98 protein-coding genes and 1 pseudogene (2 of these 99 cut by a window edge) are annotated in these 115343 nt (G+C 64.0%); 33 read left to right on the forward strand and 66 right to left on the reverse strand.

Translation table 11 applies throughout. The features are described 5' to 3' along the window. The 6 genes from HGB41_RS20255 to HGB41_RS20280 form a co-directional block, all read left to right on the forward strand. Positions 1-499: the final stretch of an aminotransferase-like domain-containing protein gene (locus tag HGB41_RS20255; RefSeq protein WP_171087857.1), read on the forward strand. It extends 989 nt beyond the left edge of the window; the window shows 499 of its 1488 coding nt (coding positions 990-1488); its start codon lies beyond the left edge, outside the window; the stop codon is at positions 497-499. A 7-nt stretch (positions 500-506) separates the two neighbouring features. Further along, on the forward strand, positions 507-1157 hold the full coding sequence (locus HGB41_RS20260) for a TetR/AcrR family transcriptional regulator (protein ID WP_171087858.1): 651 nt from the start codon (positions 507-509) through the stop codon (positions 1155-1157). A gap of 34 nt (positions 1158-1191) precedes the next feature. Then, the gene (locus HGB41_RS20265) at positions 1192-1755 is read left to right on the forward strand and encodes a GNAT family N-acetyltransferase (protein WP_171087860.1); all 564 of its coding nucleotides are present in this window, start codon (positions 1192-1194) and stop codon (positions 1753-1755) included. A 136-nt stretch (positions 1756-1891) separates the two neighbouring features. Continuing rightward, positions 1892-2143, forward strand: a complete 252-nt coding sequence (locus HGB41_RS20270) for a hypothetical protein (RefSeq protein ID WP_229423140.1) — start codon at positions 1892-1894, stop codon at positions 2141-2143. Between the two features lie 3 nt (positions 2144-2146). Then, the gene (locus HGB41_RS20275; RefSeq protein WP_171087862.1) at positions 2147-3037 is read left to right on the forward strand and encodes a sensor histidine kinase; all 891 of its coding nucleotides are present in this window, start codon (positions 2147-2149) and stop codon (positions 3035-3037) included. After that, the gene (locus HGB41_RS20280; RefSeq protein WP_171087864.1) at positions 3037-3801 is read left to right on the forward strand and encodes a LytR/AlgR family response regulator transcription factor; all 765 of its coding nucleotides are present in this window, start codon (positions 3037-3039) and stop codon (positions 3799-3801) included. Before HGB41_RS20275 ends, HGB41_RS20280 begins: the two co-directional genes overlap by 1 nt. 20 nt (positions 3802-3821) lie before the next feature. Here the strand turns inward: HGB41_RS20280 and HGB41_RS20285 are convergent, their stop codons facing one another. From HGB41_RS20285 to xapA, 10 genes are all read right to left on the reverse strand, one after another. Next, positions 3822-4499, reverse strand: a complete 678-nt coding sequence (locus HGB41_RS20285) for a DUF2076 family protein (RefSeq protein WP_171087866.1) — start codon at positions 4497-4499, stop codon at positions 3822-3824. A 907-nt stretch (positions 4500-5406) separates the two neighbouring features. Next, positions 5407-6132: a hypothetical protein gene (locus HGB41_RS20290; protein WP_171087868.1), complete on the reverse strand. Its 726-nt coding sequence runs from the start codon at positions 6130-6132 to the stop codon at positions 5407-5409. Then, positions 6129-7535 carry a hypothetical protein gene (locus HGB41_RS20295; protein WP_171087870.1) on the reverse strand — a complete coding sequence of 469 codons (1407 nt, stop codon included), beginning with the start codon at positions 7533-7535 and terminating at the stop codon, positions 6129-6131. Before HGB41_RS20295 ends, HGB41_RS20290 begins: the two co-directional genes overlap by 4 nt. 9 nt (positions 7536-7544) lie before the next feature. Continuing rightward, positions 7545-10463: a type VI secretion system Vgr family protein gene (locus HGB41_RS20300; RefSeq protein WP_171087872.1), complete on the reverse strand. Its 2919-nt coding sequence runs from the start codon at positions 10461-10463 to the stop codon at positions 7545-7547. A 196-nt stretch (positions 10464-10659) separates the two neighbouring features. Further along, a complete protein-coding gene (locus tag HGB41_RS20305; protein ID WP_171087874.1) occupies positions 10660-11061 on the reverse strand; it encodes a cytidine deaminase in 402 nt (133 codons plus the stop codon). Between the two features lie 18 nt (positions 11062-11079). Then, positions 11080-12402, reverse strand: a complete 1323-nt coding sequence (deoA, locus tag HGB41_RS20310) for a thymidine phosphorylase (RefSeq protein WP_171087876.1) — start codon at positions 12400-12402, stop codon at positions 11080-11082. Positions 12403-12582: 180 nt separating this feature from the next. Beyond that, positions 12583-14973: an aldehyde dehydrogenase family protein gene (locus tag HGB41_RS20315; protein WP_371868561.1), complete on the reverse strand. Its 2391-nt coding sequence runs from the start codon at positions 14971-14973 to the stop codon at positions 12583-12585. Positions 14974-14990: 17 nt separating this feature from the next. Continuing rightward, positions 14991-15947, reverse strand: coding sequence for a deoxyribose-phosphate aldolase (gene deoC / locus HGB41_RS20320; RefSeq protein WP_171087878.1), 957 nt, complete (start codon positions 15945-15947; stop codon positions 14991-14993). Beyond that, positions 15944-17137, reverse strand: coding sequence for a phosphopentomutase (locus HGB41_RS20325; protein WP_171087881.1), 1194 nt, complete (start codon positions 17135-17137; stop codon positions 15944-15946). Before HGB41_RS20325 ends, deoC begins: the two co-directional genes overlap by 4 nt. Before the next feature lie 17 nt (positions 17138-17154). Then, a complete protein-coding gene (xapA, locus tag HGB41_RS20330) occupies positions 17155-18000 on the reverse strand; it encodes a xanthosine phosphorylase (protein ID WP_171087883.1) in 846 nt (281 codons plus the stop codon). Positions 18001-18409: 409 nt separating this feature from the next. On the opposite strand from xapA, the gene HGB41_RS20335 reads away from it, so the two are divergent. The 3 genes from HGB41_RS20335 to HGB41_RS20345 are packed head-to-tail and all read left to right on the forward strand — an operon-like array spanning position 18410 to position 21380. Continuing rightward, the gene (locus HGB41_RS20335) at positions 18410-19528 is read left to right on the forward strand and encodes a carbohydrate kinase (RefSeq protein ID WP_171087885.1); all 1119 of its coding nucleotides are present in this window, start codon (positions 18410-18412) and stop codon (positions 19526-19528) included. 1 nt (position 19529) lies between these two features. Continuing rightward, positions 19530-20450, forward strand: coding sequence for a pseudouridine-5'-phosphate glycosidase (locus HGB41_RS20340; RefSeq protein WP_171087887.1), 921 nt, complete (start codon positions 19530-19532; stop codon positions 20448-20450). Positions 20451-20465: 15 nt separating this feature from the next. Further along, positions 20466-21380: a LysR family transcriptional regulator gene (locus tag HGB41_RS20345; protein ID WP_171087889.1), complete on the forward strand. Its 915-nt coding sequence runs from the start codon at positions 20466-20468 to the stop codon at positions 21378-21380. Between the two features lie 3 nt (positions 21381-21383). Here HGB41_RS20345 and HGB41_RS20350 read toward each other — a convergent pair whose 3' ends face one another. Continuing rightward, positions 21384-21593: a hypothetical protein gene (locus HGB41_RS20350; protein ID WP_171087891.1), complete on the reverse strand. Its 210-nt coding sequence runs from the start codon at positions 21591-21593 to the stop codon at positions 21384-21386. Positions 21594-21822: 229 nt separating this feature from the next. Between HGB41_RS20350 and HGB41_RS20355 the strand changes: the two genes are divergently transcribed. Then, on the forward strand, positions 21823-22200 hold the full coding sequence (locus HGB41_RS20355; protein ID WP_229423141.1) for a hypothetical protein: 378 nt from the start codon (positions 21823-21825) through the stop codon (positions 22198-22200). A gap of 195 nt (positions 22201-22395) precedes the next feature. Here HGB41_RS20355 and pcp read toward each other — a convergent pair whose 3' ends face one another. The 5 genes from pcp to HGB41_RS20380 form a co-directional block, all read right to left on the reverse strand. Next, positions 22396-23040, reverse strand: a complete 645-nt coding sequence (pcp, locus tag HGB41_RS20360) for a pyroglutamyl-peptidase I (RefSeq protein ID WP_171087893.1) — start codon at positions 23038-23040, stop codon at positions 22396-22398. After that, the gene (locus HGB41_RS20365) at positions 23037-23990 is read right to left on the reverse strand and encodes a DUF979 domain-containing protein (protein ID WP_171087895.1); all 954 of its coding nucleotides are present in this window, start codon (positions 23988-23990) and stop codon (positions 23037-23039) included. Before HGB41_RS20365 ends, pcp begins: the two co-directional genes overlap by 4 nt. Beyond that, complete coding sequence (locus tag HGB41_RS20370) at positions 23987-24691, reverse strand: DUF969 domain-containing protein (RefSeq protein WP_171087897.1); 705 nt, start codon at positions 24689-24691, stop codon at positions 23987-23989. Before HGB41_RS20370 ends, HGB41_RS20365 begins: the two co-directional genes overlap by 4 nt. Before the next feature lie 71 nt (positions 24692-24762). Beyond that, complete coding sequence (locus HGB41_RS20375; RefSeq protein ID WP_171087899.1) at positions 24763-25065, reverse strand: YciI-like protein; 303 nt, start codon at positions 25063-25065, stop codon at positions 24763-24765. Between the two features lie 102 nt (positions 25066-25167). Next, the gene (locus HGB41_RS20380) at positions 25168-27054 is read right to left on the reverse strand and encodes a glycoside hydrolase family 13 protein (protein ID WP_229423142.1); all 1887 of its coding nucleotides are present in this window, start codon (positions 27052-27054) and stop codon (positions 25168-25170) included. Positions 27055-27387: 333 nt separating this feature from the next. On the opposite strand from HGB41_RS20380, the gene HGB41_RS20385 reads away from it, so the two are divergent. The 6 genes from HGB41_RS20385 to HGB41_RS20410 all read left to right on the forward strand — a co-directional run bounded on the left by HGB41_RS20385 (position 27388) and on the right by HGB41_RS20410 (position 34333). Further along, positions 27388-27906 (forward strand): DUF2231 domain-containing protein, encoded by a 519-nt coding sequence (locus HGB41_RS20385; RefSeq protein ID WP_171087901.1) that lies wholly within the window; start codon positions 27388-27390, stop codon positions 27904-27906. 271 nt (positions 27907-28177) lie between these two features. Further along, entirely contained in the window at positions 28178-29212 is a 1035-nt protein-coding gene (locus HGB41_RS20390; protein WP_229423143.1) for an alpha/beta hydrolase, read from the forward strand. A 395-nt stretch (positions 29213-29607) separates the two neighbouring features. Continuing rightward, entirely contained in the window at positions 29608-30609 is a 1002-nt protein-coding gene (locus HGB41_RS20395) for a BMP family lipoprotein (RefSeq protein ID WP_171087904.1), read from the forward strand. A 126-nt stretch (positions 30610-30735) separates the two neighbouring features. Beyond that, complete coding sequence (locus tag HGB41_RS20400) at positions 30736-32265, forward strand: ABC transporter ATP-binding protein (RefSeq protein WP_171087906.1); 1530 nt, start codon at positions 30736-30738, stop codon at positions 32263-32265. A gap of 16 nt (positions 32266-32281) precedes the next feature. Next, positions 32282-33364 (forward strand): ABC transporter permease, encoded by a 1083-nt coding sequence (locus HGB41_RS20405; RefSeq protein WP_171087908.1) that lies wholly within the window; start codon positions 32282-32284, stop codon positions 33362-33364. Between the two features lie 3 nt (positions 33365-33367). Further along, a complete protein-coding gene (locus HGB41_RS20410; protein WP_171087910.1) occupies positions 33368-34333 on the forward strand; it encodes an ABC transporter permease in 966 nt (321 codons plus the stop codon). Positions 34334-34387: 54 nt separating this feature from the next. On the opposite strand, the gene HGB41_RS20415 is transcribed toward HGB41_RS20410, so the two are convergent. The 10 genes from HGB41_RS20415 to puuE form a co-directional block, all read right to left on the reverse strand. Further along, entirely contained in the window at positions 34388-35248 is an 861-nt protein-coding gene (locus HGB41_RS20415) for a MipA/OmpV family protein (RefSeq protein ID WP_171087912.1), read from the reverse strand. 303 nt (positions 35249-35551) lie between these two features. After that, positions 35552-36613: a S1/P1 nuclease gene (locus HGB41_RS20420; protein ID WP_171087914.1), complete on the reverse strand. Its 1062-nt coding sequence runs from the start codon at positions 36611-36613 to the stop codon at positions 35552-35554. 26 nt (positions 36614-36639) lie between these two features. Then, positions 36640-38343 carry a bifunctional metallophosphatase/5'-nucleotidase gene (locus HGB41_RS20425; RefSeq protein WP_171087916.1) on the reverse strand — a complete coding sequence of 568 codons (1704 nt, stop codon included), beginning with the start codon at positions 38341-38343 and terminating at the stop codon, positions 36640-36642. Between the two features lie 168 nt (positions 38344-38511). Continuing rightward, positions 38512-41943 carry a TonB-dependent receptor gene (locus HGB41_RS20430; protein WP_171087918.1) on the reverse strand — a complete coding sequence of 1144 codons (3432 nt, stop codon included), beginning with the start codon at positions 41941-41943 and terminating at the stop codon, positions 38512-38514. A gap of 524 nt (positions 41944-42467) precedes the next feature. Continuing rightward, positions 42468-43961, reverse strand: a complete 1494-nt coding sequence (locus HGB41_RS20435) for an amidohydrolase family protein (RefSeq protein ID WP_171087920.1) — start codon at positions 43959-43961, stop codon at positions 42468-42470. 283 nt (positions 43962-44244) lie between these two features. Beyond that, entirely contained in the window at positions 44245-45555 is a 1311-nt protein-coding gene (guaD, locus tag HGB41_RS20440) for a guanine deaminase (protein WP_171087922.1), read from the reverse strand. Further along, on the reverse strand, positions 45555-46661 hold the full coding sequence (gene xdhC, locus HGB41_RS20445) for a xanthine dehydrogenase accessory protein XdhC (RefSeq protein WP_171087925.1): 1107 nt from the start codon (positions 46659-46661) through the stop codon (positions 45555-45557). The genes guaD and xdhC overlap by 1 nt, the downstream gene beginning before the upstream one ends. After that, positions 46661-48994 (reverse strand): xanthine dehydrogenase molybdopterin binding subunit, encoded by a 2334-nt coding sequence (gene xdhB, locus HGB41_RS20450; RefSeq protein WP_171087926.1) that lies wholly within the window; start codon positions 48992-48994, stop codon positions 46661-46663. The genes xdhC and xdhB overlap by 1 nt, the downstream gene beginning before the upstream one ends. Further along, positions 48991-50472 (reverse strand): xanthine dehydrogenase small subunit, encoded by a 1482-nt coding sequence (gene xdhA / locus HGB41_RS20455; protein ID WP_171087927.1) that lies wholly within the window; start codon positions 50470-50472, stop codon positions 48991-48993. The genes xdhB and xdhA overlap by 4 nt, the downstream gene beginning before the upstream one ends. A 142-nt stretch (positions 50473-50614) precedes the next feature. After that, positions 50615-51568 (reverse strand): allantoinase PuuE, encoded by a 954-nt coding sequence (gene puuE / locus HGB41_RS20460; protein ID WP_171087928.1) that lies wholly within the window; start codon positions 51566-51568, stop codon positions 50615-50617. A 117-nt stretch (positions 51569-51685) separates the two neighbouring features. Here puuE and uraH point away from each other — a divergent pair, with 117 nt between their 5' ends. From uraH to HGB41_RS20505, 9 genes are all read left to right on the forward strand, one after another. Next, positions 51686-52039, forward strand: coding sequence for a hydroxyisourate hydrolase (gene uraH, locus HGB41_RS20465; protein WP_171087931.1), 354 nt, complete (start codon positions 51686-51688; stop codon positions 52037-52039). A gap of 70 nt (positions 52040-52109) precedes the next feature. Beyond that, complete coding sequence (locus tag HGB41_RS20470; RefSeq protein WP_171087934.1) at positions 52110-53951, forward strand: DUF4153 domain-containing protein; 1842 nt, start codon at positions 52110-52112, stop codon at positions 53949-53951. A 40-nt stretch (positions 53952-53991) separates the two neighbouring features. Further along, positions 53992-54549, forward strand: coding sequence for a ClpP family protease (locus HGB41_RS20475; protein ID WP_171087936.1), 558 nt, complete (start codon positions 53992-53994; stop codon positions 54547-54549). A gap of 203 nt (positions 54550-54752) precedes the next feature. Continuing rightward, the gene (locus HGB41_RS20480) at positions 54753-56006 is read left to right on the forward strand and encodes a porin (RefSeq protein ID WP_171087937.1); all 1254 of its coding nucleotides are present in this window, start codon (positions 54753-54755) and stop codon (positions 56004-56006) included. Positions 56007-56016: 10 nt separating this feature from the next. Further along, positions 56017-56421, forward strand: coding sequence for a hypothetical protein (locus HGB41_RS20485; RefSeq protein ID WP_171087939.1), 405 nt, complete (start codon positions 56017-56019; stop codon positions 56419-56421). Positions 56422-56494: 73 nt separating this feature from the next. Next, a complete protein-coding gene (locus HGB41_RS20490) occupies positions 56495-58057 on the forward strand; it encodes a methyl-accepting chemotaxis protein (RefSeq protein ID WP_171087942.1) in 1563 nt (520 codons plus the stop codon). Positions 58058-58248: 191 nt separating this feature from the next. Beyond that, positions 58249-59547 (forward strand): HlyC/CorC family transporter, encoded by a 1299-nt coding sequence (locus HGB41_RS20495; RefSeq protein ID WP_171087945.1) that lies wholly within the window; start codon positions 58249-58251, stop codon positions 59545-59547. A gap of 194 nt (positions 59548-59741) precedes the next feature. Further along, positions 59742-61469, forward strand: coding sequence for a type IV-A pilus assembly ATPase PilB (pilB, locus tag HGB41_RS20500; RefSeq protein ID WP_171087946.1), 1728 nt, complete (start codon positions 59742-59744; stop codon positions 61467-61469). 10 nt (positions 61470-61479) lie between these two features. Beyond that, positions 61480-62715 (forward strand): type II secretion system F family protein, encoded by a 1236-nt coding sequence (locus tag HGB41_RS20505; protein WP_171087947.1) that lies wholly within the window; start codon positions 61480-61482, stop codon positions 62713-62715. A gap of 187 nt (positions 62716-62902) precedes the next feature. Here the strand turns inward: HGB41_RS20505 and HGB41_RS20510 are convergent, their stop codons facing one another. The 18 genes and pseudogenes from HGB41_RS20510 to HGB41_RS20595 all read right to left on the reverse strand — a co-directional run bounded on the left by HGB41_RS20510 (position 62903) and on the right by HGB41_RS20595 (position 82704). Next, a complete protein-coding gene (locus tag HGB41_RS20510) occupies positions 62903-64054 on the reverse strand; it encodes a sensor histidine kinase (RefSeq protein ID WP_171087948.1) in 1152 nt (383 codons plus the stop codon). A gap of 409 nt (positions 64055-64463) precedes the next feature. Next, positions 64464-65270 (reverse strand): c-type cytochrome, encoded by an 807-nt coding sequence (locus HGB41_RS20515; RefSeq protein ID WP_171087949.1) that lies wholly within the window; start codon positions 65268-65270, stop codon positions 64464-64466. Beyond that, positions 65270-66889 (reverse strand): cbb3-type cytochrome c oxidase subunit I, encoded by a 1620-nt coding sequence (locus tag HGB41_RS20520; RefSeq protein ID WP_171087952.1) that lies wholly within the window; start codon positions 66887-66889, stop codon positions 65270-65272. The genes HGB41_RS20515 and HGB41_RS20520 overlap by 1 nt, the downstream gene beginning before the upstream one ends. Then, positions 66876-67463, reverse strand: a complete 588-nt coding sequence (locus tag HGB41_RS20525) for a cupredoxin domain-containing protein (RefSeq protein WP_171087954.1) — start codon at positions 67461-67463, stop codon at positions 66876-66878. Before HGB41_RS20525 ends, HGB41_RS20520 begins: the two co-directional genes overlap by 14 nt. Then, positions 67460-67639: a hypothetical protein gene (locus HGB41_RS20530; protein WP_171087955.1), complete on the reverse strand. Its 180-nt coding sequence runs from the start codon at positions 67637-67639 to the stop codon at positions 67460-67462. Before HGB41_RS20530 ends, HGB41_RS20525 begins: the two co-directional genes overlap by 4 nt. A 2-nt stretch (positions 67640-67641) precedes the next feature. Then, complete coding sequence (locus tag HGB41_RS20535; RefSeq protein ID WP_229423148.1) at positions 67642-68844, reverse strand: c-type cytochrome; 1203 nt, start codon at positions 68842-68844, stop codon at positions 67642-67644. Positions 68845-68934: 90 nt separating this feature from the next. Further along, complete coding sequence (locus HGB41_RS20540; RefSeq protein ID WP_171087959.1) at positions 68935-69657, reverse strand: c-type cytochrome; 723 nt, start codon at positions 69655-69657, stop codon at positions 68935-68937. Positions 69658-70257: 600 nt separating this feature from the next. Further along, positions 70258-70784 (reverse strand): annotated as a pseudogene (locus HGB41_RS20545) (integrase core domain-containing protein); the annotation flags it as partial. 360 nt (positions 70785-71144) lie between these two features. Next, on the reverse strand, positions 71145-71846 hold the full coding sequence (gene kdpE, locus HGB41_RS20550) for a two-component system response regulator KdpE (RefSeq protein WP_171088055.1): 702 nt from the start codon (positions 71844-71846) through the stop codon (positions 71145-71147). Then, positions 71846-74554 carry a two-component system sensor histidine kinase KdpD gene (kdpD, locus tag HGB41_RS20555; RefSeq protein WP_171087961.1) on the reverse strand — a complete coding sequence of 903 codons (2709 nt, stop codon included), beginning with the start codon at positions 74552-74554 and terminating at the stop codon, positions 71846-71848. The genes kdpE and kdpD overlap by 1 nt, the downstream gene beginning before the upstream one ends. 22 nt (positions 74555-74576) lie before the next feature. Continuing rightward, positions 74577-75155, reverse strand: a complete 579-nt coding sequence (kdpC, locus tag HGB41_RS20560; RefSeq protein WP_171087964.1) for a potassium-transporting ATPase subunit KdpC — start codon at positions 75153-75155, stop codon at positions 74577-74579. Positions 75156-75168: 13 nt separating this feature from the next. Next, positions 75169-77268 carry a potassium-transporting ATPase subunit KdpB gene (gene kdpB / locus HGB41_RS20565; protein ID WP_171087966.1) on the reverse strand — a complete coding sequence of 700 codons (2100 nt, stop codon included), beginning with the start codon at positions 77266-77268 and terminating at the stop codon, positions 75169-75171. Between the two features lie 34 nt (positions 77269-77302). After that, positions 77303-79108 (reverse strand): potassium-transporting ATPase subunit KdpA, encoded by a 1806-nt coding sequence (kdpA, locus tag HGB41_RS20570; RefSeq protein WP_171087967.1) that lies wholly within the window; start codon positions 79106-79108, stop codon positions 77303-77305. Further along, positions 79108-79236 (reverse strand): K(+)-transporting ATPase subunit F, encoded by a 129-nt coding sequence (gene kdpF, locus HGB41_RS23995; RefSeq protein WP_212761042.1) that lies wholly within the window; start codon positions 79234-79236, stop codon positions 79108-79110. Before kdpF ends, kdpA begins: the two co-directional genes overlap by 1 nt. 149 nt (positions 79237-79385) lie before the next feature. Further along, complete coding sequence (locus HGB41_RS20580) at positions 79386-80135, reverse strand: TorF family putative porin (RefSeq protein ID WP_171087968.1); 750 nt, start codon at positions 80133-80135, stop codon at positions 79386-79388. Positions 80136-80184: 49 nt separating this feature from the next. Then, positions 80185-80823 carry a hypothetical protein gene (locus HGB41_RS20585; protein ID WP_171087969.1) on the reverse strand — a complete coding sequence of 213 codons (639 nt, stop codon included), beginning with the start codon at positions 80821-80823 and terminating at the stop codon, positions 80185-80187. Next, complete coding sequence (locus tag HGB41_RS20590; RefSeq protein ID WP_171087970.1) at positions 80820-81131, reverse strand: hypothetical protein; 312 nt, start codon at positions 81129-81131, stop codon at positions 80820-80822. Before HGB41_RS20590 ends, HGB41_RS20585 begins: the two co-directional genes overlap by 4 nt. A gap of 166 nt (positions 81132-81297) precedes the next feature. Continuing rightward, positions 81298-82704, reverse strand: coding sequence for a hypothetical protein (locus HGB41_RS20595; protein WP_171087971.1), 1407 nt, complete (start codon positions 82702-82704; stop codon positions 81298-81300). A 204-nt stretch (positions 82705-82908) separates the two neighbouring features. Here HGB41_RS20595 and HGB41_RS20600 point away from each other — a divergent pair, with 204 nt between their 5' ends. The 4 genes from HGB41_RS20600 to yacG all read left to right on the forward strand — a co-directional run bounded on the left by HGB41_RS20600 (position 82909) and on the right by yacG (position 85457). Next, entirely contained in the window at positions 82909-83781 is an 873-nt protein-coding gene (locus HGB41_RS20600) for a prepilin peptidase (RefSeq protein WP_171087972.1), read from the forward strand. A 1-nt stretch (position 83782) separates the two neighbouring features. Further along, positions 83783-84406, forward strand: coding sequence for a dephospho-CoA kinase (gene coaE / locus HGB41_RS20605; RefSeq protein ID WP_171087973.1), 624 nt, complete (start codon positions 83783-83785; stop codon positions 84404-84406). A 94-nt stretch (positions 84407-84500) separates the two neighbouring features. Further along, a complete protein-coding gene (zapD, locus tag HGB41_RS20610) occupies positions 84501-85256 on the forward strand; it encodes a cell division protein ZapD (RefSeq protein WP_171087974.1) in 756 nt (251 codons plus the stop codon). 18 nt (positions 85257-85274) lie between these two features. Continuing rightward, complete coding sequence (gene yacG, locus HGB41_RS20615) at positions 85275-85457, forward strand: DNA gyrase inhibitor YacG (RefSeq protein WP_171087976.1); 183 nt, start codon at positions 85275-85277, stop codon at positions 85455-85457. 352 nt (positions 85458-85809) lie between these two features. On the opposite strand, the gene HGB41_RS20620 is transcribed toward yacG, so the two are convergent. From HGB41_RS20620 to argJ, 3 genes are read right to left on the reverse strand one after another with little or no spacing between them, the layout of a single operon-like run. Continuing rightward, a complete protein-coding gene (locus tag HGB41_RS20620) occupies positions 85810-86217 on the reverse strand; it encodes an NUDIX domain-containing protein (RefSeq protein WP_171087979.1) in 408 nt (135 codons plus the stop codon). Continuing rightward, a complete protein-coding gene (locus HGB41_RS20625; protein ID WP_171087982.1) occupies positions 86210-87100 on the reverse strand; it encodes an ATP-binding protein in 891 nt (296 codons plus the stop codon). Before HGB41_RS20625 ends, HGB41_RS20620 begins: the two co-directional genes overlap by 8 nt. Positions 87101-87110: 10 nt before the next feature. Next, positions 87111-88349 (reverse strand): bifunctional glutamate N-acetyltransferase/amino-acid acetyltransferase ArgJ, encoded by a 1239-nt coding sequence (gene argJ, locus HGB41_RS20630; protein ID WP_171087984.1) that lies wholly within the window; start codon positions 88347-88349, stop codon positions 87111-87113. A 355-nt stretch (positions 88350-88704) separates the two neighbouring features. Here argJ and HGB41_RS20635 point away from each other — a divergent pair, with 355 nt between their 5' ends. Both HGB41_RS20635 and HGB41_RS20640 read left to right on the forward strand, forming a co-directional pair. Continuing rightward, complete coding sequence (locus HGB41_RS20635) at positions 88705-89430, forward strand: transglycosylase SLT domain-containing protein (RefSeq protein ID WP_171087986.1); 726 nt, start codon at positions 88705-88707, stop codon at positions 89428-89430. A gap of 23 nt (positions 89431-89453) precedes the next feature. Continuing rightward, positions 89454-90482 carry a peptidoglycan recognition protein family protein gene (locus tag HGB41_RS20640; protein ID WP_171087989.1) on the forward strand — a complete coding sequence of 343 codons (1029 nt, stop codon included), beginning with the start codon at positions 89454-89456 and terminating at the stop codon, positions 90480-90482. A gap of 57 nt (positions 90483-90539) precedes the next feature. Here the strand turns inward: HGB41_RS20640 and HGB41_RS20645 are convergent, their stop codons facing one another. After that, entirely contained in the window at positions 90540-91025 is a 486-nt protein-coding gene (locus HGB41_RS20645) for an Lrp/AsnC ligand binding domain-containing protein (RefSeq protein WP_171087991.1), read from the reverse strand. 118 nt (positions 91026-91143) lie between these two features. Here HGB41_RS20645 and HGB41_RS20650 point away from each other — a divergent pair, with 118 nt between their 5' ends. Next, positions 91144-92433, forward strand: coding sequence for a D-amino acid dehydrogenase (locus tag HGB41_RS20650; protein ID WP_171087992.1), 1290 nt, complete (start codon positions 91144-91146; stop codon positions 92431-92433). A gap of 278 nt (positions 92434-92711) precedes the next feature. On the opposite strand, the gene secA is transcribed toward HGB41_RS20650, so the two are convergent. Continuing rightward, positions 92712-95495: a preprotein translocase subunit SecA gene (gene secA, locus HGB41_RS20655; protein ID WP_171088001.1), complete on the reverse strand. Its 2784-nt coding sequence runs from the start codon at positions 95493-95495 to the stop codon at positions 92712-92714. 315 nt (positions 95496-95810) lie between these two features. Between secA and HGB41_RS20660 the strand changes: the two genes are divergently transcribed. Further along, positions 95811-96275, forward strand: coding sequence for a DciA family protein (locus HGB41_RS20660; protein WP_371868562.1), 465 nt, complete (start codon positions 95811-95813; stop codon positions 96273-96275). Between the two features lie 199 nt (positions 96276-96474). Here the strand turns inward: HGB41_RS20660 and lpxC are convergent, their stop codons facing one another. The 17 genes from lpxC to ftsL form a co-directional block, all read right to left on the reverse strand. Next, on the reverse strand, positions 96475-97410 hold the full coding sequence (gene lpxC, locus HGB41_RS20665; RefSeq protein ID WP_171088003.1) for a UDP-3-O-acyl-N-acetylglucosamine deacetylase: 936 nt from the start codon (positions 97408-97410) through the stop codon (positions 96475-96477). Between the two features lie 51 nt (positions 97411-97461). After that, a complete protein-coding gene (locus HGB41_RS20670) occupies positions 97462-98304 on the reverse strand; it encodes a DMT family transporter (protein ID WP_171088062.1) in 843 nt (280 codons plus the stop codon). A gap of 49 nt (positions 98305-98353) precedes the next feature. Beyond that, a complete protein-coding gene (locus HGB41_RS20675) occupies positions 98354-98803 on the reverse strand; it encodes a GNAT family N-acetyltransferase (RefSeq protein ID WP_171088005.1) in 450 nt (149 codons plus the stop codon). A 48-nt stretch (positions 98804-98851) separates the two neighbouring features. Then, entirely contained in the window at positions 98852-99355 is a 504-nt protein-coding gene (locus HGB41_RS20680) for a peroxiredoxin (protein WP_171088007.1), read from the reverse strand. Between the two features lie 246 nt (positions 99356-99601). Beyond that, positions 99602-100798, reverse strand: a complete 1197-nt coding sequence (ftsZ, locus tag HGB41_RS20685) for a cell division protein FtsZ (protein ID WP_171088009.1) — start codon at positions 100796-100798, stop codon at positions 99602-99604. A 169-nt stretch (positions 100799-100967) separates the two neighbouring features. Continuing rightward, positions 100968-102200, reverse strand: coding sequence for a cell division protein FtsA (gene ftsA / locus HGB41_RS20690; RefSeq protein WP_171088011.1), 1233 nt, complete (start codon positions 102198-102200; stop codon positions 100968-100970). Positions 102201-102213: 13 nt separating this feature from the next. Beyond that, a complete protein-coding gene (locus HGB41_RS20695; protein WP_171088013.1) occupies positions 102214-103038 on the reverse strand; it encodes a cell division protein FtsQ/DivIB in 825 nt (274 codons plus the stop codon). 6 nt (positions 103039-103044) lie between these two features. Next, the gene (locus HGB41_RS20700) at positions 103045-104034 is read right to left on the reverse strand and encodes a D-alanine--D-alanine ligase (protein WP_371868563.1); all 990 of its coding nucleotides are present in this window, start codon (positions 104032-104034) and stop codon (positions 103045-103047) included. Positions 104035-104038: 4 nt separating this feature from the next. Continuing rightward, positions 104039-105427 carry a UDP-N-acetylmuramate--L-alanine ligase gene (murC, locus tag HGB41_RS20705; RefSeq protein ID WP_171088017.1) on the reverse strand — a complete coding sequence of 463 codons (1389 nt, stop codon included), beginning with the start codon at positions 105425-105427 and terminating at the stop codon, positions 104039-104041. 7 nt (positions 105428-105434) lie between these two features. Beyond that, a complete protein-coding gene (murG, locus tag HGB41_RS20710) occupies positions 105435-106553 on the reverse strand; it encodes an undecaprenyldiphospho-muramoylpentapeptide beta-N-acetylglucosaminyltransferase (protein ID WP_229423144.1) in 1119 nt (372 codons plus the stop codon). After that, the gene (gene ftsW / locus HGB41_RS20715; protein ID WP_171088019.1) at positions 106550-107767 is read right to left on the reverse strand and encodes a putative lipid II flippase FtsW; all 1218 of its coding nucleotides are present in this window, start codon (positions 107765-107767) and stop codon (positions 106550-106552) included. The genes murG and ftsW overlap by 4 nt, the downstream gene beginning before the upstream one ends. Continuing rightward, complete coding sequence (gene murD, locus HGB41_RS20720; RefSeq protein WP_171088020.1) at positions 107767-109284, reverse strand: UDP-N-acetylmuramoyl-L-alanine--D-glutamate ligase; 1518 nt, start codon at positions 109282-109284, stop codon at positions 107767-107769. The genes ftsW and murD overlap by 1 nt, the downstream gene beginning before the upstream one ends. 3 nt (positions 109285-109287) lie before the next feature. Then, entirely contained in the window at positions 109288-110457 is a 1170-nt protein-coding gene (gene mraY, locus HGB41_RS20725) for a phospho-N-acetylmuramoyl-pentapeptide-transferase (protein WP_171088022.1), read from the reverse strand. Then, entirely contained in the window at positions 110458-111825 is a 1368-nt protein-coding gene (locus HGB41_RS20730; protein ID WP_171088066.1) for a UDP-N-acetylmuramoyl-tripeptide--D-alanyl-D-alanine ligase, read from the reverse strand. It lies immediately after the preceding gene. Between the two features lie 11 nt (positions 111826-111836). Next, a complete protein-coding gene (locus tag HGB41_RS20735) occupies positions 111837-113357 on the reverse strand; it encodes a UDP-N-acetylmuramoyl-L-alanyl-D-glutamate--2,6-diaminopimelate ligase (RefSeq protein ID WP_171088024.1) in 1521 nt (506 codons plus the stop codon). Next, complete coding sequence (locus tag HGB41_RS20740) at positions 113357-115144, reverse strand: peptidoglycan D,D-transpeptidase FtsI family protein (RefSeq protein WP_171088025.1); 1788 nt, start codon at positions 115142-115144, stop codon at positions 113357-113359. The genes HGB41_RS20735 and HGB41_RS20740 overlap by 1 nt, the downstream gene beginning before the upstream one ends. Beyond that, a protein-coding gene (gene ftsL / locus HGB41_RS20745; RefSeq protein WP_171088027.1) for a cell division protein FtsL crosses the window boundary here: on the reverse strand, positions 115141-115343 show its 3' portion. The gene runs 70 nt beyond the window's last position; only the last 203 of its 273 coding nucleotides appear in the window; its start codon lies beyond the right edge, outside the window; its stop codon occupies positions 115141-115143. Before ftsL ends, HGB41_RS20740 begins: the two co-directional genes overlap by 4 nt.

Here is a 115343-nt window from a genome sequence, read left to right on the forward strand (position 1 = left end):
CGGGCTGCGCCGCGTGATCCGCGTCGGCAGCTTTTCCAAGACCCTGTCGCCGGTGCTGCGGGTCGGCTCGCTGTGCGCCTCGCGCTCGCTGGTGCCGGAACTGCTGCGCGTGAAGATGGTGACCGGGCTGACGACCTCGGAAATCAACGAACGCGCGGTCTTCGACGCCACCAGCGCGCGCGGCTACCGCCGCATGGTCGAGCGCCTGGCCGTGCAGCTGATCGATGCGCGCGAACGCACGCTCGAGGCCCTGGACAGTATCGGCATGAGCCCACTGGCGCGCCCGCGCGGCGGCATGTTCGTCAGCGCCGGCTGGCAGGAGGCGCCGACGCCGGGCCGCAATGGACGCAGCATCGCCGATGCCGCCCTGAAGGCAGGCATCCTGCTTGCCCCAGGCGAGTTCTTTACCCAGCGCGCGCCAGGCCGCATCTGGTTCCGCTTCAATGCCGCCTACGCGGCCAACCCGCAACTGCTTGCCTTCCTGCGTACCCAGCGCTGAGGAATCCATGGACCTCCAGATAAGCGACACAGACAACGCCGGCACCGCCGCCAAACGGCGCGACCGGGTCGAGACCGCGATCCTGCTCGAAGCCACGCGCCTGTTCGCCGAATGCGGCTTCGAAGGCACGACCATCGCCGCCGTCGCCGAACGCGCCGCGATGTCCAAGCAGAACCTGATGTACTACTTCCCGACCAAGCAAAGCCTGTACAAGCGGGTGCTCGACGACGTGCTGGACGACTGGCTAGAACGCATGGCCCACCTGGCCAATGCCGACGGCGCACCGGCCGACGTGCTGCGCGCCTATGTCGCGGCCAAGCTGCGTTTCTCCCGCGAGCAGCCCTGGGCTTCGCGCGTGTATGCGATGGAAGTCATCGGCGGGGCCAAGTTCTACGGCGACCAGATCCGCGAACGCGTGGTGCCGCTGCTGCGCCGCGACATCGAGGTATTCGAGCGCTGGATGGCGGACGGCCGCATCGCGCGCGTGAACGCCACCCACCTGCTGTTCGCCCTGTGGGCGATGACGCAATCGTATGCCGACTTCTCGGCGCAAATGACGCTGGTGTTGGGCCAGCCGGAACTCACCGGCAGGGATTTCGAGGATGCCGAGCAGCTGGTCGGCGACCTGGTGGTGCGGGCGGTGGCGGCAGCGGCTTGAGCATGATGGATCAGGCAATGTTATCATTCCCACCATGCCCAGTTATCCCACGCCCATCCTGACGACCAACCGGCTCACCCTGCGCCCCCTGACGCTGGACGATGCCGCCGACCTGTTCGCCGTGTTCTCCGATCCGGCCGTGGTGCGTTACTGGAGCGCCGAGCCGTGGACCTCGGTGGCGGACGCGGAAACCACGATCGGGCACGCGCTCGACTGCTACCGCGACCAGAGCGAAGTCCGCTTCGGCATCGAACTGGCGGAGACCGGCGTCCTGATCGGCACCGTCGGCCTGCACCACGTCTTCCCGCAAAACCGCCGCTGCGAAATCGGCTACGCCCTCGCCAGCCAGCACTGGGGCAAGGGCTACGCCTGCGAAGCCCTCGGCGCGGCGCTCGACTACGGCTTTCATGAGCTGCGCCTGAACCGCGTCGAAGCCGACATCGACCCGCGCAACGCCGCATCCGGCGCCGTGCTGGAACGGATGGGGTTTCGCAAGGAAGGCTATATGCCGGAGCGCTGGTTCGTGCACGGCGAGATGGCCGACACCATCAACTATGGCCTGCTCAAGAGTTACTGGGACGCGCGTCCCAGCCGCTGAGCGTACACGGTCCTTCCCGCTTATCCGTTCTCCTTACCGCCAATGCCGGGTTTCCGGCACTTCGTCGGATGCTTCTGGCGCGCTCGGTGTGCTCCCCCTAAAGTAGCACCATCAACCCTCGCAAAGGACGCATCACATGAAAACCACACGTTTCCAATCCTTCGTCGCCGACATGCAAGACCTCGGCCGTCAATGCAACCGCGCCGTGCGCTCCGGCGCCCGCACCCTGGCCGCCCTGCCGTGGCCGGCCCTGCTGGCGGTGTCGATCCTGTTGGCCTGCCTGCTGACCATCGTCCCGCTCGCGCTGACGCTGTTCATAGGCTTCCTGCTGCTCAAGCTCGTCGCCACGGCCCTGTTCGGTCGCCGCCCTTCGCAGATCGTGGAGTAAGCCATGGCCGCCGCACCGATCAACCGCGCACTCGACTTCGTGCGCGAAGCCGTCAGCGAAGCAAGCGCCCTGTGGTGGGGCTTCTTCGACTGGCTGGCCCTGGTCGAGTGGCGCCAGCTGTACGTGACCTGGTTCGTGGTCTTCGTGTTCGGCATCTTCTTCCAGCTGGCCGAACCGGCGATCTGGTTCATCCTGATCTCCTTCGGCGTCAAGGTGCTCGCAGGCGGCAAGCGCCGCGCCGAACTCACCGCCAAGGACGCCTCCGACAAGGCCAATGTCGCCACGCTGGAGCGGCGCCTGATGGAAGCGCAGATGGCGACCTTGCAGGCCCAGGTCGAGCCGCACTTCCTGTTCAACACCCTGGCGCTGATCGGCCAGCTGATCGAGACCGATTCGAAGGAAGCCGCGCGTGTCCATGCCCACCTGATCGAATACCTGCGTTCCTCGCTGCCGCAGATGCGCGCCGGTGGTGGCGGCACGCTCGGCAAGCAGGTGGAAATGTCGAAGGCCTACCTGGCCATCATGCAGGCGCGCATGAAGGAACGCCTCGCCGTGCGCTTCGAGGTGCCGGACTTCTTGGGCAGCTCGCCCTTCCCGCCGATGATGCTGCAGACCCTGATCGAGAACGCGATCAAGCACGGCCTCGAGCCGAAGGTGGCAGGCGGCACGATCACGATCAAGGCCCATGTCGAAGGCGCGATCCTGCACGTGGATGTCTGCGACGATGGCGTCGGCATCAACCTGCACGCAGACGAAGGAGTTGGCCTGGCCAACATCCGCGAACGCCTCGCCCTGCTGTACGGGAAGGACGCGGAACTGGTGATCGAGATGCCTGCGGGTGGCGGCGCCTGCGCCTCGATCCGCCTGCCTTACCGCATGACGGAGTTCGACTGATGCCCGTGACCGCCCTGATCGCCGACGACGAAGCGCCGCTGCGCGAGCAGTTGCGCATGCGGCTGGCAGAGGCATGGCCCGAACTGTATATCGTGGGCGAAGCCGCGAATGGCATGGAGGCGCTCGCGCTGGCCGCCAAGCACAAGCCGGACATCGCCTTCCTGGATATCCGCATGCCCGGCATGGGCGGCATCGACGCGGCACGCCAGCTCTACGACCGCTGCCACATCGTGTTCGTGACCGCCTACGACCAGTACGCGCTGGACGCCTTCGAACAGGGCGCGATCGACTACCTGTTAAAGCCGGTGACGCCGGCGCGCCTGCAAACCACCTGCGAGCGGGTGCGCAAACGCCTGACCCAGGCGCCGCAGGACATCGGCGCGCAGCTGGCTGAACTGGGCACGCTCCTCAAGCAAGGTGGCGCTGCCGCCAAGCCTGATTACCTGCGCTGGATCCAGGCGCAGGTCGGCGGCAGCCTGCGCATGGTCAGCACCCGCGAGATCCTGTTCTTCCAGGCCGAAGACAAGTACACCTGCGTGCAGACCGCCACGACCCAGCTCCTGATCCGCAAGACGCTCAAGGAGCTGGCGGACGAGCTGGATCCGGACGAGTTCTGGCGCATCCACCGCTCGACCCTGGTGCGGGTCGATGCCATCGCCGAAGTCACGCGCGACCTGCGCGGGCGGCAGATGCTCAGGCTACGCAGTTTCGCGGGCGAGCTGGAAGTCAGCCGCAATCACGCTCACTTGTTCCAGCAGATGTAGCTTCGCAGCGTCTCGCGGTCTTAGCCAAACAGGCCGTCTTCGGAGCCGTCGCCATCGACGACGCCGCCATTGCCGTCCAGGCCAGGTTCGCTGTCCAGCAAATTATCGGCCTGGCCGATGTCGCCCAGGCCGGCCTGGTCTGCGAGTGCGCTCCCCGACAGGTCGCTGCCTCCCAGCTGGTTGTCACCTAACAGGTGGGCTGCGCCGTTGCCGTCATGGTCATGGAAGATGTTGTCCAGGCCGTGGAACAGGAAGCTGCCTGCGGCTACCCCGGCTGCAGTTGCGGCGATCGATCCAAGTAGACCTCCACCACCACCACCACGCAGGAAGCCCGGCATGCCGCTGCCCATGGAACCCGGGTAGGCGTGCTGGTAGGACATGTGGTGCGATTGGGGATGGGACACCTGGCGGCGATGGCCGAAGACGGAGTCGAGGAAGCCGCCGCCTTGCGTTTGCTGGTGCTGCTGGTACTGCGGCTGCTGGCGCAGCTGGTTTTCCAGTGTTGCGATCTGGGATTTGGCGCTGTTCAGAGCCTGCTCCATCAGGAGCACGCGCTGCACCAGCAGGTAGGCGGCGTCGGGCTGCTGCTCGACCGCACGCTGGATCAGCGCGTCTGCTTCCGGGTCTTTCTTCAAGCCACGGGCCTGGACAAGCTGGCCGAGGAAATCATGCAATACCTGTGCGTCGGATGGGCTCATGGTCATGCTCCTCATCGAAAAATGTGATCAGGAAGACATGTTGTGCGGGTTGGGGGGATTTCAAGGCTTCCGTGTCATAACACCGCGCTGCGACCACGGCAATTAGTGCGTAAAAACACCCGAAGGCCGGTAAGCTCAGCAAAATGCCACGCCAAATATCTTCAGTTATCGACGAGCCTTCAGCAAATTACGGCTGTACTGTATCAGCCTTTCTGATCCAGCCTATCGTCTTTTTTTTTCCTTCTTCATACTGAACAAAATACCAGTCAGGTTGCTCAGGATAAACGTATATGACATCACCTTCAACAAGATACGCTGGTCGTACAAAAGCGTCATTTGGCTGACTATGAAATCTAGCTCGCTTAGCAGCTATCACATACACCGCATTCCAGTTTCCAGCGCCTGAAACTTTCATCGATACGGCGACCTCAGCCGAGGTCTCGAATACACTTGACCCTATGTTAAATGGCAATATCCAATCACAATCGCCTCTCAAGGATTTTTTGGAAAATGCGAGATATGTCGCATTACCTTCTTTTTTTATATAAACACTGGCATCGGACTGCTCGCCGCTCCCGGGCACCCATTTATTTTAAAAACACCTAACCACTAAACGATTGGGATTACCCTTGAAGACCACTTTGCACTCATCAGTCCTTCCTGGAGCGGCCCTAAGCGCAGCAAGATATCCCGCAATCATCTTCGTGCTCGAATTATAACCATATGCCAAAAATTGGTTATCCGAGATATCTGATTTAGCAGAATAAATCAATTCAACTGCCAGAGCCGTGAGTTCGAAACATTGCATTATCACTGCGATAATCACAGATGCAGTATTTTTCATAATTCTCCTTTGTTACCCATCGCGATATCATAGTGCCGCGCAGTAACATCGCAAAACTTATGGTTATATCGGCCTTATCTGAGCGCCGGCTTCTCTTTCAAGAGAATTCAGCGTCAAGAACTGAGCTATTCCGAATCCTACCATCTGCATAATGAGGGAAATTACGATTATTATCGGGACTCCCCATGCGAACAAACTGGCCTCTGGGAAAATACTGCGGAGCGACAACCCTGCCAACATTGAAATGACAATGAGAATTGAAACAAGTGGATTCAATACTTCAGGAACTCCAGGCATGTAAATGGCAATTGACATTTTCAACGATCCAAGAATTCCATTCCAGTCGATCTCTCTTTCCTGCTTCCTGTAGTAGCGCAATAATAATTTACCCCCCGCATCGGTCCATCTTAAATTAAAGATATCAATACCTCGTTTTATATTTACTATCCATAAACTTGCGGAAACCAAAAGCAATGAGAGCTTTACGTTAGATTCGATTGCAGGAACCCAAAACAACGGCAATATTAAGCACGACATAAACACCACAATTCCGAAGGTAAAAGCCATGTTAAAAAGTATCAAGTAAATGGCTCGCTTTTGGCCTTTTAAAGAAAGAATCAGTTGCACCAACAATAATGCAAGCACCATGCAAGCGCCAAATTTCGCGAACGAAAGGGCTGCGTTATACCCTGCCAATTTGTGGGTAATTGCGCCACCTCCCGCTACCCCTCCCACACACATGAACGTCGATAGAGATACGTATGAAAGTAACCGATTCGATATCATCATCTGGAAAGTCCCGCTACAGTTTGCTTCACACTGAGGCCGTCATCGATAAAGTCAACGATGGCTGCAGCAAAAATATAGCCACCAATCGCTACCGCAACGACGGCAATCACAGGTGCTGCTGCTAGCCCGGCAAAAGCAGCGCCAGCGGTGACGAGCGCGATGCCGCCCGCCGCGAAGACACTTCCAAGCGCGGCAGTCAAACCAGCCTTGACGAGCGTGACACCTGCCCGCCCCAAGAACTCGGAAAGATCTTTACTACCTTTCTCATCGAAATACACTGAATGCACGTCGACGAACAGGTCGATCACTGTTCCTAGGATCTGTACTTTTACTCCCCCCTTGAAGTTTTCAGCAGCAGTGAGCATTATGCGACGAGCACCATATCCCGCCTTCCCGCTTTTGGAAAAACCCCCATCAATAAAACTGGTGGCCTTTGAGCCTAGGTGAACATTTTCATGGACGGTTTTTGCTGCTTTCCCTGCAAGCGCAGCGGAAATAACTTTTACAAATGGCTTGCCTTTCAATATCGCGCCATATTGTCCCTTAGGCTTCTTCTCGATACGCACCGTCATCAGAATCTTATCGAGAGATTTTAGATGTTCCTGCAGGTAACCTGCCGACTCTTTGAACCAGTTACTCGTCACAATTTCATTGCCTGAAATTGTAGAGGCAACAGCACCTAGGGCCTTGTAGAGATGAGAGTCTCGACTGCTCGGCGCTGTAGCTGCAAACAGCTCGCTGGGTTTCCCAGTAACCGGCCCAGTCTCCAACTCTTTCAAGACTTCCGGCCGAATTTCTTCTGGTCGGACATCAGTCACCGCAACGTACTCCCTTACCTCTGGCGGCTCCGCAGAGTACGAGTAATCGAATCGTGTGCTGCTCATAGAGGCCAGAAGTGGCAATTTCGGCTCTAATACTGAGAAAATGTCTAACTGGTTCTGCTTAAGCTTCAGCGGATCGGTAGTCATACCTGCGGCGTCAGACGCTAGCTCTCTCTTACCCAACACGATCAGCAAAGGCTCGGGTTTGTCCTTAGGGTCGGATCCATAAATCGCTGGATCAAGATCCACTACTTTATACTTCCCCAAGACTACCCCATTCGCTGTAAGTATCAGAGTGTCTTTAAACTCTCGGCCAACCCAAATTTGAAGTCGCTGCCCGTCGAAGAAACTCGCCTTCCTCAATAATTTCCTTTCCCTCGGACTATAAAATTCCGATTTGGATTCGACCGTATAAATCGTATCGCTCTTGAGATTGATGTCAAAGATGACATCACGATGCTTGCGAAGGACGACCTTGACCTGGTCGCTTGATCGCCAGCATTGGACTCGTTCCCCAGGCAAGTCGATGCATACTTCCTGCGTCATCGCTTTTCGTGCAATACCAGTCGTTTTCGCGCTCATGGCACGTCCCTATTTTCGTCTCGGCTGCTTGGCGCCAAACGGTCCAAGCGGCGCATTCTTGATGAGCGCTTTTCCACTGGCGTCCAGAACGAACTTTTTCTCTACTCCCGTGGCGAAGCTTAGGGCGATCGGCTCGTCGGCTAGCGCATTACCATCCGCATCCACATATTCAATCTCGAGATCCCGTTTGATATTCAATTCAGACACTTTCATCGCAAGATCCACTACCTTTACACTCACCGGCCCCGCCAACTCCTTCTTGCTCGCCTTGAAATCCACCTTCCCCGGCGCATGCACCTCAATATTCCCGCCCTCGAGCTTGATATAAGCCCCCTGCGCCGTCAGCAACACATGCTTCTTTGGCGCTGAAATCGACACCGACTTCGTCACGCTCGCCACTGTCACCTTCTTGTCCGCAGTAAGGGTCGTCGCCCCCGACTGACTCTGCATACTCAGCTTCCCGCTGGCCGCATGCAGCTTCACGCCCACTTCCTGCTTCGGCTTGTCCTTGTTGCTGGCTTTCCCGTAGGTAAACAGACTGATCCCGTTTGCCACGAGCGTGGAGCTCGCACCTTGCGCAATGAGATTGATATCCTGCCCGGCAACGACACTGCTGGTCGTCCCTGCCGACAGCACCGCATCAGCTGGCGTACAAACGGCAATCCCCGCCGGACTCGACAATTGCAGCTGCGGCTCGCTGTATTCATCCGTTTGCCGGTCGCCCCCGCCTTCCCCGCCCTTCAACACCTCCGCGCTGTGGCGCATCTGCTTGACGGCCGGCAGCTCTTCCGCCTCAGGCTCATCCTTCAGCTTGGCGTTATGCTTGCCCGCCTGGGTAGTCAGGGCGACCTGAAGCTGGTGCCCCGCTTCGATCTGCGCTTCTGCCTCCCGCGCCCCGAGCTGGCTGCCGTTGCCTCCACTACGCATATCGGTCGACAGCAACATGCCCTGCCCCGCTCGCATGGCCGCGCTGTGTGCAGTCTTCAGCTCGGCGCCAAAGCCCACCGGATGCAGGCGTTCGTTGTCGGCCTGATGCCGCAGGTGACCCAGGTTCAGCTCGGCTGTGCCGGCATGAGGCCTGGCATGGTGCTGCAAGGCGAGGCGGGCTTGGCCGGCACTGTCGTCAAATACGAGCTGGCTATAGGCCCCATCGCCGCCCTGGCTGCTTTGCATGGCCTGGGTCTTGATGCCGGCCATGGCTGCCGGGTGCGCGTGCCCGCCGTTTTCACCGGGGAACCAGGGCGAGGCGTTGCCGGTCGCGGCGCCCCCGCCTTGCGCGACCTCGTTAGGCTGGGCGTCGCGCTGTCCCCGGCCGTTGTACAGGCTGCCGATCACAACCGGCCGGTCGATATCGCCGTCGAGGAAATCGACCAGCACTTCCTGGCCGACGCGGGGCAGCATGTTGCTGCCCCAGTTCGCGCCTGCCATCGGCGTGGCGACGCGCACCCAGGTGCCGGCGGTGTCGTCGCCCGGTGCGCCGGTTTGCCGTTCCGGATAGGGATGGCTCACCCTGCCGTGGCTGTTCGCACCGCGTTGCCAGTGGAATTGGACTTTGACCCGATGATCCCGGTCAGTGTGGATCACCGCGCCGGGCGGTCCCACCACGATGGCGGTCTGTTGGCCGCGTACGGTCGGGCTTGGTCGGAGTAGATGGCCGCGGCCATCCATACCAGCGCTGCGGATTGGAACGCTCGCCGGGATGGCTTCGATGCGGTTCCGGTACAGGGGCCGCTCGCCCCCGGGTTGCCGCATATCCCCTCCGCCAAACTCCCGGTTGTTGGCAATGGCCGTCAGGCCCTTCCCCAGCAGCTTGCCCACCACTTCGGACATGTCCGCCGTGAGGTTGTTGTGCATCAGGTGTTTCGCCCGGACGATGATGAATGTGCGGCCGTCGTCACTGTCAGCTTCATCGAACCTGGCATGTCCGTGCAGCGTGAAGCTCGTCCCCGGCGCGAAGCTGCGCACGGTTCCGGCGCCCACGTGTACCTGGCGCGCCGCCTCGAATGCCTGGATCTGGTTGAGGGCGATCCGTTGCCCCTGCTCCCGGCCCTGCCAGGCATACACGCCGGGCGCGTCGCGGCTGCTCAACAGCGTGCCACTGCTGTCGGCCCCAGCCGCGCTCGCCTGCCGCTGGCGCACCGTGCGGTAATCCCAGCTGCCGATTTCCACTGCATTGGTGGACATGCGGGTTTCGGTACGCCAACGGTCGATACTGTCGGCCTTCATGACGGCGCCGGGCCGGGTGAACTCCACGGAGGATTGCGGATTCGGCGCGAAGGCGCCGTTGTGGTCGGCAATCACCATGGTATGGCTGCCCAGCGAGGCGCTGTCCGGGTCGCCGCTGTGCTCGAAGAAATAGAACAGGCCTTCCTCAATCATCAGGCGCTCCGCGAAAGCCAGGTCGCTTTCCTGGTATTGCGTGCTCAAGCTGCGCTTGGGATAGATGCTTTGGTCCGCAATGTCGAAGCGCCATTCGCACACCAGCTTGCCCCGCCCAGAGTAGCTGCCGAACACGACGTCCAGGATGTCGAAGACCGTCATGTCCTGGAAGGTACGGCTGTCCCTTCCCAGCGACAGGAACTTGCACCAAGGCTCAATCGTCAGCACATAGCGCACGAAGCCGCCATTGGCGCCGGCGATTTCGGCCGACGTGATATAGCCGTGAAAGGGGCGCAGGGAACTAAAACTCTCGGCCGTGAGCAACTGCAGCAGTGCCGGCTGGCCAATCAGGCTGCGGAGCTGCAGCTGCACGTCCGTGCTCAGGGCGTCGATCCTGAAGACATAGCCTTCGCTGATCCCCTCCTCGCCGTGCATGCATTCCGCGATCAACTCCTCACCCAGGGGAGTCGTCAGCCTAAGCAGGCGGGTGTCCTGGGTGAAGCGGCTCAAGGACGCAAGAAGAGTGGCGCCATGGATGTGTTCCGACATCGCTTTTCTCCCAAGATTGACCCCGCGCGTGCACGCGATTAAGCGATTACACGTCGGGATTGCAGTTTTGCTCTTGAGAAGGATCAGGCCCCATGCCGCGCGACAAGCCAAAACAAAAGCGCTGTCGCATTTCTGCGAACAGCGCTTCCGGTCACACTGAGATCTGATGTGCCGCGACACACCAGATCAGGAGTTACTAGTTCAAGTCCGCACCGCCAAAGGCATTCGGCAACTGCTGGGCAGCCGTGGTCTCGAACACATCGCCCTTCAGGTTGGTCAGCACCACCGGCAGCGCGTTGCCGCCCAGCTCCAGGATCACCTGGCGGCAGGCGCCGCAGGGAGCGATCGGGCCGTCGGTCTGGCCGATGACGGCCAGCGCGGTGAAGTCGCCCGGCTTGTAGCCCTCTGCGATGGCGCTGAAGAAGGCGGTACGTTCGGCGCAGTTGCACAGCCCGTAGGAAGCATTTTCCACGTTACAGCCGCGGAAGATGCGGCCGTCCTTGGTTTCCAGGGCGGCGCCGACCTTGAATTTCGAGTACGGGACATAGGCCATCTCGCGTGCGGTTCTAGCTTCGTCGATCAGTTTTGCGTATTTCATGACTTCCTCAGTGCCCTGTTATGGACGGATGGTGCGGTGGATCATCGGCGTCGCCGCCGGTTTTTCTGCACCGACCTGGTAGGCCGCCTGCACCTGGCGCACTGCCTGCTCGGCTGCTGCCTGGGTGCGGGCATGGACCATCGCCAGCGGCTGGCCGACCTCTAACTTGTCGCCCAGTTCGGCCAAGCCGGTCAGGCCGACCGCAAAGTCGATCGCGTCTTGCGGACGCACACGGCCGCCGCCCAGCGCGACCACGGCCAGGCCGAGGCCACGGGTGTCGACCGAAGCGGCATAGCCGGCCTGCAGCGCTGGCGCCGGCACGGTGACCGGTGCGGTTTCCAGGTAGGCGTCCGGCTTGTCCATCAGGTCGGCCGGGCCGCCCAATGCCGCGACCATCCGCGCGAAGCGCTCGGCGGCTTCGCCCGAATCCAGCCCAGCCTGCAGCTTGGCGCGTGCTTCGGTGTCGTTCGACGCGATGCCCGAGATGACCAGCATCTCGGCGCACAGCGCCATGGTCACTTCGTGCAGGCGTGCCGGGCGCGCCTTGCCGGTCAGGTAGTCGATCGCGACGCGCACTTCGACGGCATTGCCGGCGGCGTGGCAGAGCGACTCGTCCATGCCGGTCAGGATGGCCGAGGTGCGGGTGCCCGCGCCGTTACCGACGGCGACGATGCTCTCGGCCAGTTCGACCGATTTTTCGTAGGTCGGCATGAAGGCGCCGCTGCCCACTTTCACGTCCATCACGAGTGCGTCGAGGCCAGCGGAGAGCTTCTTGGACAGGATCGAACCGGTGATCATCGCCACCGATTCCACGGTCGCCGTGGTATCGCGGATGCTGTAGAAGCGCTTGTCGGCCGGCGCTAATTTGGATGTCTGGCCGATGATGGCCACGCCGACGTCCTTGACCACCTTGCGGAACAGTTCAGGATCGGGCACGGTGCTGTAGCCCGGGATCGAATCGAACTTGTCGAGCGTGCCGCCGGTGTGGCCCAGGCCGCGGCCCGAGATCATCGGCACGAAGCCGCCGCAGGCGGCGATCATCGGCCCGAGCATCAGCGAGACCACGTCGCCGACGCCGCCGGTCGAGTGCTTGTCGACCACCGGGCCTGGCAGGTTCAGGGATTTCCATTCCAGCACCTGGCCGGAGTCGCGCATCGCCAGCGTGAAGGCGACGCGTTCGTCCATGGTCATGTCGTTGAAGTAGACGGCCATCGCGAGGGCTGCGATCTGGCCTTCGGTGACGGTGTTGTCAGGAATACCGCGGACAAAAAACTGGATTTCTTCGGCAGTCAGGATGCCGCCATCACGCTTCTTGCGGATGATTTCTTGGGGAAGGAACATATGAGCCTTTCTAAACGTAGGGTGGGCGGCTCCGCCGCCCACGCGGTGATACGCAAAGGCTCCGATCTCGTGCTCGATGATCTCGACCGGTAACTATCACCGCGTGGGCGTTCGTGATGGAGGCCACTGGCCTCCATCACCCCGCCCACCCTACAACGCCCGGAGGCGCCAACAATTCAATCAGACGCCGTACGGAATCCACACATTTTTGACTTGGCTCGCATGCTGCAGCACCGTACGGCCGCATGCCTGCTTCGCATCGAACCAGTCACGGCCCTTGCCGCCACCAACCCAGGTGCGCTTGAGCGAATCGGCCGACAGGCGCTCGACTTCCGCGCAACCTGCTGCCGAACCATCGTGACGCCACACCGCATCGACGTCGCCGTGCGACGCCAGCGTGCGCGCCAGTTCGTCGCTCGATCCGGTGACGATATTCAGCACGCCGCCCGGCAGGTCCGAGGTATCCAGTACCTGGTACAAATCGGTGCTTGAGAGCGGATGCGCTTCCGACGGCACCGCGACCACGCGGTTGCCCAGCGCGATTGCCGGAGCGACCAGCGAGATGAAGCCCAGCAGCGGGTTCTCGTTCGGGCAGATGATGCCGATCACGCCGACCGGTTCGTTCAGGGCGACGGTGATGCCGTGCATCGGCGGCTGGTGGGCTGCGCCGTCGTACTTGTCGCACCATGCGGCCCAGTAGAACAGGCGCTCGATCGAGGCCTGGACTTCCTTGACAGCGTCGCGCGAGCCGGTCTGCGCGGCGATACGGGCGGCGAATTCGTCGGCGCGGATCGCCAGGTTCTCGGCCATGTAGTACAGCACCTGCGCGCGGTTGTGCGCGGTGGCCTTCGACCAGCCGGCCGCCTTGTGCGCGGCTTCCACGGCGTTGCGGATGTCCTTGCGGTTGCCTTCGCCGACGTCGGCCAGGAAGGAACCGTTGGCGCCATTGATGGCGCGGCTGTAAGCGCCGTCAGGGCGGGTCTGCTTGCCACCGATGTAGAGCTTGGCGGTGCGGTCGACGGCGAATGCGTTGCCCTCTTCCGATGCTTTTACGCGGCCCTGGGTCGAGCCAACCGCGGCCACGACTGGCGCTGCAGGACGCGCATCTTCCGACAACGGGGTCATGTACTCGTACATGCCTTCCTTGCCGCCTTCGCGGCCGAAGCCCGATTCCTTGTAGCCGCCGAAGCCGCAGGCTGCGTCGAACTGGTTGGCGGTGTTGATCCACACCACGCCGGCCTTGATCTGCGGCGCGACGTCCAGCGCCAGCGAGATCGATTCCGACCACACGCAGGCGGCCAGGCCGTACACCGTGTTGTTCGCCAGTTGCACCGCTTCATGCGGGGTGCGGAAGCTCATCGCGACCAGCACCGGGCCGAAGATTTCGGCCTGGGCCACGGCGGCCGAGGTCGACGCTCCGGTGATCAGGGTTGGCAGGTACCACGAGCCGGCTTGCGGCATGTCGCAGGTAGGCTGCCACACTTCGCAGCCTTCGGCGCGTGCGGACTCCACCAGGCCGTGGATGCGCTGCTGCTGCACCGGGTCGACCAGTGCGCCGATGTCGTTCGACTTGTCCAGCGGCGAGCCGACGCGCAGGTTCTGCATGCGCAGCTTGACCTTGGCGATGAAGCGGTCGTAGACCGATTCCTGCACCAGCAGGCGCGAACCGGCGCAGCAGACCTGGCCCTGGTTGAACCAGATCGAGTCGACCAGGCCTTCGACTGCTGCATCGAGGTCGGCGTCGTCGAACACGATGAAGGGCGACTTGCCGCCCAGTTCCAGTGACAGCTTCTTGCCGGTGCCGGCGGTCGCCTTGCGGATGATGCGGCCCACTTCGGTCGAGCCGGTGAAGGCCAACTTGTCGATGCCAGGGTGGTTCACGATCGCTTCGCCCACGGCGCCGTCGCCGGTGACGATATTGACCACGCCCGCGGGCACACCGGCCTGCTGGCAGATCTCGGCAAACAGCAGCGCGGTCAAGGGAGTGTACTCGGCCGGCTTGAACACGATGGTGTTACCAGCGGCCAGCGCCGGTGCGATTTTCCATGCCAGCATCAAGAGCGGGAAGTTCCACGGCACGATTTGGCCGACCACGCCCACGGCGCGATAGTCAGCGAATTCTTCCGATTGCAGCGCGGCCCAGCCGGCGTGGTGGTAAAAGTGGCGTGCGGCCAGCGGCAAATCGGCGTCGCGGGTTTCGCGGATGGTCTTGCCGTTGTCCAGGGTCTCGAGCACCGCGAACAGGCGCGCATGCTTTTGCAGCAGGCGTGCCAGCGAATACATGATGCGCGCGCGGCCGTGGCCACCCAGCGCGACCCAGCCCGGCTGCGCGCGGCGCGCGGCCTGCACGGCGCGTTCAATGTCGTCGTTTGTCGCTTGCGTAACCTGGGCCAGCTCGCTGCCGTCGGCAGGGTTGCTGGTGGCGAAGGTGGTCGAGGCGTCGCTCCACGCGCCGTCGATGAACAGGCCGAAACGGCGTCCATGCTGGTCCAGCCACGCAGTTGCTTCCTTGGTGCTTTCTGGTGCGGGGCCGTAATCCATGGTCTGAAGAATCTCTTTAATAGTTGGCATGACGAATCCGTTGGTATTTAAGGTTGCGCGTGGCGATGGGCGGCCGAGTAGTTGCCGGTGACGTAGTGCTCGAGCTGGCGCTCGATGTCGGTCATCAGGCTCGATGCGCCGATGCGGAACAGGTGCGGCTGCAGCCAGTCGTTGCCGAGTTCTTCCTTCATCACGGTCAGGTATTGCAGTGCGCTCTTCGCGGTGGACACGCCGCCCGCAGGCTTGTAGCCGACCTGGAAGCCGGTCTGCTCGTAGTATTCGCGGATCGCGCGGGTCATCACCAGCGACACCGGGATGGTGGCGTTGACGCCTTCCTTGCCCGTCGAGGTCTTGATGAAATCGGCGCCGGCCATCATGCAGACCCACGAGGCCTTGGCCACGTTGTCCAGCGTGACGATGTCGCCGGTGGCGAGGATCGCCTTCACGTGCGCTTCGCCGCAAGCCTGGCGGTAAGCCAGCATCTCGTCGTACAGCGCCTGCCAGTTACCGGTCAACACGTGCTGGCGGGTGATGACGATGTCGATCTCGGTGGCGCCGGCGGCCACCGACAGTTCGATCTCGCGCAGCTTGGTCTCGAGGCTCGACAGGCCGGCCGGGAAGGCGGTCGACACGGCGGCGATCGGCAAGCGGCCCTGCAGCACTTTCACTGCTGGCGTAATCATCTCGTGGTACACGCAGACGGCGCCAGTGGTCAGGCTGTCGATGCCGAGGGCCTGCATCAAATCGGTGCGCAGCGGGCGCATCGCCTTCATGCACAGGCGCTCGACGCGGCCCGGGGTGTCGTCGCCGCCCAGGGTGGTCAGGTCCATGCACTCGACCGCGCGGATCAGCCATGCGGCCTGGTATTCCTTCTTGACGGTGCGGCGGTTCGCCAGGCTGGCGGCGCGGCGGTCGGCCGCATTGCGGTTGACCTTGATGCTGTTGACCCAACCAAGGTCGAGGGGGGCGGCGGTGTTACGTTTGAAGTCCAGTGGCTGGGTCATAGCAGTGCGGTTCCGTTCGAAAGTGGTTTGACGCCAAGGTGCTTGGCGAGGGTTGCGCCGATGTCCGAGAAAGTGGACGCGATCGGCAGTTCCTGCGCGGGGACGTTCGGGCCGAAGAAGATCATCGGGATGTGCTCGCGGGTGTGGTCCGAACCCGGCGCGGTCGGGTCGCAGCCGTGGTCGGCGGTGATGACGCACAGGTCGCCGTCCTTCAGCTTGGCCATGAATTCGGGCATGCGCGCGTCCAGCTCGTGCAGCGCGTTCGAATAGCCGGCGACGTCGCGGCGGTGGCCGAAGTGCATGTCGAAGTCGACGAAGTTCACGAAGGTGAGCGATTTTGAAGGCGCGGTATCAAGCTCTTCCAGCAGGCGGTCGAACAGCGCCATGTTGTCGACGCCCTTCACCAGCTTGGTCACGCCTTTCGCGGCGAAGATATCGCTGATTTTACCCAGCGCGATGACCTCGCCGCCTTCGTTTTTCACGTGGTCGAGCAGGGTCGGCGCGGTCGGTGGCACGGCGTAATCGTGGCGGTTGCTGGTGCGCTTGTACTTGCCGTTCTCGCCCAGGAAAGGACGCGCGATCACGCGGCCGATGTTATAGGGCTTGACCAGCTCGTAGGCCGCTTCGCAGACCGCGTACAGGCGATCCAGGCCGAAGTGTTCTTCGTGCGCTGCGATCTGAAGCACCGAGTCGGCCGAGGTGTACAGGATCGGCTTGCCGCTGGCGACATGCTCGTCGCCCAGCTCGTCGATGATGGTGGTGCCCGAGGCGTGGCAGTTGCCCAGCCAGCCGGGAACGCCGGTCAACTCCTGCAGCTTGTCGGTCAGCTCTTTCGGGAAGGACGGCACGGTCTTCGGGAAGTAGCCCCAGTCGAACAGCACCGGCACGCCGGCGATTTCCCAGTGGCCGCTCTGCGTGTCCTTGCCGGTCGACTGTTCGCGCGCGGCGCCCCAGGCGCCCGTAAAACCGTCGCGCTGGCCGAAACCCGCGGCCCATTCGCCGCTGGCCTTGTGGGCGGCGGCGGCCAGGCCAAGGCGCTCGAGGTTCGGCAGCGACATCGGCTTGCCTTCTTTCGCGGCCCAATCGGCGATGTGGCCGAAGGTGTTGGCGCCCGTGTCGCCGTACTTGTCGGCGTCCGGCAGTGCGCCGAGGCCAAACGAGTCGAGCAGGAGGATAAATGCGCGTGACATGGTTCGCTGCCTTTCTGTTAGTTGGCTTCGGTGCGCGGGGTCGCGCCCAGGCGCTCGATGAACGAGTGGATCAGGGTGACCAGGTCCTTGGCCGCGATCGCGGCGTACTTCAGGGTCTGCTCGTGCGACAGTGGGAACGGGCTCAAGCCTTCGGCCAGGTTGGTGATGGCCGACACGCCGGCCACTTTCAGGCCGCAGTGGCGCGCGGCGATCACTTCCGGCACCACCGACATGCCGACCACTTCGGCGCCCAAGGTCTTGAAGGCGCGGATTTCGGCAGCCGTTTCGAAGTTCGGGCCCGGGCAGGCCAGGTAGACGCCTTCGTTCAGGGTGATGCCCTTGCTTGCTGCGGTTTCCTTGATCATCGAGCGCAGCTCGGCGTCGTAGGCATTGGCCATGCTGAAGAAGCGCGGGCCGAAGCGGTCGTCGTTCGGGCCGGACATCGGGCTGCCCGGCAGCAGGTTGATATGGTCGTTCAGGACCACGACGCTGCCTGCATCGACTTCAGGGCGGAGCGATCCGGCCGCATTGGTCACGAACAGCATTTCGCAGCCGATCAGTTTAAAAGTGCGCACGGCAGAGGTCATCACGCTGGCGCCATAGCCTTCGTAGAAGTGGCCGCGGCCCTTCATGCACACCACCGGCACGCCGGCCAGGTTACCCAGCACCAGCTCACCCGCGTGGCCATGCACGGTGCTGATCGGGAAGCCCGGCAGTTCAGCATAGCTGATCGACACGGCATCGGTCATCTGCTCGGCGAGCACGCCCAGGCCGGAGCCAAGGATCATGGCCACGCGCGGCTCGAACCCCGGTTTGCGGGCCTTGATGACTTCTGCTGCTTCGAATGGAGTATTGCTGAACATGGTTGTTCCTTGTCGTATGCGGAATTCGGGAGACGGGATGAAGAGGCAGGCGCCGGAGGGTGCTACTGAGCAGTAGCACGCGGCACATATCAGCCGGAATATTATAACTATGCACGAGGGCCAATATGTATGGCAAATACCATTTTTCTTGTCGATTTATTTGTTTTAAAAATATATGGACCGATGTAATGTGGGCTTACACCGTAATGTTTAACCCGCATCAAACATTTGTCTGATATATTAAAACACTTGTTTAACATAGGGTGGGCGGGTTTTCCCGCCGGCGCGTTCAGATTACCTTTCCTCAGCCCGCTCGCTGGCCTGCATGCCAAGGTTGAACGCGCGGGCGTTCGTCATTCAGGCCACTGGCCTGAATGACCCCGCCCACCCTACCAAACCGCCATTCATCGTGACCGACCTGCCCAAAAAAGAACAGTTGTACGAGCTGATCCGCGCGAACCCTTTCATTTCGCAGCAGGATCTCGCCAGCCAGCTGGGGCTCTCGCGCTCGGCCGTCGCCAACTACATCGCCACCCTGGTGCGTGAACGCCGCATCCTCGGGCGCGCCTATGTGCTGCCCGATCAGCGCCCCATCCTGTGCATCGGCGCCTCGAACCTCGACCGCAAGCTGCGCAGCATGAAGCCGCTGGTGCTCGGTACCTCCAACCCGGCCACCCAGGATGAATCCTTCGGCGGCGTCGCCCGCAACATCGCCGAGAACCTGGCGCGCCTCGGCGCCCCGGTCGCGCTGATCACGGCGGTCGGCAACGATGCTTCGGGCCGCGCCCTGCTGGCCCATGCCGAAGATGCCGGCATCGACACCCGCGGCGCCCTGCGCCTGGATGGTGTGAGCAGCGGCACCTATACCGCGGTGCTCGACCAGGACGGCGAGATGACGGTGGCGCTGGCCGACATGGCCCTCAATGACCGCCTGACACCCGCTTTCCTCGCCACCCGCCAGCAGCAGCGCGCCGGCGCGGCGCTGGTGGTGGCCGACATGAACCTGCCGCTGGACACCATCGCTGCCCTGCTGGATGACGCGGTGCGCGACGGCGTGTCGCTGGTGCTGGTAGCCGTGTCCGGGCCGAAGATGGCGCGCCTGCCCGCCAGCCTGCACGGCCTGCGCCTGCTGATCCTGAACGAAGGCGAACTGGCGACCCGCGTCGGCCGCAGCCTGGACGGCGACGCCGACGTCAAAGCGGCCTGCGCCGAGGTGCAGCGCCAGGGCGTGCAGGACGTGGTCGTCACGCGCGGCGCGTGCGGCGTCTTGTATACGTCCCCAAGCGGCGTGATGCGCCTCGATGCACCGAAAGTCGACGTCGTCGACGTCACTGGCGCGGGCGACGCCTTCGCTGCCGCGGTCTGCTGGTCGCTGCAGAGCGGTGAAGCCGACCTTGCCCTCGCCTGCCGCCGCGGCCTGCAGCTGTCCGCCATGACCATCGAATGCGAGCAGACCGTCTGCCCGCTGCTGGCGCCCGGCCAGTTCGACAGCCCCGTGAACCAAGCTACCCAATCCGACCTGGACTAATATGCAATCCTTCCTCCTGTTCTCGCCCGAAGTGGCAGCCGCCCGCACCGCCGGCAAACCCGTCGTCGCGTTAGAGTCGACCATCATCTCGCACGGCATGCCCTACCCGCAGAACGTGCAGACCGCGCGGGAAGTCGAGCAGGTGATCCGCGACGCCGGCGCCGTGCCGGCCACCATCGCCATCATTGGCGGCAAGATCTGCGTCGGACTGTCGGAAGAGCAGCTCGAGCTGCTGGGGTCTTCGCCCGACGCGATGAAGGTCAGCCGCCGTGACCTCGCCTATGTGCTGTCGCAGAAGCGCCTCGGCGCCACCACCGTGGCGGCGACGATGATCTGCGCCCAGCTGGCCGGCATCGAGGTGTTCGTCACCGGCGGCATCGGCGGCGTGCACCGCGGCGCCGAGACCAGCTTCGACATCTCGGCCGACCTGCAGGAGCTGGCCCACACCAGCGTGGCCGTGGTCTGCGCCGGCGTGAAATCGATCCTCGACATCGGCCTGACGCTCGAATACCTCGAAACCAACGGCGTGCCGGTGGTCAGCGTCGGCCAGCCGGGCTTCCCGGCCTTCTTCACCCGCGACAGCGGCTTCAAGGCCGACTTCCAGCTCGATACGCCGGAGGAGCAGGCGGCATTCATCCGCACCAAGTGGCAGCTCGGCCTGCTAGGTGGCGTGGTGGTAAGCAATCCGGTGCCGGCGGAATCCGCCATGCCGGCAGAGGAGATCAACGCCATTATCCAGCAGGCGCTGGGCGAAGCGAACCAGCAAGGCGTCAAGGGCAAGGCGGTCACGCCCTTCCTGCTGTCGCGCATCAAGGAGCTGACCGGGGGCCGCAGCCTGGCGACCAATATCGCGCTGGTGAAGCACAACGCGCTGGTCGGCGCGCGCATGGCGGTGGCGCTGAACGCGCTGCCGTCAACCTGATACTCCGGCGCCGCCATGTCGATCGACCTGAAACAGCTGCGCTACTTCCTCGCGGTGGCTGAAGAAAAAAGCTTCTCGCGCGCGGCCGAGCGCCTGCACATCTCGCAGCCGCCCCTGAGCCAGCAGATCATGAAGCTCGAGAGCGAACTCGGGGTGCGCCTGTTCACCCGCACCACGCGCAGCTTCGAGCTGACGGTGGCGGGCAAGGCGCTGATGAGCGAGGCGGCCGAGCTGCTGGCCAAGATGCGCATGACGATCGACACCATCCGCCAGATCGACCGCGGCGAAGTGGGCCGCCTGCGCGTGGGCATCGTCGGTTCCGCGATGTGGGGACCGATCCCGGGCCTGTTAGAACAGTTCCAGAGCCAGTACCCGCGCGTGACCTGGACCATCCATGAGCTGGGGCCGAACGACCAGTGGGAAGCACTGCGCGCACGCCAGATCGACGTCGGCTTCTGGCGCGAGCCGCGCATCGAACCGGATGTGCTCAAGCAGGCCAACCTGCGCCAGGACCTGTGTTCGCGCGAGGACGTGTGCGTGGCGATCAGCGAACGTCATCCGCTGGCGCGCCAGGATGCCATCGAACTGATCGACATTGCGGACGAGCCGATGCTCACCCTGCACCTGGACCAGTCGGCCGAGCCGCGCTACCTGATCCAGTGCTGTGTCAACGCCGGCTTCCATCCGACGATTTTCCAGGAAGCGGCCGAGCCGCAGACCTTGCTGGCCATGGTCGGCGCCGGCCTGGGCGTGGCGCTGCTGCCGCAGACCACCAGCCGCATCGGCTGGCCCGGCGTGCGCTTCCTGCCGGTGCGGACCAATGCGCCATCGGCCAACCTATATATCACTTATATGGCGCAGGACGATGCGCCGGTGGTGCGGGCCTTCCTGAACATCCTGTTCCCGGAATCAAGCGCCCAGCCAGCGTAAGCCCTATTGCCGTTTGATTTCGACGGCAACGGTATTGAGCGAGGCGATCTGGTGGCGCCGCTCGGCGGGCCGGGTCAGCACCCGCATCGTGATTTCCAGGGGGACGCCGATGCCGGCCAGCTCGGTGGCGGCGCGCGGGCGTCCTTCGCTCGCGGCCTCGTGGATCGCAGCGTCGATCAGCAGTGCGGTTTTATAGTCGTTTCGTCGGTCCATCCGTAAATCCTACCATTCTTTGTGCATACATCAGGCGCCTCACGCTCCGATATGGTATGCCGGACCGCTTGGAAAAGCGGTCCGCGCGAAAGTTTCCATAGAACTTCATCGAAAAGACCAACTTTCTTTATTCTGCGTTACTTTGCGCACCGTTCTCGGTCGCATCCTGGGGCAAACTCTTGTCAAAACATGAATACTTAAATAACCCCCCTTCCACAAGGAGCTCACCATGAAAAACACCACCGCTACCATTTCCGCCCTGATGCTTGCCGTCGCAGTGATGGCCACCGGCTGCAAGAAAGCCGACGACAACCCGAACATGGGTCCTGCACAAGAAGCCGGCGCTGCCGTCGACAATGCAGGCGCAAAAGTCGCTGAAGAAACCAAGGAAGCCGCACAAGCTACCGAAGCCGCTGCCGACCGCGCCGCTGCCAACGTGGACGCTGCTGCGGAACGCGCAGGCGACAACATCGAGGCCGCCGGCGCCGAAGTGAAACAGGAAACCAAGGAAGCCGCTGCAGAAGTGCGCGCAGCGTCGGACAAAGTGGGCGACAAGACTGGCGCCGCGCTGGAACGTGCCGGCGAGAAGCTGCAGGAAAAGCGTTAATCGCTTAGCTGTGCAGCAAAAAAAATCCGGGGCTGCGGCCCCGGATTTTTTTCGCCCGTCTTACCGGCAATGACGCGCGTAGGGTGGTCGGGTCCTCCCGACCGCGCGTTCAACTCCGGCATGCAATGTGGCGTCTCATGATCTGCTTGAACGCGCGGTCGGCAGAGCCGACCACCCTACGAAATCACCATTTCATTAATGCGTGGCGCCACCTGTCAGCGCAGCATCCTGCTCGACCGTCAGCGCCGTCTCGACCGCGATCCGGATCCCGGCAATGATATCCTCGAGCGCCATCGACGGCGGATTGTCCATCCGGCCCTCCGCCTGCTCCGGCAGGAAGGGCACGTGGATGAAGCCCGCCTTCACCGCATGTCCAGCGGTGTGATGCATCAGGCCATAGAACACGTGGTTGCACACGAAGGTGCCGGCCGTCTGCGATACCGCCGCGCGCAAGCCGGCTGCGCGCATTGCCGCCACCATCGCCTTGATCGGCAGCGTCGTGAAGTACGCCGCCGGGCCGCCTGCATCGATGGCCTGGTCCACCGGCTGGCGGCCGGCGTTGTCGACAATCGAGGCGTCGTCCACGTTGATCGCCACCCGCTCGACCGAGATTTCCGGACGTCCGCCGGCCTGGCCGACGGCGATGACGATATGCGGCTCCAGCTCGTCCACCATCGCGGCCAGGGCCCGGTTGGCGTCAATGAACACGCAGGGCAGCTGGCGCACTTCGACGCGGAAGCCCTCCCCGCTCCAGCCATCCAGCGCGCGCACCGCCTCCCAGGCCGGGTTGATGGCGGCCCCGTTGAACGGTTCGAATCCAGTCAGCAGAACGGTTTTCATTGGTTCATCAAGAAATACAGCAGGAAGATATTCGCCACCAGCAGCGGCAACGCGGTCGGCACCTGGGCGCGGATAACGGCGTTCTTGTCGGGCAGGTCGAGCAGCGCGGCCGGCACGATATTGAAGTTCGCCGCCATCGGCGTCATCAATGTACCGCAATAGGCGCTGAACATGCCGATCGCCGCCATCACGGCCGGGTTGGCGCCGTAGACCCCGACCAGCACCGGGATACCGACCCCGCCCGCCATCACCGGGAAGGCCGCGAAGCCGTTGCCCATCACGATCGTGAACAGGGCCATGCCGATGCAGAACACCGCCACCGCGATGAAGCGCGAATCCATGTCGATGTACGAGGTCGTCACGTGCGCCACCGCCTTGCCCACGCCGGCCTCGGTGAACAGCAGGCCAAGCACCGCCAGCATGTGCGGCAGCACGACGGCCCAGCTCATCGCATCGACCAGCCGGCGCGCCTCGCGCACGCCCTGCAGCGGCGTGGAACGGGTCAGCCAGCAGGCAGCGCCCAGGGCCACGATCGCGGCGCAGCCCAGGCTCACCAGGGTCACGTGTTTCGGATCCAGCAGCGGCAGGCCGCCAAGCTGCACGTCCTTGAACAGGGTCGCGCCGACCATGGTCACCAGCGGCAGCAGCAGCGCCGGGATGAACAGGCGGTTGCCGAGCCGCGTGCTGCTTTCGCGTCTCGCCTCTTCCGGCAGCGTCGCCGGTTTGCCTGCGGTGACGCCCTTGAAGCCGGCGACCAGCGCCATCAGGATCATCAGCGCGCCCACAAAAGCCGGCGGCAGGCGCTCGCCCGCCAGGTAGAGCAGCGCATACAGGCCCCAGAACAGCGCGGTCGTGTAGCGGCGCGGGTTGCTGCGATCCACCAGGTTCATCACTGCGACGGCCACGAACAGCAGGCCGACCAGCACGTAGAAAAATTCGAGCGTGATCATGCTGTCCCCACTACCTTCGCCATCGTGCGACGGATCTCCGCATCGAGCCGGCGCAGATTCCACGCATGGATGATGAAGGCCGTGATCGCGGTGGGGATGCCCCACAGCGCCATGTGCAGCGGATCGACCGCGATGCCTTCGGCATTCAGGATGGTCTGCATCAGCACGATCGCCCCGAAGGCGACAAAAATGTCTTCGCCGAAGAACAGGCCGACGTTGTCGGTGGCGGCGGACATCGCACGGATGCGGTGGCGCACATGGTCGGGCAGCGCGCCGTATTGCGTTTCGGCCGCGGCTTCGGCCATCGGCGCCACCAGCGGGCGCACCATGGAGGCCTGGCCGCCCAGGCTGGTCAGGCCGGCCGCCGCCGAGGTTTCACGCGCGAACAGGTAGACGATCAAGAGGCGCCCCGCGGTAGCCGAGCGGACTTTGGCAATGGCGGTCTGGGCGCGTTCGCGCAGGCCGAAGCGTTCCAGCAGGCCGATCGCGGCCAGCGGCAGCAGCAGGATCAGCGGCAGGTTGCGCGTTTTTACAAAGGCGCTGCCGAGCGATTCCAGGATGGCGGCGACCGGCATGAAGGCAGCGGCGCCGGTGACGCCGCAGGCCGCGACCACCACCAGCACCGGATTGGCGCGTAGCAGGAAGCCGGCGACGATGACTGCGACGCCGAGCAGCGGCCACAGGTTGACTGCAGGTTGCATGGATTCTCCGGCCCAGGTTGAAAGCCGGGGAATATTAACTCATCCGCAGTGTAAATTTACTATCGGAAAGGTCAGCTCGGGCGCACGGGGTTGAAGGCATCGTCGCCGACCACCGTATTCCACTGGCGCACATGGAAGGCGCGCACTAGCCCGTGCGTCACGTAGGGGTCGCGCGCCGCGAACAGCTGGACCGTTTCCGGCGTCTCGCAGCTGAACATCAGCACCGCGTGGTCGGCGGGTTCGACCAGCGCCCCGGCGATCACCAGTTCGCCGCGCTCCTGCGCTTCCCAGGCCAGCTTCAGGTGCGCATCGCGGAACTGGCCGCGGCGTTCGAGGTAGTCGGGGGCGAGGTCATACATGAGCAGGTAGTGCACGGGGTCTCCTGGTGATTGGCGGCGTACGCGGAATGTCCATCTTACCCCAACAGGCAAGGCCGGCAGCCGCGCCGGTGCCGCTGGGCCGGCCGCATCCCAGCGCTAGCGATCCACCTCCAGCACCAGCACCGAGCGCGCCGGCATGGCGAGGGTGCGCGCGAGGTCATAGGTCTCGCCGCTGGCGACGTCGGTGCCGCTGGCGCCGCGCGGCAGGATCTCGGCGAAGCGCGCGGTATCGAGCGCCACCGGCTTGCGGTTCTTGTTGATTGCCACCATCAGGCGCTTCGCGCCCTGCCCGCTTCCGGCATAGCGGAAGTACACATAGGTGCCGTCCTCGGGCGCGAAGTGCATCAGCTTGCCGCTGTGGACCAGGGCCTGGGCCTTGCGCCAGTTGAGCAGCTTCCTGACATAGGCCTGCGCCTGCTTCTGCTTTGCATCCAGGCCGGCGCCGCTCACCGCATCGACACGGTCGCCCTGCCAGCCGCCGGGGAAATCCTGGCGCGTCGGGCCGTCGGCACGGACCGTCGGGCTGGTCATGAGCAGTTCGGTGCCGTAGTACAGCTGCGGCACGCCGCGCGTGGTCAGCAGGTAGGCGATCGCCATCTTGTAGAGGTCGAGGTCCTCGCCCAGGATGCTGTACAGGCGCGGGATATCGTGATTGCCCTCGAAGACCACCAGCTTGCTGGCATCCGGGTAGGCCATGTCGTCGTTGAGGCGCTCGTACAGGTGGCTCAGGCCCGAGTGTAGCGAATCCTCGGCCACCAGCGCCCGGCGCAATGTGTCGTTGAGCGGATAGTCCATCATCGACGGCATCGAGGTGCGGTAGCCGTTCGGGTTGCGCTTGCCGTCCAGCCAGTAGGCCACCACCAGCGGGTTCATGCTCCATTCTTCGCCGACGATGTTCAGGGTCGGGAATTCCTCGCGCACGCGGGCGCTCCAGGCGCTCAGGAAGGCGTGGTCCGAATAGCCGAAGGTGTCGACCCGGATCCCGTACAGTCCCGCATACTCCACCCACCACAGCGTGTTCTGGATCAGGTAGGTCGCCAGCAGCGGATGTTTCTGGTTCAGGTCCGGCATGTCGCTGCCGAACCAGCCCTCGACGTAGTTCTTCCGGTCCGCCTGGGCCGCATACGGGTCGCTGGCCGTAGTGCGCGCATGCGCGGTCGGGACGAAGCGGTTCCCATAGCCCAGCCAGTCCGGCGCCGGCAAGTCCTTCATCCACCAATGGTTCGACCCGATATGGTTCAGCACGATGTCCTGCAGCACGCCGACGCCCTTGCTGCGCGCCAGCGCCACCATGCGCCGGTAGTCCTCGTTGCTGCCGTAGCGCGGATCGATGCGGTAGGTATCGGTGGCGGCATAACCATGGTAGGAGTACTTGTCCTGGCGGCTCTCGGTGAGCGGGGTCGGCCAGATCGCGGTATAGCCCATTGCGGCAATGTAGTCGAGCTTGCCGACGATGCCGGCGATGTCGCCGCCGTGGCGGCCGGCGTCGATGTCGGCGCGGTTGGCCGGATCCGGGAAACCGGGCTGGTTGTCGTTGGCCGGGTCGCCATTGGCGAAACGGTCGGGCATCAGGTTCAGGATCGCATCGGCATTGCCGAAGCTCGCGCGGCGCGCCGATCCCGGCGCCCGCGCCTGCAGCTGGTAATCCACGCGGCGCACCTCCAGGCCGCGGCGGAACTCGATCGCGACGCTGCCCGGCCGCGTGCGCGGCGCGACGACAAGATCGAGGAAGACGTAGTTACGGTTGGCGACACGGCGCACGCCGGCCAGGCGCACGCCGGCCAGGCCGGGACTGGCCAGGCGCGGCGAAAAGCCGGCGATCGCGTCGCCGTGCACCATCAGCTGTAGTTTGTCGCTCTTCATGCCGACCCACCAGTGCGGCGGCTCGACCCGGTCGATGCCAGCGGCGGCGCCAGCGGCCCCTCCCAGCAACACGGCGCACAGCGCGGCGCCCAGGCGCAGCATCGTCATTCTCGACATCATTGCCCAATCCATCAAGGAACCCCTAAGCTGAAGGCGCCGGATGGCGCAGACAGGCGTCACCGCCCTTGTAGTAAATGTACATCAATTGAAACCAGAAAAGTTGAGAAATATGCAAACTTTACCGCCCAAAGGATCCCGGCGACGAAAGGCGGTTTGGCGCGCAGGCACAAGCTTTCGTGGAATCGACGATGTAGCATTACTACTAGATGACCGGCCGCACCGCGCTTGCAAGCTGGAACCGGTGCGCAGGCTGCTGCCTTCCCAAGCGTGCGTGTCCGTCGCGCCCCCTATGTCACACTGGCCGGACAGCACAACCACTGCCAGGAGAATGCCATGCAAAAGACCACCATCGCCGGCCAGCCGCTGCACACCATCCTCATGGCCGCGCCGGCCGTCCTGATCCCCTTCGGTTTCATCCTCGACGCCCTGCACAGCGCCACCGGCGACGAAGACTACGCCAAGGCCTCGTATTACAGCATGGCCGGAGGGGTGATCGGCGGCCTGGCCGCGAGCGCGGTCGGGGTCGCCGACTACGTGGCAGAGAAGCCGGAGGGCGAGGCCAAACACGAGAGCCAGCTGCACGCGGTGCTCACCGGCGCAGCGATGCTGGCCAGCGTCGCCAACCTGATCCTGAAACGCAGCAACCGCCAGCACACCACCGGCGCCCTGGTGCTGTCAGCCATCGCCGCGGCGGGAACGCTGGCCACGACTGTGTCCGGCAAGGGCGCCAATGCCGGACATGCCGAAGCAGGCGTCCATACCGACGACGACAAGGTGCGCATCGACCACACCAATGTCGACGTCGAACAATACGTGGCCGCCGGTCCGTCCAAGCTCCACGCACCGCAATGAACGGCTGCTGTTCGGTCAGCATGAAAATGTAGGGTGGCCGGCTTCGCTAGCCGCGCGGTGATAGTTCGCATCAAGATCATCCGGCACGAGAGCGGAGCCGATAACGATCACCGCGTGGGCCGGAATCCGCCCACCCTACGATAATTGGTGACGCTTGCCCCAGCCTTTGTTGTTGTAATAAGCCCACTGTTCAACATCTCATTCTTGTCGCTGCTTACTTAGCGAAGTGCCGCACAGAACAAAGCCGGGTCACGGGGGTAGACTTGGCTCCATGGACACTTCAAAGAAAATGGCAGCGGGGCTCACCGGATTTGCCAGCTTTTTGTGGCTGACGATGACGGCCGCAATCGCGGCCAACCAGCGTCGCCTGGTCTTCAATCCCTGCATCATTCCGGAAGTCGAAAGCCCGCGCAGCACCGGGCACCGTACCCGCCCCATCGTCCTGCGCGCCAAGGATGGCACCCGCCTGTGCGGCTGGCTGCTCACCCCGCTGGTCCAGGGCCCGCGTCCCGCCGTCATGTATTTTGGTGGGCGCTCCGAAGAAGTCTCCTGGGTCGCGCGCGACGCCGGCAAGCTCTTCCCCGGCATGACCGTGCTGGCCATGAACTACCGCGGCTACGGCCAGTCCCATGGCGCCCCCGACGAACTGCACATGATCGAAGACGGCTGCACCCTGTTCGACTGGCTGGCCGCCCTCGGCCAGGTCGACGCGGCGCGCATTGCCGTGGTCGGCCGCAGCCTGGGTTCGGGTGTCGCGGTGCAGGTGGCCAAGGAACGCCCGGCCAACTCGGTGGTGCTGATCACGCCCTACGATTCCATCCTCGCCATCGCCAAGCGGCGCTTCCGCGTCATGCCGATCGAATACATGCTGCGCCACCGTTTCGAGTCGATCAAGCACGCACCGTCGCTGAAGGCGCCCACTTATGTGCTGCGCGCGGCGGTAGATGACGTGGTGCCGCATTCGCATACCGACCAGCTGGTCGGGAAGCTCGCCACCCTGGTCGGCGACGACACGGTGCCGGCCTCGGACCACATGAACATCCCCTACCTGGAGGCGACCCAGGCGCTGATCGCCAGCTTCCTGACGCGCCGCTTTGCGCAGCCGGCCGGCACACCCCAGTTGCCGCCTGTCGCCAACCCGGCCACCGTGGCCGAAGTCGGCATCGAAGTCGGCCCCAAGCCTGTCGAAGACGGAACCGACCCCATGGCTACGGCTGTCGCCGCCGTCGAACCGTCCTTCAAAGCGTCAATTCCGGGTATACCCACCCCTGCCGTCATCCACCAGATCGCCGCCATTGCAAAATAATTGCTGAAAATTGTCAGCAGTTATATTTCCTTGGAATAAATTGCCAAGTAAAATCGTATTTGTCATCAATATGCCGATTGATGCATATTTGACATAAGCTGCGCAGGGTCGGATATTGCCTGATGCGCGGCGCGGCGCTGCGGCGCTTCCACTCCGGGCCTGGGCCATGCCGTGGCCACGTTCTGCAACTGTGATGTTGCAACTAGGCTACATGTTTCAGGCACTGTCGAGGGAAGCTAGGCCGCGATACAAATCGTAACCCCTCATGCTGTACATGGCTGACACAATGCGTTTCGCATGGTCGGCCGGTTGGCTGTTGACGATGCAGCGTGCGCAGCCCGTTCCAAGCTTACCGTTGTGCCGGGTACAATATCGAAATTCCAGGAGCCTCATTCATGAAACTCAAGCAATTCACCATGACCATCGCGGCGCTGTGCGTCGCAGGCAGCGCGGCAGCAGCACCGGCCGCACCCAAGCTCGGCATGGTCTACGATGCAGGCGGCAAGTTCGACAAATCGTTCAACCAGTCGGCCTTCGAGGGCCTGCAGCGCTTTTCCAAGGAAACCGGCATCAAGGTCTTCGAAGCGCAAGCCAGCAGCGACACCCAGGCCGAACAGGTCATGCGCGGCCTCGCCCGCAAGAAGCTCGACCTGATCGCCGCCATCGGCTTCTCGCAGACCCAGGCGGTCGCCAAGGTCGCCAAGGAATTCCCGAACGTGCGCTTCGTGCTGATCGACAGCATCGCGCCGGGTAACAACATCAATTCGGTGATGTTCAAGGAACAGGAAGGCTCCTACCTGGTCGGCGTCGCCGCCGCCATGGCCTCGAAGTCGAAGAAGCTCGGTTTCGTCGGCGGCATGGACATCCCCTTGATCCGCGCCTTCGCCTGCGGTTACGCACAAGGCGCAAAAGCACAGGTGCCGAAAGCCGAAATCGTCCAGAACATGGTCGGCACCACTGCCGCCGCCTGGAACGACCCTGCCAAGGGCGGCGAACTGGCACGCGCGCAGTTCGACCGCGGCGTCGACGTGGTGTTCGCGGTTGCCGGCGGCAGCGGCATGGGCACGCTGCAGATGGCCAAGGAAAAAGGCAAGCTGGCGATCGGCGTCGACTCGAACCAGAACTACCTGCATCCGGGCACCATGCTGACCTCGATGGTCAAGCGCGTGGACATCGCCGTCTACGATTCCTTCATGGCACAGAAGAACGGCACCTGGAAAGCAGGCGTCACCCACAAGGGCCTGAAAGAAGGCGGCGTGGACTGGGTGCTGGACAAGGACAACCGCAAGGTCGTCACGCCGGAAATCGAGAAGCGCGTCATGGGCGTGCGCTCGGACATCATCAATGGCAAGACCAAGGTCATCGACTACCGCGCCGCGAGCAGCTGCCCGGTCTGATCTACTCATCTCCATGAAAAAGCGCGCCGCGCCGGTGATCCGGCCCGGCGCGCTTTTGAATGAAACACACAGCATTTATTGCGCATGTTTTTAATGCGCACTAACTCTACCTTACTACTGATCGCAATGCAGCCAGCCGTAGAATTTCGCAACATCAGCAAGGCCTTCGGGGCTGTGCAGGCGAACGCTGACGTCAGCTTCCCGATCGCCAAGGGCTCGATCCACGGTGTGATCGGCGAGAATGGCGCGGGCAAGTCCACCCTCATGAGCATCCTGTACGGCTACTACAATGCCGACAGCGGCCAGCTCTTGATCGACGGCCAGGAACGCACCATCCGCACCTCGCATGAGGCGATTGCGCTGGGCATCGGCATGGTCCACCAGCACTTCATGCTGGTCGAGAACATGACCGTGCTCGACAACGTCATGCTCGGCACCGAGGGCGGGTTCAAGCTGGCTGCCAAGCGCGCCGAAACGGAAAGCGCGCTGCGCGAAATCTGCGCCAAATACCGCCTCGACGTCGACCCGCTCGCCACCATCCACGATTTGTCGGTGGGCGCCCAGCAGCGCGTCGAGATCCTCAAGCAGATCTACCGCAGCGCCAATATCCTGATCCTGGACGAGCCGACCGCCGTGCTCACCGCCCAGGAAACCGCCTCGCTGTTCGAGATCCTGAGACTGTTCAAGGAACAGGGCAAGACCATCATCCTGATCACCCACAAGCTGGGCGAGATCATGGAGATCACCGACCAGGTGACGGTGATGCGCGCCGGCCGCGTGGTCGGCGCCGTATCCACGAGCGAGACCTCGAAGGAGCAGCTGGCCAACATGATGGTCGGCCGCCCGATCGAAGGCAACCTTCCGCGCAAGCCGTACAACCCGGGCGCGCCGGTGCTGCAGGTATCGAACCTCCAGCTCGAAGACAAACACAAAGTCAGGCTGCTGGCCGACATCGACCTCACCGTGCGCGCCGGCGAAATCGTCGCGATTGCCGGCGTGTCGGGCAACGGCCAGAGCGAACTGATGGAAATCCTGTCGGGCATGCGCCTGCCGACTTCGGGCAAGGTCGAATTCCTCGGCAAGGAACTGCCCTACGCGCGCCGTTCGAATGCCGACGGCCTGCCGGCCGAATTCCGCGAGCTGGGCATCGGCCACGTGCCGGAAGACCGCCTGCGCGACGGCGTCATCAAGGATTTCTCGGTGATGCAGAACACCGTGTTCGGCTACCAGGACCGCGTCAAGAACAAGCTGGGCCTGTTCGACTTCGACGCCATCGCCAAGCGCTGCGCCCACCTGCTGGAAGCCTTCGACGTGCGTCCAAAGAACCCGGACCTGCGCATCGGCCTGCTCTCGGGCGGTAACCAGCAGAAGGTCGTGATCGCGCGCGAAGTCTCTGCCGCGCCAAAACTGATGCTGGTCGGGCAGCCGACCCGCGGCGTCGACATCGGCACCATCGAAAGCATCCACACCCAGTTGCTGCGCCTGCGCGACGAAGGCGTGGCGATCCTGCTGGTCTCGACCGAGCTGGAAGAAGTGCGCGCCCTGGCCGATCGCATCGTGGTCGTATCAAGTGGGCGCGTCACCGGCGAATTGAACATCGACGAATTCGACACCACCCGCATCGGCCTGCTGATGGGCGGGATGCACAAGTCGTAGTAAAAGACGAACCTTCATGAAAACCACTGAACTCCCACGCTGGGCGACAGGCATCGCCCTGCCCCTCCTGAACCTGCTGTCGGCGCTGCTGGTGTCGGCGCTCGTCATCCACCTGCTGGGCGAGAGCCCGGTCGAATCGCTGCAGATCCTGTTCAACAGCGCCATCGTCAATCCGGAAGGCCTGAGCTATACGCTGTTCTACGCCTCGACCTTCGTGTTCACTGGCCTGGCGGTCTCGGTGGCGATGAAGGCTGGCCTGTTCAACATCGGCGCCGAAGGCCAGATGTACCTTGGCGGCCTGGGTCTGACCCTGGCGATGCTCGCTTTTGATGCCACGCTCTCGCCCTGGCTCCTGATCCCGCTGGCGATGCTGGCCAGCGCCCTGTTCGGCGCCGGCTGGGCCTTCCTGCCCGGCTACCTGCAGGCCAAGCGCGGCAGCCACGTGGTGGTCACCACCATCATGTTCAATTTCATCGCCGCCAGCCTGATGAACTACCTGATCCTGAAGCTGATTCCCGAGGGCGACCAGAACCCGGCCAGCCGCGTGTTCACCGAAGCCGCGTGGATGCCGCGCCTGGGCGAATGGTTCCCGGCGCTGGGCGACACCCCGCTGAACATCGGTTTCTTCATGGCGATCGCCGCGCTGGCGATCTACGGCGTCGTGATCTCCCGTTCGGCCTGGGGCTACAAGCTGCAGGCTACGGGCCTGAACCAGCACGCGGCCCACTACGCGGGCGTGCGCATCAGCCGCATGATCATCGTTGCGATGCTGATCTCGGGCGCCCTGGCCGGCCTGGCCGCGGTGAACTCGATCCTCGGCTCGACCCACTACCTGAGCCTGAACTTCCCGGCCGGCGCCGGCTTCATCGGCATCGCGATCGCCCTGATGGGCCGCCAGCACCCGGTCGGCATCTTCCTGTCCTCGGTGCTGTTCGGCGCCCTGATCCAGGGCGGCTTCGACCTGTCGCTGGAAAAACCGAACATCCCGCAGGAGACCTTCATTTTCATCCAGGGTTTGATCATCCTGTTCTGCGGCGCGATGGAGAATTTGTACGCGCCGGTGGTTCTGAAACTGATCAACGCAACACGTAAAGGTTAAGCCATGGAAGACTTCCAGTTCGCCAGTATCGTCGTCTCCACGATCCGCAATGCACCGGTCCTGATCTTCGCGGCGATGGCCGGCCTGTTCGCCGAACGCAGCGGCGTGATCGACCTCGGCCTCGAGGGCAAGATCCTCGCCTCGGCCTTTGTGTCGGCCGGCGTCGCCTACTCCTACCAGGACCCGTGGCTCGGCATCGCCGCCGGCATCCTGGCATCGAGCGTGCTCGCGATGGTACAGGCCTTCGTGTCGATCACCCAGCGCGGCAACCAGCTGGTCGCCGGCATGGCGATCAATATCGCGATGAGCGGCCTGACCTTCGTGGTCGCCCAGTACTTCTTCCAGCAGGGTGGACGCACGCCGGAGCTGGGCGCGGCGCGCCTGACCGACGTGATCCTGCCCGGCACTGCCGCCGTGGCCGACATCCCCTTCATCGGCTGGTTCTATGGCCACGTGATCGGCGGCCACTCGGTGCTGGTCTACCTCGCCTTCCTGCTGCTGCCGCTGGTGCACTGGCTGCTCTACCACAGCCGCTTCGGCCTGCGCCTGCGCGCCTGCGGCGAGAACCCGCATGCGGCCGACGCGGCCGGCGTGTCGGTACAGCAGACCCGCTACACGGCCATGCTGATCGCCGGCGTGCTGTGCTCGTTCTCGGGCGCCTACCTGTCGATCGTCCAGAGCGGCTTCTTCCTGCGCGACATGTCGGCCGGCGCCGGCTACCTGGCGCTGACGGCCATGGTGTTCGGTAACTGGCGTCCGCTGCACACGGTGCTGGGCTGCCTGATGTTCGGCTTCTTCGGCGCGGTCCAGATCCAGATCGAAGGCGTGGACCTGCCGGTGGTCGGCCGCATCCCTGGTTCGCTGATCCAGATGATCCCGTACGTGCTGACCGTGATCGTGCTGGCAGGCCTGATGGCCAAGTCGGTGGCGCCGAAAGCGCTGGGACGTCCGTTCGTCAAATCGCGCTAAGCGCCCTGTGACGAATCGAGGGGACAATGCCGGCGGCATTGTCCCCTTTGTTTTTTACAGGGCCGGATCCAGGGTCTCCCCGCCCCTGGCCCGCGCGCTAGAGCGCTTGAAGGTCCACAGCACCCCCACTCCCCCTGACACCCCGCTGTCTTTCACATGCAGCGGACTGTCCCGGTTCGCCGCCCCCTTGTAACTCTCGTAGCGCAGGTAGCCGAACACGCGCAGGTCGTCGTTCAGGCGGCGCGTGCCGAACAGCCCCAGGCGCGTCAGGAGCAGGCCCGCATCCGCCGCGTACGCGGGTCGCGATGCTGTCGCGAACTGCGGCGCCACTTCATAGAAATGCCGGTTGATCTTGCTGTCGCCCAGCACGACCGACAGATTCCCTTCCAGCGACCACAGGCCGCGCTCGCCGGCCAGTTCATAGGCCAGGCGCGGCTCGAAGGTATAACCCCGGTTGTGCAGGCCGCCCCGCGCCTCGATGACGGCACGCAGCGGCAGTTCGGCGCGCAGGCTGCGGTTGCCGCCCAGATCCGCCAGCTTCAGCTTCAAGCGCGGCCCGAACTCCAGCAGCGGCCCCAGGTCGGGCATGCCGTCGCGCTCGTCGACGTCGTCGGAGTCCGAGGGCAGCGCACCGGCGAAGCCGACGTCGAGTTCGACCCGGTCGCTGCGGAACAGCCGCGCCGCGATGCCGGAGCGGTCGGCCCGCAGGACCTGGCCGCGGTAGACGACGTTGGGAAACACCAGCAGCCGTGTTTCACGGTCGTCGGCGCCGGGATAGGCGGGGGTGGAGATGCCGGCGGCGCCAAGGCCGATTTCCCAGAGCGGCAGGCCGCGTTCGGGGTCGGACTGGGCAGTGGCGGCGGTGGAGACGAGGAGGCAGGCGGCGCAGCAGGCGGCGTTGAGGAGGCTGGTCATGGTGGGCTGGAGAGGAATCGGGATGAGCCGGATTCTATCCAAGACCGGGGATAAGACGCGCCGCGGACGCCGAATACTGACGGCGGTCAAATCAACTGCGTGCCCATAAACGTCATCCCGGCTGTGGGCCCATGCCGGTCAAGTGGTGAGAACCGTAGCGTGGGCGGGTTCTCCGCCCACGCGGCGATAGTTAGCGCGGGATAACCGCATTGCGTCCGTGCTACCGATGGTTGAACGCGTGGGCAAGCGGCTGAAGCCGGGAGTGATAACTACGCCAGCGGCACGAAGCCACTCGTAACGCTATCAACCCTTCTCCGGCCAGATCGCCTGCAACAACGCCGCCAGGTTATACCCGCCCTTGATCAATTGCTGCTTGGCGATCTCGGAGCTTGGCACCGGGTAGTTGGCCGGCACTTCCAGCGCGAAGGTGTAATAGGTCTCGCCCTTCTTGCTGGTTTGCGGAACCAGCTTGCCCGGCACGACCCCGTCAAACGCCTGCTTGGCCACGAACAGCGAATGGTTGGCCCAGGCATACGGCACGACGATCGGGTCGCCTTCGATCTTCGGGATGTTCATGTTGCCGCCGATGACCTTGGTGGCGAACTGGTCAGCCGTCTTGGTCTGGATACGGCGGAAGGCATAGTCGACCGTGGTGCTGTCCCAGTACGAGTGGAAAGGCTTGGTCAGGGCCTTCGGAACGCCTTCGCGCACCGGCATTGGCTCTCCGGGGCCGATCAGCCCATCGGCCAGCGAGGTGATCCTGGCATCGTCCAGCAGCAGGTTGTTGCTGCCGCGCGAATCGAAGATCGCCACTTCGTTGACGTCGGCCTGGTTGGCCGGCACCACGAACTTGCTGTCCTTGCCGACATAGGCTGCGCCCACGTGCAGCGGCTGGTGGATGTCGCCGGCAAAGTGGGCGATCAGGATCAGCGCCTGGCGCCTGGTGAACTTGTGCGGGTTCAGTTCCGGGTCGGTCTTGCCCTGCAGGACCGCGATGCACTGGCGCAGCGTCTGGACGATGTCGACGCCGGTGCGGCCCACGCCGTGGTCATCGTAGTGGTCCTGCTGGAACGGCACGTTGGTGTAGTGGTATTTGTCGTGCTGCGGGTTGCCGTGGACGTACTCGACCATCTCAGCGGTCTGCTCGCCGCAATAGGTGCCCTTGACGCAATCGGCCCAGTTGGCGACCAGTTCGAGCGACTCACCCGGCTTGAGCAGCAGGGCAATTTCTTTCTGCGCCTTGGTGCCCTTGAGCAGCTTGTCGGCGATGGCGCCGATCGCCTTGTGGCCGTCGCGGCCCCAGGCCATGGCGTCGAAGGATGCGAATGCGCCCGTCAGCGCGAGTACGACTGCTAGTTTCTTCATGGTCTTTCCTCGTTGGACAGTTCTGCTTACTTGATCTTCACAATGCGCGGCGCGGCCGGCGCCAGCGAGGCACCCTGCCCTTCGCTGGCGCGCAAGAATTCGGTGAACGCGTCGAGGTCGAGCATGCCGGTTTCCAGGCGGTTCGTGCCCTTGGCGAATTCGGGGAAGTTGTCGCCGCCTTCGGCCAAGAAGTTGTTGGCCACGATGCGGTACCTCTTGCCATCTTCCAGCGGCGCGCCGTTAATGCGGATGCTGCCCGGGACCACACGGCTGCCAACCGGACGCTTCTCGTCCCACTGGTAGCTGAAACCGTTCGAGACCTGCAGGATCGATGGCGACGACGATTCCGGGCGCGCCCACTGCTGCTCGAGCAGGCTGCGGATCTGGGCGCCGCTCAGGTCCATCACCACCAGGGTATTGCCGAACGGGAGCACAGCCTGGGTCTGGCCAAAGGCTGCGACGTTGTTCTCGCCGGCTTCCAGGTCCTTGCGGATGCCGCCCTCGTTCATGAAGCCGACCTGGACGCCGAGGTTGCGCGTAGCGGCCAGCACCGCATCGGCAATCGTGCTGCCCAGCACCGATTCGCCGGCATCGTTCTTCTTGCGCAGCACCGGCGCCGCCGCCAGGCGCGCCACCGGGCGCGTCAGGGCCGCGCGGCTGCGCTCCTTGAGCGAGGCGATGAATGCCGCCATCTTCGGGTCGGCCGGGAAGTCGCCGGGTTTGAGCACCACGTTCTGTACCTGCAGGTCGGTAACGGTGTCGGTCGCGGCATCGACCTTCATGGCGATACGGGTCGCCAGGTGGCCGTAGGAGCCGGCCTGGGTCACGGTGCGGCCCTCGACCTGGCACAAATAGCCCTGGTGCGAGTGGCCGGAAATGACCAGGCGGACCGCCGGGTCGAGCTTTTTGACGAGGTCGACCAGCGGGCCTTTCAGGTTGGTGCAACCCGGGCTCATCGGGTTGTCCTTGGTGGTGCCGCCTTCGTGCACCAGCGCGACGATGACGTCGGCGCCCTGCGCGCGCATGGCAGGAATGGCGCGGTTGATTGCCTCGGCTTCGTCGCCGAATTTCAGGCCGGCGATACCCGAGGCCATGACGACCGACCGGGTGTCCTGCAGCACGACGCCGACCAGGCCGACCTTCACGCCTTTCACGGTCTCGATCTTGAAACCCGGGATGAAGGGCTGGCCGGTGGCGCTGTCGACCACGTTGGCGGCCAGGTAGGTGAACTTCGCCCCGCCGTAGTTCGGTCCCATCTGGCAGGCCTTGGTCGGGCGTACCGAGTCGCAGCCGCCGTTCTGCTGGCGCAGCAGTTCCTTGCGGCCGGCATCGAATTCGTGGTTGCCGACCGCGCTCGCGCGCAGTCCCATCATATTCATGGCTTCGATGGTCGGCTCGTCGGCCCACAGCGAAGACATCGCCGGGCTGGCGCCCACCAGGTCGCCGGCGGAGACGAACAGCAGGTCCTTGTCTTCCTTGCGCCAGGCCTGCAGCGCCGCGGCCACGGCTTCGGCGCCGCCGGCGCGGATCGCCGAGGTCTTGGCGCCGTCGGCGCCGGTCGGCGTGTAGCGGCTCGGCTCGAGGTTGCCGTGGAAATCGTTGATGGCGACGATGTTGATGGTCACCGGCTCGCGGCTGGAGGTGGCGGCGCAGCCAGCGAAGGCCAGGGATACTGCGAGCGCCAGCGCGGCGCGGGAAAGGCGTGCCGGGGCACGAAGGGAAACGGTCATGGACTATTCTCGATCAGGGACGGGAGGCCGGCTGCGGCCCTCGGCATTATTGCATGGGCCAGCAGGGGCCGGCCATCTTTACAGGCGCGAAAAACGCCCCCTGCACCCATAAAAAAACGGCCAGTGTCGCCACTGGCCGTTCTTCACATCATGCTACGAATCCGGTGCTTAGAATTCGTACTTGACGGTTGCCTGGATGGCCCACTGCGATTCGCCTTTGGCCTGGCGAACGTCGAGGTCTTCCACGTTGTTACGCACTGCGTAGACGTACTTGCCAGCAGCATTCAGGCCGACGTAGTCGACGAAGCTGCGTGCCTGCGCGCCGGCGGACTGGAAGCCCACTTCTTCGATACGGCCCCACTTCTTGTTCAGCAGGTTGCCGAAGTTCAGGATGTCGAGCGAGAAGCTGGCCTTGTGCTTGGCCATGAAGCCAGGGATTTCCTGGGTGATCTTCACGTCGAAGCTGTTGGTCCATGGCGAGAAGGCGCTGTTACGCTCCACGACGCCACCCTTTGCATTGCGCAGGGCCTTGTTCGACTCGACGATGTCCCAGAACTTGGTCTCGTTGGCCTTGTTGGTCGCGGTGTCGCCGAAGAACACGACTTCGCCCGAACCGACGCCCGACGGGATGTACATCAAGTCATTGCCTGCCAGGCCATCGCCGTTCAGGTCGTTGTTGATGGTCCAGCTGTACGGCTTGCCCTCACGGCCTTCATAGAAGACGCCGAGGCGGGTGCGGTAGTTGCCGAAGAAGCGGTTCTCCCACGACAGACGGGCGTTGATACGGTCTTTCACCAGGTACGACGAGTTGGCGGCAACTTCTTCGTTCGGGTTGAAGACCGAGCGGCCCGACCAGCTCGAGTTCGAGGTCGACGAGGTCAGCGGCGAGACTTCGGTCGCGTTGGTGTGCGAGTAAGCCACCGACCAGCCGAAGCCCTTGCGGGTCGGGCTCGTCACGGACAGGGTCACGACCTGGGCATCGCCCTTGTCGGTACGCTGGGCCACCAGCACGCGGTCGTAGCTCAGGTTCGACAGCGCCTTGGCGGTGTTCTGGCAACCGGTCGCCGTACCCGCCGCGTTGTTGGTGAAGGTGTAGCAGCTGGCGTTCAGGCCGTTGGCGTTGTAGTACAGCGCGCGGCCATCGGTACCGGTGCGGGTCGGTGCGCCCAGGTTCAGGTGCTGGTAGAAGATCGCGTCCTTGTTCTGGGTTGCCAGCAGCTCGGCGCCGAAGACCAGGCCGTTCCATGGCAGCTCATGCTCGAATGCCAGGTTGGCTTTCCAGATCGACGGCTGCTTCAGGTCCGGCGACAGGATGTCGACGTTGGCTGCAGGGGTCGAGCCGGTGACGGTACGCTGGGCGTTCACGTCCGGGGTGAACAGGCCGTCGGTGTTCGGGCAGCGGGTTGCACCCGAACCCGAGCAGGTGATGCTGCGGGTTGCCGCGCCCGGGTTCGAGAACGGGTTCGACATCCACACGGTCGCCGCGGCGCCCTGGAACAGGCCGGCGCCACCGCGCAGCTGCATCGGACGTGCCGAGTCGAACTTGTAGTTGAAGCCGACGCGCGGCTGCCACAGCTTGTTGCCGTCGAAGGTACGGGTGTTGTCGAGGCTGTAGCCACCGGTCTGGCGCAGGAAGGTCGCGGCATTGCCGGCGACGGTCGGCTGGGCCACGGCCGCGTTGCGCAGCGGGTTGTTGTCGACATTGGTCAGGTCGACGCGCACGCCCGCGCTGACGGTCAGGTTCTTGTTAACCGACCAGTTATCCTGCAGGAAGAAACCGGTGTTCTTCATGGTGAACTGGGCAATCGCGTTGCTCAGCGAACCGCCGGCGACCGGCAGCTGCACGGTGTACGACGACGGACGGCCGCGCGAGAAGTTCTCGTAGATCGCAGCATCGATCTGGGCCGAGGTCGCGGTAGCGCAGTTGACCGCGCCGGCAGCCGATGCGCCAGGCACGTTGGCGTAGGTGAAGTTGTTATCGCACTGGAAGGTGTAGTTGCCGTACACGTTCTGCAGGAAGGCGTTGTAGACCTCGTTCGAGGTGTAGTCCGCACCGACCTTGAACTCGTGGTCGCCCCACAGGTAGTTGGCGCCGGCATAGATGTCGAGGGTCTTGGTGCCCAGCACGTTGTTGTGGCGGCTGCTCTCGGTACCGCTGTTCAGGAAGCGGGTGCCGGTGCGGGTGCCGCTTGGGGCATCCGATGGCAGCGCGCCGGTGAACGAGAACGACATGGTCGGCAGGGTCGCGTTGTTGACCGGGACCGAATCATAGTCGCGCTGCGAGACCTTGAACTCGGTCGAGAAGTTCTGGGTCCAGTCCGAGAACACCTGGCCGACCAGGGTTTCGATGGTCTTGTCCTGGTTGTAGAACTGCGAGCTCAGCGCCACGCCGCTCTGCGAGAAGCCTGGGAAGATCGGCTCGTTCTGGGAGGTCTTCGAGTAGCGCAGGCTGGCGCGATGATCGTCGCTGATGTTCCAGTCGAACTTGACCATGCGCTCTTCGACCTTCATCTTGGTGCCGGCCGGGACGCCGGTGCTGCCGAGGTCGAAGTTGTAGCGGTTCTTGGCGATGTCGGTCAGGCGTGCGATCTGGTTCGGGCTGATGCCGACGGTGGTGCCGGCGCCGGAGCCGATGGCGCCGAATTCAGGGGCGCTGCGGCTGCTTTCGTAGTTTTCGGCCAGGGCGAAGAAGAACAGCTTGTCCTGGACCAGCGGGCCGCTGACCCACAGGCCCTTGGTGTTGTCCTTGAAGTCAGGCGCGTCGACATAGGCGTCGGTCGAGCGGTTGTAGCGCTTGCCGACCAGGCGGTCGTCGCGAGTCACGTAGTAGGCGCCGCCGTGGTACTGGTTGGTACCCGATTTGGTGACGGCGTTGATGTTGGCGCCGGTGTAGCCGCGCTGGGTCACGTCGTAGTTGGCGACGTTGACCTGCACCGAGGCGATGGCTTCCATCGAGATCGGCTGGCGGGCGGTCGGGCTGCCGTTGGCTTCCAGGCCGAAAGTGTCGTTGATGGCCACGCCGTCGATGGTCATCGAGTTGTAGCGCGAGTTCTGGCCGGCCACGGACATTTCGCCGCGGTCCTTGTCGGTCTGCGAGATGCGCGGGTCGATACGCGCGAAGTCCTGCAGGTTGCGGTTGATCGATGCCTGGGTTTCCAGGTCGGCACGCGAGATGCTGGTGACCGAACCCATTGCGTTGTTCGAGAAGATCTCCGAGCGGGCAGCCGAACCGGTCACGGTCACGGTCTGCATCTGCTGGCCCAGGGTCGCGTCGACGGCGGCGGTTTCGGCCAGCTCGATGAACACGTTCTCGCGGCGCTCGGTGACGCCATCCTTGGTGATGACGATCGTGTAAGGACCGCCCACGCGCAGGCCGCGTGCAACGTAACGGCCTTCCGCGTCGGTGACGACGTTGCTGACAGAACCGGACTCAGCGTGAACAATCTGCACCTGGGCGCCGGCCGCAGGCTTGCCGTCCGCAGCCGAGATACGACCGCCGATGGCGGAGGTGGTGTTCTGTGCGAAGACTGGCGCGGCAGCCAAGGCAACCGACAAAGCCAGCGCGAGCTTGGTGAGCCGGATCTGTTGTTGAGTGATCATTGATAACCCCAAAAGGAACTTAATAGTTATAACGGGCAGCCGACGGTTGCCCATCTCTTACAGTATTGCAATCATTATTGCTGCATGGTGCGCCGGCGAGCCTGCCGACTGGCGGCGGCAATCTTAACCTGCCAATATGACAACAAAATTACACGGCGGCGTTGGTGATAAGGTGTTCAGGATTTCTGGACATCAACGTCCAATGTGCCTCACCGTTAACATTCCGGCAAATTCGTTTTGGCTAGGTTATTTATACTTTCCCAGTATAAATACAGTCCAGCACCTTGATCTTGCACAACAGATCGAGGCCTGCCCGGAGCAAAAACACAAAGCGGAATTATACGGAGGGCGTTCCTAGCCGAAACTTTTTTGATATAAATTTCGTGGAAGTGAGCAGGACAGGAAGGAATGTGTAGCGAGAAGACCACAGAAAATGTGGCGTCGCTGTGTTCTGATCAAACAGTTACCAATTCGGGGTAACTGCCAGGCGGACCGGCACGGTGCCGGGCCGCCCTTTATGACAGCTATTTGACACCAGCCTGCGTCTTTACAAGTCCGGCGATCCTGGCCTCGAACGCCGCAAAACGCGCATCGAGCTGGCGGGTCAGACGTTGTTTTTCTGCCACTGGAAGGAAGGCATAGCGGATGCTGTTATACGAGGCCTTCTTCATCTCCGCATACCCCGGCTTGTAGCGGCTCGCGAACAGCACGTATTCGTTCGACAGCGTATGGCGGGTGACGCCGGCGTCGTCGGTCGAGATCACGTAGGGCACGCCGTATTTGCGGTACAGGGTGACCGGGTGGTTCGCCCCTTCGATGCCGTTGATGAAGCTGTTCGAGGTCAGGTTGATCTCGACCGGGATGTCGTCCTTGCGCATCTTCGCCATGATGGCCGGTGCGTTCGACTCGTGCGCCAGGTCGATGCCGTGGCCGATGCGGTCGGCGCCGGCAATCACCAGGGCCTGGTCGATGTGGAACTTCAGGCCTTCCGGCGGCACGTCGCCCAGCGCCAGCTCGCCGGCATGCATCGCCACCTTCACATCCGGGTAGCGCGCTTTCAGGAAGCGGAACATCTTCATGTGCAGCGAATAGTCGCGCATCGAGACCATCGTGCTTTCCTGGCCCACGATGTTGACGCCGACGATCTTGTCGCTCATCTTCGCGGCCTTGAAGCCGGAGACCATCGACGAGAACACCTGCGACGGGTTCAGCAGGCGCAGCACATAGGTCTGGTAGCGCATGGTGAAGCGCTCGTCGTCGATGCCTTCGGCCGACTCGTGGATTTTGGTCACGAAGTCTTCGGTCGACTTGCCGAAAGCCTCGTCCTGCTCCAGCACGGCCAGCCAGGCGCCCATCTGTGCGTCGAAGGCCTTGTCGTCGTTGGCGTTCTGCCAGGCAAGCAGGTCGAAGTCCTTGTTGACCACAAAAGGAGACATCTTGAACATGGTCTCGATATAGCCGACGTTTTCTTCGATCGCGCGTTTCTTCAGCTCCTGCAGGCCTTCGCGGAAGTTCGCGTTCGACACCGGTCCGAAGAAGCCGAAGGTCTGGAAGAACAGGCGGTCCGGCGGCGGCTGCATCGCGCCGTGGTTATTGAAATCCTTGTTCGACCAGCGCTGCAGCAGCTCGCGGTAGGTGAAGTCGTCGGCATGGACTTCGGCCGTGGACAGGCAGTTGCGCTGCTCCGCCGGTTTGGCGCGCTCGGCGTCGATGACCTCTTTCTTCGTTTCGATGCGGTAGGTCTGCTTGTTGAGGCAATAACCCTGCTTGTCGAGGAAGTCGACGTACTGCTCGGCATAGACCGAACCCGAATAATGGTGGTGCAGGTCGCCGCCCTTGGGCATCTGGGTGAAGAACAGGGTCAGCTCGGCCGTCTTCGGCTCGCCCGCGACCAGGCTCGCGTAATGACGCGCGGTGGCGGCTTCGTTGGCGGTGTTCGCGGGTCCCTTGGCCAGCGCCTGCGGGGCGCCAGCGAAGGCCAGGGCGAGCATGGCGCCGCCGGTCAGTTTGATGTACATGGGTGGTGACTTTCTGGTGCGGTTACTTGAGCTGTAAAGCGCGGGCCAGGGCTCGCGGTGACCGCGCAACTCTATACGGTTGAGTTGGGGTTGGCAATATGGCCAATGGAGGTGCCCGCGTGGGTAGTCGCCGGATTCGGCGATGGAGGCGTTGTCGCGCATCGTAGGGTGGGCAAGTTCCTTGCCCACGCGTTCAACCAGCGGAAGAATAGCCGCGCGGGCAGCTTTACCGTGATTTGAACGCGCGGGCAGGAAACCTGCCCACCCTACGGGTTTCGGCAAATCACGCGGCGCGGGTATGAACCAACGCCCCCGCCGAATACGTCGCCTTGACCGCGCGGTCATCCCCCAGCAGCGCCAGCGCAAACACCAGCTCCTCCAGCGACTCCAGCTGCTTTGTCCTGCGCGCCAGCAGCGGGGTCGAGGCCGGGTCGAGCACGATGAAATCGGCTTCGGCGCCCGGCGCGAAGCTGCCGATCGTGCCTTCCAGGTCCATGGCGCGCGCGGCGCCCAGGGTGGCCAGGTAGAACATACGCAGCGCCGGCAGGTAGCTGCCCTTCAGACGCGCCACCTTGTAGGCTTCGTTCATCGTCTGCAGCATCGAGAACGAGGTGCCGGCGCCGACGTCAGTGCCGAGCGAGAGCTGGGTACGCGCGCGGTCGGCGCGGTCGAAGTCGAACAGGCCGCTGCCGAGGAACAGATTCGAGGTCGGGCAGACCGCCGCCGCCGCCCCGGTGGCCGTCATGCGCGCGAAGTCTTCGTCGTCGAGCCAGATGCAGTGGCCGAACAGCGCGCGCGGGCGCATCAGGCCGAAGCGTTCGTACACGTCCAGGTAGCTGCGCGCCTGCGGGTGCAGCTCGCCCACCCATTTGCATTCGTCCTGGTTTTCCGAGACGTGGGTCTGGATGAAGGTATCCGGGTAGGCTGCCGCCAGTTCGCCCGTGGCGCGCAGCTGGGCGTCGGTGGACGTCGGCGCAAAGCGCGGCGTGATCGCATACAGCGCGCGGCCACGCTTGTGCCATTTCTCGATCAGGTCCGCGCTGTCGCCCACGCCGCCCTCGACGTCGCGCAGGAAGTCCGGGCAGTGGCGGTCCATCAGCACCTTGCCGGCCACCATGCGCAGGTTGCGCGCTTCGCTGGCCTCGAAGAAGGTGTCGACCGACTCCCGGTGCACGGTGCAGTAGACGACCGCGGTCGTGGTCCCGCAGCGCAGCAGCTCATCCAGGAAGAATTCGGCGGTGTCGCGCGCATGCTCCGTCTCGCCGAAACGGCGTTCGGTCGGGAAGGTATAGGTCTCCAGCCAGGGCAGCAGGCCGGGGCTTGGGGAGGCGATCATGTCGGTCTGCGGGAAATGCAGGTGGGTGTCGATGAAGCCCGGCGAGATCAGGCAGCCGCGGTAATCGGCCGGGGTGACGCCGTCGGGCAGCGTGCAGGCGAGCTTCGCATAGTCGCCGGCCGCCTTGACGCGGCCGTCTTCGACGATTAGCAGGCCATCCTCATGCCAGGCATGGGCGTCGGCGTGGAAGGCCGGGTCGGCGTGAAAATGCAGCAAGCTCGCACGGTAGGCTTGCACGTTGGGGGTTGCGGTGGACATCAATTTACTTCCGAAGAAACGTCAGGTTGGCGGGCGGCTGCTTCCCATACGGTGAGCAGCTGGGCCGCCACGGAGGCCGCGATCACGGCCGGGGCCTTGCCCTCGATGCCGCTCAAGCCGACCGGGCAGACCATGGCGTCGAGGCGTCCGGCATCGACGCCGCGTTCGCGCAGGCGGTGCTCGAACTGGCGGCGCTTGGTATCGGAGCCGATCAGGCCGAACCAGCCGTAGGTAGATAAGGGGCCGGGGCGGGCCACGAGAGGCCGGGACAATATCGCGTGGGACAGGCGCAGGTCAAGGGCATGGCTGTGTGTCATGACCAGGAAGCTGGTGCCTTGTGGGGCGTTTTCAACAAGCGCCTCGGGCGTGTCGGTCGCTTCCACCGTCACGTTGGCCGGGATCGCGGCCGGGAACAGGTCGTCGCGCTCGTCGACCCAGGTGACGCGGCAAGGCAGCTCGGCCAGCGCACGCACGATGGCGGCGCCGACGTGGCCGGCGCCGAACAGCATCAGGTGGGCGCGGGGGGCGAGGACGGCGTCGATGAGCCAGCGGCCGCCGTCGCCGGCTTCGAACAGGTGCGTGCCCTGCCCCCGGTCGAATTCTGGAACCTCACCTCCGGCGAGCTGGCGCCCGCTGCCGTCGAACAATCCCGTAGGGTGGGCGGGTCTCCCGCCCGCGCGTTCAACCAGCTGTGGCTCAGTCGCAGTGGGATCGGGTGTGCGAGCGTGGGTTGAACGCGCGGGCGGCGAAGCCGCCCACCCTACGAAAACCACGCGCCAGGTGTCTTCATTGCGGCGCTTGTCGAGCAGCGCCAGCTGCTCGGCATCGGCCATCTCGAAGGCCAGGTAAGCAATCCCGCCGCAACACTGCCCCAGGCTCGGCCCCAGCGGAAACCGCTCGATATGCGCCTCCCCGCCGGTGAGCAGCATGCCGCGCGCAATCTCCAGCGCCCGGTGCTCCAGGTGCCCGCCACCGATGGTGCCACGGAAGCACTCGGCCTCCACCAGCATGCGTGCCCCCGGCTCGCGCGGCACCGAGCCTTCGACGCGGGCGACCGTCACCAGCACTGCCGGCGCACCCAGTGTGCTTGTCAGCCAGTCTTCCATCACGCGTCCTGTGCTGCCTCGACAGCCGCCACCGCCTTGAGGATTTCCTCGCAGGTCGCCGGCGCGTTCAGCGGCGGATTCACCTTGTGCCCGCCCACGGCGGAGATGGCGTCGCGGATCGCGAAGAACACCGAGAATGGCAGCAGCAACGGCGGCTCGCCCACGGCCTTGGAACGGTGGATGCTGTCCTCGGCGTTGCGGTTCTTGAACAGGCGCACGCGGAAGTCTTCCGGGCAGTCCGAGATGCCGGGGATCTTGTAGGTCGACGGTGCGTGCGTCATGAGCTTGCCCGCCGGGTTCCACCACAACTCTTCGGTCGTGAGCCAGCCCATGCCCTGGATGAAGGCGCCTTCGACCTGGCCGATGTCGATGGCCGGGTTCAGAGAATTACCGGCGTCGTAGAGCGCGTCGGCACGCAGCAGCTTCCATTCGCCGGTGAGCGTGTCGACCACCACTTCGGATACCGCCGCGCCGTAGGCGTAATAGGAGAACGGGTGGCCGTTCATGGTCTTCGGGTCCCAGTGCAGGCCCGGCGTGGCATAGAAGCCGTCGGACCACAGCTGCACCCGCGCCAGGTAGGCCTTGGCCACCAGTTCGCTGAACGGGACCTCGCGGCCGGCCACAAACACCGTGTCGGCCGCGAACTGCACCTCGGATGCCTCGCCGCCGAATTGCGCGGCGGCGAAGGCGGCCAGGCGGTCGCGGATCTTGCGGGCGGCGTCCTGCGCGGCCTTGCCGTTCAGGTCCGCGCCGGTCGATGCCGCGGTGGCCGAGGTATTGGCGACCTTGCTGGTATTGGTGGCGGTGGCGCGCACCCGCTCCAGGTCCACGCCCAGTTCATGTGCGACCACCTGCATCACCTTGGTGTTGATCCCCTGCCCCATCTCGGTGCCGCCATGGTTGACCAGGATCGAGCCATCCACATAGACGTGCACCAGCGCCCCGGCCTGGTTCAGGTGGGTGACGTTGAAGGCGATGCCGAATTTGACCGGCGTGATCGCCAGGCCTTTTTTCAGCACTGGACTGGTACGGTTGTATTCCGAAATTGCCACGCGCCGGGCGCGGTAATCGCTGGTCTCTTCCAGCTCGGCCACCAGTTCGTGGATGACGTTGTCGACGATCGTCTGGCCGTAGGGCGTGACGTTGCGCTCAAGGCGGCCATAGAAATTCAGGCGCCGGATGTCGAGCGGGTCGCGCCCCAGGTTGCGCGCGATCTCGTCGATGACGTATTCGATGGCGATTGCGCCCTGCGGACCGCCGAAGCCGCGGAAGGCGGTGTTCGACTGTGTATTGGTCTTGCCGCAGGCGGCGCGGATCTCGACGTCGGACAGGTAGTAGGTATTGTCGAAGTGGCAGACGGCGCGCGTCGCCACCGGGCCGGACAAATCGGCCGAATAGCCGGCGCGGGTGACCATGTCGACCTTGGCCGCGACGATGCGCCCTTCGCGGTCGTAGCCGACTTCGTATTCGTAATGGAAGCAGTGGCGCTTGCCGGTGACCAGCATGTCGTCGTCGCGGTCGGCGCGCAGCTTGACCGGGCGGCGCAGGCGCGCGGCAGCGATGGCGGCCGCGCTGGCCCAGAGCGCCGACTGCGATTCCTTGCCGCCGAAGCCCCCGCCCATGCGGCGGCATTCGACCACCACGTGGTGCGAATGCAGGCCGAGCGCGTGCGCGACCACGTGCTGCATCTCGCTCGGGTGCTGGGTCGAGCAATAGACGTGCATGCCGCGGTCTTCGCCGGGGATCGCATAGGCGATCTGGCCTTCCAAATAAAACTGTTCCTGGCCGCCGACGTACAGTTCGCCCTTGGCGCGGCAAGGCGCGCGGGCAAAGGCATTCTCCGCGTCGCCGCGCGCCAGGCGCATCGGCGGCAGCACGTAAGACGCGGCGGCGCGCGCTGCCTGCGGGGTCAGGATGGCCGGCAGGTCTTCGTAATCGACCTTGGCCAGTTTGGCCGCACGGCGTGCGTTGTCGTGGCTGTCGGCCACCACGATGAACACCGGCTGGCCAAGGTACTGCACCAGTCCATCGGCCAGGATCGGGTCGTCGTGGATGATCGGGCCGCAGTCGTTGGTGCCCGGGATGTCCTGGGCAAGCAGCACGGCCACCACGCCGCGGCTGGCTGCTACCTGCTCCAGATCGATGGCGGTGATGCGTGCATGCGCGCGGTTTGACAAGCCCAGCGCGGCATGCAGCGTGCCGGCGATTTCAGGGATGTCGTCGGTATAGGTGGCCTGGCCGAGCACGTGCAGCACGGCTGACTCATGCGGGCGCGCGCGGCCGACTTCGTTCCACTGCGCCGTGCCAAGGTTTGGGGTGCCTGCGTCATTCATCTCGATTCTCCCTCGGTGCCGGCGGCGAACGCATTGACGGCGGTGGCGGGCAGCGGGTTATCCACCCGCGTCTCCAGCCAGAAGCGGCGCAGCAGATTCTGCGCGGCCTGCATGCGGTAGTTGCTCGACGCCCGCATGTCGCTCAGCGGCGCGTAATCCTGCGCCATCGCGCGCATGGCGGCGCGCATGGCGTCTTCCGTCCATGGCTGGCCGACCAGCGCTGCCTCGGCGCTTGCCGCGCGCCTGGGCGTGGCCGCCATGCCGCCGAAGGCGATGCGCGCTTCCGTCACGGTGTGGCCGTCAAGCGTTACCGCAAACGCGGCGCAGACGGCCGAGATATCCTGGTCGAAGCGCTTGGCCAGTTTATAGGTGCGGAACTGCATGCCGGCACGTGGCAGCGGGATCCGCAGCGCCTGCACGAATTCATCGGCGCGCAGGTCTTTCTGCTGGTAGCCGAGATAGAAATCTTCCAGTGCCAGCACGCGTTCGCCCGCGGCGCCGCGCAGCACCACCTGGGCGCCGAGCGCGATCAGCCAGGGCATCGAATCGCCGATCGGCGAGCCGTTCGCGACGTTGCCGCCCAGGGTGCCGGCATTGCGGATCGGGAGCGAGGCAAAACGCTGCCACATCTCGCCCAGCTCGTCGGGATAGTGGCGGCAGACGGCGGCATAGGCATCGTTCAGGGTGACGCCGGCGCCGATCTCCAGCATCCCATCCGCTTCGTTCACAAGCTTGAGCGCCTCGACCTGGCCGAGATAGATGATCTCGTTCAGCTCGCGCATCTGCTTGGTGACCCACAGGCCCACGTCGGTCGACCCGGCCAGCAGCAGCGCGGCCGGGTGTTCGGCCCGCAGCCGCACCAGCTCGTCGAGGGTGCGCGGTGCGTGGAAACGCCCGCCTTTGGCCTCATACGTGAAGCCGTGCGCACGTTGCAGGACCTTCAAGCGCTCGGCCAGCGCGGCACGATCGAAGGATGCGGGCGGCAGCTCGACCATGCGGCGGGCAGCGTCGATGATCGGGCGGTAGCCGGTGCAGCGGCACAGGTTGCCCGACAGGGCGTCGTCGATCTGGCAGCGCGAAGGCTGGCGGCCTTCCTGTTTCAGGTACATGCCCCACAGCGACATGGCGAAACCCGGCGTGCAGAAACCGCATTGCGAACCATGGCATTCGACCAGTGCCTGCTGCACCGGATGCAGGCTGCCGTCCTGTTGTTGCAGATCTTCCACGGTAAACAGCGCCTTGCCGTCGAGCGTGGGCGTGAACTGGATGCAGGAATTGACGGCCTTGAGTTCGAGCTTGCCGTCTTCGAGCGAGCCGATCACCACCGTGCAGGCGCCGCAATCGCCTTCGGCACAGCCTTCCTTGGTGCCGGTGCAGTGCAGGTCTTCCCGCAGGTGCTGCAGGATGGTCTGGGAAGGCAGCACATCGCGCACTTCCTGGACGGCCCCACGGTAATAAAATCGGATCGGGTCTGGCATCGTGGGTCTCGTCTCGTTATCTGCTGTTCCAGGTGGTTTTCACCAAGGGCGGAAGGCTACCACCCGCGGGTCACCCACTTATAAGACTTTGCATATATTGCTTATCGATATATAAGCATATCTTATGAAGCGGCCCGCAACTTCATTCTAGGAAAGGATGGACCGTTTTCCAATGATTGGCGATGTCGATGCGGCGCGTGATCCACACATGGTTGTGACGCTGCACGTAATCAAGGAAGCGCGCCAGCGCCGCCGCCCGGGCCGGCCGTCCCACGATGCGGCAATGCAGGCCGATCGACAGCATCTTCGGCTGGTTCAGGCCGTTCGGGTCGCCCTCGGCATACAGCACGTCGAACGCATCCTTCAGGTAGTCGAAGAACTGGGTACCGGAATTGAATCCCTGCTGCGCGGCGAAACGCATGTCGTTGGTGTCGAGCGTGTAGGGCACCACCAGGTGCGGCTCGGCCCGCCCTCCGCCACCGGGGCCGCTTACGGTGACGCGCTGCCAGAACGGCAGGTCGTCGCCATAGTGATCCGAGTCATAGGCGAAACCGCCATGCTCGACCACCAGCTTGCGCGTATTCGGGGAATCGCGTCCGGTATACCAGCCGAGCGGTGCCTCGCCAGTCAGGTCGCGGATGATCTGCACCGCCTCAAGCATATGGGCGCGCTCGGTGTCCTCATCCATATTCTGGTACGAGATCCAGCGCAGCCCGTGGCAGGCAATCTCGTGTCCCAGTTCGCGGAAAGCGCTGACTGCCTCCGGGTTGCGTTTGAGCGCCATCGCCACCCCAAACACCGTCAGCGGCAGGCCGCGCTCCTCGAACAGGCGCAGGATCCGCCACAGGCCGGCGCGCGAGCCGTATTCGTAGAGCGACTCCATGCTCATGTGGCGCATCGGGAAGGCTTGCGCGCCGATGATCTCGGACAGAAAGGTTTCCGAGGCCGGGTCGCCGTGCAGCACGGAATTCTCGCCGCCTTCCTCGTAGTTCAGCACGAACTGCAGGGCGATCCTGGCCTGGCCCGGCCATTGCGCATGCGGCGGCGTGCGGCCGTAGCCAACCAGGTCGCGCGGATAGTTCGAATAGGTGTCCATGGGATCCAAAAGAGGCAGGTAGTTCGGGCAGGTATATCGGCGATCATATATTGCAGGAAGCACAAGGGTATATGATTGCCCGCATACTTCAACTCATCCATCCGATATGGGAGCACCATGGGCAAACTTTCCACCCACGTCCTCGATACCGCCCATGGCCGGCCCGGCGCCGGCGTCAAGGTGGAGCTGTTCACCGTCGACGAGGGCAGCCGCAGCCTGGTCAAGACCGACCTGACCAATGCGGATGGCCGCTGCGGCGCCCCGCTGCTCGAGGGCGAGGCCTTGCGGACCGGCCTGTATGAGCTGGTCTTCCACGCCGGCGACTATTTTGCCGCGCAAGGCGTCGCCCTGCCCGCGCCGCGCTTCCTCGACCGCATCACCATCGCCTTCGGCGTCCATGACGGCAGCCAGAACTACCACGTGCCGCTGGTGGTCACGCCCTGGTCGTATTCGACCTACCGGGGAAGCTAGCAGGCTTGCGGGTGGCGGCCGGGTTCGAGCGACGCTAATATTGACCGGATAACCAATACGGAGCTCCCCCATGCAAGCCGACGCAGGCCAGGATACCCACGACCTTCCGGCGACGCCCGGCATCGCCCCCACCCGTATCGCCATCGGGCTGGCCCAGGGCCTGCTGGTCTACCTGCTCTACCGCGCCGGCACCGACCTGGCCTGGCCGGCCACCCAGCCCCTGCTCTTCCTTCCCCTGTTGATGGTGGCGGTGATGGCGCCGGTCATCGCCATCAGTGGCCTGGGCCAGATGGCGCGCCGTCCCTTGCTGCTGTGGCTCGGCACGGCCGCGGCCCTGATCGTCGCCTTCGCCTTCTACGACGCCTGGCGCATGGAAGGCATCCACCTGCCGCAGCCGGCGCCGCGTGCCATCGAGCCCTCGCCCCAGCTGTGCGTCTTCCTCGCGGCCGGCTTCTTCATCGCCCATGCGCTGGTGCTGGCCGGGGCCCAGGAGCGGCGGCGCATCGCCGGCTACACGAACTATTTCGAGATTGCCTGGAAGCTGGGCGTGCAGCTGGCCTTCAGTGGCCTGTTCGTAGGCAGCACCTGGCTGGTGCTGCACCTCGGGGCCCAGCTCTTCCTGCTGATCAAGCTCGATTTCCTGAGCCGCGCGATCGACCAATCCTGGTTCGCGATCCCGGTCACCACCTTCGCCTTCGCCTGCGCCATGCACCTGACCGACGTGCGCCCGGCCATCGTGCGCGGCATCCGCAACCTGCTGCTGGTGCTGCTGTCGTGGATCCTTCCAGTCCTCACCCTGCTGGTCGGCGGCTTCCTCGCCAGCCTGCTGTTCACCGGGCTCGAACCGCTCTGGGCCACCCGCCGCGCCGCCGCCGTGCTGCTGGGCGCCGCCGCTGCCTTCGTGGTGCTGGTCAATGCGGCCTGGCAGAACGGGGGCGTGCAGGTCGCGCGCCCGGTCGCCCTGGCGGCGCGCATCGCCGCCCTGCTGCTGGTTCCGGTGGTCGCCCTCGCCGTCTACGCCCTCGCATTGCGGGTCAACGAGCATGGCTGGACCGACGACCGGGTGATCGCCGCCGCCTGCATGCTGGTGGCCAGCTGCTATGCCGGCGGCTACGCTGCCGCGGCGCTGCGCAAGGGCTGGCTGGCCGGGCTGGCCGGGGTCAATATTGCGGCGGCCTTCGTCGTGCTGGGCGTGCTGGCGCTGCTGTTCTCGCCGGTCGGGGATCCGGACCGGCTCTCGACCATTGACCAGCTGGCCCGCCTCAGGTCCGGCGCGGTCACGGCCGGCGAATTCGACGTCGGCTACCTGCACTTCGATGCCGGCCGCTACGGACGCGAGGCGCTGGCGCGGCTCGAGGCCGATGCGGCGGCCCCGCAAGCCGCGTTCCTGCGCGCGCGGATCGCGGCGGTGCGCAAGCAGGTCTACCGGCACCACGACAGGGCGCTGCAGGATCTCCCGGTGCTGGCGGAGAACCTGCGCGCCTGGCCGGCAGGCACGCGCCTGCCCGACAGCTTCATGAAAATGGACTGGAGCCAGGTGGGAGACGAGCTGCCGGACTGCCTGCGCCGCCGCGGCGACGTGTGCGAAGCTTTCCTGCTGGACCTCGGCGGCAGCGCGGCGCCGGAAGTAATCCTGCTGGGCCAGGCGATGGAGAACGCGGTCCTGCACGAAACGCCCGGCGGCGCGTGGCGCGTGATCGGCACGCTGCCGCCCCGCCTGGCCAACTGCGCATCGCTGCAGCAGGCGCTGCGCGAAGGACGCTTCCGGGCCCTCCCGTCCGCGTGGGGCGACATCGAGATCGCGGGCCAGCGCCTGCCGGTACGCCAGCCGCACACTCTGCCGCCCGGCTGCACTGCGGCGCCAGTCGCGGGGCCGCACCCGATGCCGGTCCAGCCGGACGCTGCGCCCTAGCGGATCTTGCTATGCTTGGCCCAGCGCATCGGGAGAGCATATGGCACTGCACATCGTTCATTTCATCGGGCCGATCAACCACAATTCCGCCAGCACGGTACGCAACCTGTGCCTGCAGGCGCTGCTGAACGGCGCCACGGAGATCGAGCTGCACATGTCCAGCGAAGGCGGCAACATGACTGCCGGCTTCGCGCTCTACTTCTTCCTGAAATCGCTTCCAGTGCCGCTTACCACCCACAATATCGGCAGCGTCGAGTCGGTGGCCGTGGTGATCTTCCTGGCCGGGCAAAAACGCTATGCCTGCCCCGGCACGCGTTTCCTGATCCATCCGCTGCACTGGGGCTTCGGCAGCCTGGCCGCCGCCGACCATGCCCGCGTATCCGAATGGCGCGACTGCCTCGACTTCGACGCCGAGCGCTATGCCAAGGTCGTACTCGATACGACCACCGAGGCCGGCACGCCCACCGACATCCACACCAACCTGTTCGGCAACGCCCGCATCTTTGACGCCGACGAGGCCGTCAAGGCTGGCCTCATCCATCGCGCCGTCCAGGCCCAGCTGCCGCCCGCAGGCACGACTTGTCACTGGTGGAATTAGTGTGACAACGCAGTGTTTCAATAACACAACGTCGACATGCCATTCCTGTAAGTAATTATCTCCAATTGTAATTATTCCTTGCGCTCAAAATTGCCGCCTGGATAGAATAATTTCCAGAGCTTTACAGCGTTGCCAGCGTGCTGCCTTGGCCAGCGCTGATTTTTATGAGCAGCTGTACGAACATGAGTGCAAGAAGAATGATGATGAACAAACGTGTAATGACAAGCCTGCTGGTGCTTCCACTGGCGATTTCGACTGCCTATGCGCAGGACACCGGCCTGCAAGCTGTTAAAGTCAGCGGCTTCGGCACCGGCGCCCTGACCTGGGCCGATACCGACAAAGCCGAGTTCGCTCGCCCGAACCAGGCCCAGGGATCGTCGAAAGACTTCCGTACCGGCATCGACTCGAACCTCGGCCTACAGGCCGACCTGCCGGTCAACAGCTGGCTCTCGGTGACGGCCCAGGGCCTGGTGCGCAAGGATGCCGAAGAAAACTACGGCGCCGAACTGAGCTGGGCATTTGCCAAGGCGCGGGTGTCCGATGAAGTGAGCGTGCGCGTCGGCCGTATCGGCCTGCCGGTGTTCATGATTTCCGACTACCGCAATGTCGGCTATGCCAACACCATGCTGCGTCCGCCGGCGGAAGTGTACTCGCAGGTCCCGTTCAACAGCGTCGATGGCGCAGACGTGACCTGGCAACACGGTTTCGGCGACACTTCGGTCACCGCACAACTGGCTTATGGCAATGTGAAATCCCCGATCTCCGGCAATATCCACGTGCGTGGCAAAGAGCTCGCCGCCGTGAACGTCAGCGCCGAACACGGCCCGTTCACCGTCCGTGCAGGTCACGCCACCGGCAAGATCACCATCGACGATTCGGTCTCGCTCAACACCCTGGTGGGTGGCCTGCGCGCCGCCGCCGCCGGCTACCGCTTCCCCGAGCTGGCTCCGCTGGCTGCCGAGATCGAAGCCAAGGACAAGCGTGCGCACTTCAGCTCGCTCGGCCTGTCGATGGACTGGAATAACATCGTCGTCCAGACCGAGTTTGCCAAGCGCAAGTCCGAGACCTATATCAACGACACCAGCTCGTGGTACGTGATGGGCGGCTACCGCATCGGCAAATTCCTGCCGTACGTCACCCACAGCAAGCTGAAGATCGACAGCGCCGTCGTCAACACCGTGCGCGCCGCCTGCCCGGCCGGCTTCCCGGCCGCCTGCACCCCGACCATGCAGGCGCTTGGCGCCGGCGTGCGCCGCCTGCCGAATACCGGCGTGGGCCAGGGCGAGCAGTCGACCAACACCATCGGCGTCCGCTGGGACTTCGCCAGCTCGGTCGCACTCAAGGCGCAGGTCGACCGCATCAAGCCGAAGAACGGCAACGGCCTGTTCATCAACGTCCAGCCTGGCTTCAACGACACCGTGACAGTCGGCGCCGTCGCCCTCGATTTCGTCTTCTAAGGAGCGACATATGAACAAGATTTTTGCAACGCTGTTCGCTGCCGCTACCCTGGTCGCCGCTCCGGCCTTCGCCGAAGTGGTGGTCGTGGTCAACCCGAAAGCCGCCGAAGCCTCGATGACCAAGGAGCAGGTCGCCCAGTTCTTCCTGGGTAAATCGTCGTCCATGACGCCGATCGACCAGTCCGACGCAGCCCCGGTTCGCGCCGAGTTCTACAAGAAGGTCGCGGACAAGGATGCCGCCCAGGCCAAGGCCCTGTGGTCGAAGCTGGTCTTCACCGGCAAGGCCACGATGCCGAAGGAAGTCGCCGACAACGCCGCCGTCAAGGCTGCCGTCGCCGCCAACCCGAAGGCCATCGGCTATATCGAGAAGAGCGCCGTCGATGCGACCGTCAAAGTCGTCTACACCGCGCAATAAGCGCATACGCGTCTAGCACCACCCGCCGCCGGTATTTACGCCCGCGGCGGTTTCTGCATTTTTGGAGACAACAATGAGCATCAAGCGCAGGATCTGGGCACTGCCCGTTATTTCCGCCATTATTTTCGGCCTTGGCGCCGGCGCCAGCGCGATGATCGCGAACCGCGCACTGGATTCGATCACCACGACCGCCAGCGTCGACTACCCGGTGCTCGATGCCTCCAAGGCACTCACCCTCGACGTGGTGGCCATCACCGATGGCTTCCGTGACGCCGTCGCCGAAGGCGACAAGGAGAAGATCGGCCAGGTCGGCGAGCAGGCCAGCAAGCTGCGCGCCAAGCTGGACAAATTCAAACAGATTCCCGGCCAGCTCGAGACCGGCACGCGCCTCGGCAAGGAATTCGACGCCTATTACGCGCCGGCCCTGTCGGCCGCGCGCATCATGCTCGAGATGGAAGAAGGCGACCCGCAGGCGGTCGTCGGCAAGATGCAATCGGCCCTGTCGGTCCTGAACACCGACCTGGCCAAGGTCAACGAAGCGGCCCAGCGCCAGTTCGCCACCGGCATCGAGGACAGCAAGAACAGCGTCAACAAGGTCGTGATGTCGATGTTGCTGACCGCCCTCGTGGTCATCGCCAGCCTGGCCGTGATCTCGTGGTTCGTGGTGCGCACCATCTGGCGCCAGCTCGGCGGCGAACCGGCGTATGCGCGCGAGATCGCACGCGCCGTGGCCGCCGGCGACCTGTCGACCGAGATCCGCATCGAAGCCGGCGACGACAGCAGCCTGCTGGTGGCGATCAAGGACATGCGCGGCCGCCTGGCGACCCTGGTCGCCGAAATCAAGGCTTCGGCCGACACCATCGCGCTGGCCAGCGCCGAAATCGCAAGCGGCAATGCCGACCTGGCGCAGCGCACCGAATCGCAGGCCGCAAGCCTGGACCGCACCAGCCGTTCGATGGACCAACTGACCGGCGCCGTGCGCGAGAACGCCGCCGCTGCAAACCAGGCCAACGCACTGGTGGAAACCGCGACCGATATCGCCACCCGCGGCGGCCAGGTGGTCGGCGGCGTGGTCACCACCATGGGCGACATCAACAGCTCGGCCAACAAGATCGTCGAGATCATCTCGGTCATCGACGGCATCGCCTTCCAGACCAATATCCTGGCGCTGAACGCGGCGGTGGAAGCGGCACGCGCCGGCGAGCAAGGCCGCGGCTTTGCGGTGGTCGCAGGCGAAGTACGCAACCTGGCGCAGCGTTCGGCGGCGGCGGCCAAGGAGATCAAGGGCCTGATCGGCGACTCGGTGGCCAAGGTCAGCGCAGGCAGCGTGCTGGTGGACGAAGCCGGCGTGACCATGGGCCAGATCGTGGAATCGGTGCGCAAGGTGCAGGCGATCATGATGGAAATCAGCGCCGCCGGCGCCCGCCAGAGCGCCGGCATCGACGAAATCGGCCGCGCGATCAGCAGCATCGACGAGATGACCCAGCAGAATTCGGCGCTGGTCGAAGAGGCGTCGGCGGCGGCGGAGTCGCTCACCGAGCAGACCACGCAGCTGACCGGGGCGCTGTCGGTGTTCAAGCTGGAAGCGGGTTCGCCGGTTTCGAGCGGTTCGGCGAATCGGCTGGCGCTGCGTTAAGTTGTAATTTATAGCGGCTACCGATACACGTTAGCCGCTTGCTACGAACTTGGTTCCCGCGAAGGCGGGAACCCAATTTGCGGGAACCCCCCTAGCGGAACCCTGCACTACCGGCTCCAACATTCTCCCCGCTTGCCCCCCACCCCGGCTTGCCTTAAACTCAAACCCCGCAAGTTCCTTCACGGTGACCCTTGGATACCGTCCCTTTGTGGGTGCTCGTGCTGGCACTCGCGCTGCTGATCCTGTTCTCCGCCTTCTTCGCGATGACGGAGACGGCCCTGATGGCCGCCAATAAATACCGCCTGCGCCACCTTGCGGGTCGCGGCAACAGCGGCGCCATCACCACCCTCTGGCTGCTGGAACGCATCGACCGCTTCCTGTCGCTGGTGCTGATCGCGAACGTCCTGCTCAATGCCATGTGCGCGGCGCTGGTCACGGTGATCGCGATCCGCCTGTTCGGCGCCGAGGAAAGCGTGGTGACCGGGGCCGCCGCCGCGGTGGCCTTCCTGCTGATCGTGTTCGCCGAAGTCGCGCCCAAGGTGATCGGCGCCACCTACCCGGAACCGATCGCGGTCGCCACCAGCCTGCCGCTCAAGGGCCTGATGCGGGTGGGACGTCCCCTGATTTCCTTCGTCAACCTGTTCGTGCGCGCCCTGCTGCGCCTGCTGCGCATCCCGGCCCAGCCGGACGCCGCGCGCCAGCGCCTGTCGCGCGAAGAATTGCGTTCAGTGGTGCTGGAAGGCGGCAGCTTCATCCCGCAGAAGCACCGCAGCATCCTGCTCAATTTGTTCGACCTCGAAGCGGTGAAGGTCGACGACATCATGACCCCGCGCAGCCAGATCGAGGCGATCGACCTGCAGGGCCCGATCGAGGCCATCCTCGACGCCCTGGCAAGCAGCTCCCACAACGAACTGCCCGTGATCGAGGGCGAGATCAACCGCATCGCCGGCATCCTGCACGTGCGCAAGGCGCTCGGGCTGCTGCGCGAACCGGGCGAGGTCACCCGCGAGCAGCTGCGCGGCCTGCTGGTGCCGCCCTATTTCATCCCCGAAGACACGCGCGCCCTCGACCAGCTCCAGCACTTCCAGGAAGAGCACGAACGGCTCGGCATCATCGTCGACGAATACGGCGAGGTGCAGGGCCTCGTGACGCTCGACGACATCATCGAGGAAATGGTCGGCAACTTCAGCACCCCGGAAACGGCCGGCGAGATCTGCGACGCGGCCAGCTGGGACGCGCATGGCGAATGCCTCATCGCGGGCAGCACCCCGCTGCGCGACATCAACAAGCAGCTCGGACTCAGCTTGCCGCTGGACGGCCCACGCACCGTAAACGGCCTGCTGCTGGAGGTGCTGCAGGAGATCCCGGATGCGCCGATCGCATTGAGGCTTGCCAATTGTGTCATCGAAGTGGTGCAGGTCGAACACCAGGCCATCAGGCTGGTCAAGCTGCTGCGTCCGGCGCCGTCAAAGCGTTTCCTTGTCGCCTGAACCATAATCCTTGTCGGCCTCACCACAAGGCTTGTCGGGTGCACCATGAATGGGCGCATGCTATTGCGCCTACGTGGCGCGCACGCATCTACGCGGGCACAAAACCTTTACAAATTTGATGCCTGTAGGCATCATCCAAAGAATCCTTCCCGCATTGTTTTCCCTTTTCCGGCCCTTCCTTTTCCACGGCGCATATGGCAGCAGTCCTCCCCAACACGACCACCGGCACGCAGATGTCCGGACTGGCGCGTGCGCTCGTCCAGGCCAGCCGGTTGAGCGTGGGGCAGGCTGACGCAGTGCAAAAGAAGGCGACGGCCGACAAGACTGCCTTCATCGACGCCCTGCTCGAGAGCGGCATCATCGATCCGGGCAGCTTAGCAAGCTTCTGCGCCGAGACCTTCGGCTACCCGCTGCTCGACCTCTCGAGCTTTGCGCCGGAGGCCTTCCCGCTGGCCGCGATCGACGCCAAGCTGATGCAGGCGCAGCGCGTCATCGCGCTGGCCAAGCGCGGCAACAAGATGTCGGTGGCGCTGTCCGACCCGACCAACACCCAGGCCCTGGACCAGATCAAGTTCCAGAGCGAGGCTTCGGTGGAACCGGTGATCGTGGCCCACGACACCCTGCTCAAGCTGCTGGCGGGGCTGGCCAAGAGCGCCGAGCAAAGCCTGAACGACCTGGCCGGCGAAGAAGCGGAAATCGAATTCGCCGAAGAAGAGGCGCAGGCGCTGGCGCCGCCCGACGCGACCAACGATGTCGAAGACGCGCCGATCGTGCGCTTCCTGAACAAGATTTTGATGGATGCGGTGCAGATGGGCGCCTCGGACATCCACTTCGAGCCCTACGAAAAATACTACCGCATCCGGCTGCGCGTGGACGGCGTGCTGCGCGACCATGCCTCGCCGCCGCTGTCGATCCGCGAAAAGCTGGTCTCGCGCATCAAGGTGCTGGCCAAGCTCGACATCTCGGAAAAGCGCGTCCCGCAGGATGGCCGCATGCGCCTGGTCATGGGCCCGACCCGCACCATCGACTTGCGCGTCTCGACCCTGCCGACGCTGTTCGGCGAGAAGACGGTCATGCGTATCCTGGACGCCACCCAGGCGCAGATGGGCATCGACGCGCTGGGCTACGACCCGGACCAGAAGGCGCTGCTGCTGGACGCGATCTCGCGTCCCTACGGCATGGTGCTGGTGACCGGCCCGACCGGTTCCGGCAAGACCGTGTCGCTATATACCTGCCTGAACGTGCTGAACAAGCCGGGCATCAACATCTCGACCGCGGAAGACCCGGCCGAAATCAACCTGCCGGGCGTGAACCAGGTCAACGTCAACGACAAGGCCGGCCTCACCTTCCCGGTGGCCCTGAAATCCTTCCTGCGCCAGGATCCCGACATCATCATGGTCGGCGAGATCCGCGACCTGGAAACTGCCGACATCGCGATCAAGGCCGCCCAGACCGGCCACATGGTGTTCTCGACCCTGCACACCAACGATGCGCCGTCGACGCTGACGCGCCTGATGAACATGGGCGTGGCGCCCTTCAACATCGCCTCGTCGGTGATCCTGATCACGGCCCAGCGCCTGGCGCGCCGCCTGTGCACCTGCAAGCAGCCGCTCGACACCCCGCGCGAAGCGCTGGCCGCGGCCGGCTACCGCGAGGCCGACCTCGACGCCGGCTGGAAACCCTATGGCCCGGTGGGCTGCGACCGCTGCCTGGGTTCCGGCTACAAGGGCCGCGTCGGCATCTACCAGATCATGCCGATCACGCCTGCGATCGAGGCCTTGATCCTTGCGCACGGCAATTCGATGCAGATCGCCGCCCAGGCCGAGAAGGAAGGCGTGAATTCGCTGCGCCGCTCGGGCCTGATGAAAGTGAAACAGGGACTGACCAGTCTCGAAGAAGTGCTCGGCTGCACCAACGAATAGGCGAATTACTATGGCAACCTCCCTACAACCCCGGAGCCGCGGCGGCGCGCAGGTCAAGGAATCGGTCTACGCCTGGGAAGGCAAGGACAAGACCGGCAAGACCGTGCGCGGCGAACTGCGTGCCGGCGGCGAGGCGATCGTCAACGTCACGCTGCGGCGCCAGGGCATCCTGGTCACCAAGGTCAAGAAAAAAGCCTACCGCAGCGGCAAGAAGATCACCGACAAGGACCTGACCCTGTTCACGCGCCAGCTGGCGACCATGATGAAGGCCGGCGTGCCGCTGCTGCAGGCCTTCGACATCGTCGGCAAGGGCCATGGCAACCCATCGATGTCCAAGCTGATCATGGACCTGCGCAACGACGTCGAGACCGGCACCAGCCTGAACAACGCCTTCCGCAAATACCCGCTGTATTTCGACCCGCTGTTCTGCAACCTGGTGGGCGCCGGCGAACAGGCCGGCATCCTGGAAGACCTGCTCACCCGCCTGGCGATCTATAAAGAGAAGACGCTGGCGATCAAGGCCAAGATCAAATCGGCCCTGATGTACCCGGTCTCGATTATCGCGATCGCTTTTGTCGTCACGGCCGTGATCATGATCTGGGTGGTCCCGGCCTTCAAGGAAGTCTTCAAGACCTTCGGCGCCGACCTGCCCGCCCCGACCCTGATCGTGATGGCGATCTCGGAATTCTTCGTCACCTGGTGGTATTTGATCTTCGGCTCGATTTTCGGCGGCCTGTACTTCTTCTTCCAGACCTGGCAACGCTCGCTCAAGATGCAGCAGGCGATGGACCGCATCCTGCTGCGCCTGCCGATCTTCGGCGCAGTGATCCGCAAGGCCACCATCGCGCGCTGGACCCGCACCCTGTCGACCATGTTCGCCGCCGGCGTGCCGCTGGTGGAAGCCCTAGACTCGGTCGGCGGCGCCTCCGGCAACGCGGTTTACCTGGAAGCGACCCGCAAGATCCAGAACGAAGTCAGCACCGGCACCAGCCTGACGCTGTCGATGCAGAATGTGAACGTGTTCCCGAACATGGTGATCCAGATGGTGCAGATCGGCGAGGAATCCGGCTCGCTCGACGCCATGCTGGGCAAGGTGGCCGACTTCTTCGAAGAGGAAGTCGACGAAGCGGTGGCGGGGCTGTCCTCGCTGATGGAGCCGCTGATCATGGTGATCCTGGGCGTGCTCATCGGCGGCCTGGTGATTGCGATGTATATGCCGATCTTCAAGCTCGGTTCGGTGGTGTAGGCGCTCTGGCTGGCCAGATTCATAAGGTCATGTGAATCTGCGCCAGTTTTCCCAAGCAATGGGATCGAAGCCTTGAAACGGTCAAATACACGGCGTCTGGAGCGTCTGGCGCACAAGCGCGGAAAAGTGCAACACGGCGTCACGCGCAACAACACATTTCTTGCGCCTGAACGCAGCGCCGGCTTGCTTACGACACAGTCAGCTGCTTGCTGGCTTCTTCTATGAAAGGTCGGCAGTCGACTGGAATGTCGATAATAAATGTCGTACCCAATTCTGGCGAACTGTCTACCGAAACACTGCCGCCATGGCTCTCCCCAACCGCTTTCACGAACGGCAGACCAATGCCCCAGCCCGTCGCTGATAGCGGCCCCGATTCGCGGCGAAGATATTCGAAGATCCGGTCGTGCTGCTCCTCGGGAATCGCATTACCTTCATTGTGGACGCTGAGCATTAATCGGCCACGCGTCTGGCACGCCATGATCTTGACGGTATTGCGGTCACCATACTTGAACGCGTTGTTGATCAAATTTTCCACGGCGCGACGCAACGATGCACGGCACCAATAACCCATCACCGGCTCGCTGGACATGTCGACCATGACGTCGTTGTCGTGGACGTGGGAGTATTGCTCTCGCATTTCCTGGATCAAGTCGAGGATATCGAATCGGGTCAGGTGCAGGGGAATTTTCGCCGCGCCTTGAAAGGTCAGCGCGTCGAGCAGTTCCGCCATCATTTTTTCGATCCGGTCCGTGTTCGATTCGATCTTGGACGCGACATGTCGGACCATCGATAAATCAGATGTGATCTGGAGGAGCTGGGCGCCATGGGCAACCACCGACAGCGGCGTGCGCATGTCATGGGATAAGGCCGCGGCCACCTTGTGTCGCAGCTCCTCATGAATACGCGTGAACGAGCGAATCGCCTCGCGTGTCGCGGAGTTGATCGATCCGTCGATCACGGCCCACTCGGCCTCGCCTAGTGCCACCCGGCCTCTTGCCACAACCGCGATCGATTCGCGAAGAATCTGGTATTCATGAACAACCTGGTCAGGTCCGAACGGCGTCATGCGCGCACGCTCACTTCCGTGGACACCGGCCGCGTTCGTATAGCTCGATCCTTGTTCACGAGGGTGATCCGGGCTCAAGGCTTCCGCGATGTTGTCGAAAAACGCTGGAAGCGTATTGGTCAGCACCGGGCGCAGCAGGTTTCTGGCGCCGTCGACGCGCGCGCGTACTTCCCGTTCCCAATGATCCATCACCGCATCGCGGATCGCGATGAACTGCAGCCCGGTCGGCGAAATGCCGTGCCCGTGGGAATTTTGGTCAGTCGCCAATGTCATGCTGTTCTCTCAGAGGAGCCGCGCCAACGTTGCCACAACGTCAGCTTTGTTCGGGCGTTGTTGTTCAGTTCGTGCGCCGGGCGGCGCAAAGTGGTAGTACAGATCGGCAGGAAAATCAGCAGGAGGTTGCTAATCCTCATTATATATTGGGGGCGAGAAGGCATGAAACGGACAGTTGCTCTCGCCAGGAAAAATGATGCTGATGTGGCGCGACCGCAACTCGCATCGCATCCGAAAATCGACGATTTTTTGCGGAAAAAAACGACCGCGAGAGCGCGATGAAGGACCGTACCTCGGAGGCAGCTACCGCAGGAGTGAGTGGGAATCTATACCATGGGCGGCGCTTGCCGCGCATCGCTGTTAACGTCTGACGCCTGAACCAGCAAGGCTGCCAGGCCGGTCAGCCGGATCATATACCCGCGGCGGCAGCCTTGCGGGCGTAGAAAGCCGACACCGTCTCGATTTCTTCCGCGCTCATGCTTCGCGCGACGTTCCGCATCTGCTGCTGCCCGTCGTTGCGGCGGCGTCCTTCCTTGAACGCCTGCAACTGCTGCACGAGGTATTGCTTCGGCATCCCTTCAAGCCAGGGTGCGCCCAGCTTTTGATCGACTCCGCCATGGCAGGAAATACACGGCGCGATGTTTCTCATGGGGTCGCCGACGCGTACGAGTGCCGGCAGTGTCTCGCCGTACATGGTTGGCGCCGTACGCGCCTTTGGCAGGCTGGCGTAATAGGCTGCCAGGTCGCGCATGTCCTGGTCCTCCAGGTTGATCGACAATGCCTCCATGATGGGGTTGGCGCGCTGACCGTTCTTGTAGTCGAGCAGTTGCTTGTGTATGACTTCAGGATATTGCCCGGCCAGATTAGGCGCATCGGACCTGCTCATCCCTTGTGCCCCGTGACACATCGTGCAATTCAGTGCAAGCGTGGCGCCGCGGCCGACGGACGCGGACGACGCCTGCCTTCCCATCTCCGGCAGCAGCACGACGTTCGTGGAAATGAGCGGGGCCTTTTGGTCGGTGCTGGCCAGCCACTTGCTGGGCACCCCGGCAGCCCGGCAGATGCTGTCCCACAGGCCCTGGGCCCGGAAGTCCGCCTGTGCCGACGGAAGCAGTCCGAAGCCGACGAAAACAGACGCGGCGGTCAGGCCGGCAAGGGCCATGACACTGACCCAGGTCCACCGGTTCTTGCGGGAGAAAAATCCATGTTCGCGCATTACCGCTCTCCGACTGGGATGATGGGAACCGACGCCTCCGGCGTCAGCGCGAGCTGCACGATGGGATATCCATAGTTGACGACAGTGAGCGCGATCATCATGGCGACCCAGAGGCCGAGGCTGTTCAGAACGGCAGGAGGTTTTGTACCGGGATGAACGGCCTTGCTGAACGAAAATTCGGGCACGGAGGCGGATTGGGTCTTGGCAGCGGCTAGGAGGTACAGGAACAGCGCCGCGGAAATGACCAGCAGCAAACCGCCGAAGGTCGAAATCGTGACCGTGATCGCCTGGGGCGCCAGTGCCGGATGCGTGTAGTCGTAATAGGCCATGCGGCGCGGCGCACCGAGCAGGCCAACCAGGTGCCACGGCATCGTCAGGATCATCATCCCGACGAACCAGAGCCATAGCTGTGTCCTGACCAGCCTGGCGGAAAACGGGGCGGAATTGCGCAGTTGGGGCCACAATTCGTACGCGACCATGAAATACATGATCACGATCGCGCCTGCGAAAATCAAGTGGAAGTGGCCGGTGACCCACTGCGTGTTGTGGATGGATTCGTTAAGCTGATAGCTCATGTTGATGATGCCGCCGGCGCCGCCAAACCCCAGCATGATGAACGCGAAGGTCACCGCGAGCATCATTGGATTGTCCCAGGGTAAGGCCTTGACCCATCCGAACGGTCCCTTCCCGCCCCGCAGGCGGCCAACCACCTCGGCCGATGCGACGATGGTGAAGACAGTTAATAGCGTCGGTATCGACACCATCGCCGTCATGGCCGCGTGGACGAACTTGAAGCCGGCACCGACCTGGGGGTCGGCGAACAGGTGGTGTATACCGATTGGCATCGAAAATACGAGGAACAGCGCGAATGCCACTCGACCCATCGTGTCGCTGTACAGCCGCCCGCCGATGGCTCTGGGAAACAACGTATAAAACGCGATGTATGCAGGCATCAGCCAGAAATACACGATGGCGTGCAGCGTCCAGGAAAAGAATACGCGGGCGAGGCCGGCGTTGATGGTGTCCGTGAATCCCAGTGAGGCAGGCAGGATGAGCGTCAGGATTTCAACCGATGCGCCCACAGAGGTCCAGGCCCAGAGATAAGCACCAGCAACATTGCCGTACATTGCTAACGGGACAGTAGCGCCAGGCGACTCTTTCTTCCAGGCATACAAGTTAATGGACATCAGGGCGACCCAGATCCACGAACCGACGACGACCAGCACCACCCCGAGGTAATAGAAGCTGCTGGCGATCATTGGCGGGTAGAAGGTATACAGTACCGAGGCCTTGCCCAGTGCGGTCGTCACCGCGGCCATCAGCGTTCCGGCAATGACCAGCCAGAAGCCTGCCCAGGCCCAGCGCATGCCCTTGAGCGGCCGTTTCAGTGCCAGCTCGGTGATCGCATAACCGAAGCCCATCGCGACCAGGGTTGGCAACACGTATGCCATGACCGTGCCATGTGCGGTGACCGAGCGATAGTAATGTTCGGGGTTGTTAACCCAGGGGGACAAGGGGCTGCGGACGTACATTTGCCACTCGCCCAGCAGGATGGCGGCAAAAAAGGCGATGAACGCGACCCAGAAGTGGGCCAGAACCAGTCGCTTAGCGAGATACACAGCTCAGCCTTTCTGCCGCTTTCGCTTTGGCGTAGAACTCTTCGGGAGGAAGAACCTGGACCCTGGCCCACATGGCTTCGTGTCCGGTGCCGCAGTATTCGTGGCACGGCATGAGCAGTTCGCCGGTCTTGGGAAAGGATGTCGTGAAGGTCGATACAAAGCCAGGAATGAGCATGGTGTTGGCGTTGGTGCGACCAACGACAAAGCCGTGGATGGCATCGGTGCTGGTGCCCCGGAAGGTGACGGAGAGTCCGGCCGGAACAACGATGCATTGGGGCGTGAACGAGTACTGCTGGGCGATCAGCCTGACGATGACGCGGCCATCCTGCTCGATCGATGTACCAAGATTGTTTTCGACAAACTCGCCTTTTAGGTGGAGGGTTTTTACGTCGACGGTTTCTACCCGCGAGGGCGGCATGGCCGACCAATACACACCGGTGAAGACCATCATCGCTACCAGCGAAAGAATGATCAGACCAACAATGATTGCCCAACGATGTTCCGCCGAATCGGCAACGGCTTGCGATGCGTGAGGCGCATTACCGTGCGGGTCGGCCGGCTTCGATGACGTCATTGCACTGTGCCCCTGGGAAGATATACGACGAAATAAAAGATGAAAAACATGGCGACTACAATGGCAGTGGCAAGCCCGGCTACCGCGAATGCGCCCGACGGACCATGGCTGACAATTTCGTCGATCCTTTTCTCCAGTTCGAATTCACTCTCGTCCGTTGGGATCATCGTTTTCATCCTTATTCAGGCAGTAAGATGCGCAGGTCATTGACCTGCTTTGCATTGACTGGAGTACCCGTGTTCCCCCAGGCGACGCGAATATAGGTCGTGACGGCGGCTACTTCATCGTCGTTCAGGATGTGCGAGAACGGCGGCATGCCGTGCGGACGCGGATTCTTTTTGGTGCCCGGCGGATAGCCTCCGTTGAGCACCATGCGAATGGAGTTGACAGGTGTTTCCATTGTGATGGATTGGTTCCCTGCCAGCGGTGGGTAAGCTGGCGGTTGGCCACGGCCATTGTCGCCATGGCACATGACGCATTGTGCGACGTACACTTTCCTTCCCAGCTCCATGGTTTCGGGGCTGACCAGGCGCGCCTGGCTGGTCGGCGGCGCGGACTCTTCTTTTTGCGGCAAGGCCTTTAGATAGACGGCCATCGCTTTGGCATCGTCATCCGTCATGTATTGCAGGCTGTTGAATACAACCTCGGCCATTGGACCATATACGGTCCCGCGGTGCGACACCCCGGATTGCAGCAGGTCGGTGATTTCCTTGATGGTCCAGTTTCCCAAGCCTGCTTCCTTGTTCGACGTAAGCGAAGGCGCATACCAATTCTGGTTTGGAATCATTCCGCCTTCAAAAGCTTTCGCCTCGCTTGAACCGCCAAGCGCGTTGACAGCGGTATGGCACATCGCACAATGGCCCAGTCCCTTGACGAGATAAGCGCCGCGATTCCAGTCCACCGACTGTTTCGGATCCGGCTTGTATTCACCCTCCTTGAAATACAGGGTACGCCAACCGATCAGGAGATCGCGATTGTTATATGGAAAACGCAATTCATGTTCGCGGTTTTTTTGTTTAACCGGTGTAATGGACATCAAATACGCATAAATTGCGTCTGAATCAGCCCGGGTAACCTGGGTGTATTGAGGATAAGGCATCGCCGGATACAGCAGCGAACCATTGCGCGCGAGGCCCGAATGCATCATTCGATAAAACTCGTCCGACGTCCACAGGCCAATTCCGGTTTCATCGTCCGGCGTAATATTCGGGACATAGAGCGCCCCAAATGGCGTGTGCATGGCCCTGCCGCCAGCAAAGGCAATGCCGGTTGGCTGGGTATGGCAGGCGATGCAGTCGCCAATGCGGGCCAGGTACTCGCCTTTATTGATGAGCTGGGTGGATGCACTGAGCTGTGGGGCGCCGCTGACCGGGGTAAGCATTCCTGGGCGCAGGTAATAAAAGGCCGCTGCCGCAACGACAGCAATGGCAGCCAGGATGACAACGATACGGGCACTTGTACGCATGGGGACCTACCGCTGGCTGCCACAGGCAAAGGGCATTCGGACTAAATTCGAGGGTTCCGGCGACGCATTCACCGGCGGCGTTTGATGGGCAAGGTATCCGGCCACCGCGGAGATGTCCTCGTTTGTAAGGCGGGAGGCAATGCGTTTCATGCAATCCGGCTCTGCGGCGCGCCGCTCGCCGACTTTCCACCTGGTGAGCTGGCCGACGACATAAGCGGGACGCAGGCCAGCCAGGCCGGGAATGCCTGGCTCCATGCCAGTCAGGCCGGCGCCATGACATGCGATACATGCGGGCAAACCCTTGCTCGGGTCGCCCGCGGTGACGAGCATCTGCCCGCGTGCCGCGGTGGCTGCGCTCAGCTCTGAGCGCTGTTGCGTGCTGTAGGCGGGCCTTTGGGCTGCGAAGTGCTCCGCCATTTCCTTGAGATAAGCGTCTGGAAGGTAGGCTACCAGATAGTTCATCGGTGGATAACTGCGTGTGCCGTCGCGGAAAGCGACAAGCTGGTTGTAGAGATATCCGGCGGGTTTTCCTGCAATTCTCGGGAAATAGCCGTTCGCAGTACCTTGCCCCTGCTGTCCGTGACACGTCACACAGCCCTGCACGCGTGCTTCGACCGAGTCGAGTTTCTTGAAGGCGGGCACGGCGTCGGGGGCGCGGGTTTGCGCCGCCGTGGGCGAAGTCGCACAAAGAAAAATCGCCCCAATCCAGGATATGGCAGCAAATTTCATAAATATGCTCGAATTGTACGCTTCAGGTTGTTGTGGCTATTGAAAACCCATCTGATTTGACGATTCTAATGATGTCATCCGCTGTCGCAAACGCATGGATTGGAGTCGTTTCTGAAAGATGTATACTCACTGAGTCGTGGTTCAGCTTACGCATAAACGCCTAAAATGACAATCGATCGCTAAATAATTTAATATCAAATTCCACTTCCGGGTCGCTGAAATCCAGCGTTGAGAACCCAATACTGCAAGAATTTTCGGTCGACACACGAAATCCGTCTTGCTCGCCAGTATTTTCATGTGATTAACGTTCCGTCACAATAAAGTTTCTTTGCGGACGACAATGCTTGATGATTTGCGGCATTCACAAAAGGAATAAACCTGAATAATCAGGAGTTCCCTGCTGGGGATTACACGGCACTTGAAAGGCGATTATTTTCGAAAAATAAGAACGGGACAGACAAGCTGGCAGGCGAAGGAAGCGCGACCGAGGCGGCAATTTCCAACCTTGGTGCTTGGCGGCAATTCGCTGAAATGCTGATATAGAAACGCTGAGCTCCTACAGCGGCCTCGCTGGATTCCGGTGGGCGACTCTAGCCGCCCCTAGTTGTCAAGACCCGCTTGGTTATACACGCGTTTAGTGAACAATTCCGGGCGTTTGGCTTGCCAATCCTTGGCCTGGATCGGCGTCTGATGCTTTGATGCCCGCTGTGGGATGTTGTGGTTGTAGATCTTGACGTAGTTGCGCAGCGTCGATTCAAGCTCGGTGGCCGAGCCGAAACGGGTCTGGTTGACGATATCGCTGATACGGCCGTTGAAACGCTCGACCATGCCATTGGTCTGTGGATGACCTGGCGGAATAAGCCGGTGCTCGATATCGAATTGTTTGCACAGACGGTCGAATAATGGCGCCCGCTGGGTTCCCTGTTTTTGCCATTTTCGGTAAAGCGGTCGGTGAACTGGCTGCCGTTATCGGTAAGCAGTTTGACGATCTTGACGGGGCAGGCAGCGCGCGCCTTTGCCAGGAAATCGACACTACTGCTTTCAGTCTGGTCAGCATAGATGTCGATGAATACCCAGCGCGTGGCACGGTCGATGGCGACGAACAGAGAGCGCCTTGCGGACTCGTCCGCCCGAAGCCTCGAACCTTGGTGCCAGATAGCACCTTATGTAACGCCTCGCCAAAAAACTGCGAAGCTTTGTGAGAAAAAGGACTGCGAGATACCGGACAAGCACTCGGAGATCAAGGGGAAGCTACTGCGAGATGTCGTGAGTTCCTACACGGGGGTTGCAGGTTCTCGGAATACTTCGCAGCGTCCCAGAAAATTTCGCAGTGAAGTCGCAGTAATCTCATGGTGTTCGCAGTAGTTTGCCTGGGCTTGGCAAACTACTGCACAAGCGAGATGCCAAGGACTGAACGTGGTCTCAAGGCAATGCCCGCGACCAGCCGCGTCCAATGGTGCATGCGGACACTGGGCGGAAAAAGGCGCTCACGCGGTTCCGGTCAACAGCCGGTAACCAACGCCGGTTTCCGTCAGCAAGTACTGCGGCTGGGCCGGGTCGTCTTCCAGTTTGTGACGCAGGTGGCCCATGTAAATGCGTAGGTAATGCCCGTCTTCGATGTGCGAGGGTCCCCAGACGGATCGCAGCAACTGGGGGTTCGTCACCACCCGACCCGCATTCGCGACCATGACAGCCAATAACCGGTACTCAGTCGGCGTGAGGTGCACTCCCTTGCCGCCCTTGAGGACGCGCCGGTCCTTGAGGTCGACCGTCACGTCGCCGAACCGAACCGCCTCCGCATCGCCCGTCGCCGGCTGTCGCTGGCGCCTCAGCGTTGCCCTCACGCGGGCTTGCAGCTCGCCGACGCTGAAGGGTTTGGTCAGGTAGTCGTCCGCCCCGGCATCGAGTGCCCTGATCTTGTCCGTCTCCGCTGTCCGGGCCGAAAGAACGATCACCGGGACACTCGACCATTTCCGCAGGTCGTTGATGAAGCCGATACCGTCGCCATCGGGCAGGCCCAGGTCGAGGATGACCAGGTCGGGCGCGCGTGTCCCGGCGTCGCTCAGGCCGCGCTGGACCGTTGCCGCTTCATGCACATGCCACCCTTCTTCTTCCAGCGCCGCACGTACGAAGCGGCGAATCTGTGGCTCGTCTTCAACCAGCAAGGCAAGCGGCGCGCTCTCTCTCATCATGGATTCCCTGATTCCATTTCAACATCTTGGGTAGAAGGCGGTTGTCCCAATGGCAGCGTGATGACGAATGCAGCACCGCCAAGGGTCGACCTGACATAACGGATCATGCCACCGTGCGCCTCGACGATGGTCCGGCAGATCGCCAGGCCGAGTCCGACACCGCTCCTGACGGACTCACGCTCGCCGCGGGTGAATTTCTCGAACATCTCTTCCTCGCGGCCAGGTGCGATGCCTGGACCATCGTCGGCGACCGTCAAGACGGCGCTTGCGCCATGCAGGGCAGCCGAGATGTCAATCCGCGCTCCCGGCGCCGTATATTTGGCTGCATTCTCCAGCAGGTTGCACAGCACGCGCTCGAGCAAGATGGCGTCGAAGCGCACCAGCGGAAAATCCGGTGGGATGCTGGTCGTGACCACGTGCTTGTCCAGCAGTGGCCCGGTCAAGCGCAAGGCCGTGCCCACCACCTCTTCCAGTGCCTGCCATTCGAGTTTTAGCTTGATTTCGCCGCTTTGCAGGCGCGCCATGTCCAACAGGTTTGCTACCAGGGCGCTCATGCGCAAGGCCTCGTTGTGCAGGCCCTGCGCCAGCTCGAGTTGTGAAGGAGGAAGCAAGGGCTTCGAGCGGGTCAGGGATTCGGATAATCCCACCAACAAGGTGAGTGGCGTGCGCAAGTCGTGCGACAGCGCCGCCAGCAAGGAATTGCGCAAGCGTTCAGTTTCCATGCTGACCAGGGCGCTTTGCGCAACCTCGATGTAATGTACGCGCTCGAGCGCAATCGCGGCGAGGGCGGCGAAGGTGTCGAGCTGTTCGCGCTGTTCGGGGACCAGGATCCAGCGCTGCTGCTCGGGCTCGATGGCCAGCACGCCGCGGGTGCGCATCGGTGCCACCAGCGGCAGGTAGAAATAGGGGCTTGCAGGCAGGGTGTCGGTGCCGAGGCCAGCGCTTTCGGCATGGTCATAGGCCCATTGGGCAATGCCCAGGTCTGCCGTTCCAGCGCCCTCGGGCTGCGCCGGCGCCTGCAGCTTGTCGTCCGGGCCGGGCACCAGCAGGATGGCTTTGGCGCGGAAAGTGCGCTGGATAAAGTCCCGCGTCGTGTCGAAGATCTGCTCGGTTTGCAGCGCGCCTGACAGTTCCCTGGCGAATTCGTAGAGCGCACGCGAACGGCGTTCACGGTGCGCCGCCACATGGGCCTGGAAGCGCAGGCCAGCCGTCAGGTGGCCGGTAATGAGGCCGACCGCCAGCATCACCCCGAAGGTGACCAGGTACTGCAGGTCGGACACGGCAAACGAAAAGCGCGGTGGGACAAAAAAGAAGTCGAAGCAGGCAACGCCCACGCAGGTGGCCACTACCGAAGCGCCGCGCCCCAGGCGCACGGCAACCAGGACCACGACCAGCAGGAACAGCATCGCGATGTTTGCCAGGTCCAGGTAGGGGAGCAAGGGCGTTGCCAGCAGCGCCGTCGCCAGGCTGCTGGCCGCGGCAATCGCGTACGCCATCCATGTTCGCCTGCCTCTGGCGGCAGCCTGGGCCACCGGAGCGCCAGGGGCAACGGGCGCCGGGCGGTACGCGGCATCGCCGATCTCGACCAGGTCGATATCCGGCGCCAGCGCCGCGATGCGCCGCATATGCGAGGTGCGCCACGGCCAGGTGCGGTGGCCGCGCGCCATCACGACTTTCGACAGGTTGTGCTCGCGTGCATAGTCCACGATGGCGGCGCCGATATCGGCGCCGGCCAGGATCGCCGTGCTGGCGCCCAGGTCCTTGGCCAGCTTGAGCGTCAGCAGTATGCGTTCCCGCTGCGGGGCGGGAAGGCGCTGGAGTTCGGGCGTTTCCACGTACACTGCGTGCCAGTCGACACCCAGCTGCCCGGCCAGGCGCGCAGTGCTGCGCACGACGTGCTCGTTGCCGGGCCGGGGGCCGATGCAGGCCAGCAGGGCGCCGGCGGTCTTCCAGACTGTATCGATCGACTTTTCCACGCGGTAGGCGCGCACGTCGTCTTCGACCCGGTCGGCGGTGCGCCGCAGCGCCAGTTCGCGCAGGGCGATCAGGTTGCCCTTGCGGAAAAAATTACGGGTGGCGCGCTCGGCCTGCGGCGCCTGGTAAACCTTGCCGCCCTTCAGGCGCGCCAGCAGCTCGTCGGCCGGCAGGTCCACCAGCACCACTTCGTCGGCGGCGTCGAACACGGTGTCGGGCACGGTTTCCGCCACCCGGATGCCGGTAATGCCGCCAACCACGTCGTTCAGGCTTTCCAGGTGCTGGACGTTCATGGTGGTGTAGACGTCGATGCCGGCGTCGAGCAGCTCCTCGACGTCCTGCCAGCGTTTCGGGTGGCGCGAGCCGGGCGCATTCGAGTGCGCCAGTTCGTCCACCAGGACCAGCCCGGGATGCCGCGCCAGCGCCGCGTCGAGGTCGAACTCGCCGAGCGACTTGCCGCGATAGCTCAGGGTTTTCGGCGGCAGTAATTCCAGCGTGTCCAGCATGGCGCCGGTCTCGGCGCGGCCATGGGTTTCCACCACCCCGACCAGGGGCGGGCGTCCGTCGGCCTGCAGCTTGCGCGCCGCGGCCAGCATGGCGTAGGTCTTGCCCACGCCGGCCGATGCCCCGAAATAGATACGCAGGCGCCCGCGCGCCTCCTTGCGCTCCTGGTCCTGGACCTGGGCCAGTAGCGCATCCGGATCCGGGCGCTGGCTTTCGCTTGCGAACATCGGCAGGTTTCTCCTGTGGGTGTCAGCGCACCGGCTCGGCGTCGAGTGCCAGGTTCAGCGCGAGGACATTGACCCGGGCTTCACCGAAGAAGCCGAGGGATTGCCCGACAGTATGCTCCGAAATCAGCGCCTCGACCCGGCTGCGTGCGATCTTGCGGACCGCCGCGACCCGGCCGGCCTGGTAGTGTGCCGCGGCCAGGCTGATCTCGGGATCGAGCCCGCTCGCCGAGGCCGTCACCAGGTCGACCGGCACCGGGGAGGTGTTGCCGGGGTCGGCTTCGCGCAGGGCGGCCAGGCGGCCCTCGACGGCGCCGGTCAGTGCCGGGTTCAGCGGGCCCTGGTTGGAACCGGAACTGCCGGAGGCGTTGTTGGGCATCGGCCCGGTGGCCGACGGCCGGCCCCAGAAGTAGCCGGGCGAGGTGAAGGACTGGCCGATCAGCCTTGATCCGACCATCTGGCCGTTGCGCGTCACCAGGCTGCCCGCGGCCTGGTCGGCGAAGGCCAGCTTGCCGATGCCGGTCACTGCCAGCGGATACAGGATGCCGACGATCAGCGTGAGCGCGCCGAACAGGACCAGGGCGGGACGCAGTGTGGATTTCATGAGGTTTCCTTCTTTATACGAGGTTCAGGGCCGACAACAGCATGTCGATCAGCTTGATGCCGATGAAAGGCAGGACGATGCCGCCGACGCCATAGATCAGGATGTTCCTGCGCAGCAGCGCCGCGGCGCCGATCGCGCGGTAGCGCACGCCCTTGAGCGCCAGCGGGATCAGCACGATGATGATCAGGGCGTTGAAGATCACGGCCGACATGATGGCCGAATCCGGGCTGCTCAGGTTCATGACATCGAGCGCCTTGAGCTGCGGGTAGGTGCCGACGAAGGCGGCCGGGATGATGGCGAAGTATTTCGCGATGTCGTTGGCGATCGAGAAGGTCGTCAGCGAGCCGCGCGTCATCAGCATCTGCTTGCCGATCTCGACGATCTCGAGCAGCTTGGTCGGGTTCGAATCGAGGTCGACCATGTTGCCGGCCTCCTTGGCGGCCTGGGTGCCGGAATTCATGGCCACGGCCACGTCGGCCTGGGCCAGGGCCGGCGCATCGTTGGTGCCGTCGCCGGTCATGGCGACCAGCCTGCCCTGCGACTGGTAGTCGCGGATCAGCTTGAGCTTGTCCTCGGGCGTGGCTTCGGCCAGGAAGTCGTCGACGCCGGCCTCGGCCGCGATCGCGGCGGCGGTGAGCTTGTTGTCGCCGGTGATCATGACGGTCTTGATGCCCATCCGGCGCAGCTCGGCGAAACGCTCCTTGATGCCGCCCTTGACGATATCCTTAAGCTCGACCACGCCCATGACGCGGCCGGCGTCCACCACCGCCAGCGGCGTGCTGCCGCGGCGCGACACGTCGTCGACCAGGCGCGCCATCTCGGCCGGATACGGCAGGCCCAGCGCTTCCACATGCTTGCGCACGGAATCGGCGGCGCCCTTGCGCACCTGGCGCTCGCCGATGTCGACGCCGCTCATGCGCGTGTTGGCGCTGAAGGGGATGAAGACGGCCTTGAGCGTGCCCATGTCGCGTTCGCGGATGTTGAAGCGCTGCTTGGCCAGCACCACAATTGAACGGCCTTCCGGCGTCTCGTCGGCCAGCGAGGCCAGCTGCGCGACATCGGCCAGCTGCTGCTCGGTCACGCCGGGGGCCGGGAAAAAGCCGGCGGCCTGGCGGTTGCCGAGGGTGATGGTGCCGGTCTTGTCGAGCAGCAGCACATCGACGTCACCGGCCGCCTCGACCGCGCGGCCGGAGGTGGCGATGACGTTCGCGCCCATCATCCGGCTCATGCCTGCCACCCCGATCGAGGACAGCAGGGCGCCGATGGTGGTCGGGATCAGGCACACCAGCAGGGCGATCAGCACGGTGACGCTGACCGGCTTGCCGGCGCCGGCCGCGGCCACGCCGAACATCGAGAACGGCAGCAGGCTCACGGTCACGACCAGGAACACGATGGTGAGTGCGACCAGCAGGATGGTCAGCGCGATCTCGTTGGGCGTCTTCTGGCGCTTGGCGCCTTCGACCATCGAGATCATGCGGTCGAGGAAGGTTTCGCCCGGATTGACCGCCACGCGCACCACCAGCCAGTCGGACAGCACGCGGGTGCCGCCGGTCACGGCCGAGAAGTCGCCGCCGGACTCGCGGATGACGGGCGCCGATTCGCCCGTGATGGCGCTCTCGTCGACCGAGGCCACGCCTTCGATGACTTCACCGTCGATCGGGATCACGTCGCCCGCTTCGACCAGGATGGTGTGGCCCTTGCGCAGGTCGGCGCCGGGCACCGGCAGCCAGCCCGTGCCGTGTTTTGGCGTGTCCAGTTTCTTGGCCATGACGGTCTGCTTCAGGCCGCGCAGCGATGCGGCCTGGGCTTTGCTGCGTCCCTCCGCCAGTGCTTCGGCAAAGTTGGCGAACAGGACGGTGAACCACAGCCAGACCGAGACGGCCAGGATGAAGCCGCTGTCGGCCGCGGCAGGGTCGCCGAGCGACTGGAAATACATCAGCGTGGTCAGGATGCTGCCGACGTAGACCACGAACATCACCGGGCTGCGGGCCTGGGTGCGAGGATCGAGCTTAACGAACGCATCGGCCATCGCGGGCCAGACCAGGCTGGCGTCGAACAGGGTCAGCGGCGCGCGTGACTTCGCTACCGGGGGCAGCGTTTTTGCTTGGGACATCGTGAACTCCGAATCCATGATAGTGACTTGCGAATTACTTCGAATACAGCTGGAGGTGTTCGACCACCGGGCCCAGGGCCAGGGCGGGAACATAGTTCAGCACGCCAACGAGCAGGACCACGCCAACCAGCAGGAAGACGAAGACCGGACCGTGGGTCGGCATGGTGCCGGGATTGGCCGCGAGGCGCGGCTTGGCGGCGAGCGCGCCGGCAATGGCCAGCACCGGGACGATCACGGCGAAGCGTCCGAACCACATCGCGATGGCCAGCATCGTATTGTAGAAAGGCGTGTTGGCGGACAGTCCGGCAAAGGCGCTGCCGTTGTTGTTGGCGGCGGAGCTGAAGGCGTACAGGATTTCCGAGAAGCCGTGGGCGCCGGGGTTGGCGATGCCGGCCCGGCCGACGTCGAGCATGACCGCAACCGCGGTGCCGCCCAGCACCAGCACCGGGGTGACCAGGATGGCGATCGAGCTCATCTTCATTTCATGGCTCTGGATCTTCTTGCCCAGGTATTCCGGGGTGCGGCCGATCATGAGGCCGGCGATGAAGACGGCCAGGATCGCGAACACCAGCATGCCGTACAGGCCCGAACCGACACCGCCGAAGACCACCTCGCCGAGCTGCATCAGGAGCATCGGTACCGCGCCGCCCAGCGGCGAGAACGAATCGTGCATGGCGTTCACGGCGCCGCACGAGGCCGCCGTGGTGACGGCGGCGAACAGGCTCGATGCCGCAATGCCGAAGCGGGTTTCCTTGCCTTCCATGTTGCCGCCTGCCTGCATGGCGCTGGCGCCCTGGTCGACGCCGAGCGCCGCCAGCTGCGGATGGGCGGCCTGCTCGGCGCCCATCACCACCAGGGTGGCGGCGACGAAGATCAGGCTCATGGCCGCCAGCACGGCGTAGCCCTGGCGCCGGTCGCCGACCAGGTGGCCGAAGGCGAAGCACAGGCCGGCCGGAATCAGGAAGATCGCCAGCATCTGCGCGAAGTTCGACAGCGGGGTCGGATTCTCGAAAGGATGGGCCGAATTGGCATTGAAGAAGCCGCCGCCGTTGGTGCCGAGCATCTTGATCGCTTCCTGCGAGGCCACCGGGCCCATCGCGATGGTCTGGGTGCCTGCGCTCAGGTTTTGCATGACGGCTTGTCCTTGCGCATCCTTGAGCGGCTGGCCGTCGGCGCCGGTGGCGGGCGCCGAATAGGGGACCGGATCGATCAGCTGGACTTCCTGGTAGGGAGCGAAGTTCTGGATCACGCCCTGGCCCATCAGGAAGACGGAGAGCAGCAGGGACAGGGGCAGCAGCACGTACAGCGTCGAGCGGGTCAGGTCGACCCAGAAGTTGCCGATGCTGCCGCCCGAGCGCGAGGTGAATCCGCGGATCAGGGCATAGACCACGGCCATGCCGGTGGCGGCCGACAGGAAATTCTGGCCGGTCAGGGCCAGCATCTGGGTCAGGTAGCTCATGGTCTGTTCGCCGCTGTAGCCTTGCCAGTTGGTGTTGGCGACGAAACTGACGGCGGTATTGAACGACGAATCCGGGCTGACATTGCCCAAGGACTGGGGGTTGAGCGGTAGCCATGCCTGCATGCGCTGGAGCGCGAACACGAACAGGGCGCCAATGCCATTGAAGACCAGCAGCGCGATGGCGTAGGCCTTCCAGCCCATGTCCTGTTCAGGCGCAACGCCGCCCGCGCGGTAGAGCAGGCGCTCGACGGGCGCCAGCCAGTTCAGGCCGGGCACCGCGCCGCCGTCGCCCACACGGGCCAGGATCTTGCCGAGCGGCCAGGCAAGGACGAACAGCACCGCGAGGAAGGCACCAAGCAGCGCCAGGGATTGCATGGTCATCACAGTTCCTCCGCTTTCAGCAAGGCGCGGACCAGGTAGACCAGTAGCCCCGCAGCGACGAGTGCGCCAATGTGCCAGATTTCCATTATTTTTCTCCCAGCTTGGCGCAACCCTGCGCAAACGCCCATGTCAGTGCGAAAAGCAGCACCAACGCCCCGATGTAGATTGCATCCATATCATCCCTCTTTGCAGTTCTGGTTTCAGGTGGCCAGCGTAGCGCCGGCCGCCTAAAAATGGTGTAAAGACTCGTGCCCCTTCCGTAAACAAACCGTAAAAATCAGAAGGTCTTGCTGATGGTGAGCACCAGCGCCGACTTGCCCAGGAACTTGCCATTCGCCGGCGACGCATAGGCCGTCTTGCCGGCATTGGTGCCGATGTAGGCGAGCGCGCCGGTGACGATGCCGAAGTCGCGCGTGACGCCGATTTTCCAATCGGTATAGCTGGCCGCCGAATTGTGGGCGACACGCTGGCGTCCGGCATGCAGGTTGACCACCGTGCCTTCGCCGGCCGCGAGGTTGGCGGCCAGGTCGAGGTAACCGCTGTTCTTGCTGTCGACGAAGCCGAACAGGTCGGTCACGGCGTGCGAGTATTTCACCAGGGCCGGGCCGTACGACAACTGGGCGTACAGCTCGGTCGTGTTGGCGGTGGTAAAGCCGGGAACCTTCTTCAGTCCATTCGAAGGGTAGACATAGGTCAGCACGCCGACGTCATAGCCCAGGCCAGGCAAGAGCTCGCCGCGCTTGCCGGCATACAGGTCGAGTTCGACGGAGCCGTCGCCGCCGGCGTCCTCCGTCCATTTGATGGTCGATGCCCAGGCGCCTGCATACAACCCGGAGGCGGTGTGCACGACGTCGGCGCCGCCCTGCAGCGCGGGCTGGAGCCGGGTCTGGGAGATGCCGCGGTAGCGGTAGTCGCTGGTGACTGCGGCGTTGAAGCTCAGCTCGGTCGCCGCCTTGGCCTCGTCGGCAAGCGCGTTGCCGGCAGCGAAGGTGGTGATCAAGGTTGCGGCGAGGATGGTCGTTTTCATGGTAAATCTCTCTATGGTACGTAGTAAAAAAGAACAACAAACCGGGTGCTTAGTGCGGATAGATTTCCCGGTACAGTGCGTGCATCTCTGCCGCAGCATCGGGATCGCAGGTTTCGGCATCGCATACACAGCGGCCCGAACCGTATTCATGGGAGCGGGGGTCGTGGATCATGGTTGCTGCCAGGCTTGCCGACATCACGTGCGCGACATACCGGCGCACCGTAGCCAGTTCCGGCCCGGTCGGCGGCTTGCTTCCGGCCACGACGACAAACAGCACCTTCAAGCATGGATTGGACATGCGGGCGAAGTTAAGCCGGGCAATCAAGGCATACTGCGACTCGAGATTGGCCTGCCCGGTCTCGACCGGGACGATGACCATGCGCGCGGCGATCAGCGCCGAGCGCGATTCCTGCGTGTCGCGCTCGCCGGTATTGATCAGGAAATCACTGTAGGCACTGGCCAGGCTCTCGATTTCGTGTGGCAAGAGCCGTCCCGCCAGCTTGCGCGCCGGCACCGACGGTCCCTGCCCGGCTGCGCTGCGCTCGCAGCTCCAGCCATAGGCGCTGCTGCGCGGATCGGCGTCGATCAGGCAGATCTTGCGGCCGCTGCGGGCGCGCAGCACGGCCAGGTTGGCGGCGAGCCGGCTCGCGAGCGACTGGCCCTGGGTACTGGCAATGGTGACAATCACAGGCGTACTCCCGGCAGGCCACCGGCCTGGCCGAGCCTGGCGTCCGGCATCTGGCGCGCAACCGCTTCCCGCAGCAGCGCCGCGACGGGCCGCCGCACGCACATCCAGACCTGGATCCGCGCGCTCCCACCGCACATGGCAATGCGCATGAATTCCAGCGCATCACCGCATACACGCATTGCCAACTGGCGCAAGTTAGTAACCGATGCCGCATCGACCGTCATGCGGATGATGCAGGCCTGTCCGGACTGCCCAGCCTCCATAGGCAAGCAGCGTGCACGGGCAAAAAGAGAAGAAATTGATTTCATCGCAGCTCCGTCGTCGTAAGTGATCGATGCGGAGAAGCGTATCAAGCAGGCCGTAAAGATTTTCTAAATTTCAAGGCAAGAGGTGTAAACGGGTCGTAAAGAATGCGGGTTTGCTCCTCCCCTCTACAGACCGTGTAGGGTGTCGCGCATGTTGTTTACGAGGTAGCTAGTGCAGCACCGCCTGCAGCTGCCGCGCCATCCGTCCCACCAGCGCGCGCAGCAGGAAGCTGCCCATCGCCAGCGGCCGGTGGCGGTCGGCGCCGCGCCGGCCCATGCGCTGCGGCAGGAAGAAGCGCCCGAAGGCCGACAGGCCGCCGCGCCGCAGCGTCCAGAAGCATCCCCCCGCATACACGGTATCGAAGCCATCCTCGAGGCGCAGCAGCTGCAGCGCCGTGCCCGAGAACATGGCCACATGCGCCCCGCCGCTTTGCCCACTGTTCGGTCCGCTGCCTGCCCCCTGCACGCGCGGCAGCATGCGCAGGCCATGGCGGTAGGACAGCTCGACGTTCTGGCGCAAATCGGGCAGATGCACCCGGAGCGGCTTGAGCAGGCCCACGGTTTCCAGCACCCGCGGCAGCAGGTGGGTCGCCGCCGTGACGCGTTCGCAGTAGCGGGTAAACGCGGCTTTGAGCTCGCCCAGCGAGGCTTGCGGTGGCCCCGGCAGCGGGGCCGGTCGCTTGCGCCAGCAATCGGCCCAGTGGGCGAGCGCCAGGTGGTGCGCCGGCGCCAGCGAAACCGGCGTATCGCGCTGCAGGTCGATGCTGGTGCCGGGCACCAGGAAGCGCAGCACGCCGCGCACGCCGTCCAGGCGCGGCGTCTCCAGCAGCTCGGCCGGCGACAGCCTGCCGCCATTGAGCCAGGCATTGTCGGCGCGGGCGAAGCGCGCGAACGAGGCCACCGGGACGACCAGTTTCGGCCGGAACCGTTCGACCTGCACGGCCAGGCGCTCGACCGCCGCAGCTGCCGCCGCTTCGCGTTCGGCGTAGCCCTCTGGGTTGCCGCACCAGCCCATGCTGCCGAAGCCGGTGAGCAGCAGGTCGATGCGCGGGGCGAGCTGGGCGATGCGGGGCGCAATGGCCTGGCAGCTCGCTGCAGTGGCGAGCGCGCGGTCGCCGAGGTTCAGGATGTTGCGCCCGGCGCAGCCGACCAGGCAGGCGGTATCGCCGTCGCCATTGGCGATCGCGGTCAGGCGCAGGTCGCCGGCCAGCCTCACGGTGACGCCGTCCGGGCATTCGGCCACCGGCAGCCGGTGGCGCCGCAGTTCGTCGCCGATGCGCATGTCGCGCCCGGGCCGGTAGAGGAAGGTGGCGATGCCGCGGAACTCGGCGCGGAAGCGCTTCAGGAAAGGCAGCGAGAAGCGGTCGGGTTGGGCGCGCGAACACCATATATAGACCGGCACGCCGGCGGCGCCGAGCTCCTCGATCATGCCCGCGCTGCTGGTCGAGCTGTCCACGAGGTCCCATGCGCCGTCGAGCACGGCGCCGTCGAGCCAGGGATCGGACACCAGCAGGGCGCCGTCGGTCCGCATCATGAAACAGGCATGGTTGATGAAAGTAAAGTTTGCGCGTGGCATCGCAGGCACCGGGAGTAGCGGGAAAGTCCAGCGTAGCCGCGCGCCGCGATTCACCCATGATCCCCCACAATCGGGCGCCAATGGCAGCGCGCTTCACGGCACGCTTCACGGCCGCTTCACAGGCTTCGCCAAATCGCAGGGAAACCTCTACAATAGGTTGATGTAAAGAATCTTTTCGTACCTTGTTGATCGGACCTTGCCGCCATGCCCGTGGAATCCTTCCTGTTTGCCGCCCCAGCCACCCTGGCCGCCACCCTGGTGGCTGTCCTGTTCGGGCTGCTCATTGGCAGTTTCCTGAACGTGGTGATCCACCGGATCCCGAAGATGATGCAGCGCGAGTCCGACAATTACGTGGCCCAGGAAAGCGGCAAGGAACTGCCCCATACCGGCCGCTACAACCTGATGGTGCCACGCTCGGCCTGCCCGCATTGCGGCCACCAGATCACGGCGCTGGAAAACATCCCGGTCATCAGCTGGCTGGCGCTACGCGGCAAGTGCAGCAAATGCAAGGCGCCGATCTCGCCGCGCTACCCGGCCATCGAACTGCTCACCGGTGTACTGTCCGGCCTGCTGGTCTGGACCTTCGGCAGCGGCATGGCGGGCCTGGCCACGCTGCTGTTCCTCTACCTGCTGGTGGCCATGACCTTCATCGACGTGGATACCCAGCTGCTGCCGGACGACCTCACCTATCCGCTGCTGTGGGCCGGCCTGCTGGTGAACCTGCATGGCACCTTCGTGCCGCTGCAAGACGCGGTCATCGGCGCCGCCGCCGGCTATCTCGTCCTGTGGGCGGTGTACTGGCTGTTCAAGCTCGCCACCGGCAAGGAAGGCATGGGCTACGGCGACTTCAAGCTGCTGGCAGCCCTTGGCGCCTGGCTGGGCTGGGCCATGCTGCCGACCGTCATCCTGCTGTCCTCGGTGGTGGGCGCGGTGGTGGGCATCAGCCTGATCGTGTTCGCCAAGCGCGGCCGCGACAAGCCGATCCCCTTCGGCCCCTACCTGGCGGCGGCCGGCCTGATCGCCCTGCTCTACGGCAGCCGTATCAGCGAACAGATCCAGGCCGTGGTCGCCGGCTGACATGGACACCGCGCGCGCGTTCTCGGTCGGCCTCACCGGCGGCATCGGCTGCGGCAAGACCACCGTGGCCGACATGTTCGCCGCGTTGGGAGCGTCGGTCATCGACACCGATGCGATCGCGCATGCCTTGAGCGCGCCGCACGGCGCCGCGATGCCGGCCCTGCTGGCGGAGTTCGGCGACGATTTCGCTACCCCTGACGGCGCCCTCGACCGCGCGAAGATGCGCGCCCTGGTGTTTTCGGATGCCAGCGCGCGCGCGCGCCTGGAAGCCATCCTGCACCCGCGCATCCGCGACGCCACCGCCGCGGCGGCGGCCATCGCCACCGGCCACTACACCATCTTCGTGGTGCCGCTGCTGATCGAATCCGGCACCTGGCGCGAGCGCGTCACACGGGTGCTGGCGATCGATTGTCCGGAACAGGTGCAGGTGGCGCGCGTCATGGCCCGCAACAGTCTTTCGGAAGCCCAGGTGCGTGCCATCATGGCCGCCCAGGTTACGCGCGAGCAGCGCCGGGCGGCGGCCGACGACATCATCGTCAACGACGATGGACTGGAGCAGCTAGGCCCCCAGGTGGACGCCTTGCACGCCCGCTACCTGACCCTGGCCAGGGCCCGGGGAAAATGAAAACTCAACAAGTCAATGCGCTATTTGTAATTTTGCGCGGCATGGTTCAGAATCACGGGGTTGCTCTCCAGCCCACATTCAGGGGAATGTTACTTTGATCGTCTACGAATATCCTTTCAACGAGCGGATTCGCACGTTGTTGCGGCTGGAAGATTTGTACGAGAAATTCAAGTTCTTTGTGCAGCAAGAGCATCCGATGCAGCATCACGTGGCGCTCGCCACGATATTCGACATGCTGGAAGTGGCCGGCCGCGCCGACCTGAAATCCGACCTGTTGCAGGAACTCGAACGCCAGAAGCAAAGCCTGCTGAGCTACCGGAGCAACCCGAACGTGGCCGCCGAGGCGCTCGACGCCGTGCTGGCCGAACTCGACAGCGTCAGCAGCGCCCTGGTCGGGGCGCAGGGCAAGACCGGCCAGAACGTGCGCGATAATGAATGGCTGATGAGCATCCGCGGACGCACCATCATCCCGGGCGGCGCCTCCGAATTCGACCTGCCCTCTTACCATGCTTGGCAACAGCGCCCTACCGCGCAGCGCCATGCCGACATCATGAAGTGGTTCGCGCCGCTGGCGCCGCTGTTCGAGGCGCTGGCCCTGGTATTGCGCCTGCTGCGCGACTCCGGCGGCCCGGTCCCCATGGTGGCCACCGGCGGCAGCTACCAGCAGATGCTGCAGGGCAAGGTGTACCAGATGCTGCGCCTGTCGATCGACGAAACCCTGGGCGCGATCCCCGAGATCTCGGCCAATAAATACATGTTGTGGGTGCGCTTCACCAGCCAGGACGGCGACTGCAAGCCGAAGGCGCTGGAAGAAGACGTGGCCTTCGAGCTGACCCTCTGTAATTTCTGATTCTTGATTGGTAATGGTATGACTGTTGTTGCGTGCCCGACCTGCGGCAAGAAGGTCGAATGGATCCCGGCCAATAAATTCCGTCCGTTCTGCTCCGATCGTTGCAAGCAGATCGACCTGGGCGCCTGGGCCGAGGAAAAATACACGATCCCCGGCGCGGCGCCGAACGAAAACCAGGACGATCCGCTGGCCGACGAGTGATAGCGTCCGTTCAGGCCTGAATTGAACGCGCGGGCGGGGTAATTTCAGGCAATGCCCTAATGCCAGTCAATTAGTGAGAACCGTAGGGTGGGCGGCTTGTAATCTGGTCCACCGGACCAGATTACCCCACGCGGTGATAGTTGCAATATGAGCCGGCGCACGGGCTGCAGCACCGTAGTTTGAACGCGTGGGCAAGGTAAATCAGGGCAATGCCCTGATTTACGAATTGCCCACCCTACGAGTAACCGGCGGCTCTTAAGTGATCGGCATTAGGGCATTGCCCGGAATTACGAACGCCCGCGCGTTCAACAATCATTCGATCTCGCGAAACCTCGATCAGGCTGGCGTATCGCTACGCGAAGCGCAGCTTGTCCAGCCATTCCAGTAGCGGTATCGTCGCCGGCAAGAGCGGACTGACGCTGTAGGCGCCCTGCCAGGCAAAGGCTTGCCCTTCCAGGCTTTGCGGCTCGCCTTCCCACGCGCGGCAGATGTAGAAATACAGGCGCACGTGGGCATGCTCGTACACGTGTTCGACGCAGCACCATGGCTCGCCCTCTAACACCTGCACGCCCAGTTCTTCGACGAATTCGCGCTGCAGGGCGTGGAAGATGTCTTCGCCCTGCTCCACTTTCCCGCCCGGGAATTCCCAGTAGCCGGCATAAGGCTTGCCTTCGGGCCGCTGGCCCAGCAGCACGTCGCCGTTGGGACGCATCAGGATGCCGACCGCGACGTCGACCGGTTTTGCTTCTGCTTTACTCATTGTTTCCATTTTCCGGCAAGCGGCCGGCATAGTCCTTCGCAAACTGCCAGGCCACGCGGCCCGAACGCGAGCCGCGCTGCAGGGCCCATTGCAGCGCCTCCGGCCGCGCGGCCTCGATCTGCTGGGGCGTGCAGCCGAAGCTGGCCAGCCAGTGCGCGGCGATGCCGAGATAGTCGTCCTGCCGGAACGGATAAAAGGACAGCCACAGGCCGAAGCGCTCCGACAGCGAGATGCGTTCTTCCACGGTTTCGCCCGGGTGCAGGTCGCCGTCCTCGCCATGGCGGTAGCCGGCGTTGTCCGATTGCTTCTCGGGCATCAGGTGGCGCCGGTTCGAGGTCGCGTAGATCAGCACATTGTCCGACTGCGCCGCAATGCTGCCATCCAGCGCCACTTTCAATGCCTTGTAGCCCGCCTCCCCTTCTTCGAACGACAAATCGTCGCAGAAGACCACGAAGCGCTCCGGGCGTCCCGCCACCAGGTCGACGATGTCGGGCAGGTCGGCCAGGTCGGACTTGTCCACTTCGATCAGGCGCAGGCCTTCGCTTGCAAAGCCGTTCAGGCAGGCCTTGATCAGCGAGGACTTGCCGGTGCCGCGTGCGCCGGTCAGCAGCACGTTGTTGGCCGGGCGGCGCAGGACGAACTGGCGGGTGTTCTGCTCGATCTGGCGCTTTTGCGCATCGACGTGATGCAGGTCTTCCAGCCGGATGCTTGAGGCGTGCAGCACCGGCTGCAGGAATTTGCCGCCGCCGCTGGCACGCTTGCGCCAGCGGAAGGCGAAGCTGCGCTTCCAGTCCGGCTCGCGCGGCACGGCGGGGGGCAGCACCGCTTCCACCCGCGCCAGCAGGGCTTCGGCGCGGTGCAGGAATTGCTCCAGTGGCGTCATCGTGTACCGGTTACGAACGATAGTCGGCGTTGATCGACACGTAGTCGTGCGACAAATCGCAGGTCCAGACCGTGGCCGCGGCCTCGCCACGTCCAAGCGTCACGCGCACGGTGATCTCGGACTGCTTCATGACGCGCTGGCCGTCTTCTTCCTTGTAGTCCGGGTTGCGACCGCCGTTCTTGGCCACCCACACGTCGTCCAGGTACATGTCGAGCCTGGTCACGTCGAGGTCGTCCACGCCGGCATAGCCGACCGCGGCCAGGATGCGGCCCAGGTTCGGGTCCGACGCGAAGAAGGCGGTCTTCACCAGCGGCGAGTGGGCGATCGAATAGGCGATCTTGCGGCATTCCTCGACGTCGCGGCCCCCTTCCACCGTGATGGTCATGAACTTGGTCGCACCTTCGCCGTCGCGGATGATTTGCTGCGCCAGGTTGCGCGAGATGCTTGTTACGGCATCCTTCAGCGCTTCGTACTCGAAGCCCGTGGCGGCATCGACCGACAGGGAGCCGGCGCCGGTGGCCACGATGATGAAGGAGTCGTTGGTCGAGGTGTCGCCGTCGATGGTAATGCTGTTGAACGAATGGTCGGCCGCATGCTTCACCAGCTGGTCGAGCACCGGCTGCGCCACGCGGGCGTCGATCGCCAGGTAGCCGAGCATGGTCGCCATGTTCGGCTTGATCATGCCGGCGCCCTTGCTGATGCCGGTCATGGTCACGGCATGGCCGCCGATGGTCACGGTGCTCGATGCGGCCTTCGGCTGGGTATCGGTGGTCATGATCGCCTCGGCGGCGTTGAACCAGTTGTCCGGCGTCAGGCTGGCCACTGCGGCCGGCAGGCCCGCGACGATCTTCGGCAGCGGCAGCGGCTCGAGGATCACGCCAGTGGAGAATGGCAGCACCTGCTGCGCATCGATGCCGAGCAGCCTGGCTACTTCGGCGCAGGTCGCCTGCGCATTGGCCAGGCCCGATTCGCCGGTGCCGGCGTTGGCGTTGCCGGTGTTGACCACCAGCGCGCGGATCGGCTTGCCGCCGCCCTTGACGGCGTCGAGGTTGGCCTTGCACACCTGGACCGGCGCAGCGCAGAAGCGGTTCTTGGTGAAGACGCCGGCGACGGTCGCGCCTTCGACCAGCTTCATCACGAGCAGGTCCTTGCGGTTGGGCTTCTTGATGCCGGCTTGGGCAAAGCCGATCTCGATACCGGCGACGGGTTTCAGGTCGGCTGCGACTGGCAGGGGGGAATTGACGGCCATGGCGATCTCATGTTCGAAGAATGGTGAATTCGATATTGTAACGCCAGCAGCGCCATGGGCGGGTTAGCCAGCCCACGGCGGCCGGGACAGCATTTTTCCGCGTCCACTTATGCGTATTGCATGAATCAATAACCGCCATTTAAGGACCCTTAATTCGGACTTATGTACCGACTTTCAGTGGCACCTTGCGCACGATTCATTTCTACCAAAATATTGTTTTTAATCAAATGCTTAGCGTTTCTTATTGCTGAATGTGCATATACTCGTCAGGCACGGAAACGGCTTCCGATTTCGCCGCTCCGGAGCACCCTCCCCGGCCGTTTGCCGGGGCATATCGATAAGACTGGAGACAAGAATGAAACATACCGTAAAGGTGCGGCTGCTGGTCGCGCTCTGTGCCGGACTGGCTGGATCGCCGCTGGCATTCGCCGATGGCAAACCGGCCGAGCTGACCGTCTCGGCCAAGCAGTACAAGCAGTATTTCAAGGACGCCTCGAACGAATTCAACGTGCCGGTCGAGCTGCTGCAATCGATCGCCTATGCGGAAACGCGCTGGCACCCGCACGTCCCCAAGGGCAGGCTCAAGAAAAACGGCGATCCCGAGGTCGAAGTCGAGTCGCACCACGGCATGCCGATCAGCTACGGCATCATGGGCCTGCGCAACGACGCCCATTTCGGCCAGTCGCTGGTCCAGGGTGCGGCGCTGCTGCGCGTCACGCCTGAGCAAGCAGCATCCGACACCCGCACCAACATCCGCGCCGCCGCCGCCCTGCTGGCCCAGCACGGCGCGCGCAAGAACAAGGCCTTCCCGATCGAAGACTGGGAAGGCGCCGTGGCCCGCTACAGCGGCATTCCCCAGCCCGAGATCGCGCAGATCTACAGCTACGAAGTCCTCACCGCGATCCGCCAGGGCCGCCGCAGCGACAAGTTCGAGATCGACCAGAAGCACGTCGAGATGGAAAAGGCCTACGGCAAGGACAAGCTGAAAAAGCTGTCCGCGCGCCGCATCACGGTCGAAACCGGCACGCCCGATCCGAAGATTTCGGCGCCGGATTTCCTTGATACCCCGAATAAAAAATAAAGCAGCATACGGAGACATCATTCATGAAAAACATCTTCCGCAGCGCGTTCGGCACCTCGTTTGCCAAACTACTCGCCAGCCTGTGCATCCTGGCCTCGGTGCAGCCGGCGCTCGCCTCCACCGACTACCCGCCGGCGATCTGGAACCCGGCCGCCAGCTGTAACTATTCGGCCCGCACCGCCGCCATCAGCCACGTCACCGTGCACACCACCCAGGGTTCCTACGCGGGGTCGATCTCGTGGTTCCAGAACTGCAGCGCCGGCGTCAGCGCGCACTATGTGATCCGCTCGTCGGACGGCCAGGTGACCCAGATGGTGAACGAGTCGGCCAAGGCCTGGCACGTCGGGAACTCGAACGGCTACACCGTCGGCATCGAGCACGAAGGCTATGTCGCCAACCCGTCGGCCTGGTACACCACCGCGATGTACACCGCCTCGGCGGCGCTCACGCGCGACATCCTGGCTTCGCGCAGCCTGGCGCAGAAAGTGTATGACGGCGCCAGCGGGTGGAATGCGGTGCCCTCGGACTCGCTGTTCAACGTCAAGGGCCATGTCAACTTCGCCAGCCAGAGCCACACCGACCCGGGTTCGGGCTGGGACTGGCCGCGCTACAAGTCGCTGGTCGCGGGCAGCACCGGCGGTGGCAGCACGCCCGCCACCTGGCCGCTGGTCCAGTACGGGAACACGGGCGAGCGCGTACGCACGATCCAGTACCTGCTGCAGCAATGGGGGTATTCGCTCACCGTCAACGCCAGCTTCGACACCGCCACCCAGACCGCGGTGAAGAACTTCCAGTCCTCGCATGGCCTGGGTTCGGACGGCGTGGTCGGCAACGCCACCTGGCCGGCGCTGGTCGTGCTCACCCAGCAGGGCGACTCCGGCGCCAAGGTGCGCGCGGTGCAAAGCCAGCTCAATGAAAGCGGTGCGGGCATCACGGTGGATGGCGCCTTCGGCCCGGCCACCGCGACGGCGGTGCGAAACTACCAGACCTCGAAGGGGCTGAGCGCCGACGGCATCGTCGGCGACGATACCTGGAACAAGATGGCCTGGTAAGCCGTTCTTTTCACGCATGCGCGCCGGACCTGATCGCGGGCGCGCATGCCCTTCCCTTCAGCGCGGGATCGACAGCGCCAGCGTTTCCTTCAGCTCTTCCATCACCACATAGCTCTTCGACTGGCCCGCGTCGGCCACGTGCAGGATCTCGCCCAGCAGCCGGCGGTATTCCGACATTTCCGGGATGCGCGCCTTGATCAAATAATCGAAGTCGCCCGACACCAGATGGCATTCCATCACCTCGGGAATGCCCAGCATGGCGCGGCGGAAGCGATCAAAAGCCTTTTCGGATTTCTGGTGCAGGGTGATCTCGACGAAGACCAGGATCTGCAGCCCCATCGCCTGCGGGTTGACCCGCGCGTGGTAGCCGGCGATCACGCCGTCGCGCTCCATCCGCTTGACCCGCTCGATGCAGGGCGTCAGCGACAGCCCCACCTGCTCGGCCAGGTCTTTCATGACGATCCGGGCGTCGTCCTGCAGGATGGACAGGATGTGCAGGTCGATCTTGTCGAGGACGCGGTGGGAATTCTTTTGGATGCGCATGATTTTTCACTGAAAACCGGTGTAATAACAGGATCAATTATTCCACTACCCGCGGTAGGATGGCAATCTTTTCTAAATCCGGCTTTTTTACTTCTCCTTTTCAGGAATCAGGGACAACATGCGCGTTCTCGTACTCGGCAGCGGCGTGGTGGGCGTGACCACCGCATACTATCTGGCCAAGGCTGGCCACGACGTCACCGTCATCGACCGTCAACCCGGCCCTGCCATGGAGACGAGTTTCGCCAATGCCGGCCAGATTTCGCCGGGCTATGCGTCGCCCTGGGCGGCGCCGGGCATCCCGCTCAAGGCCGCGAAATGGCTGTTCCAGCGCCATGCGCCGCTGGCGATCCGCCCTGACGGTTCGCTGTTCCAGCTGCAGTGGATGTGGCAGATGGTCCGCAACTGCACGGCCGACCGGTATGCGGTCAACAAGGAGCGCATGGTGCGCCTGGCCGAATTCAGCCGCGACTGCATCCGCGAACTGCGCCGCGAGACCGGCATCGAGTACGAAGGCCGCGACAAGGGCACCGTGCAGCTGTTCCGCACCCAGCAGCAATTCGACAGCGCGGCCAAGGACATCGAGATCCTGAAGCAGGCCGGCGTCGAATACGAACTGCTGGCCGGCCGTGAGCTGGGCAAGGCCGAACCGGCCCTGGGCAATCATGGCACCCTGGTCGGCGGCCTGCGCCTGCCGAACGACGAAACCGGCGACTGCCAGCTGTTCACCACCCGCCTGACCGCGATGGCGCGCGACCTCGGCGTGCGTTTTGAATTCGACACCGGCGTCAAGCAACTGCTCACCAGCGGCGACCAGATCAACGGCGTACGCACCGACAAGGGCGTGATGACGGCCGACCGCTACGTGCTGGCGCTCGGCAGCTATTCGCGCCTGCTGCTCAAGGAGTTCTTCAATGTGCCGGTCTATCCGCTGAAGGGCTATTCGATCACGGTGCCGATCACGGACGCCAGCCGCGCGCCGGAATCGACCATCCTGGACGAGACCTACAAGATCGCGGTCACCCGTTTCGAAGACCGCATCCGCGTCGGCGGCATGGCTGAAATCGCCGGCTACAGCAACTACCTGAACCCGGCGCGCCGCGAGACGCTCGAGATGGTCGTCAACGACCTGTTCCCGGGCGCCGGCGACACCAGCCAGGCCGCCTTCTGGACCGGCCTGCGCGCGATGACCCCGGACAGCACCCCTGTCGTCGGCGCCACGCCGCTGCGCAACCTGTTCCTGAACACCGGCCACGGCACCCTGGGCTGGACCATGGCCTGCGGTTCGGCCAGCGTGATTGCCGACCTGGTGAGCGGCAAGAAGCCGGCGATTCGCGCCGACGACCTGGCGGTGTTCCGTTATGCGGGTGCGGAGCCGGGTGGGATGCAGCCGGAGCTGGTGAAGGCGTAAGTTGGGCGTTCGCGGTATTCGTTGACGCTAGGTGTACGCATATAAACTTGGAGTAGATGATGCCAGTGGCATCATCTACGCCTGCGCCGGGAGTCATTGCCGCCAGTGGCGCGAATGACGGTTTTGAGGGTGACGTGGAAATCGCGCCGCTCGACATTCCGACAGCTTAGATCAACGTCGTCCCGCCGCTGGCCGGGACCTAAGTTCCAAGCATCGCCACTAACATAAAAAAACGGCCGGGTTTCCCCGGCCGTTTTCCGTTAACATTCACCCAGCAATCAAGCCAGCTTCCCGTGGCACTGCTTGAACTTCTTCCCGCTGCCGCAAGGGCAAGGGTCGTTGCGGCCGACCTTCACGCCCATATAGGTGTTGTGGTCTTCCGGTGACACCGGCTCTGCGCCCGCGCCCATCGGGTTCGGGTTAAACAGCTCTTCCGGCGCCGCCGACGGGTTGAAGTCGGCGTGCTGGTAGTTGATGTTTTCCAGCTGCGCTGCCTGGGCCGCCATTGCGGCTTCGACTGCATCGACTTCTTCGCGGCTCTGGATGCGGACCGTCATCACGGTGCGGATCACTTCGTTCTTGATCTGGTCCAGCATGCTGCTGAACAGCTCGAAGGCTTCGCGCTTGTATTCCTGCTTCGGGTTCTTCTGGGCATAGCCGCGCAGGTGGATACCCTGGCGCAGGTGGTCCAGCGCCGCCAGGTGCTCGCGCCAGTGGGTGTCGACGCTCTGCAGCATGACATTGCGCTCGAAGCCGCCGAAGGATTCCTTGCCCACCACGCCGACCTTGGCGTCGTAGGACTGCTCGGCGGCCTTGAGCACGCGATCGAGGACGTCGTCGTCGTTCAGGTTCGGTTCGTCCTTGAGCATCTGCTCCAGCGGCACCACCAGGTTCCACTCGGCGGCCAGGGTCGATTCCAGCGCCTTGATGTCCCACTGCTCTTCCACCGACTCGGCCGGCACGAAGCCGCGCACCACATCGGTGAACACGCCATTGCGCAGCGAGACGATCAGGTCGGTCATCTCGGTCGATTCGAGCAGCTCGTTACGCTGGGTGTAGATCACCTTGCGCTGGTCGTTGGCGACGTCGTCGTATTCGAGCAGCTGCTTGCGGATGTCGAAGTTGCGTGCCTCGACCTTGCGCTGGGCGGTCTCGATCGAACGGGTCACGATGCCCGCCTCGATCGGTTCGCCTTCCGGCATCTTCAGGCGCTCCATGATCGAACGCACGCGGTCGCCCGCGAAGATGCGCAGCAGCGGATCGTCCAGGCACAGGTAGAAGCGGGAGGAACCCGGATCGCCCTGGCGTCCAGAACGGCCGCGCAGCTGGTTGTCGACCCGGCGCGATTCGTGGCGCTCGGTACCGATGATGTGCAGGCCGCCGGCGTTCACCACGTGGTCGTGCAGCGACTGCCATTCGTCGCGCAGGGTCTGCGACTGGGCTGCCTTGTCGGCATCCGCCAGCGCGTCGTTCGCTTCGATCAGCTGGATCTGCTTCTCGACCATGCCGCCCAGGACGATGTCGGTACCGCGGCCCGCCATGTTGGTGGCGATGGTGATCATCTTCGGACGGCCCGCCTGCGCGATGATTTCCGCTTCACGCGCGTGCTGCTTCGCGTTCAGGACGTTGTGCGGCAGGCTGGCCTTGTTCAGGATGCCGGACAGCAGTTCCGAGTTCTCGATCGAGGTGGTGCCCACCAGCACCGGCTGGCCGCGCTCGTAGCAGTCGCGGATGTCGATCAGCATCGCGTTGTACTTTTCCTCGGCCGACTTGTAGACCTGGTCCTGGCGGTCCTTGCGGGCCGACGGCTTGTTCGGCGGGACGACCACGGTCTCGAGGCCGTAGATTTCCTGGAATTCGTAGGCTTCGGTGTCGGCCGTACCGGTCATGCCGGACAGCTTGTTATACATACGGAAGTAATTCTGGAAGGTGATCGAGGCCAGGGTCTGGTTCTCGTTCTGGATGCGCACGCCTTCCTTGGCTTCGACGGCCTGGTGCAGGCCATCCGACCAGCGGCGGCCGGTCATCAGGCGGCCGGTGAATTCGTCGACGATCACCACTTCGTTGTTCTGCACCACGTAGTGCTGGTCCTTGTGATACAGGACGTGGGCGCGCAGCGCCGCGTACAGGTGGTGGATCAGGGTGATGTTGGCGGCGTCATACAGCGAGGCGCCTTCCGGCAGCAGGCCCCACTGGGTCAGGATGCCTTCGGCCTTTTCGTGGCCGGCTTCGGTCAGCAGCACGGTGTGCGCTTTTTCGTCCTTGATATAGTCGCCCGGGACTTCGACCTGGCCCTTGCCGTCCGGGGTTTCTTCGCCGACCTGCAAGGTCAATAGCGGCGGCAGGTCGTTCAGACGGTGATACAGGTCGGTGTGGTTCTCGGCCTGGCCGGAGATGATCAGCGGGGTACGCGCTTCGTCGATCAGGATCGAGTCGACTTCATCGACCACGGCGAAGTTCAGGCTGCGCTGCACGCGTTCGCGCGCCTCGTAGACCATGTTGTCGCGCAGGTAGTCGAAACCGAATTCGTTGTTGGTGCCGTAGGTGATGTCCGAGGCGTAGGCGGTCTGCTTGCTGTCGTGATCTAACTGCGACAGGTTCACGCCGGTGGACAGGCCCAGCCAGCCATACAGGCGGCCCATCGATTCGGCATCGCGCTGCGCCAGGTAATCGTTGACGGTAATGACGTGCACGCCGGTGCCGGCCAGGGCGTTCAGGTAGACCGGCAGGGTCGCCATCAGGGTCTTGCCCTCGCCGGTGCCCATTTCGGCAATCTTGCCCTGGTGCAGGACCATGCCGCCGATCAGCTGCACATCGAAATGGCGCATCTTCATGACGCGCTTGGCTGCTTCGCGGCAGACGGCAAACGCTTCGGGCAGGATGTCGTCGAGCGACTCGCCCTTGCCCAGACGGTCCTTGAATTCAGGCGTCTTCGCCTGGAGTTCGGTGTCGGACAACTTTTCCATCTGCGGCTCGAGCGCGTTGATCTGACGCACGGTCTTGTGGTATTGCTTGAGCAGACGCTGATTACGGCTGCCGAAAATCTGGGTCAGGAATGACATGCTAACTCTACAAAAAATACGCCGCGAAAAGAGCCCGGGAGGACGGTTGAACACATCCGCCGAAGACCGCCTATGGCAAAAAGCTACTGATTTTATCATGCGATCCGGCCACACTTGGGGGTAATGGGCAGGATAACAAGACTGCTGAGCAGTAAGATGTTATCAAATTGCACTGAATATCGCCGTTTGGCCCCGTGCGATGGCGACCAGCGCTGTCATCCGGGGTTTGCGCGGGCCCGGTACACGGTTGCCGCAAACCTGTGCGTGTTTGTGTGATATGTTGCGGGCATATCGGCTTCCCTTCCCCATCCTCCAGTGCACATCTACGGTACCAAGAACCGGCAGACCTCGATCGTCGCGACCGACTTCCTGCGTGGCAACGAACGCATGGCCAGCCTCCTGCCCGCCGCCATGCGCATGGCGCGCCTGCAGTCGGACTGCGCGGCGATCCTGCCTGCGCTGGCCGGCAATACCGACGTGGTCTCGTTCCAGGATGGCGCGCTGGTGCTGGCTGTGCCGAGCTCGGCAGTGGCGGCGAGGGTGAAACAGATGGCGCCAAAGCTGCAGGCCGCCCTGCTCGGGCGCGGCTGGCAGGTGGAATCGGTCAAGCTGAAGGTGCAGGTGGCGCGGGCCATGCCGCAAAAGCCGGAAATGCGCAGCCTGGAGCTGCCGCCGACGGCGGTGCAGGCCTTCGAGGAACTGGCCGAATCGCTGGAAGACACCGCGCAGAACAAGGAGCTGGTGGCGGCGCTACGCAGGCTGGCGGAGAAGCGGCGGTAGAGTACCGGCCGCTTATGAGCCGCCACTTACTCGTAGGGTGGGCAGGGCGCAGCAGGCCAGTGGCCTGCTGTGCGCCCACGCGTTCAACCAGCGGAATAATAGCCGCGCGGGCGGCTTCACCGTCATTAGAACGCGTGGGCAGAATCTGCCCACCCTACGGATGTCACGAACCAACCGGCACTGGCAGGCCGCGAGCCGTTCAGGTCTGCGCCCACTCCCGCGTCATCTGCCGCACGTACGACGGCGGCGCATCGCCCAGCGAATCGAACTCCACCATCTCGTAGGCATCCGGCTGCGCCAGCAGCTTGCGCAGCAGTTCGTTGTTGAGTGCATGACCCGACTTGTGCGCCGTGTAGCTGGCCAGCAGCGGATGGCCGACGATGTACAAATCGCCAATCGCATCCAGGATCTTGTGGCGCACGAATTCGTCTTCGTAGCGCAGCCCGTCCGCATTCAGGATGCGGTACTCGTCCATCACGATCGCGTTTTCCAGCGAACCGCCGCGCGCCAGGCCCAGGCCGCGCAGGGTTTCCACGTCCTGCATGAAGCCGAAGGTGCGCGCGCGCGCTACGTCGTGCACGTAGGAGACGTCGCCGAAATCGACCGAGGCGCGCTGCATGGTGCCGTCCACGGCCGGGTGGTTGAATTCGATGAAGAAGTCGAGCTTGAAGCCCTCGTACGGCGACAGGCGCGCCCACTTTTCGCCGGCACCGGTGCCCTGGCGGATCTCGACCTCTTTCAGCACGCGGATGAATTTCTTGGGCGCGTCCTGCTCTTCCACGCCAGCCTGCTGCAGCAGGTAGACAAAGGAGGCGGCCGAGCCGTCCATGATCGGGATTTCTTCGGCGGTCACGTCGACCACCAGGTTGTCGATGCCCAGGCCGGCGCAGGCCGACATCAGGTGTTCGACGGTGGACACGCGCGCGCCGTCCTTGATCAGGACCGTGGCCATGCGGGTCTCGCCGACCACGTCGGCGGCGCTCGGGATGGAGACGATCGGGTCGTAGTCGACGCGGCGGAAGGTGATGCCGGCGCCCGGCGCGGCCGGACGCAGGGTCAGCTCGACCTTGGTGCCCGAGTGCACGCCCACACCGGTAGTGCGGACGACCTGTTTGATGGTTCGTTGTTTCAGCATCCGGCGATTATAGCCCAGCGCTTTTTACGGCGCTGAGGGCCCTCGGCAGAGCTAGGGATGCTCGGCTTCGACGTGGTCTTTTTCGTGGCGCAGCAGATACAGGCCGCTGCCGATGATGATCGCCGCGCCAATCATGGTGTAGCCGTCGGGCAGGGTTTGCCACAATAGCCAGTCCAGGCCCACGGCCCAGGCCAGCGCCGTGTATTCGAAGGGCGCAATGCTCGAGGCCTCGCCCTTGGCAAAGGCTTCGGTGATCGCCAGCTGGCCGATGAAGCCGGTGAACGACAGGGCCGCAAGCAGCGGCAGGTCGGCCATGCTCAAGGCCACCCAGCCCGGCGCGGCCAGCGCGCTGGCGCCGACCGCCACCATCACCATCAGCCAGAACACCATGTGCTCGTTGCGGTCGGTGCGCGCCAGGATGCCGACCGTGATCGCCGATACCGCATACATGGCGGCTGCGCCGAGGATCGCGAGCCCGCCGATGGTCAGGAAGCCGGCGCCGGTCGGGCGCAGCACCACCAGCACGCCGCCCAGGCCCACCACGATCGCGATCCAGCGCGCCGCGCCCACGCGCTCTTTCAGGAACCAGACCGACAGGGCGGTGATGAGGGCCGGCGAGACGAAGAAGATGGTGTAGGCCTCGGCCAGCGACAGGTTACGGATGCCGAAGGCGAAGAAGGTCAGCATCGCGATGCCGAGCACCCCGCGCAGCAGGTGCAGCGGCCAGCGGACCTTGAAGATGTCGCGGTAGCCGACCCGCACGCCGACATAGATCGCCACCAGCGGCAGCGAAGTGAGCGAGCGCAGCGCCGCGACCTGGATCGCCGGGTAGCGCGCGGTGAGCAGCTTCATCACCGTGTCCATCAGCGCGAACATGAACACGGCCAGTGCCATCGCGTAGATGCTGTACAGGTTACCGGCGGGTCGCTTCACGGGCGGTCCTTCACAAGGGTTTTTCCATGAACAGGCTGAGCGGATCCGGCCCGTAGTCGCCGAAGGGTTCGCAGCGGACGAAGCCGAAGCGCTCGTACAGTCCAATCGCTTCCGGCTGGTGGATGCCGGTTTCCAGTTTCAAGGTGTTCACGCCGGACATCCGGGCAAAGGTCGCCAGCTGCTCCAGCAGCTTGCGCCCGGTGCCGCGGCCGCGGCGCGTTTCATCCACCACCATGCGCTTGATCTCGCCGTAGCCCTCGCGCCGGACCAGCGCCGCGCAGCCGACCGCGGCGCCGTCGACGTCGCGCGCAACCAGGAACAGCACGTCGCCGGCCAGCAGCGAGGCGATGTCCATCAGGTGGTTCGATTCGGCCGGATACAGCGACGCGCAATACGCATCGAGCTTGTCCAGCATGGCCCGTACGTCTAGCTGGTCGGGGGTTTCGGCATTGATGATCATGGGATGAAAAACGGCGCCGCGGCGCCGTTTGAAGTGGTGCAGGCTGGATCAGCCCAGTTGTTCGAGCATCTTCTCGGCGCCCGAAACTTCGAAACCGGCGGTTTCGACGTTCAGCCCTTTGACGACGCCGTCTTCGACCAGCATCGAGTAACGCTGCGAGCGGGTGCCCATGCCATGCTTCGAGAAGTCGGCGTCCAGGCCCAGTGCTTTCGAGAAGGCGGCGTTACCGTCTGCCATCATGCGCACGGTGCCGGTGGCCTTCTGGTCACGGCCCCAGGCGCCCATCACGAAGGCGTCGTTGACCGAGATGCACCAGATTTCATCGACGCCCTTGGCCTTCAGTGCTTCCGCGTGCTGCACATAGCCCGGTACGTGCTGGGCCGAGCAGGTCGGGGTGTAGGCGCCCGGCAGGCCGAAGATGACGATCTTCTTGCCCGCGGCCAGGTCGCGCACCTGGAAGGTATTCGGGCCGAGCGCGCAGCCTGCGGTCTCAAGCTCGATGAATTCTGCAAGGGTGCCTTCCGGCAGGCGATCGCCGATCTGGATGGTCATGGGGTGTGCTCCTTCGTGTTTTGAGAATCTGGCAATTATCGCCGATGTGGGAAGAGCTTGCAGGGGAAGCATTCAGATACCATTGAATCGACCGTTATCTTAAAGACCGTCATCCCGGCCTGCGCCGGGATGACGGTCTCAAGGTTGCGGGTAACAGGAAGCGTCAAGGTGAGCGCAAAAAGTCCGCCACAAAAACAAAAAGGCCAGCTTTCGCTGGCCTTTTCACTTCCCAACCGACTTTAAAAATCAGTCAGCCTGCTTGCGCAGGAACGCCGGGATGTCGTAGGTCTCGACACCATTACGCTGCATGGCCTGCACCTGCTCCGATGCCTGCTCGCGGCGCCACACGGCCGGCTGCTTCATGCCGCCCAGTGCGTCGCCGCTGGCCGAACCCATGGTCAGGCCGCCGGCGACCGCCGACGAACCGGCCATTACCGGGGCGTTGTAGGTGCCGGTGCGCAGGACCTGCTGCGGCTGGACCAGCTGCATCTTCTTGGTCTTGCCCAGGCCGGTCGCGACCACGGTCACGCGGATCTCGTCGCCCATCGAGTCGTCGTAGGCGATGCCCTGGGCGATCGACGCGTCCGGCGCGGCGAAGGCGCGCACGGCGGCCATGACTTCCTTGATCTCTTTACCTTTCAGGCCACGGCTTGCGGTCACGTTGACCAGCACACCCTTGGCGCCCGACAGGTCGATACCGTCCAGCAGCGGCGACGCCACGGCCTGTTCGGCGGCGATGCGTGCGCGGTCGACGCCGGCGGCGGTCGCGGTGCCCATCATGGCCTTGCCCTGCTCGCTCATGATGGTCTTCACGTCATTGAAGTCGACGTTGATGTGGCCCGGCACGTTGATGATCTCGGCGATACCGGCAACCGCGTTGTTCAGGACGTCGTCGGCGTGCTTCATCCACTCCAGCATGCTTTCGTCTTCGTAGATGTCTTCCAGTTTTTCGTTCAGGATGACGATCAGGGAGTCGACGTGCTTGCTCAGTTCTTCCAGGCCGGCTTCCGCCACCTGCATGCACTTGTCGCCTTCGTAGGAGAACGGCTTGGAGACCACGGCAACGGTCAGCGCACCCATGCTCTTGGCCACTTCGGCAACGATCGGCGCAGCGCCGGTACCGGTGCCGCCGCCCATGCCGGCCGCGATGAAGACCATGTGCGCGCCGCGCAGTGCGTCTTCGATGCGCGAGCGGGTCTGCTCGGCGAGCTGGCGACCGACTTCCGGACGCATGCCGGCGCCCAGGCCCGAATCGCCGATCTGGATGATGTTGTTCGCGCCCGACACTGCAAGTGCCTGCGCATCCGTGTTTGCGGCGATGAACTCGACACCGGACACACCCTTGTTGATCATGTGCTGAACCGCGTTGCCGCCGGCGCCGCCGACGCCGACAACTTTGATGACGGTTCCCAGTGCTGCGTTATCGACCATATCGAACTCCATGATGTCACTCCCAATATTCAGTGCCGCTTCCGTTGCGGGGATTTGCCAGGCCCCTGACAGGCCCCGCAACCGGAAACAGCGATTGTATGTAAAAAATCTTAACCCGTGAACGTTTTGTTGCTGACGTACTGAAAAATTTCGCGCCTTGTTTCGTAACCCAGTTCGTATCTTAGAAATTCCCTGCGATCCATTCCTTCATGCGCTGCCAGACTGCCTTCACCGAACCATCCTGACGCGTGACGATATGACCGCGCAGGTATTGCTTCTTCGCTTCCAGCAGCAGGCCGAGCACCGTGGCGTAGCGGGGGCTGCGCACGACGTCGGCCAACTGGCCGCGGTAGTCCGGCGTGCCGAGGCGCGCCGGTTTGAGGAAAATGTCTTCGGCCATTTCGATCATGCCGGGCATGATCGAGCTGCCGCCGGTGAGCACGATGCCCGACGAGAGCACGCCCTCGTAGCCGGACTCGCGCACCACCGTGTGCACCATCGCAAACAGTTCTTCGACGCGCGGCTCGATCACGGCCGCCAAGGCCTGGCGCGACAGCGCGCGCGGGCCGCGGTCGCCCAGTCCCGGCACCTCGAGCGTCTCGCCCGGGTCGGCCAGCACCTGCTTGGCCACGCCGTAGCGGATCTTGATGTCCTCGGCCTCGCCGGTCGGCGTGCGCAGGGCCATCGCGATGTCGCTGGTGATCTGGTCGCCGGCAATCGGCAGCACCGCGGTGTGGCGGATCGCGCCGTCGGAGAACACGGCGATGTCGGTAGTGCCGCCGCCGATGTCGATCAGGACCACGCCCAGTTCCTTTTCGTCGACCGTCAGCACCGAATCGGCCGAGGCCATCGGCTGCAGGATCAGGTCCGACACCTCGAGTCCACAACGGCGGACGCACTTTACTATGTTCTGCACTGCGGACACCGCACCGGTGACGATGTGCACGCGCACTTCCAGGCGGATGCCGCTCATGCCGATCGGCTCGCGCACGTCTTCCTGGTTATCGACGATGAATTCCTGCGGCACCGTGTGCAGCAATTGCTGGTCGGTCGGGATGTTCACCGCCTTGGCGGTCTCGATCACGCGCGCCACGTCGGTGGCGGTGACTTCCTTGTCCTTGATCGCAACCATGCCGCTCGAATTGAACGAACGGATATGGCTGCCGGCGATGCCAGCATAGACATTGCGGATCTTGCAGTCGGCCATCAGCTCCGCTTCTTCGAGCGCGCGCTGGATCGACTCGACGGTGGCCTCGATGTTGACGACCACGCCTTTCTTCAATCCTTTCGACTCGTGCTGACCGAGGCCGATCACCTCGTGGCGTCCATCGGACATCACTTCGGCCACGACCGCCACCACCTTCGAGGTGCCGATGTCGAGGCCGACGATCAGGTTCTTCGCGTCTTTTGTCATTGCTGTTGCCTGCTTATGTTTGCTTGGTTGTCTTGTTGATCGGAGTTGTTTTTTTCTTTACAGCCTTGACCGGCTTGGTGGCGTCGAGCGGCACGCTCAAGGCCGCCGACGACAGCGCCAGTCCGTTCTGGTAGCGCATGTCGATCGTGTCGATCCGGCCTTCCTGCAGCCGCGCGACCAGCTGCGGGTAGACGCCGACCAGGCGCTGCACGCGCTTCTTCAGCGTGTCGCGGTCCTGTTCGCGGCCGAGCGCCACGCTCATGCCGTTATCCAGTTTTACGGTCCAGGCATAGCGATCCGACAGCGTCAGCTGCAGCGGCGCCAGCTGTACCGGCGCGAACAGCGAACGCAGCTCGGTAAAGCGGGCCAGCACTTCCTTCTCGGTCCCCAGCGGGCCTTCGAAGGCCGGCAGCGGATGGTCGTCGTCGGCTTCGGCCAGGTTGGCGGTAAACACGTCGCCCTTGACCGACAGCAGGCGGCCATCCTCGCCCCAGGTGCCGAGCGCCTCATGCTCTTCGACTTCGACGACCAGCTGGTTCGGCCATTCGCGGCGCACCGTGGCGCGCCGCACCCATGGCACGGTTTCAAACGTTCCGCGCACCTGTTCCAGGTCGGTTGTAAAGAAGTTGCCGCGAATTTTGCCGATGACGCCATTGCGTACCGTGAGTTCGTTCACGTGGCGCAGGTCGATCCCGTACATGCTTTCCACCGTCACCGCGCGCAGCGAGAACATGGGGCGCTGCGACAGCCACCATACGCCGGACGCCAGGCCGGCGAGCACCGTCAGCGCCACCAGGGAGCTGGCGGTTGCGTTCAGGGCGCGGACGTCATGCCACATCGGCGTTTAACCTTTCGCCTTCGGCATCGGCATCTTCAGGCGGCTCGACGCCAGGATCTCGATGCACAGGTCTTCGTAGCTGATGCCCACCGCACGCGCGGCCATCGGCACCAGCGAGTGCGAGGTCATGCCCGGCGAGGTGTTCACCTCGAGCAGGAAAGGACGCATATCGCTTTCGCGCACCAGCACGTCGACCCGGCCCCAGCCTTCGCAGCCGAGCGCGCGGTAGGCGTTCACGGCATGGCGCTGGATTTCCTCGGTCAGGACGGCATCGAGCGGCGCCGGGCAGTGGTATTGGGTGGTGTCGGTGAAATACTTGTTCTGGTAGTCGTAATTGCCTTCCGGGGCCACGATCTCGACGATCGGCAGCGCACGCGCCGTGGCGCCCTGCCCCAGCACGGCCACGGTGAACTCGCGGCCGGTCACGAATTCCTCGGCCAGCACGACTTCGTCGAAACCTGCGGCGAGTTCTACGGCCGCCTTCAGTTCCTCCGCCACGTTCACCTTGGTGATGCCGATGGTGGAGCCTTCGAGCGGCGGCTTGACGATCAGCGGCAGGCCAAGTGCGACCAGGACTTCGTCGAGGTCGGTGTTCTTGTCGATCGACACGTAGTCAGGCGTCGGGATCTCGTCGATCTTCCAGATCTTCTTGGTGGTGATCTTGTCCATGCCGACGCTCGATGCCATCACGCCGCTGCCGGTATACGGGATGCCGAGCTGCTCGAGGGCGCCCTGCAGGCTGCCGTCTTCGCCGTAGCGGCCGTGCAGCGCGATGAAGACGCGGTCAAAACGCTGTTCTGCCAGTTCGGCCAGGCTCTGGGTGCCCGGATCAAAGGCATGGGCATCGATGCCGCGGCTTTGCAGCGCGGCCAGCACGCCGGTGCCGGACATGATCGACACGTCGCGCTCGGCGGAGCGGCCGCCGAACAATACGCCGACCTTGCCGAAGGCGGACGGGTCGAAACTGGTAGGTGCGTTCACGGCAGGAGTGTTCACGTGATTAAGCCTTTGCATTGGTCAGTTGGTGGGGAATGCCGCTGATCGAGCCGGCGCCCATCGTGAGGACGACGTCGCCGTCGCGCGCCGCATTCAGGATCGCGGCCGGCATGTCGGCGATCGTCTCCACGAAAATTGGCTCTAGCTTGCCGCTCGTACGCAGCGCGCGCGCCAGGGCGCGGCCGTCGGCAGCCACGATCGGCGCTTCGCCGGCCGGGTAGACGTCGGCCAGCAGCAGTACGTCGGGGGTGGCCAGCACTTTCACGAAATCTTCGAATAAATCGCGCGTGCGGCTGTAGCGGTGCGGCTGGAAGGCCAGCACCAGGCGGCGGCCCGGATAGGCGGCGCGCGCGGCGGCCAGGGTCACCTCGGTTTCCACCGGGTGGTGGCCGAAGTCGTCAACGAGGGTGAAGCTGCCGCCGCTCGGCAGGGCCACCTCGCCGTAGCGGGTGAAGCGGCGGCCGACGCCGCGGAATTCCAGCAGGCCCTGGGCGGTGGCCTCGTCGCTGATGCCGATCTCGCGGGCGATGGCGATCGCCGAGCAGGCGTTCAGCACGTTGTGCATGCCCGGCTGGTTCAGCACGAACTTGGTGTCGGGATAGCCGCGCTGGCGCACGGTGAAGTGCATGTGCACGCCATCGGCATAGGCGTCGAGAGCGCGCACTTCGGCTTCTTCCGAGAAGCCATAGGTCGTCACCGGCTTGGTCACCTGCGGCAGGATCGAGCGCACGTGCTGGTCGTCGATACACATCATCACGCGGCCGTAGAACGGCAGGCGGTGGGTGAAGTGGACGAAGGCGGCCTTGAGCTTTTCGAAATCGTGCTCGTAGGTCTCCATGTGGTCGGCGTCGATGTTGGTGATCACCTCGATCATCGGCGACAGGTTCAGGAAGGAGGCATCCGACTCGTCGGCCTCGGCCACGATGTAGTCGCCCTGCCCCAGCTTGGCGTTGGCGCCGGCGGCCGTCAGTTTCCCGCCAATGACGAAAGTCGGGTCCATGCCGCCCTCGGCCAGCACCGAGGCCACCAGGCTGGTGGTGGTGGTCTTGCCGTGGGTGCCGGCAATGGCGATGCCGCGCTTCAGGCGCATCAGTTCGCCGAGCATGATCGCGCGCGGCACCAGCGGAATCTTGGCGGCGCGGGCGGCCACGACTTCCGGGTTGGACTCATTGACGGCGGTCGAGGTCACGACCACGTCGGCGCCGATCACGTGTTCGGCTGAGTGGCCAGTGTAGACGCGCGCGCCGAGGTCGGCCAGGCGCTGGCTGGCGGCATTGCTCGACAGGTCGGAGCCCGACACGTTATAGCCGAGGTTGACCAGCACTTCGGCGATGCCGCTCATGCCGCTGCCGCCGATACCGACGAAATGGATATTCTTGATCTTATGCTTCATGTTCCGTTCAGTTCCCCAGGCCAGCTAACTTATTTGCCAAATTTTCAAGTTCGCGCGCGATCGCTTCGTTGGCGTCGCGCTTGCCCACCTTCGCCGCCGCCTGCGCCATGGCCAGGCAGTCGTCGCGCGTGGTTTTTTGCAGCAGGCTTGCCAGCCCCTGCGGATTCAGTTCGCCCTGCGGCAGGTAGACGGCCGCCTTCTGCCCCGCCATCCAGACCGCGTTGTCGCGCTGGTGACTGGTGGTGCTGGCCACGAAGGGCACCAGCACACTGGCCACGCCGGCCGCCGTCAGTTCCGACACGGTGATCGCGCCGGCGCGGCAGATGACGAGGTCGGCCTCGGCATAGGCGGCTGCCATGTCGTCGATGAAGTCGACGACTTTCGCTTCTACGCCGGCCTGCGCATACGCCGCGCGCAGCGCGTCGATATTCTTCTTGCCCGACTGGTGGGTCACTATCGGGCGAACTGAGGGCCGCACGGCCGGGTCGATCAGGCCCAGCGCCGCCGGCACGCTGTCGTTCAATACTTTGGCGCCCAGGCTGCCGCCGACCACCAGGATGCGCAGCGGGCCGCTGCGGCCGGCGAAGCGCACCGCGGACGCCGGCAGGTCGAGGATCTGCTGGCGCACCGGGTTGCCGGTGACAATCGCCTTGCTTGCCGCCTTGCCGAAATCTGCCGGGAAGCCGAACAGCACGCGCTGGGCGATTGGGGCCAGTGTCTTGTTCGACAGCAGCAGCGCCGCATCGGCGTTCACCAGCGCCAGCGGCACGCCGCGCGCACGCGCCATCATCCCGCCCGGCACCGTTACATAGCCGCCCATGCCCAGCACCACGTCGGGTGCGCGCTGGGCAACGATGCGGCGGCAGGCCAGGAATGCGGCCGCCATCTTGAAGACGCCCTTGACCGTGTGGGCAAGGCCCTTGCCGCGCAGGCCGGCGAAGTCGATGGTGTCCATCGGGATGCCGGCTTTCGGCACCAGGTCGGTCTCCATGCCATGCGCGGTGCCCAGCCACGACACTTCCCAGCCACGCGCGCGCATGGTCTGCGCAATCGCGATACCGGGGAAGATGTGGCCGCCAGTGCCGGCTGCCATGATCATCAGGCGCTTCGGTCTAAGCTGCGTCATGTGCGGCCTCCGCGCATGCGCACCCGGTTCTCGTAATCGATGCGCAGCAGGATCGCCAGCCCAACGCAGTTGAACAGCACGCCGGATCCGCCAAAGCTCATCAAGGGCAGGGTCAGGCCCTTGGTCGGCAGCAGGCCCAGGTTCACACCCATGTTGATGAAGGTCTGCACACCAATCCAGATACCGATCCCTTTCGCAGCCAGGCCGGCGAAGGTCTGGTCCAGGGCGATCGCCTGGCGGCCGATGTCGAAAGCGCGTTTCACCAGCCAGTAGAACATCGCAATCACCACCAGTACGCCGGCCAGGCCGAGTTCCTCGCCGATCACGGCCATGATGAAGTCGGTATGCGCTTCCGGCAGGTAGAACAGCTTCTCGACGCTGCCGCCCAGACCAACGCCGAAGAACTCGCCGCGCCCGAAGGCGATCAGGGAGTGGGTCAGCTGGTAGGCCTTGTCCAGTGCATTGCCCTCTTCCCACGGGTCGAGGTAAGCGAACATGCGCGCGCGGCGGAACGGCGACAGCGCGATGATGGCAGTGAAGATCACCACCAGCAGCGCGCCGATGCCGCCGAACCAGACGATGTTGATCCCGCCCAGGAACAGGATTCCCATGGCGATGCAGACGATCACGCCAAAGGCGCCCAGGTCCGGCTCCATCAGCAGCAGGCCGCCGACCAGGCCGATCGCCACCATCATCGGAAGGAAGCCCTTGGTCAGCTTGTGCATGTATTCCTGCTTCCTCACCGTGAAGTCGGCCGCGTACAGGACCACGGCGATCTTCATGATCTCGGACGGCTGCAAATTCATGATCTTGAGCGGCAGCCAGCGGCGCGCGCCGTTGACCGTCACGCCGATGCCCGGAATCAGCACCAGGGCCAGCAGGAACAGGGTCCCGATGAACATCATAGGGGCATACCTTTGCCAGACCGCGATCGGCACCTGGAAGGCGACGGCGGCGGCGGCCATCGAGACGATGATGTACATCGACTGGCGGTACAGGAAGTATTCGTTCTTGTCGCCGAGGTAGGCGAACTTCGGCGAATCCGGCAGCGCGATCGAGGCCGAATACACCATCACCAGCCCGAACAGCATCAGCAGCACGGTGACCCAGACCAGCGGCTGGTCGTAGTCCATCATCTTCGATGGACGGCTGCGCGCGGCGATGGAAGCATCGCTGGCGGAACCGGAAAACTTGAACGGGATCTGGAAGGGCATCAGATGTCCTGTCCTTTTTCCAGGGCGATGTCGCGTACGGCGTCGACGAACACCTGGGCGCGGTGCGTGTAGTTGGTGAACATGTCGAGGCTGGCGCAAGCCGGCGACAGCAGCACGCAATCGCCCGGACGCGCCAGGCCGCTGGCCCTGAGCACCGCTTCCGGCAAGCCTGGCAGGTCGAACACCGGCACGCCGGTCGGTTCGATGGCGGCGCGCACGCTCGGCGCATCGCGGCCGATCAGCAGCACGGCGCGCACATAGCGCGAGCTTGGTCCCGCCAGCGGCGCGAAGTCCTGGCCCTTGCCGTCGCCACCGGCGATCAACAGGATCTGCTGGTCTTCGCCGGCGAAGGCCTTGCCCAGGCCTTCCAGCGCGGCGACGGTGGCGCCGACATTGGTGCCCTTGCTGTCGTCGTAGTAATCCACGCCGTCGATGCTGGCGACCAGTTCGACGCGGTGCGGCTCGCCCGCATATTCGCGCAGGCCGTGCAGCAGCGGGGCCAGCGGCAAGCCGCAGGCGCGGCACAGGGCCAGCGCGGCCAGTGCGTTCGAGGCATTGTGCAAGCCGCGGATCTTCAGCGCATCGGCCGGCATCAAGCGGTTGACGGTTATTTCGACCGGCGCCGGCGCCTCGCCTTTCTTCAGCTTCTTGGCAGGTTCGTCGTCGCTGGCGACGGCATTGGCCAGCCACAGCACGCCGCGCTCTTGAGCCAAGCCGAAGCTGTTCGGCTCCATCGGTTCGCCGGTGCCGAAGGTGAAGGCCGGCGCGTCCGGCGCCGCCATGCGCATCACAAGCGCGTCGTCGCGGTTCAGCACGCGCACCGTATCGGCGCCGAATATGCGCGCCTTGTCGGCGGCGTAGGCGTCCATGCTGCCGTGCCAGTCGAGGTGGTCCTGGGTCAGGTTCAGCACCGTGGCGGCGTCGGCCTGCAGGCTGAAGGTCAGGTGCAACTGGAAGCTGGACAGCTCGAGCACCCAGGCCTGCGGCAGCTCGTCGCTGTCGAGGGTTTCGCGCAGCACGTCCAGTGCGGCCGGGCTGATGTTGCCGGCCACGCGCGTGGAGAGGCCCGCGCGGCGACACAGCAGGCCGGTCAGGCTGGTAACGGTGGTCTTGCCGTTGGTGCCGGTGATGGCGATGACTTTCGGCGCATAGCCGCGGTCAAGGCGCAGGTGCGCAAGCGCCTGCGCGAACAGTTCGATCTCGCCCCAGACCGGGATATTGCGCTCGCGCGCAGCCGGGGCGATCCCGGCCAGCTCGCGGTTCGGCGCCAGGCCCGGGCTGACGGCAACAAAATCCACGCCGTCGAGCAGGGCCGCGGCGAATTCGCCGCCGACGAATTCCGCATCCGGCACCGCCTGGCGCAGGGCGAACAGGCGCTGCGGCTCGGTGCGCGTGTCGGCGACGCGCACGCGCGCGCCGCAGCGCGCCAGCCATTGCGCCATCGCCAGCCCGGATTCCCCCAGGCCGAGCACCAGCCCAGCTTTACCTTCCAATGCGGATTTGCCGTCGTAGCTCATTCTTTAGCGCAGCTTCAGTGTGGACAGGCCAACCAGGACCAGCATCATGGTCACGATCCAGAAGCGGACCACGACCTTGGTCTCTTTCCAGCCCTTTTGCTCGAAATGGTGGTGCAGCGGCGCCATCAGGAAGACGCGGCGCCCTGCGCCGTAGCGCTTCTTGGTGTACTTGAACCAGGTCACCTGGATGATCACCGACAGGGTCTCGGCCACGAACACGCCGCCCATGATGAACAGGACGATTTCCTGGCGCACGATGACGGCGACGGTGCCGAGCGCGCCGCCCAGCGCCAGCGCGCCGACGTCGCCCATGAACATCTGGGCCGGGTGCGCGTTATACCAGAGGAAGGCCAGGCCCGCGCCGGCCATCGCGCCGCAGAAGATCAGCAGTTCGCCGGCGCCCGGGATATAAGGAATCAGCAGGTATTTCGAGAAGGTCGCGCTACCGGTCAGGTAGGCGAACAGGCCCAGTGCGCCGCCAACCATCACGGTCGGCATGATCGCCAGGCCATCGAGGCCGTCGGTGAAGTTGACGGCATTGCTGGAACCGACGATGACGCAATAGGTCAGCGCGATGAAGCCCCACACGCCCAGCGGATAGCTGATCGACTTGAAGAACGGGACGATCAGGTCGGCTTTAGGAGGCAGCGTCATCGAGAAGCCCGATTGCACCCAGGCGTAGAACAGCTGCAGCACTTCCCACGGGTTCGCGGCCGAGACCGAGAACGCCAGGTAGAGCGCCGATGCGATGCCGACCAGCGACATCCAAAAGTATTTTTCGCGCGAACGCATGCCTTCCGGATCCTTGTAGACCACCTTGCGGTAGTCGTCGACCCAGCCGACGGCGCCGAAGCCCATGGTCACGACCAGCACCGGCCAGATCAGGCGGTTCGACAGGTCGCACCACAGCAGGGTCGAGATGCCGATCGCGATCAGCACCAGCACGCCGCCCATGGTCGGGGTGCCGTGCTTGGCCAGGTGGGTCTGCGGACCGTAGGTGCGCACGGCCTGGCCGACCTTGAGTGCGGTCAGCTTGCGGATCACGGCCGGGCCGCACACCAGTCCAATGGCGATGGCGGTGATGGTGGCAAATACGGCACGGAAGGTGATGTAGTTGAAAACGCGCAGTGGACCGATGTAGTCCTGGAAGTATTGAGCGAGCCAGAGAAGCATTTAGTGGGCGTCCTTGCTAGGTGTTGATCCGGTCAGGTGCTGGACCACGCGTTCCATTTTCATGAAGCGTGAGCCTTTCACCAGCACAGTCGCTTTGCTATTGCCGCCCAGTGTAGAACCGAGTGCTGCCAATAATTCGTCGAACTGCTCGTAATGCCGTGCCCCGGACGCCGCCATGTGGCGTGCCAGTTCGCCAGTGGCGAGCACGTGTTCGATGCCCTGCTGCTGGGCATAGACACCGACTTCTTCGTGAAACTCTTTACCTTGCGTGCCGACTTCGCCCATGTCTCCGACCACCAGGATGCGCGGGGCCGGGTAAGCGGCCAGCACGTCGATCGCGGCGCGCATCGAGTCCGGGTTGGCGTTGTAGGTGTCGTCGATCACGGTGGCGCCGTTGGCGGCCTGCTTTTTCTGCAGGCGGCCACCGACCGGCGCGAACGCTTCGAGGCCGCGCACGATGGCGTCGACCGGGATGCCGGCGGCCAGGGTAGAGGCGAATGCGGCCAGCGCGTTGCGCACGTTGTGTTCGCCCGCCGCGGCCAGCTTGAGCGTGTACTGGGCGCCGCGTGCGCTCACCTGGAGTTCGTTGCCGAAACCGGTCGAGACATAGGTGGCGCTGACGTCGCAGGCGTCGGTGAGGCCGAAGCTCAGCACCTCGCAGGTCGTCATGCCGCGCCACAAGTCCGTGTAGATGTCGTCGCCCGGGAAGACGGCCACGCCATCCTTTGGCAAGGCCTGCAGCACCGAGCCATTCTCGCGCGCCACCGCTTCCACGGTGTGCATGAATTCCTGGTGTTCGCGCTGGGCGTTGTTGACCATGGCGACCGTCGGCGCTGCGATGGCGGCCAGGCGGCCGATCTCGCCCGGATGGTTCATGCCCATTTCGATCACGGCCGCGCGGTGCTGGGCGCCCAGGCGGAACAGGGTCAGCGGCACGCCGATCTCATTATTCAAATTGCCCTGGGTGGCCAGGCGCGCTTCTTCGCCGAAGGCCGCCGCCAGGATAGCCGCGATCATTTCCTTGACCGTGGTCTTGCCGTTCGAACCGGTCACGCCGATGACGGGAATCGCGAACTGGCCGCGCCAGAAGTTGGCGATACGGCCCAGCGCCACCAGGGTATCCGGCACCACGATGGCCGGCAGGGTCCAGCCGTCAGGCAGCGCATGCACGACGACGGCGGCGACGCCGCGCCCGGCGACCTGGCCGAGGAAGCTGTGCGCATCGAAGGTCTCGCCCTTGAGCGCGACGAACAGCGCGCCGCTTGGTGCGCTGCGGCTGTCGGTCGAGACGCCCTCGAAGGAAGCATCTGCACCCACGAGCTGCGCGCCCGGGATGGCGGCGACGAGTTGTGCGAGGCTTGCCCGCATTTGCGTACCCATCAGTGAGTCCTCATCATGGTGAGCCGCGCGCTCAGTGCAAGCGTGGCGTGGTCGGCATCCGAGAACGGCATCTTCCTGCCCTTGATTTCCTGGTAGGGCTCATGGCCCTTCCCTGCCAGCAGGATCACATCCTGCTGGCCGGCGTTCTTCACGGCCAGCAGGATGGCGGTGGCGCGGTCTTCGACAGCCTGCACGTCCTTGTCCATGCCGGCGACGATCTGGGCGATGATGCTGGCCGGCTCTTCGCTGCGCGGGTTGTCGCTGGTGACCACCACCTGGTCGGCCGCCTGGGCGATGGCGCCCATTTGCGGGCGCTTGCCCGGATCGCGGTCGCCGCCGCAGCCGAACACACACCACAACTGGCCGCCGCGCTCCGTTGCCACCTGGCGCAGCGCTTCCAGGGTCTTTTCCAGCGCATCTGGCGTATGTGCGTAATCGATCACGACCATCGGTGCGTCCTGGCCGCCGACCTGCTGCATGCGGCCCGGGGCCGGCACCAGTGCTTCGATGGCCTCGACCGCATTTTTCAGCGCCACGCCCTTGGCCAGCAGCGCGCCCAGCACCGCCAGCGCATTGCTGACGTTGAAGTGGCCGACCAGCGAGGTCTTGGCGACCGAAGAACCTGCCGGCGTATCGACGGTGAACTCCGTGCCCGCATGGCGGCTGCGCAGGTTCGAGGCGCGCAGCATGCCGAGGCCGTCGATGGCCGGCTGGCCAGCTTCATTCTTCAGCGTGTAACCGGTGACCGGCAGCGCGCTGAAATTGGTGCGCAGGTGGGTGACCAGGCGCTGCCCTGCCGGGTCGTCCAGGTTGACGATGGCCGACTTGAGGCCTTCCCATTCGAACAGCGCGAACTTGGACGCTTCGTAGCTCTCCATGTCGCCATGGAAGTCGAGGTGGTCGCGGGTCAGGTTGGTGAAGATGGCGGCGTCGACATGCATACCGGTCATCCGGTCCTGGACCAGGCCGATGGACGAGGCTTCGATCGCCAGCGCGGTGGCGCCCTGTTCGCGCAGGTCGCTGAGCGTCTGCGCCAGCAGCACCGCGTCCGGCGTGGTGTAGCCGGTGGCGTCAAAAACCGGCTCGGCCTTGCCCTTGGCAATGCCCACGCCCAGCGTGCCGATCACGGCCGCGGTCTCGCCCAGGCGGGCCAGTGCCTGCCCGAGCCAGACCGCGCAGGAAGTCTTGCCGTTGGTGCCGGTGACGGCCACGGTGAACATGCCTGCATCCGGCTTGCCCAGCACGGCGTGGGCGATCGGACCGGCGTTTTTCTTCAGGTTGGCGACGGCCAGGTGCGCGACCGTGTGCGCCGCATCCCAGGCATGACCGTTTTCTTCATACACGACGGCAGCGGCGCCGGCGGCAATCGCGGCGCCGATGTAGGCGCGGCCATCGGCACCCTCGCCCGGATAGGCAAAGAACACGTCGCCCTGCGCCACGCGGCGCGAGTCGGAAACGAGGCGGCCGCCTGGGGCGGCGGCGCGGATCCATTCGCGGATGTCGTTCAGGCTGGTCGCCATCACATGCTCTCCTCGAGAGGATTTTCAGGAATGATGATGTCGGTCACCGAGGAGTCGGGCGGCACGTTCGCGGCCCGCAGCGCATTCGATGCCAGGTCCGCCGCGGTCGGTGCGGCGACGCTGCCGCCGGTGCGCAAGGCGCCGCGCGGGTTGTCGATCATGACGGCGATGACGAAGCGGGGCTTGGACATCGGCGCGATGCCGACGAAATAGCCGATGTTGTCGGTCTTCGAATAGCGGCCGTTGACGATCTTTTCGGCGGTACCGGTCTTGCCGCCGACGCGGTAGCCGGCCACCTGGGCCTTCGAGGCGGTGCCGTCCGGGCCGACCACCGATTCGAGCATGGTGCGCACCTGGGCGGCGGTCTTCGGCGAGATCACCTGCTGGCCGACCGGCTCTTCGGTGACCTTCAAAAACGAGAGCGGGATGATGTCGCCGTCGCGTGCGAACACCATGTAGGAGCGCGCCAGCTGCAGCAGCGAGACCGACAGGCCGTGGCCGAAGGACATGTTGGCGTATTCGATCGGCTTCCAGGATTTCCATGGACGCACGCGGCCGGCGACGGCGCCCGGGAACCCGTAGCGCGGCGCCTGGCCGAAACCGAGCTTGGTGTACAGCTCCCACATGTCCTGAGGCTGCAGCATCTGTGCGATCTTGACGGTGCCGACGTTCGAGGATTTCTGGATGATGCCGCCGACCGTGAGCGCGTCCTTCGGGTGCATGTCGCGGATGGTGCGCCCGCCGACGACGATGCGCCCGCCCGAGACGTCGAACACGGTGTCCGGCGTGATGCGTTTTTTCTCCAGGCCCAGCGCCACCGTGATCGGCTTGAGGGTGGAACCCGGCTCGAAGGTATCGGTGATGACGCGGTTGCGCAGCTGGGCGCCGGTCAGCTTGGAGCGGTCGTTCGGGTTATAGGTCGGGTAGTTGGCCATGGCCAGCACCTCGCCGGTGTGCACGTCCAGCACCACCGCGCCGCCGGCCTGGGCGTTGAATTTCTCGACCGCGTTCTTGACGCTGGTGAAGGCGATGTACTGCAGCTTGCTGTCCACCGACAGGGTCAGGTCCTTGCCCTGGTGTGGCTCGCGGAACATGCCCAGGTCTTCGGCGATGTGCCCCAAACGGTCCTTGATCACGCGGCGGCTGCCCGGCACGCCGACCAGGGCCTTCTGGTGGAACAGCTCCATGCCTTCCTGGCCGATGTCCTCGACATTGGTGAAGCCCACCATGTGGGTCATCACTTCGCCCTGCGGGTAGAAGCGCTTGTATTCCTTGCGGGTGTCGATGCCGTCGATCTTGAGCTTCTCGATCTGGGCGATGACCGGCATCTCGACCTGGCGTTTCAGGTAGACGAAGGTGCGGTCGGAGTCGAGTTTCTTGCGCAGGTCGGCTTCCGGCATCTCGAGCAGGCGCGCCAGGGCTTGAATCTTCTCGGCCGGGGATTTCAGCACGTCTTCCGGAATCGCCCACACCGCCTTGACCGGCAGCGACGAGGCCAGCACCGCACCGTTGCGGTCCATGATCTTGCCGCGCGTGGCCGGCAGTTCGAGCGTGCGCTCGTAGCGGCTCTTCCCCTGCTTTTGCAGGAACTGGGTCGACACGCCCTGCAGCCAGAGGGCGCGCGCGCCGAGCGCGGCGAAGGCCGCGAACAGCACGAACAGCACCAGGCGCGAGCGCCAGCTCGGCACGTTCACGGCCAGCACGGGGCTCTTCGAGAAGGCCACGCCCTTGGAGGCGGCGACCCGGGAGGTGGCACGGCGTTCGACGCGCGCATTCGGCCGGCTCATCGCGCCCCTTCCGTCAGGTACTGGGTACGGGCCGGGCTCAAGGGGGCCATGTTCAGGTTGGTGCGCGCGATCTGCTCGATGCGTTCGTTCTTGCCGAGCGTGGACTGGTCGAGCTGGAGCTGGGCCCAGTCGATGTCGAGCTGGCGCGACTGCTGTTGCAGGCGTTCGAGTTCGATCAGGAGGTGGCGCGCCTGGTAGC

It is taken from the genome of Telluria aromaticivorans, from assembly GCF_013003915.1.
Taxonomy (GTDB): domain Bacteria; phylum Pseudomonadota; class Gammaproteobacteria; order Burkholderiales; family Burkholderiaceae_D; genus Telluria; species Telluria aromaticivorans.

Bases quoted from the DNA above. Each gene is read 5' to 3' on its own strand.
- HGB41_RS20260 (WP_171087858.1), top strand. From the start codon at position 507: ATGGACCTCCAGATAAGCGACACAGACAACGCCGGCACCGCCGCCAAA.
- HGB41_RS20265 (WP_171087860.1), top strand. From the start codon at position 1,192: ATGCCCAGTTATCCCACGCCCATCCTGACGACCAACCGGCTCACCCTG.
- HGB41_RS20270 (WP_229423140.1), top strand. From the start codon at position 1,892: ATGAAAACCACACGTTTCCAATCCTTCGTCGCCGACATGCAAGACCTC.
- HGB41_RS20275 (WP_171087862.1), top strand. From the start codon at position 2,147: ATGGCCGCCGCACCGATCAACCGCGCACTCGACTTCGTGCGCGAAGCC.
- HGB41_RS20280 (WP_171087864.1), top strand. From the start codon at position 3,037: ATGCCCGTGACCGCCCTGATCGCCGACGACGAAGCGCCGCTGCGCGAG.
- HGB41_RS20285 (WP_171087866.1), bottom strand. From the start codon at position 4,499: ATGAGCCCATCCGACGCACAGGTATTGCATGATTTCCTCGGCCAGCTT.
- HGB41_RS20290 (WP_171087868.1), bottom strand. From the start codon at position 6,132: ATGATGATATCGAATCGGTTACTTTCATACGTATCTCTATCGACGTTC.
- HGB41_RS20295 (WP_171087870.1), bottom strand. From the start codon at position 7,535: ATGAGCGCGAAAACGACTGGTATTGCACGAAAAGCGATGACGCAGGAA.
- HGB41_RS20300 (WP_171087872.1), bottom strand. From the start codon at position 10,463: ATGTCGGAACACATCCATGGCGCCACTCTTCTTGCGTCCTTGAGCCGC.
- HGB41_RS20305 (WP_171087874.1), bottom strand. From the start codon at position 11,061: ATGAAATACGCAAAACTGATCGACGAAGCTAGAACCGCACGCGAGATG.
- deoA (WP_171087876.1), bottom strand. From the start codon at position 12,402: ATGTTCCTTCCCCAAGAAATCATCCGCAAGAAGCGTGATGGCGGCATC.
- HGB41_RS20315 (WP_371868561.1), bottom strand. From the start codon at position 14,973: ATGCCAACTATTAAAGAGATTCTTCAGACCATGGATTACGGCCCCGCA.
- deoC (WP_171087878.1), bottom strand. From the start codon at position 15,947: ATGACCCAGCCACTGGACTTCAAACGTAACACCGCCGCCCCCCTCGAC.
- HGB41_RS20325 (WP_171087881.1), bottom strand. From the start codon at position 17,137: ATGTCACGCGCATTTATCCTCCTGCTCGACTCGTTTGGCCTCGGCGCA.
- xapA (WP_171087883.1), bottom strand. From the start codon at position 18,000: ATGTTCAGCAATACTCCATTCGAAGCAGCAGAAGTCATCAAGGCCCGC.
- HGB41_RS20340 (WP_171087887.1), top strand. From the start codon at position 19,530: ATGCAATCCTTCCTCCTGTTCTCGCCCGAAGTGGCAGCCGCCCGCACC.
- HGB41_RS20345 (WP_171087889.1), top strand. From the start codon at position 20,466: ATGTCGATCGACCTGAAACAGCTGCGCTACTTCCTCGCGGTGGCTGAA.
- HGB41_RS20350 (WP_171087891.1), bottom strand. From the start codon at position 21,593: ATGGACCGACGAAACGACTATAAAACCGCACTGCTGATCGACGCTGCG.
- HGB41_RS20355 (WP_229423141.1), top strand. From the start codon at position 21,823: ATGAAAAACACCACCGCTACCATTTCCGCCCTGATGCTTGCCGTCGCA.
- pcp (WP_171087893.1), bottom strand. From the start codon at position 23,040: ATGAAAACCGTTCTGCTGACTGGATTCGAACCGTTCAACGGGGCCGCC.
- HGB41_RS20365 (WP_171087895.1), bottom strand. From the start codon at position 23,990: ATGATCACGCTCGAATTTTTCTACGTGCTGGTCGGCCTGCTGTTCGTG.
- HGB41_RS20370 (WP_171087897.1), bottom strand. From the start codon at position 24,691: ATGCAACCTGCAGTCAACCTGTGGCCGCTGCTCGGCGTCGCAGTCATC.
- HGB41_RS20380 (WP_229423142.1), bottom strand. From the start codon at position 27,054: ATGATGTCGAGAATGACGATGCTGCGCCTGGGCGCCGCGCTGTGCGCC.
- HGB41_RS20385 (WP_171087901.1), top strand. From the start codon at position 27,388: ATGCAAAAGACCACCATCGCCGGCCAGCCGCTGCACACCATCCTCATG.
- HGB41_RS20390 (WP_229423143.1), top strand. From the start codon at position 28,178: ATGGACACTTCAAAGAAAATGGCAGCGGGGCTCACCGGATTTGCCAGC.
- HGB41_RS20395 (WP_171087904.1), top strand. From the start codon at position 29,608: ATGAAACTCAAGCAATTCACCATGACCATCGCGGCGCTGTGCGTCGCA.
- HGB41_RS20400 (WP_171087906.1), top strand. From the start codon at position 30,736: ATGCAGCCAGCCGTAGAATTTCGCAACATCAGCAAGGCCTTCGGGGCT.
- HGB41_RS20405 (WP_171087908.1), top strand. From the start codon at position 32,282: ATGAAAACCACTGAACTCCCACGCTGGGCGACAGGCATCGCCCTGCCC.
- HGB41_RS20410 (WP_171087910.1), top strand. From the start codon at position 33,368: ATGGAAGACTTCCAGTTCGCCAGTATCGTCGTCTCCACGATCCGCAAT.
- HGB41_RS20415 (WP_171087912.1), bottom strand. From the start codon at position 35,248: ATGACCAGCCTCCTCAACGCCGCCTGCTGCGCCGCCTGCCTCCTCGTC.
- HGB41_RS20420 (WP_171087914.1), bottom strand. From the start codon at position 36,613: ATGAAGAAACTAGCAGTCGTACTCGCGCTGACGGGCGCATTCGCATCC.
- HGB41_RS20425 (WP_171087916.1), bottom strand. From the start codon at position 38,343: ATGACCGTTTCCCTTCGTGCCCCGGCACGCCTTTCCCGCGCCGCGCTG.
- HGB41_RS20430 (WP_171087918.1), bottom strand. From the start codon at position 41,943: ATGATCACTCAACAACAGATCCGGCTCACCAAGCTCGCGCTGGCTTTG.
- HGB41_RS20435 (WP_171087920.1), bottom strand. From the start codon at position 43,961: ATGTACATCAAACTGACCGGCGGCGCCATGCTCGCCCTGGCCTTCGCT.
- guaD (WP_171087922.1), bottom strand. From the start codon at position 45,555: ATGTCCACCGCAACCCCCAACGTGCAAGCCTACCGTGCGAGCTTGCTG.
- xdhC (WP_171087925.1), bottom strand. From the start codon at position 46,661: ATGGAAGACTGGCTGACAAGCACACTGGGTGCGCCGGCAGTGCTGGTG.
- xdhB (WP_171087926.1), bottom strand. From the start codon at position 48,994: ATGAATGACGCAGGCACCCCAAACCTTGGCACGGCGCAGTGGAACGAA.
- xdhA (WP_171087927.1), bottom strand. From the start codon at position 50,472: ATGCCAGACCCGATCCGATTTTATTACCGTGGGGCCGTCCAGGAAGTG.
- puuE (WP_171087928.1), bottom strand. From the start codon at position 51,568: ATGGACACCTATTCGAACTATCCGCGCGACCTGGTTGGCTACGGCCGC.
- uraH (WP_171087931.1), top strand. From the start codon at position 51,686: ATGGGCAAACTTTCCACCCACGTCCTCGATACCGCCCATGGCCGGCCC.
- HGB41_RS20470 (WP_171087934.1), top strand. From the start codon at position 52,110: ATGCAAGCCGACGCAGGCCAGGATACCCACGACCTTCCGGCGACGCCC.
- HGB41_RS20475 (WP_171087936.1), top strand. From the start codon at position 53,992: ATGGCACTGCACATCGTTCATTTCATCGGGCCGATCAACCACAATTCC.
- HGB41_RS20480 (WP_171087937.1), top strand. From the start codon at position 54,753: ATGAACAAACGTGTAATGACAAGCCTGCTGGTGCTTCCACTGGCGATT.
- HGB41_RS20485 (WP_171087939.1), top strand. From the start codon at position 56,017: ATGAACAAGATTTTTGCAACGCTGTTCGCTGCCGCTACCCTGGTCGCC.
- HGB41_RS20490 (WP_171087942.1), top strand. From the start codon at position 56,495: ATGAGCATCAAGCGCAGGATCTGGGCACTGCCCGTTATTTCCGCCATT.
- pilB (WP_171087946.1), top strand. From the start codon at position 59,742: ATGGCAGCAGTCCTCCCCAACACGACCACCGGCACGCAGATGTCCGGA.
- HGB41_RS20505 (WP_171087947.1), top strand. From the start codon at position 61,480: ATGGCAACCTCCCTACAACCCCGGAGCCGCGGCGGCGCGCAGGTCAAG.
- HGB41_RS20510 (WP_171087948.1), bottom strand. From the start codon at position 64,054: ATGACATTGGCGACTGACCAAAATTCCCACGGGCACGGCATTTCGCCG.
- HGB41_RS20515 (WP_171087949.1), bottom strand. From the start codon at position 65,270: ATGCGCGAACATGGATTTTTCTCCCGCAAGAACCGGTGGACCTGGGTC.
- HGB41_RS20525 (WP_171087954.1), bottom strand. From the start codon at position 67,463: ATGACGTCATCGAAGCCGGCCGACCCGCACGGTAATGCGCCTCACGCA.
- HGB41_RS20530 (WP_171087955.1), bottom strand. From the start codon at position 67,639: ATGAAAACGATGATCCCAACGGACGAGAGTGAATTCGAACTGGAGAAA.
- HGB41_RS20535 (WP_229423148.1), bottom strand. From the start codon at position 68,844: ATGCTTACCCCGGTCAGCGGCGCCCCACAGCTCAGTGCATCCACCCAG.
- HGB41_RS20540 (WP_171087959.1), bottom strand. From the start codon at position 69,657: ATGAAATTTGCTGCCATATCCTGGATTGGGGCGATTTTTCTTTGTGCG.
- kdpE (WP_171088055.1), bottom strand. From the start codon at position 71,846: ATGAGAGAGAGCGCGCCGCTTGCCTTGCTGGTTGAAGACGAGCCACAG.
- kdpD (WP_171087961.1), bottom strand. From the start codon at position 74,554: ATGTTCGCAAGCGAAAGCCAGCGCCCGGATCCGGATGCGCTACTGGCC.
- kdpC (WP_171087964.1), bottom strand. From the start codon at position 75,155: ATGAAATCCACACTGCGTCCCGCCCTGGTCCTGTTCGGCGCGCTCACG.
- kdpB (WP_171087966.1), bottom strand. From the start codon at position 77,268: ATGTCCCAAGCAAAAACGCTGCCCCCGGTAGCGAAGTCACGCGCGCCG.
- kdpA (WP_171087967.1), bottom strand. From the start codon at position 79,108: ATGACCATGCAATCCCTGGCGCTGCTTGGTGCCTTCCTCGCGGTGCTG.
- kdpF (WP_212761042.1), bottom strand. From the start codon at position 79,236: ATGGGCGTTTGCGCAGGGTTGCGCCAAGCTGGGAGAAAAATAATGGAA.
- HGB41_RS20580 (WP_171087968.1), bottom strand. From the start codon at position 80,135: ATGAAAACGACCATCCTCGCCGCAACCTTGATCACCACCTTCGCTGCC.
- HGB41_RS20590 (WP_171087970.1), bottom strand. From the start codon at position 81,131: ATGAAATCAATTTCTTCTCTTTTTGCCCGTGCACGCTGCTTGCCTATG.
- HGB41_RS20595 (WP_171087971.1), bottom strand. From the start codon at position 82,704: ATGCCACGCGCAAACTTTACTTTCATCAACCATGCCTGTTTCATGATG.
- HGB41_RS20600 (WP_171087972.1), top strand. From the start codon at position 82,909: ATGCCCGTGGAATCCTTCCTGTTTGCCGCCCCAGCCACCCTGGCCGCC.
- coaE (WP_171087973.1), top strand. From the start codon at position 83,783: ATGGACACCGCGCGCGCGTTCTCGGTCGGCCTCACCGGCGGCATCGGC.
- yacG (WP_171087976.1), top strand. From the start codon at position 85,275: ATGACTGTTGTTGCGTGCCCGACCTGCGGCAAGAAGGTCGAATGGATC.
- HGB41_RS20620 (WP_171087979.1), bottom strand. From the start codon at position 86,217: ATGAGTAAAGCAGAAGCAAAACCGGTCGACGTCGCGGTCGGCATCCTG.
- HGB41_RS20625 (WP_171087982.1), bottom strand. From the start codon at position 87,100: ATGACGCCACTGGAGCAATTCCTGCACCGCGCCGAAGCCCTGCTGGCG.
- argJ (WP_171087984.1), bottom strand. From the start codon at position 88,349: ATGGCCGTCAATTCCCCCCTGCCAGTCGCAGCCGACCTGAAACCCGTC.
- HGB41_RS20635 (WP_171087986.1), top strand. From the start codon at position 88,705: ATGAAACATACCGTAAAGGTGCGGCTGCTGGTCGCGCTCTGTGCCGGA.
- HGB41_RS20640 (WP_171087989.1), top strand. From the start codon at position 89,454: ATGAAAAACATCTTCCGCAGCGCGTTCGGCACCTCGTTTGCCAAACTA.
- HGB41_RS20645 (WP_171087991.1), bottom strand. From the start codon at position 91,025: ATGCGCATCCAAAAGAATTCCCACCGCGTCCTCGACAAGATCGACCTG.
- HGB41_RS20650 (WP_171087992.1), top strand. From the start codon at position 91,144: ATGCGCGTTCTCGTACTCGGCAGCGGCGTGGTGGGCGTGACCACCGCA.
- secA (WP_171088001.1), bottom strand. From the start codon at position 95,495: ATGTCATTCCTGACCCAGATTTTCGGCAGCCGTAATCAGCGTCTGCTC.
- lpxC (WP_171088003.1), bottom strand. From the start codon at position 97,410: ATGCTGAAACAACGAACCATCAAACAGGTCGTCCGCACTACCGGTGTG.
- HGB41_RS20670 (WP_171088062.1), bottom strand. From the start codon at position 98,304: ATGGCACTGGCCGTGTTCATGTTCGCGCTGATGGACACGGTGATGAAG.
- HGB41_RS20675 (WP_171088005.1), bottom strand. From the start codon at position 98,803: ATGATCATCAATGCCGAAACCCCCGACCAGCTAGACGTACGGGCCATG.
- HGB41_RS20680 (WP_171088007.1), bottom strand. From the start codon at position 99,355: ATGACCATCCAGATCGGCGATCGCCTGCCGGAAGGCACCCTTGCAGAA.
- ftsZ (WP_171088009.1), bottom strand. From the start codon at position 100,798: ATGGAGTTCGATATGGTCGATAACGCAGCACTGGGAACCGTCATCAAA.
- ftsA (WP_171088011.1), bottom strand. From the start codon at position 102,200: ATGACAAAAGACGCGAAGAACCTGATCGTCGGCCTCGACATCGGCACC.
- HGB41_RS20695 (WP_171088013.1), bottom strand. From the start codon at position 103,038: ATGTGGCATGACGTCCGCGCCCTGAACGCAACCGCCAGCTCCCTGGTG.
- murC (WP_171088017.1), bottom strand. From the start codon at position 105,427: ATGAAGCATAAGATCAAGAATATCCATTTCGTCGGTATCGGCGGCAGC.
- murG (WP_229423144.1), bottom strand. From the start codon at position 106,553: ATGACGCAGCTTAGACCGAAGCGCCTGATGATCATGGCAGCCGGCACT.
- ftsW (WP_171088019.1), bottom strand. From the start codon at position 107,767: ATGCCCTTCCAGATCCCGTTCAAGTTTTCCGGTTCCGCCAGCGATGCT.
- murD (WP_171088020.1), bottom strand. From the start codon at position 109,284: ATGAGCTACGACGGCAAATCCGCATTGGAAGGTAAAGCTGGGCTGGTG.
- mraY (WP_171088022.1), bottom strand. From the start codon at position 110,457: ATGCTTCTCTGGCTCGCTCAATACTTCCAGGACTACATCGGTCCACTG.
- HGB41_RS20730 (WP_171088066.1), bottom strand. From the start codon at position 111,825: ATGCGGGCAAGCCTCGCACAACTCGTCGCCGCCATCCCGGGCGCGCAG.
- HGB41_RS20735 (WP_171088024.1), bottom strand. From the start codon at position 113,357: ATGGCGACCAGCCTGAACGACATCCGCGAATGGATCCGCGCCGCCGCC.
- HGB41_RS20740 (WP_171088025.1), bottom strand. From the start codon at position 115,144: ATGAGCCGGCCGAATGCGCGCGTCGAACGCCGTGCCACCTCCCGGGTC.